Source organism: Peribacillus sp. GL_122 (assembly GCF_057835005.1).
The window spans coordinates 4271075-4386417 of the sequence record NZ_CM174415.1 but is presented as its reverse complement, the minus strand read 5'-3'; the positions used below and the strand labels follow the sequence as shown (position 1 = coordinate 4386417).

The following is a 115343-nucleotide window of genomic DNA, read 5'->3' as shown; positions in this document are numbered from 1 at the left end:
GGGGCAAGTTATTTAGTTAATGAGAAGTGGGACGTTACACGATTTGACCATTCACTTGGTGTGATGCTTTTAATTAAAGCGCTTGGAGGTTCATTGGAGGAACAAATCGCGGGCTTGCTGCATGACGTATCCCATACTGCATTTTCACATGTTATTGATCTCGTTCTGGATTGTAAGGATGAAGATTATCATGAAAAGATATATGATCATGTCATTATGGAATCCGAAATCCCATTTATACTGAAGAAGCATGGATATGATTGTGAAGTCATAGTTCAATCAAAATGGGAATTGCTTGAACAGCCAGCACCTGAGTTATGCGCCGATCGGGTAGATTATACTCTCAGGGATATGTATCAATATGGACATATCACACTGGAATCCGTTCAAGACTTTTTAGATCATGTAATCATAATAAATGGAAGGATGTATCTGGATAATATTGAATCGGCGGAATGGTTTGTGAAAACGTATTACAGCGAAGTTATTGATTTTTTCATGAACCCACTTAATATATATGGCTATGATATATTGGCAAAGACCTTAAAATTGGCTTTGGCTAAAAACCTGATCAGCCTTGATGACTTACTCGGTACAGATGAAGAAGTCATGTCCTTGTTAAGCTCCGCTGATGACCATGAGGTGCAAAATCTGTTAAAACGGATCCATGGTAACGTAAAGGTGATAGAAAATCAATTGGTATACGACATACATAGGAAAAATAAAGTGCGCCTCATTGATCCTTCCGTTCTTCAAGGAACCCAATTATTAAGAGCATCCAGTTTATCAGAAAAAGTCAAGAAAATGGGAATTGAAGCTTATAAAAAAGCTTCGAAGGGCATATATCTAAAAGTGATTTCCGATTGAATTTCATGTCAAACCATAACTAAAGTAAAAAACTCAAGGATGATATTCATCCTTGAGTTTTTTCTCGGAAACATTTAAAGTCTCCTCCCGTATGCTTTCTTTGACCTTGATTAACAAATGCAGAATTAGGAAAGAAGGTAAGACTTATCAATAGGACACAACATGCTTAAAAATCTTAAATACCATTGTTCTGGGAGTCAGGCACGGCCAACTGCATTTTTAGTGATCTTTCTAATCTGAACCAGCACCTTTTAAGAATTAAAAAATTATTGATGCTCTCAAAGTATTAACCCCATTTTCTAAATAACCCTTTAAACATGTTAATGTATAAACCCAACCTTCCTTTTGTCCTATCATTTTATTTATCAATTCGGGGTCGTCCTCTTTCAAACCTGATTCGTTCACTTCAATAATTGTACTCATTTTACCCAACTCTTTTAGTGTAATTGTAACAATCGTTTCTTGATCATTTCCTCCCCATGAAAACACGATTTTCTTATTTTCCTCTACTTCCAATACATTAATAACCACTTCAGCATCGTATTCGTTATATCTCAATGTAAGCGTCCTGCCTTGTTCCCATCTTTCAGAACTCGATGAGAACCAGAAATTCCCGATTCTTTCTGGGTCCACTATGGCTTCAAACACTTCATTGGTTGGTTTGACTATTTTAAATTTCGTGATTATTTGCGTATCCATCACTATCAACTCTCTTTCTTTGTGTCTTTATAGTTTTCCACCACTTAATTATTCCGATCTACTGTTATTGGCGGCAGGGTCCGTCCAGTTTCAAGCAAGCTCTTCAGGTTACTTAGAATCGCTGGCCATCCATTATTCAAGCCTTCAAAGGTATTATCATCATATACGAAATCCGTCTCCAAAAGCTCCTCATGCCTAAGCGTTAACTTCACAGTCGAATCATCCATAGGCTGCAGTATAAAAGTGACACGAGTAGGCTGCTCACGAGGTGTTTCGTCTCCTGTCATGTTCCAAGTGAACGAGAGCAGGTGCAGCGGCTCACACTTGAGTACTTTACCATGATCAGTAATACGCCCATCTTCCAGCAAATATTTAACGCTTGAGCCTTCTTGCCAGTCAGACTGGACTTGGCATCCAAAATGGTACTTCTTCGTGACTTCACCGCTAGTAAGGGCTTCCCAAAGCTTCTCTCGTGGGGTTGCGATATAAATAACATGAACAAACGATGGTTTTTTCATCATCTTTTTCCTCCTCGCGTTTTTATACCTCATATCAAGATCGTAACATTATTCTATCAATCATTGTCGGCTTTTCATATACAGCCGGTCAAGCAGTTTTCTGCGACAAAAATCGGCCATATGGAAACTTCTTGATTTCCAATCGCTTTCAAGCTACGATAAATAAGGAAAATGATAATCCGCTCGGGCGGAAGAGGTTCTAGCTACCCTCTCAAAAAAACTAAGGAGAACAGTGCTCTTTCTTAGGGTGCTGTTTTTTCTGTATAAGGAGAATCAAGAAATGTTAAGAATTTTATTGTATTTAGTATCCATCATCACGGCGAATGTGGTTACAGCAGCTTTTGCGCCATTACATTTTGGCATGTTCATCATTCCGATGGGTACATTGCTCATTGGGGGAACCTTCATCTTTCGAGATCTGGTCCAGAATAAATTCGGCCGCACGAAGACCTATATATGTATCGTCACTGCACTTATTTTATCTGCGTGTGTATCATTCTTATTAGGGGATACGTTATTGATCGTATTTGCTTCCGCATTATCGTTCGTGGTCGCAGAAACAGCGGATACGGAAATTTATACCCGTTTAAAACTCCCGATGAGTTGGAGGGTGTTTTACAGCGGAATCGTTGGAGGATTTTTCGATTCGGTGATATTTGTCGTGATTGGCCTAAGTCCGTTGGGTGCCAATATATTGCCATGGGAAGCAGTACCCGCTGCGGTCATCGGCCAAATCATCGTTAAAACGATCATTCAGTCAATTGGTGCCGTACTGTTGGGACGAATCAATGTAGAACTGGAGAAACGTGTAGTCTCCAGTTAAAGCTAGGAGGGATGCACTCGATGGATGGAACCAAAAAAGAACAAGATAAATGCTATTGCCTCGAGGCCTTTCGTGAAAAATATGGCCCGCATGTTCAAGGGGAATGTATGAAGCTCTCCTGCGCCAATTATCGCAAGCATAAAGGAATAGACAAAAAAGGACCTAATTAGGTCCTTTTTTTGCGTGAATGGAGTAACTCAAGAGTAAACGGTGCGAAATTCACGAGTAAACGGTGCGAAATCATGAGTGCGGCACCAATTTACGAGTAAATAGCGCAAACTCACGAGTAAAAGTGCAAAACTCACGAGTAAACGGTGCGAAATCATGAGTGCGGCACCAATTTACGAGTAAAACAGCAAAACTCACGAGTAAAAGTGCGAAATTCACGAGTAAAACAGCAAAACTCACGAGTAAAACAGCAAAACTCACGAGTAAAAGTGTGAAACTCACGAGTAAACGGTGCGATATTCTGAGTGCAGCACCAATTTACGAGTAAATAGCGCAAATTCACGAGTAAAAGTGCAAAACTCACGAGTAAAACAGCAAAATTCACGAGTAAAAGTGTGAAATTCACGAGTAAACGGTGCGAAATCATGAGTACAGCACCAATTTACGAGTAAATAGAGAAAATTCACAAGTAAAAGTGTGAAACTCACGAGTAAACGATGCGATATTCTGAGTGCGGCACCAATTTACGAGTAAAACAGCAAAACTCACGAGTAAAAGTGCAAAACTCACGAGTAAAAGTGCGAAATTCACGAGTAAATAGCGCAAACTCACGAGTAAAAGTGCAAAACTTACGAGTAAATAGCGCAAACTCACGAGTAAAAGTGCGAAATTCACGAGTAAATAGCCCAAACTCACGAGTAAACGGTGCGATATTCTGAGTGCGGCACCAATTTACGAGTAAATAGAGCAAATTCACGAGTAAAAGTGCGAAACTCACAAGTAAATAGCCCATACTCTCGAGTAAACGCTCATAATTCATGAGTTTACTACTACATTCTATGAGTAATACTCTTTGCACTAGTATTCGCTCCAAACTCACCAGTAAACAGCAAAAAAAGCTTCCTGCACATTTCCAATAATGGGTGCAGGGAGCTTTTTATTTTGTTTAGAATTGCTCTGCGCTTTTCTGGACTAATTTTTCCAGGAAGTAAAAGCATTCTCGTTTCCGTTCAAGTTCGGTTTGTCCATTTTCGGTGACATGATAATATTTCCGGCGGCCTGATTCTGACTCTTTCCAATGGCCTGTTATGAATTCTTTTTTTTCTAATCGTTTAAGGGCGGAGTAGAGGGTGCCTTCACTTATTTGATATTTTCCCATGCTCATTTCCTTCAGGATCTTCGTGATTTCATAGCCGTATAGCTTTTTTTGTGAAAGAAGTGAAAGCAAAAGGAGGTCAATGCTTCCCTTCATTAATTCTTTATCCAAATGAATTCTCCTCCTTTTCATTTTTAAAGTGTAATACGTTTGTACATCGTATCACAAGGTGCATTTTACTTTTCTTAAAAAAAATGGTTAAATGACGATTGCTAAATAATTTTAATCATAGTAAAATGTGCTTCGGAACGGATGAGTTGCGAAGAGTGTGGTAAGGATATTATATACATGATTTAATTGTTTTAATGAAAATTCGGAATAGGATAGAAGAATCACTACTCAAGGGGTATTAATTGATTTTTTTTTGAAAATCATATAGATTCTATTTATCAACAAGAGCAAAGAAAGAAGGTCCTAGATAGATGAAAGTGAAAGCACCTGAATCATTCACATACAGAGGTGGAAAAAGAGCTGTTCTTTTACTTCACGGGTTTACCGGAAGTACAGGAGATATGAAGAAATTAGGAAAATACTTGAATGATCTCGACTATACTTGCCATGGACCTCTTTATAGTGGGCACGGAGTATCAGCCGAGGAACTTGCAAAAACAGGTCCAAAGGAATGGTGGAAAGACGTAGTTGATGGTTATCAATTCCTTAAAGAGGAAGGCTATGAGGAAATTGCTGTTGTAGGAATTTCTTTAGGAGGAGTTTTCTCATTAAAAGTGGGAATTGAATTGCCTGTAACAGGGGTGGTTTCAATGTGCGCTCCGACGCAAGGAAAAAGTATCGATCGACAAAAGAACCGCTTGCTCAATTATGCACAGGCTTATAAGAAGTTTGAGGGCAAAGATGCAGACCAAATTGCTGCGGAAGTGAAGCTGCTGGCAGAAGAGCCTATGCCTCAACTAAAAGATGTGTTGAATATTATAAATGAGACAGGTGAAGATTTAGATTTAATCACATCACCAACTCTTGTTTTACAAGGGCGTTTGGATGATCCCGACTATACGGAGAGTGCTACAGCGATTTTCAATGAAGTCGATACGCAGCATAAACACTTGATATGGTATGAAAAATCAGGTCATATCATCACATTGGGTAAGGAACGTAATCAAGTGTATGAAGATGTTTATAAGTTCTTGAATACACTGAATTGGTCGGAGTAATAACGAGTTAATAAATCCCCTTTAAGTTGACGTGTTATAAGCCTACATTCGTACGTAGGCTTTACACCATGCTTGAGGGGATTTTATTTTGGCTGCAAATGAGTAACTATTTGTAGAAAAAGACCTTTACGTTATCGTTATTATCAATAGTTGCTAATAAAATATCGTTCACGTCAGCATTATATGTTGTTTTGATTTTTTTTTTCAGCCATTCTTCGTCTTTACCGCCCCGATTTAATTCTTTAGAATCAATCTTGCCCTCTTTAATGATCGTTTTAGGAAAATTGAAGGCATTTGTTGCTAGGTGCATATCTGCTGGTGTTACTGCTTCATATTGTGGGTATAAAAACAATGAGATGGTACCACCCGGTTCCCATAGTGCAAGGGATACCTTTTGAATATCTTCGACCTTTTCTTTTCTTAATTCCGATAATAAATCATCGATGGAGATTCGGGCCCTTGCTAGGCTTTTGTAAATGATTTGTCCATTTTCGATAAGCGGAAAGGGGTCAGGGTCAAAAAACCTTCGGAGTTTGCCCCACTTAAGGCTCGAAAACACACTAATTATATATAAGATAACTAATGCAGAGGTCGTGATCATTGAGCCCTTCAAATCTAACTGTTCATCAGACAAAGGGTGGGCAAGAATATTCCCAATAATTAATGCCATTATGAAATCAAGTAATCTTAACTGGGAAATGGATCGTTGCCCCATCAATTTAACCGTAAAAATTAAGAAGAAGAAGGATATAATGGCTCTTAAAGTCCACTGAATTGCAGTAAGACTTTCCTGGTTATAAAAAAAATCCACAAAAAATTCACGTCCTTATTTCCTGTAAAGGAGAGGTAGTGGTTAATATGGTGAATTGAAACAACTGGGAGGGTTTAAACCAGCTCCTTCATTAGTATTACCCAACATTGGCCCCTTGGAGACTTTCTTGACTGTTTTCGAAAAATTTATATTAATATAACAACTTTGAAACGTATTGTAATTAAAAATAAACTGATTTAAAATGATATCTTTCCTGAGAAATTTATTTAAAAAATATCCTTGTATAATATCAGTGATGATGGTCTGATAGTTTCTACCTGGCAGCCGTAATGCCGGACTACAAGGAAGTATGAAAATAGAAGAGATGAATAGGTTTATGTTGGTTCGCTTGAAGAGGCTTGATCCACAAAACGTTTCAATAAAGGCTCTTACTTTTTCACACTTTCTTCCTGCGGCTGAAAGTGTAAAAAGGTGAGGGCTTTTTATATAAAAAAAATGAATGGGAAATAATAAAACCAAAGGGGATGAAAGCATGTATTTCTTATTGAATATACTAGGTATTTTGGTTGTAATGGGCATCGTTTACCTTTGTTCACCTAATAAAAGGAACGTTAAGTGGAAAGCCATTCTTACCTTGTTGGTTCTCGAATTACTTATCACATGGTTCATGTTATCCACTAAAATTGGGGCATGGGTCATCAATCTGATCGCTTCATTCTTCACCTGGTTGATTGAATGTGCGAATGAAGGGATTTCTTTTGTCTTTCCTTCACTTATGGCAAATGAACAAGTGGATTTCTTTTTCAGCGCATTGATGCCAATTATCTTCATTATCACGTTTTTTGATGTTTTATCGTATTTCGGTATACTTACCTGGATCATTGATAAAGTGGGATGGCTCATCTCAAAAGTATCCGGTTTGCCAAAACTTGAGAGTTTCTTTTCGATTCAGATGATGTTCCTAGGGAATACCGAGGCACTTGCTGTTATCCGCATGCAGCTCAGTGCGATTAAGGATCAGCGTCTTTTGACATTTGGAATCATGAGCATGAGCAGCATCAGTGGTTCAATCATTGGAGCCTACCTGTCCATGGTACCGGCAACCTATGTTTTTGTAGCGATACCTTTGAACTGCTTAAATGCCTTGCTGATAGCAAACATGCTGAATCCCGTCGACGTCAGTAAAGAGGAAGACGTCGTTTATGTACCTTCTAAAGAGGAACGTAAAGATTTCTTTTCCACCATTTCCAACAGTATGCTTGTCGGGGCCAAAATGGTCTTCGTCATCATGGCAATGGTTATCGGCTATGTGGCCTTAACGGCCAGCGTAAACGGCATTTTCGGTTTCTTTGTGGATGGTTTGACCATTCAAAAGATTTTCTCTGTCATTTTTAGTCCATTTGCATTCCTGCTTGGACTATCTGGACATGATGCCATGTACGTCGCTCAATTGATGGGAATCAAGCTTGCCACAAATGAGTTCGTTGCCTTGCTCGATTTAAAAGATAAAGTCAGTACACTGCCTCCGCATACAGTTGCAGTGGCTGTCACTTATCTGACGTCATTTGCCAACTTCAGTACAGTGGGCATGATTTATGGAACATTCAATTCCATCCTCAATGATGAGAAATCGAACATTATCGGAAGGAATGTTTGGAAACTGCTGGTTAGCGGGATGGCTGTTTCCTTGCTGAGTGCCATGGTCGTTGGGTTATTCGTTTGGTGATCTAAAACATGGGCATCCATTTTTATAAATGGATGCCCTCTCTTGTGTGAAAAAAGCTGTGCTGGATTTTCCCATGCACAGCTTTTTGTTCATTTCGTCAAATAGTTCTCCGTATAATATGGTTTATTTTCCTCATCGAAGGCAACTCCCACACCGAGTGATTCAAAATCCTTCTGTAATTTATTTTCCCTGTGGCCAATGGAATTCATTAGGCCCTCATGGGCAAAAATACTGCTATTCTGACCGGCAGCCAGGTTTTCCCCCGCCATTCGAAAATTGATTTTGTCATCTTCCATCCGGTCGAACGGGGATTCTCCTTCAAGGTTTGTATGGTTGAAGTATTGATTCACGGCCATATCTTTACTATGATCCTGTGCCGTGACCTTCACTCGTTTATCCCATGAAAGCACTGAGAGATCATGATTGACCCGTGATGCATTAGTCAAATCGAATAATTGATATTCAAAGCCCTTCTTTAATTCAGGGCCGGCTTCTGCAAAATAGCCGCTCTTTTGCTTTTCGAGTTTTGCGTCGATGATTTGAATTGCCGTGACTGTATTTTTCTCATGTTTGTCATAAAAAATGGTCACATAGCTATTATCCATTTCAAACATATCGTATTCGCCGCTGTCACTTCGAATCTGGTAATAGACGTTTCCTTTAAGCAGTTTTGTTACAGGCTCCCCCATTTTCCCGGTCACGGTTTCTTTGGGAGTGCCGCGTTTAATGCCTTCCTTCGAGGAAATCAAATCTTGATTCGTATATAAACCAACAACTTTATCGTTGTTATCGTAGGCAACCATGAAGAAATTTTGATAATTTTCGTGATAGGCGAACCAATCTACGCCATATTCATTCCGCGTATTCCGCTTAGCTTTACCAGCCAATTTTTCTACATCATCCTTCGTGTCGCCAATTTCGATATTATGGACCGAGAAGGATGCATCAGCAGGTGCTTCCAATGCTGGCTTTTTCACTTTTTCCGTTTCCTGAGATTCTTTTTCAGAAGCGGTATCCAATGTTTCCGTCAAAGTGCCAATGAGACTGCTGACTCCAGTATTCAGTTTTTCCAAGGCAGTTGAAACCTCGGGCCCATTTATAAAGGAACGAACATCTGTTGCAAAGGCACCGACCCCTGCTTTGAATCCAGATTCCTGAATATCTTTACCATATCCATACCATAATCCAGAGAGTAGGAGTATGAGGACCACAATATTAAACAATTTCCGCAAATCGTTCACTCCTGCTCTATCCAGGATATAGAATCCCGTTTAATGAAAGATCATCTGCAGCACACTTAAAACAGGCGGGGCACATAACAAAAATAGTGAAGACAGAATGAGAATGTGTGAGGTCGTTTTGGGAATCTTTTCCTTCCCTTTTCCCGAATACCAGCCACTGAACTGAAGTTTATTTCTATACCAGACGAATAATAAAAGCAGTATCGCAATCGAGCCTAGCCAGCCATACTGATTCACTCCGATGTTTATATATATGCCGTTTACAATCGTCGAAATGATTGTTCCGGCTATCCCGAATATTAATATGATGCGTATCAATTCTAATAAGACCCTCATATGTCCTCCTTGGTTTCACCATTATACTTCCTCGTTTACAAAATAAAAAATTTCAAGTTGCGTATTACATATTATACCAGAAAGAAGAGGGGATAAAACGTTGGTGAAATTTATGGAAGTTGAATCAGGATCATTCATTATATACAAAAAAGATTAGCCGCTTCGAGCTAATCTTTTTTTGGGGAATTACTTCAATTGATCATTCAATACACTTTCCTCAAGAACGGAAAACTTATCTCCATACACTCTTGTTATGTGATTTTCCCCCCATGTACATAGTGCGGATAGGATACTTTCCAGGCTTTGCCCATACTCACTAAGTTCATATTCCACTTTAGGGGGGACTTGGTTGTAAACGATACGGTTGATGACTTCGTCCTTTTCCAACTCCCTCAATTGTTGGGTCAACATTTTTTGGGTGATGTTCGGCATAAGGCGCTTCAATTCACTGGTCCGCTTTTTTCCGTGGGTCAGATGGCAGAGGATTACGCATTTCCACTTTCCGCCCATTACTTCCAGTGTCGCTTCAACTGATATATTGTATTTCTTTTTTTGCATGATTGGCATACTCTCCTTATTTTATAGGTACTAAAAGGTGCCTATATCACTTTGAAGTGCGTACTGTTCTTTATTTGTATTATATCTCATAATAACATTTGCACACCGAATTTCGCTGTACCATTTATAAAAAAAGTTGCTAAGGCAATTTCAATGATAGTACAAAATGACAAGAAGGAGAAGAGGATATGATTTCAAATAAAAATAGAAGTACATGGGCATTGCTGGCTTTAGCGATCAGTGCCTTTGCGATTGGAACAACAGAGTTCATCAGCGTGGGATTATTACCACTCATTTCAAAGGATTTACACATTACAGTCACGACGGCCGGATTGACGGTATCCTTATATGCCTTGGGGGTCATGTTCGGGGCACCTATCCTGACATCCCTGACATCGAATATGTCGCGAAAGACTTTATTGCTTTGGATAATGGTCGTGTTCATTGCCGGAAATGCACTAGCGGCTTCAGCGACCACGATCAGTGTATTATTGATCGCCCGTGTCATTTCAGCACTTGCCCACGGTATCTTCATGTCAATAGGTGCGACGATTGCTGCTGATTTGGTCCCTGAAAACCGCAGAGCGAGTGCAATCGCCATCATGTTTACAGGTCTGACGGTGGCAACGGTGACCGGAGTTCCTTTTGGAACCTTCATCGGTCAGCAATTCGGCTGGAGATTCGCTTTCATCATCATTGTGGCAATCGGCTTTATTGCTTTCATCGGAAACGGCATCCTAGTCCCATCCGATTTAAGAAAGGCTGCACGGACCACGTTCCGTGATCAAATCAAATTGGTGACGAATGGCCGATTGCTGCTAGTATTCATCATTACAGCATTAGGGTATGGAGGTACATTCGTTGTCTTCACGTACCTGTCGCCATTACTTCAAGAAGTGACAGGGTTTAAAGAAGGAACTGTCGCCTTGATTTTGTTAGTATATGGAGTAGCCATAGCAATAGGAAATACCCTTGGCGGGAAATTGGCCAATCGCAATCCTATTAATGCCCTATTCTATATGTTTCTTATACAGGCCATTGTACTCGTGGTCTTGACTTTCACGGCACCGTTTAAGATAGCTGGGTTAATTACGATCATTTTAATGGGATTGTTTGCATTCATGAATGTTCCAGGGCTTCAAGTGTATGTCGTCATGTTAGCGGAGCGTTTCGTGCCGAGTGCAGTGGACGTGGCGTCAGCCATCAATATTGCCGCCTTCAATGCAGGAATCGCCATTGGTGCTTACTTAGGAGGGGTGATTACGGATTCGATCGGGCTGATCCATACAGCGTGGATAGGTGGAGTCATGGTGTTTGCAGCAGTGATTTTAACAGGGTGGAGCCGGGCCTTGGAAAGTAAAGACCTTTCCAAGGGAACTGACAAAATAGCATAGGATTGAAAAAGTGATGCATGTTAGAAAAAGCATGCTATGCGTTTAGAGTATCAAAAAACCAAGTATCATTGCATCCCTTCAGCGAATGATGGAAGGTTCCTTGAAGGGATGTAATGATACTGATACTTAAACGCATTACAATCTTAAAAACAATGAAGAAAAAATTTGGAGGTAGAGTATAATGGTGAAAAATTTACAAGATACAACAACGTTGCATAATGGCGTTAAAATGCCTTGGTTCGGATTGGGCGTATTTAAGGTGGAAGAAGGACCGGAGCTGGTAAATGCAGTTAAAGTGGCCATTAAACATGGTTATCGCAGTATCGATACGGCTGCCATTTATGAAAATGAAGAAGGGGTAGGCCAAGGAATCCGTGAGGGCATAAAAGAAGCCGGAATCTCAAGAGAAGACTTATTCGTAACTTCAAAAGTCTGGAATGCCGATTTAGGATATGAATCAGCAATTGCGGCTTACGAAAAAAGCTTAAAGAAACTTGGCTTGGAGTACTTGGATTTATATCTTATCCATTGGCCAGTGGAAGGAAAATATAAAGAAGCCTGGAGAGCGTTGGAAACTCTTTATAAAGAAGGAAAAGTAAAAGCGATCGGTGTGAGCAATTTCCAGATTCACCATCTTAAAGATTTAATGGAAGATGCAGAGGTGAAGCCGATGGTCAATCAAGTGGAATGCCATCCGCGTTTAACTCAAAAAGAAGTTCAGGCGTTCTGTAAGGAACAAGGGATACAACTCGAAGCGTGGTCACCATTGATGCAAGGTGAACTTCTGGATAATGACGTTTTACAAGCAATTGCGGCCAAGCATGGCAAATCAGTTGCACAAGTCATTTTGCGCTGGGATATCCAAAATGGGATTGTAACGATTCCAAAATCCACTAAAGAACATCGTATTGTAGAAAACTCATCTATATTCGATTTCGAATTGACGGAAGAGGAAATGAACCAAATTGATGGATTGAATCAGAATCACCGTGTTGGTCCAGATCCTGATAATTTCGACTTTTAATCAAGTATGAAGGAGAGGGACGGGATATCCGTCTTTCTCTTTTTTTATTAGATCTCCGCATTGGCGGGCATGGAAATGCTGTACCAACAGACGATGTCGTTTACAATGAAAGATTCGGGAATCTGATTATTTGACACAGAATTAATCAGATGATATAAATGCATGTGCATGCATTATATAAAAAAAGGAGATAAAAAATTATGAATGATTTATTTTCACCTTATCGCATAAAAGAACTTGAACTTAAAAATAGGATCGTCATGCCGCCGATGTGCCAATACTCCGTCGAAGCGGAAGATGGTATACCAACAAACTGGCACCAGCAGCATTATGTAAGCAGGGCAGTTGGCGGCACGGGATTAATTATAGTGGAAATGACCGATGTGGAGCCTGATGGGCGCATTTCGAATCGTGATCTTGGATTATGGTCCGACGACCAAATTGGAGCTTTCTCCAACATCGTTAAGGAAGTTCATCAATACGGTGCAAAAATCGGGATACAAATTGCCCATGCAGGCCGTAAAGCGGAGGATGCCGAAACTCCGGTGGCACCATCAGCCATTGCGTTTGATGAAACGTACAAAACACCAAGAGCTTTAGAAACGGAAGAAGTGAAGGAAATGGTCGATAAATTCCGGGCATCGGCCAGAAGGGCTGTTCAAGCAGGATTTGACGTAATCGAATTACATGGTGCACACGGATATTTAATCCACCAATTTACATCACCGCTTACGAATAAACGTGATGACGAATATGGAAAAGACCTGACCAAATTCGGAGTGGAAGTCATTAAAGCAGTGAAAAGCGAAATGCCTGCCGACATGCCTTTAATCATGCGCATTTCTGCAAAAGAATACGTTGAAGGCGGATATGGCATTGAGGACAGCATTGCCTTTTCACAAGTCTTTAAAGAAGCAGGCGTCGATATGTTCCATGTAAGCTCTGGAGGAGAAGGCCCGATTGGAGCAGACGGAAGACCGGGTACGCATGCTAGCTATCAAACTCCATTGGCCAGGGAAATCAAAAAAGCTTTGGATATTCCAGTGATTGCTGTAGGTCGATTAGATGATCCGATTCTAGCAAATTCAATCATTGGCAATGAAGAAGCCGATTTGGTAGCCGTCGGCAGAGGGATGCTGCGAAACCCTTATTGGGCACTGGAAGCATCTAAAGCTTTGAATATAAAAACGGAGATCCCTAAACAATATCAACTAGGTTTCAAGCATTGATACGGATTTTTAAAACGCCGGCGAATATTATATTCGTCGGCGTTTTTTTCATTCAGGCTCCAATGTGACTATTGTAGGGATTATTCGTTGTGATTGGATTTGATGTATTTACTTAATAAATGTAAATAAATATAAAATTGAATAGTTTGTTGCATTTTTGCCGATCGATCATTCGGGAAAATGGCAATAAAGCCCTAAGAATCATTGCGAAAGCAATGCCCGTCATGGAATTTATTGTAAGCCTTTTCATATGCAATGTAACAGGATTTCCATTATGGTTAAGAGTGGGAATTATACCTATAAATGGGTATGTCCCGGTTGGGAAAGAAAGTATTTATTCAACGTGATGGAAGGGGAGCGAATATGTATACAGAGCGATTTGAAAATGCTGCTGAGTCCAATGAAATCGTAGGGGGAAAAGCTTTAAATTTAATTAAAATGACGAAGTTGGGCATGCCCGTGCCAAATGGGTTTGTCATTAGCAATGATTCATTTATGCACTTCGTGGAAAGAAATGAACTGGATTTACAAAGTGAAGCCATCCAGTCCGGGATTATGGAAGCGAACATCCCGGATGATTTGTCAAGCATCCTGTTGAGCTCTTTTCATGAGCTGCGAGAAGATTATACATCAGTGGCAGTCCGTTCCTCTTCAGGTGCAGAAGACCTGGAAGGGGCATCCTTTGCCGGTCAGTATGAAACATACCTGAATGTTAAAACGGATGAAGAATTCCTATCAAGGGTAAAAGGCTGCTGGGCTTCCTGTTTCGAGAACCGGGTTCGGCAATATAGCGAAACCATTCATGAAAATGCTGAAAAAATATCAATGGGCGTTGTGGTCCAAGGTCTGATACATTCAGATGTTTCAGGGGTGATTTTCAGCCAGGACCCCGTTACATACAATCCAGAACATATAGTGATAAATGCCAGTTATGGGCTTGGGGAGGCGGTAGTATCTGGTATCGTGACACCCGATACCTATTTGGCTAAACGTGATGGTACGAAGATCGAGAAAATCAAGGGCAGCAAAGAACTGAAAATCGTTTCCAGCTCCACAGGCACGTTAGAAGTGGAAACCACAAAAGCGGAACAGGATGCATATTGCCTCAATGATGTGCAGCTTACACAGTTGATCGAATTGACACTGGATGTGGAGAAGCATTATGGACATCCTGTCGATTTGGAATTCGCCATTCAAGATCAAATGGTATATCTCTTGCAAGCTCGCCCGATTACAACAGTGATCGAAGACGCTGAAGTCATTCCAGAAGCCAGGAAAGAATTTATTTTGGAACGAACTGATAAGGATGAATTTTGGTTTTTGATCGATTCAAGATTTCCTGATCAAATTTCCCCATTATTCGCATCCATAGTCACCCAACCATTTTATCAAGGAATGGCTAAAGCGACAGAGGAACTCAGGGAACCGTCGGGATACATCCAAATGAAAGTCCATAACGGGTATTATTATGGAAAGCAAATCCACCTAGAAACAGACCCACAGCAATTATTCATGGAAAACGAAAAGCTTATGGAGAACTTGTATCCAGATATGACGAACAGGATGCATGATATTATCCATGATCATTTATTGCCAATTTATCGATATATGGATGAAGAAACTTCGAAGGAATTCACGGCAGCCAAAGCCATAAGAGGGTTGGGTGAGTTAGAAGGGTTTTTCAAAGAGGTCTATTACTGGCATTTCATGATCGTCCTTCCGCATGCGAGTATTACTATTAAACTTGAACGGCTATTTAAAAGCTTGCTGGGGACCGAACCACTCCATGAACTCTACCAATCCATGGCTGGAGTGATGAATAAGTCACTGGAGTCCGATCGAATACTGTGGCAATTATCGTTGAAAGCGAAGAATGAACCTCAGTTGCTGAAGGTGATCATGGATGCTGATGAAGGAAATTTATCCCGTGATCTGAGCGCGTTTGGAAAAGGGAAGGATTTTCTGGAACGTGTTGATAATTTCGTCAATGTTTACGGGTACAGATGCCTTAAGGCACATGATTTCGTTGGGGAAACCTGGATTGAAAATCCTGAGCATGTACTGCAAATCATTAAGAATTTCATCATTAATGGATATGATTTCGATAAAGAATTCGAAACGGCAGTAGCTGACGGGAAACGGATATACCAAAGGTTTTTAAATGGAATTGAAGATTCTGCTGAGCGGGACTTATTTAAAAAATATTACCAAATGGTCTTGGATGCTGCTGTAATCACGGATGATCATCATTTTTATATTGATGCCATGTTCGATGCAAAGGCACGCTTATACTTATTGAAAGTAAGTGAGCTTTTAGTTGAACAGAACGTGCTGGATGACGCAGAAGATATTTGGTTTTTATATAAAGATGAGGTCATATCCGCTTTGGATGCCTCCCACTCTTTAAGGGAAACGGTATTGGAACGGAAAAGGCAATATGATTTGCAGGGTAAAATGAAAACGCCATCATTTTTTGGCAAACCTACGGATGATGATCGTGCTTTCGTGGAAATGGTGTTTGGCTCATTGGAAGAAAACAAGGAAAATACGGCGAGTACGATTAAAGGAATTTCAGCATCCGGAGGAGTATGCGAAGGAAAAGTCAAAGTGATATCCGGAATGCATGAAGCCTCTAATTTTAAAAAAGGAGATATTCTGGTCTGCAGGAACACGACACCAGTCTGGACGTCCTTTTTCCAGGATGCAAAAGCAATCATTACCGATACAGGCGGCATGCTGTCCCATTCTGCGATCATTGCTAGGGAATATCGGATTCCGGCAGTGTTAGGGACAAAAGTAGGAACGGATCGCTTAAAAGATGGAGATCGTGTCATTGTCGATGGGAATACGGGAACCGTTACGATTATCGATGGATGAGCAAGTAGAACACAGTGTTGTTTTAAGGACTGAGGTGAAAGAATGAGCAGACAGAAAGAATTCCTGATGATCATTTTTACTTTAATGGCGGCGTTTCTCGTACCGATCAATTCAACGATGATTTCGATAGCACTGGGCTCGATTTCAGACTTTTACGGTTTGGATATTCACAGTGTCACTTTGGTCGTCACCATCTATCTCATTGTAATGGCCGTTACCCAGCCGATTGCGGGTAAACTTGGGGATTTATATGGCAATCGAAAAATCTATATAATTGGCATATTACTATTCCTTGCTGCCTCGATAGGATGCGGGCTTGCGCCAAATATAGGCATGCTTGTCGCTTTTCGATCACTGCAGGCCATAGGGGGCGGATTGCTGATCCCGAATGTCGTTGCCCTTATCCGACAGACCGTTTCACGTGAGCGGCTGCCGGGGGTGTTGGGATTTTTCGGGTTGGGAATGGGTCTGGGAGCGGCAGTAGGTCCATTGATAGGCTCGCTTTTGATTGCTGTATCCAGTTGGAAAGCGATATTCTTGGTTAACGTCCCTTTTTTATTGGGTGCACTTGCTGGAGGCATTTTTCTTTTACCAAAAATGCAGAAAAAGCATTCCCGACAGCCATTGGACGTTATCGGTTCCATTTATTTAGCCGTTACGATCACTTTATTGATTACTTTGACTCATGCAGAATCAACGACGATGTACATCGTACTCGGTATGGGGAGCCTTCTGTTTCTGGGATTATTCGTACGGAAAGAACGTTCTGTCCCATCCCCGATTATAGACTTTAGCTTATTTAAGAGTCCTATATTCGTGAATGCCAATTTATCTGTGTTGATCAATAATTTCACGATGTACGCGATTTTGTTGGTCATGCCGCTGATCATGACCACAAAAATGGATATTTCGGTTTCCGTGAGCGGTGTCATGTTATCACTGTTCTCCATTTCAATGGCTTTAAGCAATATGATAGGCGGACAGCTTAATCGGAAATACTCTTCGGAAAAGGTCATATTCCTTTCATTCGCCATCACTGTGTTAACGAATCTATTATTCTTATTCGTCATCCACATCCAGTCGCTTATGTATTTAGCCGTCACACTTATCGTGAATGGGTTGGCTATCGGTTTAGGGCTTACAAGCATGCAGGTCGCTTCCCTGGAAGCAGTGGAGGAATCCGCATCGGGATCGGCATCGGGAATCTTTTCGACCTTTCGATATTTTGGGAGTATCATCTCATCTACATTGATAGGAATCATCGCCAATTATTCGATCCTTTTCGGTATCCTGATAGTGGCGGCAGTTTTAGGAGCCCTTTTAACCAGGGTGGTCTTTAGAAGCAATAATAATTTGAGTGTTGGCTGATAGTTAAATTTCATCAGCGAATCCATTACGTGATGTTTAACTGGAAATTTTGCTATAATGAAAAAGATAAATCAAACGATAATTCGAGGTGCTAATTATGGAAGAAATCAAAATCATTACAACTGAAGAAGTGGAAGCTAAGCTTGAGGCAGGCGAAGCGATGGAACTTGTCGATGTTCGTGAAGACGAAGAAGTGCAAGAGGGAATGATCGAAGGCGCGAAACATATTCGCATGAATGACATCCCGGCGAACCTTGACTATTTTGATAAAGAAAAAGAATATATTTTTATCTGCCGTTCAGGACGCCGCAGTGAAAATGTATGCCACTATCTTCAGGAACAAGGATATAAAGTGGCAAACATGGTTGGCGGAATGCTTGAATGGGACGGCGAAGTCATCGTTAAGTGAAGTTCTTCAAAAAGACCTGTTACTTTTGTAAGCGTAAATCCAAGAATGTGACGGCTTATTTGAATGAAGAAAGAAAAAAGATCATGGTTTGTTCACAATGCCGTGAATATGCGGAAAGACGCGCATATTTGAAGGCGTGAAAAAAAGAGCCCTTTCATCATGAAAGGGCTCTTTTTTCTGTATGAACCTCCCCCCTGACGGGAATGCAAAAATTATATGTTAAAATTAGGGTGTTGAAATCAGAAAATATAGAAAAAGGAGAGTTGAAGAATGAATGTTCATAAAATAGCGGTCATTGCGGGTGACGGGATTGGCCCTGAGGTGATTAATGAGGGTGTAAAGGTACTTAAAGAAGTGGCTGCAATTGCCGGGGATTTTTCTTTCGAGTTCACCTATTTTCCATGGGGCTGTGAATATTACATTGAGCACGGCAAAATGCTGCCCGACGACGGACTGGAACAACTGATGAAGTTTGACGCCGTGTATCTTGGGGCTGTCGGTTACCCTGGTGTCCCTGACCATATTTCCTTACGTGAACTTCTGCTGAAAATCAGAAAGGGATTTGACCAATATGTGAATGTTCGACCCGTTAAATTGCTTCAAGGTGCACCCTGTCCATTAAAAGACGTGTCTCGTGACCAAATCGATATGGTTGTCATCCGTGAAAATAGTGAAGGGGAATATTCCGGTGCCGGTGATTGGCTTTTTAAAGGCAAGCCGGAAGAAGTGGTACTGCAGACGGGGGTCTTTTCCAGAAAGGGAACGGAGAGGATCATCCGTTATGCGTATGAACTTGCGCGTAAGACGGGCAGGACGCTAACGAGCATAAGCAAGGCGAACGCATTGAATTATTCAATGGTTTTTTGGGATCAGGTTTTTGAAGAAATTGGACAGGAGTATCCGGAAGTAGAAACGAATTCCTATCTGGTCGATGCGGCAAGCATGTATTTTGTCAAACAGCCCGAACGCTTTCAAATCGTCGTCACCTCCAATTTATTCGGTGACATCATCACGGATTTAGGTGCTGCCATTGCAGGCGGGATGGGACTGGCGGCTGGTGCCAATTTAAACCCGGAACGGATTTATCCATCGATGTTCGAACCGATTCATGGTTCAGCCCCGGATATTGCACATCAAGGCATCGCCAATCCACTTGCGGCCATATGGTCCGCCAGTCAGATTCTCGATTTCTTTGGGCATGACATTTGGGGTGCAAAAATTTTGGACGTGATCGAACAGGTGATGGTCGATAAAAAGGCGCTGACTCCTGATATGGGCGGGGCAGCTTCTACAGAAGAAGTCGGGGGTGAAGTTGTTGCAATATTATCCGCGTTACAAACAAATCAAGTATAATCATCATGAAAAATGGGCATCCTGCACAATAACTATCATTATAGTAAAAGGGCGGGGAGCCGATGATACAAGTAAAATTATTTGATTATGAGCATGAAAAGGATCTAGAGGACGAAATGAACTTTTTCCTTGAAGACATTCGCGATAATCAAATCGTCGATATCAAATATAATGTCGCCACTACAGGTGAAGAGGAAGAGGAACAGATCTACTGTTTCAGTGCGATGATCATCTATAAGAAAAAATAAAGGCCGGCCGGCAAGGCCATATCATTCATATCAGACTACCTATTGCTGCAAGGCGGGCAATCCAAGGTAGTCTTTTTTTCGCTCGTTGCCGTGCAGCGCGAATATGCTGAAGGGTAGAAAAAAGTTTTTGGAGGCCTCAACATGCCCTATTATTATAGCGAAGAAGTGAAGTTATTATTGGTCGAACAATCGGATGAAAAAGTGGAGTTGTTATATGATTCCAACCCAAATACCTTCGAATTGCCGCTTATTGGACCAAGACCGCCATATTATTATAACCCGCGATATGTGCCGTATTATCCCGTGATTTAAGGGTGAACATAAAAAGGGAAAATGGATGAAGAACGGAGTCTGCTGAATTGGGCTGCCTTGGTCTTTCAATGAGTGGACTAAATGCAGCCTCAATTCGATTCAACGAAATTCCCGATCATAACAGATGACATTAGGAAAAACTGACTATATTCTTCTATGAATTTTACAAATACGGAGATAATGGTTAAAGTTATAAATAATACATAGTGCGGACTGGTGTATTTAAAGGAGAGATCCATTTTGGATAACAATATGAAACAACTAATAGAAAATATACAGCAATCGGATGGTGGCCATATTTTATACTGTTTTAATGAATTGGAAGCCTACATTGAAAATGAGGCAACTTTCATCATTGCCGGTGTTGAACAGGGAGACCATATCCTGGTCGTCGAAAATGACCGTATCTTTCCTTTCGTGTACAAGAAATTGCAGCTTCATTTAAATGAGGAGCAGTTGGAGCAAGTGCATCTTATGAATAATTTTGATTTTTATTGTTTTCATGGAGACTTCCATCCTTCGACGATGGTTAATTATTTCTTGGAAAATATCGATACATACACTGAACGCAATCAGCACGTGCGGACATGGGGCCATGTTGAATGGGGCCATGACGATCAAGTCAGCTTAGCGATAGGCGAATATGAAAAAGGAATCGACAAACTGATCAAGGAAAGAGGATTGATTTCAGTTTGTGCATACGATGACTGCAGATTGCCTGCCGAGCTAAAAACAAACTTGATCAAGCATCATGGAGTCCTGATAACCGATGAAAAAATCACGATTTTAGCAAACGGATAGAATCAAAGGAGCGAGTTATTTGGAAAGTTTTACGGAACGGGTAATTAATATCATACAACAAATCCCTTCCGGTAAAGTGATGACATATGGTCAGATCGGACAGCTTGCCGGAAGTCCGCGCGGTGCAAGGCAGGTCGTAAGGATCCTTCATTCAAGCAGCAAGAAACATGACCTTCCTTGGCACCGGGTAATCAATGCCAAGGGAGAAATCGGCATAAAAGCGGAGGGCGCCGCAGAACACCAGAAGGCGATGCTGGAGAGTGAAGGCATCACATTCACGGAACGGAATACCATTGACCTCGAAGCTTTTCGCTATCATCCAGAAATATTTTAAACGGGAAAATCGGATAAAAGAGGCGGCGCGGATGCGGACTAAAAAACTGCGGGACGGCCAAATAACGATCGCATTAAAAGAGGCTGATCCGCTTGGATCAGCCTCTTTTTAGGAATTATGAACGGGCATACATGGCAGCATTCATACCGGCGAGTCTTCCTGTTACTAATGCCGATGTGATATTATAGCCGCCTGTGTATCCGTGTATATCCAGAATTTCACCGCAGAAATACAGTCCGTCCATCAGTTTGGATGCCATTTCTTTTGGGTGTATTTCTTTGACGGTTACGCCGCCGCCCGTTACGAAGGCTTTTTCTAGCGGCTGGGTGCCGTGTACTCCGAATTGGAAGTCCTTGCATAACTCTGCAAAGCGGCGGATTTTTTCATTTGATATCGTCGCTCCTTGTTCTTGAAGTTCGATGCCGCTTCGCTCAAGCAGAAAGTGAAGGTATCGTTCAGGAACTAAACCTTTTAAGGTATTTTTTATGGCTTTTTTCGGTTCGGCTTTGATTTCCTTCATGATGTCTTGAAAGACCTCTTCCTTGTTTCGGTCCGGCAGGGCATCGAGTTTCATTGTCACTTCCGACAGGTTCCATTTTTTCATCGCTTTCACGACGAATTGGCTGCATCTTAGAACAGCTGGACCGGAGACGCCAAAATGGGTGAAGAGCATATCCATTCGGTGTGTGATCAGGGCCTTGCCCTTTGGATTAAGGACACTCAATGAAACATCGCGAAGTGCGAGACCTTGAAGTGTGCGATCTTTAATGAATGTTTCATGGCTAAGTACGGGAACTTCAGTTGGGAACAGTTCGGTAATCGTATGCCCCGCCTTTTTAGCCCATGCGTAGCCGTCGCCGGTTGAACCGGTGTGGGGAACTGATTTCCCGCCGACTGCAATCACGACTGCATCTGTATCAATGGTCTGTCCATCTTTTAACCGGACACCGCTTGTTTTTCCATGTTCATAGAGAACTTCCGCAACTGGAGAGTTCTTATAAATCGTTACTTTTAAATTAGACAGGCGCGTCAGAAGGGCATCCACGACACTTTGCGCTTTATCGTTGACAGGGAACATCCGGCCATGGTCCTCTTCTTTAAGGGCCACGCCCAATTTTTCAAAGAATTGAATAATGTCTTCATTATTGAACTCTGAGAAAGCACTGTATAGAAATCGCCCGTTTCCAGGGATATGCTGAATGATTTCATCGATTGAGAGCCTGTTCGTCACGTTGCAGCGTCCGCCGCCCGAGATGGCAAGCTTCCTGCCAAGCTTCTCGCCCTTATCCACTAACAAGACATTGGCCCCTTTTTCCCCGGCTGCTATTGCTGCCATCAATCCGGAAGGACCGCCGCCAATTACCACTACATCATATTTCAAATTGATCACCACTTTATCATTTTCAGTCCCTTCATTATATAGCAAGAGCCCGTCAGATTGCGAATGTAGAAAAAAAGGAATTATTTGTTTGTGTATTATCTTCGAAAACGATAAACTTGATTGTAGTTTTCTATAGAAAAAATACTTTAATATGATAAGATAAAGAGCGTGTGAAACGTAACTGACAGAGGCAGGAAGGGATTAGATGTCATCTAAGTTTTTAAAAGGGGCTTTTATATTAACGCTGGGAGCGATTATTTCCAAGGTACTTGGTTTATTTTACGTCATCCCATTTGAACATATGGTTGGGAATAAAGGGGCTACCCTTTATCAATATGGGTACGTTCCATATACCATTTTCATTAGCTTTGCAACGGCAGGCATGCCGCTTGCTGTTTCTAAATTCATTTCGAAGTATAATGCGCTCGAGGAGTACGCCGTCGGTGAGAAGTTATTTAAATCGAGTCTGAAATTAATGGTTGTCACCGGTTTTCTTGCTTTTTTGATTCTCTATACGATGGCACCGATGTTCACTGGAGTCTTTGGGGTCAAGCAGGAAGATGTCGAAGCTGTCACGGAGATCATACGGGCAGTCAGCTTCGCCTTGATTTTTGTACCGTTCATGAGCATCATCCGCGGCTTCTTTCAAGGTCATGAAGCGATGGAGCCAACGGCCATATCTCAAGTTATCGAACAAATTGTCCGCATCGTGTTCCTTTTGGCTGGTGTGTATGTTGTTTTGAATGTCCTTGATGGAGAGTTAGTGAGAGCCATCCAAATGGCTACCTTCGCGGCGACGGTCGGGGCTGTCGGCGGTTTAGTAGTGTTATTTTGGTATTGGAAAAAACAAAAACCCCATTTGGACAGCTTGATGAAGAAAGACCGGGGGACGATGGAAATTTCCCTGAAGGAGATCTATAAAGAAATATTTCTATCGTCGATTCCTTTCATATTCGTCGGAATCGCGATGCCATTGTTTCAGTTTGCGGACTTATTGTCTTTCAATAAGGCGATGTCGTCCATCGGGCTGCAGCATGTCGCAGAAGATGCCCTTGGGGTGTTGAATGTATATGCCCAGAAGCTTGTCTTGATTCCGATGACGCTTGCAACCGGGTTTTCAATGGCGCTTCTCCCTTCGGTGACGAAGGCATATGTAAGCGAGGATTCGGAAGAGTTAAACCGCCAGCTGAACCAAGCTTTCCAAATTTTGTTGTTCATTACGATACCGGCGGTCGTTGGCATGTCGGTGCTAGCCGATCCAATCTATAGTGCCTTTTACAGCCATGATCCACTTGGAATCAGCGTCCTGAAGGCATATGCGCCCGTTTCCATCTTGTTTGCGCTTTTTTCCGTTTCGGCGGCCATTTTACAAGGGATCAATCAGCAAAAATATACGGTGCTCAGCCTGCTTTTGGGCTTTTTAATCAAGTTGAGCTTGAATATCCCCTTGATCAAGTTGTTTGAAACGGAAGGATCCGTTTATGCTACGGCATTCGGCTACTTGGCTGCTGTGCTGCTGAATTTGTATATCATTACCTACTTTACTGGATATCGTTACAGCCTTACCATCAGACGATCTGTTTTGATTTCAGTTTTTTCAGTGATAATGGGACTGGCTGCATGGGGCATGAACAGTTTATTATCGCTGTGGCTTACAACGGAAGGGCGATTCCAGGCGATTTTGATCGTGGCCGTTTGTGCAATTTTTGGAGCGCTCATTTATGCGGCGCTTGCCTTGAAAAGCAAACTTGCCCACCGTTTGTTCGGTGCCCGGATCGATCGGTTAAAAGCTAAATTAGGATTATAAGCTGGAAGTTTGATGTGTAAAAAAAAGGGTATTGAATGGTTAATCCCCAAATTAAAATATAGTGGCCTTGCCTTTCATTAAAGTGGGCAAGGCTTTTTACGGAAAAGGCTTTAGGAGGAAACGATGAGAATTGATAAGATTTTATCCAATATTGGTTATGGCAGCAGGAAAGAAGTGAAAAAGCTCCTGAAATCTGGCGCCGTCAAGGTCAATGACAGGCTGCTCAAGGACCCGAAGGAACAAGTGGACCCTGATACGGAAATCGTGACGGTTCATGGTGAACGGGTTGAATATAGGGAATTCATCTATTTAATGATGAATAAACCGCCAGGCGTATTGTCGGCAACGGAAGACAACTACCAAGAAACGGTCATCGACATCTTGGAGCCGGAAGATTCGGTTTTCGAGCCATTTCCTGTAGGCCGTCTTGATAAGGACACAGAAGGTTTATTGTTGATCACGAATGACGGAAAGCTTGCCCACCAACTGCTTTCCCCGAAGAAACATGTCCCTAAAACATATTTTGCGGTCATTGATGGCGAAGTGACGGAACGGGATATCGAGGCATTCCGCAATGGCGTGACCTTGGATGATGGATACGAAACAAAACCAGGTGAATTGAACATTTTAAAATCAGGTCTGACATCGGATATCGAGCTGACGATCATGGAGGGGAAGTTCCATCAGGTGAAGCGGATGTTTGAGGCCGTTGGCAAACGTGTCGTCTACCTAAAGCGTCTTTCCATGGGGAGTTTACAGCTTGATGAGGAACTTGAGCTTGGTGAATACCGTGAGTTGACGGCGGAGGAACTTGAACAGTTAAAGGCGGGTCAACCGGCTGAATGATATGTGGAAACAAAAAATGAGGCGGACAAAAATTGTCCGCCTCAAAGTATTTTACATATCGATCCTGTTCGGGTGGTCGTTCTTTTTACGATGACATCTTCACCTTTTTACTTGTTGTAGTCCAAAGGCCTCGGCTTGGGCTTTGAACAAGGTCATTGTATGCTAAGACATTTAAATCGCGCTGCACAGTTCGAGGAGTGATGCCAAATTCTTCTACAAGCTCTTGAGTAGAAACCGTACCGTTATTACTAATGAACATATAAACGGATTTAATACGGGTTAACATGCGATTTGTTGAAGGTTTCAAAAAATCACTCCTTATTCTTTTCATTGTTATTTTGAACAAATGAAAACAACCGATATGTCGGACAGCATTTCAGCTGTCACTATGTACTTGCTATACCCACCCTATAACTCCTCGGAAACATTTAGAAAAAATAAGATGTCATTAGCTTCATTCTACCCCTTTGCAAAAGCAAATTCTAGGAAAAGATACTAATTGACTAAATATTACATTTATTATATCAAATTTTAACAAAATTATTCTTTAAACATATACAAAATTAATAAAGAGTTGTTCCATTCTTGAACATATTTTGCCAATACAGGACGCTTAATATGCATTTCGAGATGTCACACAACACGAACGTTGACTTTTAAGGCATGTACATGTTACTTTACTTAAAATGATCATAAATCGTAATTATTACGCTTTGTGTAATAGGTGCTTGATGGCTTGCGGTTACGATGTCATAATGAGGTATCGGGCAGTATAGATTTTACATACATATCTATAAGGATTTAAATATAAACCAATTCGAGGTAGAGCCATATGAACGAAAGATTAATGGAGTTTTTATTGCGCGACGAAGTAACCAGACTTTCTGGCGTCAAAAAACAAGTGTATGAATTCATCGTGAACGAAGAAGATTATCTTGCATCGAAGGCGGACACGGTCGATCAATTCATGAGATTGCTGGTAAAGCATTCTCCGCCCAGGCTCGCAGCCCGTCATTTCAATATGCCTTATGGGGAAATCATTCGTTTCATGAATGAAATAGAAGATGAACTGAATGAGAGATTAGAGGAAAGATGCAAGAAAGTAAAGTGGATGGACTACACGGAAAAGGACCAGCAGGCATTTGTGGAATATCATAGAAAGTTATATCTATTCGTAAATTAATTGGATCATGAAAATGCCCTGGTATGTCAGCATAAAAGGAATTTTAAGTAGGATACTTGGCTCAACTTTATGGGAATTGCCGGGACCCGGTCAGAGTCAAAGCCATGAAAATAGCCTGAGTTTCACTCCATTGATGGAGGATACAGTTTTTTATTTGGGAATGGTCTCATCCCGAATCCCTCTCATGATTTTAGTGAGGGGGTTTTTTTACCACATTTTTCAAACAAAACTTGGTTATCTTTCACGTATTTTTACTGTTTTATAGGATGAATACTCTCTGGATTGAAGAAATTTGCGACACTCCTGCCGAAAAACTGGCTAGCCGAGACCCCACAGACGCTTGCGTCGAGGAGGCTTGGCAGACAGTCGGCGGAAAGGGAGCGGATTTCTGAAATCAACTGCAACTTGAACAAAAAAAACGGGAACTATACTACTGTATAGTTCCCGTTTTTTCTTACTTTTAAGAAAGAATCAAATGTGTGTCGGTCTCTTTAAACGAAGAGATGAAATCTTTATGTACATGATCGTCAGTGATGATGTAATCGATTTTATCCAGTGACGATATCCCGATGGTCACGTCTTTCCCGAACTTTGTGCTGTCAGCGGCAACATAGACTTCTTGAGATAAATCAATGATTTTTTTTCGTGTATTTGCTTCTTCTAAATTATAGTCGGATATGCCTTTTTCAACGGTTATGCCACTCGCACAAATGAATGCCTTTGAAATATTCAATTCACTAAAGTTGAATAAGTAGTCAAATGCAACAATGGATTGTTCATTTTGCCTGACTTTCCCCCCTATGATCAAGATCTCGATATCGCTATGAATGAGCTCATTTACAACAGGGATCGAACTGGTTATCACGGTCAGTTTCTTTTTCTGTTTTATATATTTAGCGATTTGATAGGTTGTCGAACCACTATCGATATAAATGCAATCACCATCGTCAATATACTCACTGCATTTTTGGGCGATGGTTTCCTTTTCTTCTAATTGACTGAACATCCGTTCATCTATTGTCGATTCTCCAAACTTCGATTGAACCAGTTTAACGCCGCCGTAGATCTTTTCTATTTTTCCTTGCCTTGTAAGAAGGTTCATATCCCTTCTGATGGTTTCGATGGAAACTTGCAGTTCTTCAGTAAGCTCGGCAATTTTCATAACTTTTCTAATCGTTAATAACTCGATGATCTTCTTTTGCCTTTCAAGAGGAAGCATAAGTTTCACCCGCCTATTCTTCATATCTTTCTTCCTGATATTCATTTTAAGTGTACTGTGTACCATGAATATATTCAATAAGTAGATGATAAAAATATCACTAGTTGGTCAAAAGTTAGTATGAAGTTAGTAAAGAAGTGTTCAATATTTACATAGTATTTACAAAAATCTCAAATTCGTTTTACAAATGACTTTTATACTAAGGGTGTATTAAAGGAGGTGAACGGTTTGCTAAAATTACAAAATATTAGCAAGCAATTCGATGGAAAATCAGTTTTGGATAATATAAATCTTGAAATTAAAACGGGGGAGATCGTTTCACTATTAGGACCAAGTGGAAGCGGCAAAACTACTTTATTACATATAATTTTGGGCTTGACGGGTATCAATCATGGAAAAATCATTTTCAATGATGTCGATTTGAGTAACGTGCCCATGAAAGACCGGGGATTTAATATCGTTTTCCAGGATTACGCTCTTTTCCCTCATTTAAACGCCTATGAAAATATCGTTTATGGATTGAGGAACAGGAAGGGATCCGTTTCCAAGGAAGAGCTACAGGAATACATCGATTTCCTGGAATTGACACCGCATTTGAAAAAAAGGATCAGCGAATTATCCGGGGGTCAGAAACAAAGGGTTTCGATCGCAAGGACTCTTGTAATGAAACCGAAGATCTTATTACTTGATGAGCCACTGAGTGCTTTGGATGGTGTGATCAAGGAATCGATAAAGGAACGCATCAAATCCATTGCCCGGGAATATAAGCTGACGACGATCATAGTGACACATGACCCGGAAGAGGCTTTGACGATGTCCGATAAAATTTTGATCATTAATCAAGGGAATATTTCTCAATTTGGATCACCACAAGAAATCATCAATCAGCCAGCCAATGATTTTGTTAAGCAATTCATTCTTAAGCAACTGGAGATCAAGAGAGAAAATATTTATAACTTATTCGGTGAAAAGTATGCCTGATGTAAAACCGGCAATGAGAGTCATTTATATACCTATCTTACTGCTATTTGCCGCTTTTCTTTTCTTGCCGATTGGCACATTGTTCGTCCGTTCTTTTGAAACGGCTGATGGAATCAATCTCTCGAATTATCTAACGGTGCTTTCAAATGCAGAGCTGATGAAGTCATTTGGAAACAGCGTGAAAATCTCAGGTCTCACAGCCGTCATTACGACCGTTTTAGCCTTTTTCCTGGCCTATTCCATCCATTGCACCCGATTATATAGGCCATTAAAAAGTGTAATTAAAACAGGGATCCTAATTCCGATGCTGCTGCCGACAATCACATTCGGGTTTGCGATCATCTACTCTTTCGGCAATCAAGGGATCATAACGAAGATTTTTGGAAGGAATCTATTCGATATATACGGATTTAATGGATTATTGATAGGTTATGTGATTTATACATTACCATCAGCGTTTCTTCTCATTAATAATTCCTTCAAGTACATGGATAAAAAGTTCATCATCGTTTCAAAATTAATGGGTGACGGAACGATAAGAAGTTTCATGAATACGATCATACGGCCATTGGCGGGAACTTTGGGTGGAGCTTTTGTACTTTCCTTCATCTTGAGCTTTACCGATTTTGGGATACCGGCTTCAGTCGGCGGGACTTACTCCGTTGTTGCGACGCAACTGTATCAAGTCATGCTAGGTTCGATCCCTGATTTCAATAATGGTGCAGTGATTGCCATTCTCATGCTCATTCCGGTAGTATTCAGTGTTTTCCTATTAAACTATCTCGAAAAACTGAACTTTCATTATGATAAGTTCAGCTATATCGAATTGACGCAGCACAAAGGGAGGGATATATGTTTTGGGGGTATCTCGCTGCTGGTCTTAATAGGGATGTTTTCAGTATTTGCGGTCATGTTCATTGCACCATTTTTAATTAGTTTCCCTTACGATCTCTCGTTCACCTTTAAGCACTTTATCGACACATTCCAATCGAGCGATTTAACGGCAGTCTATAAAAACTCCTTATTCGTCGCCTTGATGACGGCCGTACTGGGAACGTTCATCGCCTTTAGCTCGGCTGTTTTGAATGTCCGGACGCCACTTAGGGGGAAATCGTCAATGGATGTCATTTCGATGTTGACGAATACAGTACCGGGAATGGTGTTGGGTTTATCGTATTTGCTGCTGTTCAACGGCAGCAGCTGGAAGGGGACCTTTGCCATCATCATTCTATGTAACATGGTCCATTTCTTTACGACACCCTATTTAATGGCGAAGAACTCTTTATCCAAAATGAACCCTGCTTGGGAAACCACCGGGAATCTATTAGGGGATAGCTGGATCAGGACAATCTATCGTGTCATCCTGCCTAACTCGGCATCCACGGTCATTGAGATGTTCAGCTACTATTTCATCAATAGTATGGTGACGATCAGCGGAATCATCTTTTTGGTCACCGCCCAAACCACATTGGTGGCCAGTAAAATTAAAGAGCTTCAGCATTTTGCCAAATTCAATGAAATATTCATCCTGTCTTTACTTATCTTTTTTACAAATCTAGTCGTGAAGCTGCTTTGTGATCATTATCAAAAAAGACAATTCAAACATTAATGAGGGGGATATTATGTTTAAAACGATGAAGATAGCCTTACTGTCTCTAGTTGCTTTAGGTTTGGTATTTGTATTGGTGGGCCGTAACAGCGGCAAAGCAGATGAGGAAAAAGTGGTCATTTATACGAATGGTGATGAAGAAGCCACTGCAGCAATGGAGACTTCACTGAAAGATGCCGGATACGAAGGGAAATATGTCCTTCAATCATTAGGCACATCTGAATTAGGAGGGAAACTGCTGGCAGAAGGGGCTGAAATCGAGGCTGATGTCGTGACGATGAGTTCCTATTTCATCGAAAGTGCACAAGAACAGCACTCCATGTTTAAGGACCTGTCATTCAGTACAAAAGCATTGGAACAAAATCCAGCCTATTATACGCCGATCTTGGCAAATACCGGTTCCATTTTTGTGAATACGGAAGTTCTCAAACAAAAAGGCCTGCCGATGCCGACCACGATTAAGGACTTAACAAAGCCGGAATATAAAGGGCTCGTTTCAATTCCTAACATCCTGGACTCTTCAACTGGGTGGCTGTTAGTTCAAGCAATTATCAGTCAATACGGTGACGCAGAAGGGAAAAAGGTTCTCCATGACTTAATAGCAAATAGCGGTCCGCATCTTGAGAGCTCAGGTTCAGGTCCAATCAATAAAGTGCAAGCAGGGGAAGTGGCTGCCGGTTTTGGTTTACGCTATCAGGCCGTGATGGCTAAAGAGTCGGGCTTACCGATCAAGTTTGTCGATCCGACAGAGGGGAATTTCTCCTACACGGAATCCGTAGCTGTCGTGAATAAAGATAATGAAGCAAAAACAAGTTTAGCAATGAAAATGGCGGAAACGATCAGTAAAGATGCTAGAAAAGAACTGTTGAAACATTACCCGGTCGCACTTTATGAAGGTGAAAAAGTAACGGAAAAGAACAAACCGGCCCACCCTAAGAAATACAAGCAGCCTCTAACGGTCGAATTATTAAAACAGCATCAAGAGTTCTTTAAATCAGCACAATGATAAATACAGTGAGGAGTGAAGGAAAATGAATACATATAAACTTTTAACGCCTGGACCGCTGACCACTACAAGTACGGTGAAACAGGAAATGCTTGTTGACCGCTGTACGTGGGAAAATGATTATAAAGAAATCACGCAAAAAATCAGAGCCCAGCTTCTTGAATTGGCATATGCTGCAAACGGAGAATATACGGCTGTACTTATGCAGGGAAGCGGATCGTTTGTTGTGGAATCTGTGCTGACGACTGCACTTTCAAAATCCGATAAAGTGCTGATCATAACGAATGGCGCATATGGAAAAAGGATTGTGAAAATGGCCGAGTGCATCGGACTGAATCATGTGGAATATGGCGTTGAGTACAATGAATTTCCAAAGGAGACTGAAATCCGGAACATCTTACTGGATGATAGTGACATCACACATATTGCAATGGTTCATTGTGAAACGACGACAGGGATTTTAAATCCGATAGAAATGGTTTCGAAGATATCAAAGGAACAAGGGAAAACCTTGATTATTGATGCGATGAGCAGCTTTGGCGGAGTAGACATGAATGTACCTGAACTTGGAATTGATTATTTGATCAGCAGTGCAAATAAATGCATTCAAGGAATCCCTGGTTTTGGTTTCGTCATTGCGAAGCTTGATAAATTGTTGGCATGTGAAGGCTATGCCCGCAGTTTGTCCCTGGATTTATATGATCAGTGGAAAGAGATGGACAAGGATGGGAAATGGCGTTTCACATCTCCGACACATGTAGTGGCCGCGTTTGCTAAAGCGTTGGAAGAATTAACGGAAGAAGGCGGCATTCCAGCCAGATTCGCCCGCTATAAAAATAATAATGTTAGGCTGAGGGAGCTGATGGGTAAATTGGGCATTCATGCGTATATCTCACCTGATAAACAATCGCCCATCATTACAACATTCCTTTTTCCTGATGAAACCTTTGATTTTGGGGACTTCTACAATTTTATCAAAGAGAGGGGCTACGTAATATACCCCGGAAAGCTGACTGACATAGATACATTCCGAATCGGCAATATTGGCGAAATCCATGAAGAAGATATCGAGGAACTTGGCAGAATCGTAGAAAAATATATGAAAGTGGTGACAGTATGAATAAGGTAGAGGGAATCATTTTGGATTGGGCTGGAACAGCTGTGGATTTTGGATGTTTTGCACCAGTGAATGTTTTTGTGGATATTTTTAAGAATGCTGGACTAAACGTGACGATGGAAGAGGCCAGAGCGCCGATGGGCATGCTGAAAATCGACCATATTCGTGCGATGCTGACCATGCCAAGGATATCTTCGTTATGGGAAGAACAATACGGAAGACCATTCAATGAGGAAGACGTTGAAAAACTATATGCTGAATTCGAACCGGCACTGATGATGTCATTGGCGGATTATACAGATCCAATACCAGGGGTTATCGAGACAGTGGAAGCGTTAAGAAATCGTGGCCTGAAGATTGGGTCGACAACAGGTTATACGGATACAATGATGGAGGTCGTCGTAGCAAATGCTTTGAAAAAAGGGTATCGGCCGGATTTTCATGTCACCCCGGATGCAACCCATTCGATTGGAAGGCCTTATCCTTACATGATATATCGGAATATGGAAGAATTGAAGTTAACCGCATCATGGAAGGTAGTGAAGGTAGGAGATACCATTTCCGATATGCAAGAGGGAGTCAATGCTGGGGTATGGTCGGTCGGAATCATTGTCGGAAGCTCCGAGATGGGATTGAGTTTGAATGAGTATACAAGTTTACCAGAACGAGATAAACAAAATCTCATCTCTAAAACGGCAGATACCTTTATGCAAAACGGGGCAGACTTCACCATCAAAACGATCGAGGAACTGCCTGAACTCATAGATCGAATCAACCTTCTTTTAACAGAAGGGAAAAGACCTCATTCAAGCTAACATTCAGTGCCAGAAAAGTGCAGCATCTTTCATCCTTGAGTAGGAATGAGGGATTGCTGCACTTTTTCACTGAGTGTTATCTCGATTTTTTTTCATTTTACAAGGTGAGGATAGACTTACGCGATCAATCTTTTCGTTAGATAACCATTCGATAGATTAATCCAGTAATGACCTGTGGGTCTCATACCGACAATAGTCGTGTCTAAACTGTATTTTTATCTTATTTTTAAGCATCTTGGCTTTTTAAATCTACATCATAATTTTCTTCGATTTTCAATTCTGGTGGCTGTTTTTTAAGTCCTTTTGTCAATACAAGTAAATAAATGATGCCTATTATTAACCAACTTACTCCAAGTATTTTTGAGTGCACATCAAGATTCACAAGTAGTAAAAGATCAAGAGCAGCTCCAATAATAGGAACAATTAAATATAAGACAGTTCCTTTTACCGAACGTTCTCTATTTCTAATATAATAATGAGCAATTACGGAAATATTAACACAAGTATACGCAAGAAACGCCCCGAAATTAATAAATGATGCTACAAGATCTAAACTTAAAAATAAAGCAAGCAAAGAGACAGAACTAATGATCAGTATATTATTTACGGGTGTCCTATATCTCGGATGCAGGGTACCAAAGAACTTTTTAGGAAACTGTCCATCGCGCCCCATCGTATAGAGGACTCGTGATGCACTTGCCTGGGACGACATGGCACTACCCAATACAGCTAATGCGTAAAGCGCAAGATATATTGAGTACATCACCTTTCCACCAACAAGTTTAATAATTTCATAGGCAGCCGAATCAGGATTATTAAATGTGTTATACTCTGGCCATACAAGATACGAGAAATATGAAACACTTGTAAAGATTAAACCACCACCAAGGGTAATTAAAATAATAGCTCGGGGAATTGTTTTCTTAGGGTTCACTGTCTCTTCCGCAAACGCTGTAACTGATTCAAACCCAAGGAAACAAAAGCATAATAATGCTGCTCCAGCTATTGTATAAGAAAAGGGTTCTTTCGAATTATAGAATGGCTCAAGAGATAAAAGAGTTGCCGTGCTTTCGCCCATAAAAATTTCCTTAATAGAAAAACCTATAAAGATAAGGATAAAAAGTAGAGCGAAAATCGTTATGAATGCGTTTACATTTGTGGCAAACTTCAATCCTTTAATATTAATAAAAGTGACGAGCACCAGCATACCTACAATCCAGATGTAACTTGGAATGGAAGGAAAGGCTGCTGAGAAAAAAATACCAAATACTAAATAATTTACCATTGGCATAAATAAATAATCCATTAAGATCACCCATCCGACAAGAAATCCAACAGAGGGATTGATCGATTTTTGCGTATAAACATAAGCAGAACCGGAAGATGGAAACGCAATTGCCATTTTCCCATAACTGTAAGCAGTAAACATCATTACCACTAGAGCAACTATCATTGCCCCCGGAACCGTACCGTGAGAAATATTAGCCGCAATACCATACGTAGTAAAAGCTGTGGTTAACCCCATAAATGAAAAGCCAAACAACACAACTGGAATGAGTGTCAGTGTTCTATCTGTTTTCCTTAAATTTGTCATGTAAAATACTCACCTCTTTTACCTGATTTAACTTTTATAATAAATGGGATTCAAATTATTACTTCCAAAGCTTTTTTAATACGTGGTTTTCTAGAAATCATATAAAAGTCAGAAAGATGCTAGGGAGCCTGCTTTGAATTATCCATGAACTTGTTGTGTAGAACTTATTTTCCCGTTCCCCGTAAGGAATTCCGTCTGCAGAACAACAATGATAATTCCTGCAAAAATCTTCTCACTGGCATCTTTACGGACTCCTGTAATTTCTTTAGTAGTGACTTGTTCAACGTGAATACTGATTTCTAATCAATAGAAAAACTAAGAATATGAGATAACTCTAAGGACGCTTTATTATTTGGACAATAGTAACTCCGTTTTAATTTCTGTATAAGGCATGTTATGATTGATCCCAACTTCGTGATGAACAATTTCACCGTTTAAAGTGCTGATACAATTTCTTACTATTACATCATTTTCTATAACCTCTTTCAAACCATTATTCGCAATGTCCATAATATATGGGCCGGTTGTCATCAGCATCATGTTTGTCGAGGTTTGTGGACATAGAGCCGGCATATTCGGGACACAGTAATGTAGGACTTCTTGTTCGTAGTAAACTGGTTCCTCTAAAGTCGTATAACGTGAGGTTTCAATTATACCCGTTCCTGCAATATCAATAATGATAGAATTAGGTTGCATCTTACTGACCATCTCTCGTGTAATGAGAGGTTCGGTTACCCCTGGCATCGGATAAATTGTATTAATTAAAACATCACTTTGAATAAGTTCTTCGAACATCATATCTTTATCCCAACACAAAATGTCCACCTGTGGCAACTGATTCTTCAAATAATCGATGCGTTTCATTGAGGCTTCCATGATCGTTACATTCAATCCAAGGCCCACAGCAACTTGCGCAGTATTGAGTCCAGCATTGCCACCACCAAGTATGAATACTTTGCTCGACGGTAAACCGGCCAGTTTCCGGAGAAGTATTCCTTTTCCACCATAACCATATTGAGCATATTTGACTGCTTCAAGCATTGCCAATGTTCCTGCAATTTCACTCATTGGTTTAATCGTAGGTCTTGTCCCATCAGGTAAAACGATTAATTCCATTGATATTGAAATTGCTTTTTTATCTAGTAATGCCTGTGTCATCTCATGATTTACATCTTCCGCCAAATGAAACCATGCCATTATCATTTGATTTTCTTTAAGAAGGCCATATTCATATGGTTGAAGCTCCTTCACTTTAACAACAAATTCTGCCTTCTCATAAATTTCGTCAATCGTGTTTACTATTTTTGCTCCAGCCAAAATATATTTCTCGTCACAAAAACCACTAGCTTCACCTGCCATGCTTTGTATTAGTACTTCATGACCGAAAGCTGTTAATTTTTTTACCCATGATGGATTTAATCCCACTCTAGTCTCTGCGGTTTTTAATTCTTTAGGAACTCCTACTATCATTGTTCATTCTCCTTTTTAATTGTATTTAATTTATTGAACATTCTAAAATCTTACAGGGAAATGATAACCCTTTCATTAGACACGAGGTTAAATGTATATTAGTTTTTTTTTAACCAAGCACTTTTGGTCATTTTGTACTTTTATGAATATAGCTTTGGTGAAAAAGTGATAATTTTTCCATTGTTTATCTAATGTTTTGGTCGTTTTAAGTTTCAGTACTTCATCGTTCATGCACACATATAACTGATGAAAAATGGTGGAAATTATAAAAGATTATCAGGTTGATTGAGGTATTTCATTAAAGCATGTAAAAGAACATTACTTGGGGTTAAACGAGATACAGATCCATATTTTATGGGCTTAGACTTTCTAGTATAGTTATAATAAAATGATACAGCTAACAATTATTAAATGAGGAGGTACACATGCTTACAGTACAAGATGTTCTTAAGCGCTCACTCTTTTTAAAGACGGAGGTAGTTGCGGGGGCTAACGGGTTGCACCGTCAAGTGAAATGGACACATGTCCTTGAAATCCCGTTTTTTGATGATACCATCTTTCAGGGAGGGGAACTGATACTCTCCACCGGATTTGGGTTTGAATGGAGAGACTCCTCTAATACTTCATTTTTGTTAAATCTTATCGAACGCAACGCCTCATGTTTATGTATAGAACTTGGACACCACTTCGAAAAGGTCCCTAATGAAATGATCGAGATGGCAAATGAGTATAACTTTCCGATTATTATTTTCAAAGAATTCATAAATTTCGTTGAAATAGCACAGGATCTACATTCGTTTATCATTAATGCTCATCATGAGAAGTTGGTTACATTAGATTCGATATCAAGAAAGTTCCATTCATTGTCACTCACTACTCATGGGTTATCAAATATTTTAAAGTTGTTGCAACAGAAGACAGAAGCACCAATTATCTATCTTCCTATTGATGGAACACCTTTTTCGATTCCAGGATTGAAAAATGAATTCATGGAACAGCTACTTCAAACCATTTATGAAGATAAAGAACACTGGCAAGACCGAATTACAAATGATTCGCCCGTTGAATGGAAGGCATTAAACCATACTATTCTTCTCCAACCGATCGGGGCAATGGATCAAATCTGGGCGTACCTTGTTATGGTTTTAGATCGTGAATCGGATGAATTCGATTTCCTAATCCTTGATCGTGCTTCTCTAGCAATCTCACAAGACTTACTGCGCAAACATTATTTGGACGAAAAACGATTACGTTTAGAATCTACATGGCTAAATGATTTACTTTTTAGACGCATCAATAATGAGGAACAAGCAAGGGGATTTATTTCGTTAAAATCTAAGCACGCTTCTATACATTATCGAATTGCAATCGTTGATATCGAAGATGTTTTTCATCCTTCTTCATTAAGTTTATCGGATGAAGAAAATGAATCTGCTATATATCATTATTCTTTAAAAATTCGATCTGGGTTCGCAAAATATTCTTTTACACCCTATATCACCTCAATAAGAAATCAAATTATTGTATTAGCTATTGATCTCGGAACTGCCGATTCTTCTAAGGCACGCTTCTTGAAAGTGATCGATGCCTTGCTATATGTTAAAGAAGGTGAATCTAGCCAAATCCGTATAGGCGTTGGGCGACAATACCAGTTACTTTTGGATGCTCATACTGGTTATCGAGAAGCGCAGTTAGCTTTAAATTATCGTACGTTTTCAACAAGTGCCTTTTACGAAGACCTTGGCATCTTTCGGTTGATACAATTAATTCAACATGATCAAGATACAGCCCATTTTATTGAAGACTATCTCTCTCCTTTAATATCCTATGATAAGGATTATGGAACGGAATTGCTTCTGACTTTAGCAAAATACTTTGAGCTTGATCGCTCAAAGAAGCTTACTGCTCAAAAATTACATATTGTAAGACAAACACTCTATCATCGGCTGGAAAAAATAAAAAAGGTTCTTGATCTTGATTTTGATATGCCGGAGAACAGATTAAACGTTGAAATGGCTTTGAAAGCATATCAACTCATACAACAAGTGGGAGTACCTACGAAGTAGTTATCAACCGGCAACCACGGGGCGATGTTAAGTCCGAGGATAAAAATAATTTAGCAATAATATTCTTTGACGTCCCATACCCTTATTCCGTTTTCAACCTGATTTTTCATTATAATGGTAATACTCCATTTATCATTCATACGTACTTAATGAATGGTAAGTTTTAGTGATTGGAATTAAAAAACTCTGTTGATTTTTAAAATGAACAGAGTCTTTTAATAAATCCATATTGTAAAAAGTGAGAAAAGAGTGTACGATTAAATGAGAATGATAATCAATCACATTTGATTACCGAGGAGTGGGCGTAAATGGAACAAGATTTATATGATGTAACGGTTATTGGGGGAGGGCCAGCAGGCCTTTACTCCACTTTTTATAGCGGACTTAGAGAAATGAAAGTTAAACTGATTGAATACCAGCCACGGCTAGGCGGGAAAATTCATGTCTATCCGGAGAAAATGATTTGGGATGTAGGAGGGCTGACACCCACTACTGGGGAAAAATTAATTGAGCAGCTAGTGGAGCAAGGTTTAACATTCAATCCAACAGTCGTCTTGAATGAAAAAGTGGAATCCATCACACGGAATGAAGAAGGTATCTTCGTTTTACATACGGCTTCAGGTCAAATGCACTTTTCCAAGACGATTATTGTCGCGGTTGGCGGCGGAATTCTGAATCCGCAAAAGTTGGAAATAGACGGGGCAGAAAGGTTTGAAGTCTCCAATTTAAACTATACTGTTAAGTCTTTCAATCGATTCAAGGATAAGACGGTGATCATTTCAGGCGGCGGGAATTCTGCTATAGACTGGGCAAATGAATTGGAGCCCATCGCCAAAAAGGTGTATCTGACATACAGGAAAGATAGTTTAGCAGGTCATGAATCACAAGCAAGGCAATTGATGGAAAGCTCTGCTGTTTGTTTTTTGAATACGACGATTACAAAACTGATCGCCTGCGCTGATCATGAATCAATTGAGCATGTTGAACTGACGAATCACGCAACGGGAGAGGTTTCTTACTTGCCGATCGACGAAGTCATCATCAATCATGGTTATGAGCGTGATACATCGCTGCTTCGAAATAGTAAAGTGGATATAGCCATAGCCGACAATTATTATATTGAAGGTACTTCTTTAAGTGAATCCTCGATGGATGGAATATACGCTGCCGGTGATATCCTTAAGCATGAAGGTAAATTGAACCTGATAGCAGGTACTTTTCAAGATGCAGCAAATGCCGTAAACAAAGCAAAGCAATATATCCAGCCTGACGCTCACGGAGTGGGGATGGTTTCTTCCCATAATGAAATCTTTAAAAAGCGCAACAGGGAATTGATCAAGGAAATGATGAAACCGGCTGGGGTACTTTAAAGGGAAAATAAAAGCTCCAGGGCCTCATGGGCCCTGGAGCTTTTTAGCACTTATAGAGATTCTTTAATGACCTTCTTGTAATGAAATACGGATAGGATTCCGAAGATCGAATACAATGCCGTGTATAATGCCATAACGATGATCATCGGTGTCCAAACTTCGGTCCCGAATAAGAACCATCCTGATTGGACTGCGAAATAACTATGAAGCAGCCCGACGACTAAAGGAATGCCGAAATTGAAAACTTGTTTTGCTTGGATTCCTCTTAACAAGTCACCTCGCGTGAATCCCAGTTTCCTTAAGATGGTGTAATTGGATTTTTCACCTTCACTTTCATCCATTTGCTTGAAATACAGGATGCAACCGGATGTGATGAGGAAGGTTAATCCCAAGAAGGCGACGATGAACATGATAAGACCCATATTCTTCTTCTGGGTGTTGAACATTTCAAATTGGGAATCATTCACATGTTCTTCTTTAAAACTCATTTTATTGAATAGATCATTCGCTTTTTCAAGTTCAGCTTCATCCTTCACATCAATACCGATATTTACAGATGATACTTTTTGGATCTTCGGGTCGACATCCTTTTTCAAACGGTCGAAAATCGTTTGGTCTACAATGGCAACGGGCAATCCGCCATTCGTGAAGTAATAGGACAGGATGCTATCATCATTCAATCCCATGTATGTTTGCGGAATCACTTCGGTTTTGCCCTTCAGTTCAATCTTTCCGGAATCCTTCAAGGACATGACCTTCTCCATCATATTACTGTATCCGCTGAAAAGGGTCTCATCTTCAGCAAGGTTGATTCCTTTAACGGATTCATCACTGATGACGGGAACAGTCATGATGTCAGGATCAAAGTTCACTCCTTCGAGGCTCGTTTCCATTATTTCCTTTACATTGACATCCACTTGAATGACATCGATCACCTTTTCGTCATAATCAATTTTACTGTCTGATAATGCTTTTTTGAATGCATCTGCATCTTCCGTATCCGTCATCGAAAAATCGGTGGGGATAGAGCTTTGTGCCATTTTCTCCGCTGAGTAGTAGGAGATATAGCTTAATGATAATAACCCGATCGCCAAAGCGGAAACTGTCGTGATGATCGTCAATAATATCGCATTCGATTTCATCCGGAACATGATGGATGAAAGGGACAATACTTCATTAATGTTCAAATAGCCATTTTTCTTTTTACGGATGATATTAAAGATGAAGCTTACGGATCCTTTATAGAATAGGTAGGTACCGATGATGACGGTTGCCAAAATGAATATCATGGCCATAAAAAGCTCGGTCATCTCTGTAAAAGCTCCATCGAATAATTTGGATGAAACGACATAGCCAGCAATGATCAGGATGATCCCGAATATCCCGAGGATCATTTCGAACATCGAAACCTTTTTCACTTTTCCTTCCGTCATTGAAGTCACTCTAAATAATGATAGAATGGTCTGCCTTTTAATGAAGGCATAATTCATCAACATGATGAAAAGATAGATGGCGCTAAAAACGAGCAAGGTTTGCACTAGCGGCTGAAAAGAAAATTTAAGGGTTGCGATTGCCTGGACACCCATTATTTTAAATAGGATCATGATAATCAATTTTGAAGCGGCAAACCCTACAAAGATTCCCAGGAATACGGAACAGTAATACAGGATCAGGTTTTCCACACTCAGGATCCGGAATATCCTGTTCTTCGTCATGCCTATCAATTGGAATAAGCCAATTTCTTTACTGCGTCTTTTTATGAAAATGCTATTGGCATATAAAAGGAATATGGAAACAATTGCAACAAGCAGGATCGATGCAGCCTTGATGGAGGCGGCCCCTTTCACCGTACCCTCCGCTTCATCCAGCGCTGGGTCATATTGCAAGGTGACAAAAGCAAAGTAAAGGGAAGCGCTGAAGACCAGGGCAAACACATACAGATAATAGTTCTTCAGATTTTTCTTCAAATTTCGCAAGATGAGTTGATTAATGCTCATTTTGAACCCCTCCCAATACACCTTGTGTTTTCATGATGTCCTTGAAGAAGGTTTGTCTGGATTGTTCACCTTTATTCAATTGTGTATATATTTGTCCATCTTTAATGAAAATGACTCGGCTGCAATAACTAGCCGCCACTGGATCATGGGTTACCATGATGATGGTCGCTTTGCGCTTTTGATTCATTTCGCTCAGTTTGTTCAGTAAATCGGAAGCTGATTTGGAATCAAGCGCCCCAGTCGGTTCATCCGCAAATATGATGCTTGGATCATGGATGAAAGCCCGTGCTGCAGACGTACGCTGTTTTTGACCGCCGGAAATTTCATTTGGGTATTTATCCTTCACTTCATATATGCCAAGTTCCTTCGCCACGCTATCAAACTTTTGTGCCGCTTCGTTATTGGGCGTTTTGGTAATGGACAAGGGCAGAAGGATATTTTCTTTGACAGTCAGTGTGTCCAATAAGTTATATTCCTGGAAGATGAAGCCTAGATGGTTCTTACGGAATTCGGCCAACTTCTTTTCTTTCATCCCCGAAATCTCTTTTCCATCGATCGTAATGGTGCCGTTGCTGATTTTATCAATCGAGGAAAGGACATTAAGTAAAGTCGTTTTTCCTGAACCGGATGCACCCATGATACTTACGAATTCACCTTCTTGTATGCTTATATCAAGACCCTTTAATACTTCTTGTTTATTGAATTTATTACCATAGCTTTTATGGATTTTTTTCGCTTCTAATATATTCATTTGGATACACTCCTTTTTTTCTATATCCTCATTATAAAAGGCCATGTATTTCTTTTCCTTCGTTTGGACGAACAAAGAATAAAAGCATGTGACACTTTTGTCACATGCTTGTGATATTCACGAAATCATTCCTTTTTGGGAAGGTCAAGGTAAAGGTCGTTCCGGTTCCAAGCTCTGATTTCACGTCAATGGAGATGAATAGGGACTCGGCTGCATTCTTTGTTAAATATAAACCCATGCCTGTTGCGGCAGTGTCACGATGATTTGTCGTGGAAGTGAATCCTTTATCAAATATGCGGGATAAATCCTTTGGGTCGATGCCCCGTCCAGAATCTTTCACTTCAAGAACCATTTGTCCAGCTTGTTCATGGCTATATATCAGGATATCTGAGTTTTCACTGTATTTAATGGAGTTGGTCAAGAGCTGCCTCATGATGAAGGCCAGCCATTTGGCATCAGTAAGCACTTCGGTTACATCCAATTGTATGTCGAAGCCGATCCCTTTTTGAATGCACCATGATTGCAGCGTTTTAATCTCATCAAAGATTATTGTTTCCAAATCGGTTTTCTCTATATACAAATCATTTTCGATGAAAGGCATGCGCCCTTGATGGAGCTGCTGATCAAGAAGTAGGTGAATGCGGAGCCACTCATAAGTCAAATGCGATTTCAGCAATTCATCATCCAAGCGGTCAATCATTAAATGCATCGCCGTCAATGGTGTCTTCACTTCATGAATCCAAGCTAATAATTCATCCTTCTCCTGCTCTAAAGTCATTTGACCAATTGATGCCGATTGCTTCAATATTTCGGTTTGGTTAATGATGCTGTTTTCTATGATTTTTTCAAAAGGACTTTCTGGTTCGGCTATATTCGTAATATCCAGGTTGTCTTCCCGCGCTTCTAAACTTTTATAAAAATATGTTTCTTTTTTATAGCGGAATATCAAAAATATAATGAATATGAGCAATGATAAAAAAACAATATACAGTATGGGCTTTAACGGTATCGCCGTATCAAGATAAGCGACAAAGATAATGAATAGATGAAGAAGTATGTAGAATATGATCCAACTGAACCTTTCCACGAGAAATTTTCTGATCATGCATTTGCCTCTTCTACGGCGATATAGCCCTGTCCAACCTTCGTTTCGATAAAATGCCCTAAACCGAGTTCATCCAATCTCTTTCGTAAACGGTTCACATTCACTGTAAGGGTGTTATCGCTTATGAAACGTTTGTCATCCCATAAGCTGTTGATCAATTCTTCACGGCTTACGATCTTGTTTTTCTGTTCAATGAGTTTTTTTAAGATGAAAATTTCATTTTTCGTCAATTCGATTGTGCCAGTCTCGGCCGACACCGTGTTCTTCTCGTAATCCACAGTTGCGCCGCACCAGGTTTTCAACTCGACCTTTTCGGTATTGTAATTATAGACACGGCGTAGGGTGGCCTGTATCTTTGCGATGAGTACATCGAAATGAAAGGGTTTCTGGATAAAATCATCAGCTCCAAGCTGCATGGACATCACCATGTCGGTAGGATGATCACGGGAAGATAAAAAGATGATGGGAACATTGGAATGGGACCGGATCATTCTGCACCAATGAAACCCATCAAACTTCGGTAACTGTATATCAATGATGACCAAATCAGGTTTTATTTCCGTGAATTCCTGAACCACTTTACTAAAATCGCCGATTCCGTAAATATCATAAGACCATTGCGCCAATCTATCTTTAATTTCATTGAATAACGTCGTATCATCTTCTATCAATAGTAGTTTAAACAAAAGGGTTCACCGCACTTTCCAGCTTTTTCTTAAAAGTATATAGTAAAAACTCTATAGGTTCTAGAGGTAGGGAGGAACAGGAACTGTAATAGCCTGCCGGTTGTGTGTAAACCATTATTATATTAGAATTGACAATAACGAATGGAGGAAGTGAATTTATGTCTGATTTTCCTAATTGCCCTGCATGTGATTCAGAATATACATACGAAGACGGAAGCCTTTTTGTTTGCCCGGAATGCGCCCATGAGTGGGCGGTGGAAGCGGAAACGGAAAATGGTGATCAAAAGAAGACTATCAAGGATGCTAATGGAAATGCCTTGAACGATGGTGATACCGTTACGGTAATCAAGGACCTTAAAGTGAAAGGGAGCTCATCCGTCTTAAAAATGGGCACTAAAGTCAAAAGCATCCGTCTAGTTGATGGAGATCATGATATTGATTGCAAGATTGATGGTTTTGGTGCAATGAAATTAAAATCCCAATTTGTTAAAAAGATATAATGATAAAAAACGGCCTAATCCATTGATTAGGCCGTTCTTTATTACGTTAATGATTCCTTCTTAATAAACTTTGTCACCGTTAAAGATTGAGTTCTTAACGACCACATAGTCCACATTCCGGATGGCTTCCAACTTGGTTCCGCCGGAATATGAAATGGAAGACTGAAGATCTTGTTCCATTTCCTTCAACGTATCTTCCAAAGATCCTTTGTGCTCGACATACATCTTTTTACCTTCAACGTTTTTCTTTTCACCTTTTTGGAATTCAGAAGCTGAACCAAAGTATTCTTTAAAGGCCTTTCCATCTTTCTCGATCGTTTGACCTGGAGATTCTTCATGTCCAGCAAATAGTGAACCGATCATGACCATGGAAGCTCCAAATCTAACTGATTTAGCAATATCACCATTCGTGCGAATGCCGCCGTCAGCTATGATTGGCTTGCTTGCCGCTTTTGCACACCAGCGAAGTGCAGCTAGCTGCCAGCCGCCCGTTCCAAATCCAGTCTTGATTTTAGTGATGCAAACTTTCCCTGGCCCGATGCCAACCTTTGTAGCATCCGCACCGGCATGTTCCAATTCCCGTACCGCTTCAGGAGTTCCCACATTTCCTGCTATGACAAAACTTTCAGGTAAATGTTTTTTAATATGCTGTATCATCTTTATCACGGCATTGGAATGGCCGTGTGCAATATCTATAGTAATGTATTCAGGCACAATGTTGTCAGCCGATAATTGTTCAATGAATCCGTATTCTTCTTCTTTAACGCCGACACTGATGGAAGCGATCAATTCTCGTGAATGCATATCTTTAATGAAAGTCAGTCGTTTTTCTGGCTCAAAACGATGCATTACATAAAAGTAACCGTTTTCAGCTAAGTAAATGGCAATCTTTTCATCAATGATCGTTTGCATATTTGCAGGTACTACAGGTAACTTGAATGTATGTTTACCCAAAGTAACGGATGTATCACACTCAGAACGACTATTTACTACACATTTTGCAGGAATTAATTGAATATCTTCATAATCAAACACGTTTTCCATGTTATGCACCTCTATATACGAATATTTTTATATTTATTTATTAAAATTGTTCGCCCAATAGGTAATGTACATCATTTTTGACAGTAAGTCAAAATTTTTAATGGTTTTATTTTGATTTTATTTCAGCTTGATGGAAAATCCGTTAAAAGGCGAACGAACATGATACTATGGAACGTTGATTTCCTCTTCAGGCACTCGCTTTCCGCGGGCGGTCCGCCCTCGGCGCTTTTGCGCCTGTGGGGTCTCCCGTGGACTCGCTTTTCTAAGCAGGAGTCTCGCACACCCGCTCCAATCAACTTTGTTTTATTTATAGATAGAACTGCTTTTGTCCACAAACTAGATAATAATTGTTTGCCAGCAGTTTTAGTGCTTGTAAAATGGGACGTTGTTTCCTCTCCAGGCAATCTGCAGGTGAAATCGCTTTCTTTGAGTTTGTCGACCTAATGGGAATGGTTTCAACCCGCACCTTGGTTAAGACTAGGTTATCCTTCATGTTTTTTACAGTAATCCTTAATGGATTGAAGAAATTTGCGACACTCCTGCCGAATAACTTGCTAGCCGAGACCCCGGAGACGCTTGCGTCGAGGAGGCTTGGCAGACAGTCGGCGGAAAGGGAGCGGATTTCTGAAATCAACTCGAATGTTTTTAAAAAGAAAAACTGCAGGCGGGCTCATCCCGAACCTTGGTTAAGACAAGGTTATCCTTCATGTTTTTTTACAGTAATCCTTAATGGATTGAAGAAATTCCAGCCGAATAACTGGCTAGCCAAGACACCAAAGGCGCTTGCTTTGATGAGTTGGCAGACAGTCGGCGGAAAGGGAACGGATTTCTGAAATCAACTCGAATGTTTTTATTTGTCCACAGCCTTAAATACTTAAGTATTTTCACCAATCTGTATGACTTTTACACCTTTACGTTTTTTTACATCTTCTTAACGGGACCGACATGGCACTAAGTTAAAATGATAATGGGTAACGAATAAGAATGGGGGGATTGGCATGAAGGTTGAATTACATTGTCATACGAACATTTCAGATGGTTCCAGTTCTTTTGAAGAACTATTGGAGACTGCAAAAAGGGAAAGCATTGGCCATATAGCGATTACGAATCACGATACAACGATGAGATTGCAAGAGATGGTGGAACGGGGAAAGGAAATAGGAATTGAAATCATCCCTGGAATAGAAGTTTCTGGTTATGACTTTGCAAGAGGAAGGCGTGTACATATTTTGGGCTATTTTGTTGAGCCTGGTCATAAGGCGCTTGAGGAGCTATGTAATCCACTGATTCATAAGAGGAATGCAGCTTCTGAAAAAATGGTGGAACGGCTGATTCATGCAGGATATCGAATAACTTGGGATCAGGTTTCTAAATTCAGGGGAGGAACCGGTGTTTATAAACAGCATATTATGCTGGCGCTGCGCGAATCGGGGTATACGGATTCTATCTATGGAGATTTGTATAAGAAGATCTTCAGTCGCGGCCAAAATGGAGAAGAGCCAGGCATTGCCTTCATTCCTATAGAGTATGTGGATGCCATCCTTGCTGTGAAGGCGATTCGTGCTGCCGGAGGCGTTCCGGTCCTTGCTCATCCTGGACAATACGGGAGCTTCGATATTATTCCCGATCTTGTAGAAGCAGGGCTTGAAGGGATTGAAGTTCTTCATCCTCATCATGGTCATGAAGAAGAGGAAAGAGCGATTTCATATGCAGATCAATATAATCTCATTAAGACAGGAGGTTCGGATTTTCATGGGGATTATGGGGAGAATCCGATTCGGCTTGGCAGCATGAGCCCTGGAAAGGAATGTGTGGATGCTTTGAAATTAAGGAAAAAAAGCATGTCCATTAATGATGTGGTATTGAAAAATATCTATCTATGAAACCAGGAGTTTTGCTGTGAAAGCGACCTGATCATATGCTGGATGTCGTATTGAAAAGATCCATAAAATAAGTATTCCCTTTCGTTCTGGTAATTGACCAGGACTTTTTTTTTACAAGAAAATCATGGTAGCTTCATATTTTCTCAGTACACTGACACTAACAAGGAAAAATAGGTATTGGACAGATCTAATATTTAAAGGGGGATTTCTGTTGGCGGAAAAAAACTTTTTAGTGGATCATTTAATATCGGAAATTAAGAGTGGGACCTTTCAATTGGATAAAAAGTTACCTTCAGAGCATATACTCGCTGATCAATTTAATGTTCCAAGAATGGTTGTCAGGAAGGCATACGAGCAGCTTCAAGATTTAGGCTTTATCTATTCAAAGCAAGGTAAGGGAAGTTATGTCCAGGAAAGCAAGAAGCAAATTCCGTTAATTCTATCCGGAGATGTCAGTTTCACCGAGAAAATGAAAGAATTCCAGTTTTCCTTTCAAACGAGTACTATTTTTTGCGAAGAAATTTCTTATGATCAGAAGATTTTTCAAAGCCTCGAGGCGGAAAGGGATGACAAGGTCTTTAAAATTGGCAGGCTTAGGTTAATGGACGATTTCCCGATTGCTCTTCATACATCTTTTGTAGCAAAATCAACATTTCCTGAAATTGAAAAGGACGGTCCTGATATTACCTCCATGTTTCAATATTATAGGCAGCATGGCTTTGTGGAATTCGGATCCAGCAGCAGTACACTGAACGTGATTTTTCCTACTCTTTTCGAACGGGATATTTTGCAGTGTTCAAGTTTAATTCCACTTTTGCAAGTGGAATCGTTATGCCGGGATAAGCGGAGCAATCAAGTCCTTGAGCACACGGTCATAATCTATCGAAGCGATTGTTTCACATATGTTATATAAAAACTTCCATTCCAGATATCGCTCGAATTCACAAGTAAATGCTCTGAATTCACGAGTAAAAGTACGAAACTCACGAGTAAATGCTTCGAATTCACGAGTAAAAGTACGAAACTCACGAGTAAAGCTCGAATTCACGAGTAATGGCACGAAATTTTGAATAGTGTAGGTCCGGCTTTAACAAATTTCATACAAGATTTACTCTTTCTTAACGTACGTTCACTTGGCAACAAGATACATTGAAGATGTAGCGGGAAACTAAAACATTGGAGGCCAATGGAATGAGAAGAAGGGAAAGAACCGAGATTTTGATTCAAGGCTCTGAGGACATTGCGAAGGAATTTGCCAAGGAAATAGCAATGAAATATAAAGTTACCGTCATTCAAAAGCCAGAGAGTGCCCTTGTGTTGCTAAAGACAAGGGAAACGGCAAAAAAGAGCTTGTTTTATCTTGGGGAAATGCTGGTGACTGAATGCACGGTCCAAATTCAGGATTCAATTGGGATTGGTATCGTTAAGGGACATCGGGAAGAGCTGGCACATCGTTTAGCTATCATTGATGCTGCTTATCAGGCTGATCTTGGCGAAACGAGATCATGGTCACATGTTTTGGAAAATGAGAAGGAGAATATACAGAAAAATCTTCAAGAGCTGAATCGATCAATCTTAAGAACCAAGGTAAACTTTGAAACAATGGATGTTCAATAAGGGGGGAAAGTAATGAATTTGGATGTAGTTCATGATATACAAACTGTTTATAGAAAGCTTGTAACGGCGACTTCAAGACCTGGAACTTTAGTGGTTTTGGAGAGGGAAGCCAAGACTTTGGATGTTCAAATGGAATGCCTATCTTCTACTATCCTGCTTGCACGAACGGTACTTGACCCTGAAGTGACTTTTAAGGTCATTGCAAAGGAGGGGGAGGCGGTGTCAAGAATGATCAATCAGCTTACTTATTCAAAGCCTGTCGATTTGCCGGAAGCGGATTTTATCTTTATTTTACATGATGCCTCCGAGGAGCAAATGAAGGAAGCGATAAATAAAGCAAAGGTAGGAAATCTGTTTAACCCCCATGAATCGGCAATGATCATTCTAGAAGTGCCGGATGTAACGAAAGGGGACTCAATGATTCTTTCTGGACCGGGAATTCAAGAGGAATCATTCATAAGCCTCCCGAATGTCTCCGCCTGGCTTGGTGTAAGGAACGAAAAAAACATAGAATTCCCTTTAGGAATCGATATGTATTTTGTGGATCAACAAGATCGTTTAATAGCTTTACCGAGAACGACTCAAATTAAAGAAAATGGGGGTGAGATTATATGGGATATGTTGCAGTAAAGGGAGGAACAAAGGCGATTGAGGAATCGATCAAACGCTTAAAGTATGAACGGGTCAAAAAAGGGACGGCTATAGAGCTGCATAAGATAGAAGCTGGGATGAGAGGGCTGATTGATCAGGTTATGTCAGAAAGCAGTTTGTATGATCAATCACTGGCTGCACTTGCCATTAAACAGGCTGAAGGCAATCCGGAAGAAGCTGTTTTCCTCTTAAGGGCCTATCGATCCACTTTGCCGCGAAAACATGTTTCACGTGTGATCAGTTCTGAAAATATGAAAGTGGAACGGCGGATTTCAGCTAGTTTTAAGGATGTACCTGGCGGACAGATTTTAGGTGCCACGACCGATTATACACATCGGTTACTAGATTCGGAGCTGGAAAATGAATCGGATATAAGCATTCAAGATTGGTTACGGGCTTTTCAAAAAGAAAATCATTCAACAGAATATCAGAACCATATGGCTGATTTAAACTCTCTGCCTAAAGTTTTGGACTACTTAAGAAGTGAAGGCTTATTAGCAAGCTGTGAAAACAATGATTTGCAGCCTGGGGATGTTACAAGGAAAAGTCTGGAGTTTCCTTCAATGCGGAGTGAACGCCTGCAAATTTTAACAAGAGGCCAAACCGGTGCAGTGACATCACTTGCTTATGCAGTCATTCGTGGATATGGTGCACTGCACCCGACAGTAGGGGAGCTGCGGGTAGGTCAGCTGCCCGTCCATCTCGATCACCCGCTGCTGGACGAAGGGCAAGGGGAAGATAGCTATTATATTGGGGACTTTACAGCAACGGAGGTAGAGATGCTCATTCCGCTTACGGTAGAGAAAGAACAAGGCAAAAAAGAAATAGAGTTTGAAGTTGGCTATGGCATGTGCATGGGACAAAATGAAACAAAAGCAATCGCAATGGGCATCCTGGATAATTGCCTGGAAAAACCCAACAAGGAGTTTCCAAGTCACAACGAGGAATTCGTCCTTTATCATATAGATTCAGTTGAATCAACGGGTTTCATCTCCCATTTGAAGATGCCTCATTATGTTACGTTCCAATCCAAGCTTGATAGCATCCGGAAGTCAAAAGATAAGACCACAGAGCAGGAGGTTGGATCGCATGAATAAAACCTATAATTTTGCATTCTTTGATGAAGGGTCGAAACGGGAGATTAGAAGGGCAACACTGAAGGCGATTGCCATTCCCGGTTATCAAGTCCCATTCGCTTCAAGGGAAATGCCGATTGGGCGTGGTTGGGGCACGGGCGGCCTGCAGTTGACATTGTCATTGATTGGAAAGGATGACGTCCTTAAGGTGATCGACCAAGGTTCGGATGAATCCGTTAATGCCGTTAACATAAAAAAACTCGTATCTGACACCACTGGGGTAAGGACGACGGATAGCACAAAAGATGCCTCTTTAATCCAGTCTAGACACAGGGTGCCGGAAGTGCCGTTGCAACGAGACCAGATTTTAATTCTTCAAGTTCCATTACCGGAACCTTTAAGGAATTTTGAGCCGAGCGAACATGAAACGAAAAAGCTTCATGCTGAGAGAGAGTATAGCGGTGCATGGCTTATGTTATTTGAACAAATCATGAAGTACGGAATAATGGCGACGGATGCAGACCATCCGGTGATGGTCCACGACAGGTATGTCATGGCACCAAGTCCAATACCAAGATTCGATAATGCCAAGCTGGACGAAAGTGAAGCGCTCATTTTGTTAGGTGCAGGCAGGGAGAAAAAGGTATATGCAGTACCTCCTTATACAAATGTATCATCTTTGGCATTTGATGATTACGAATTTGAAATCGAGTCCTTTACAAATCATGCTTGCATTCTCTGCGGGTCCAATGATGTGTTTTTGGATGAACTTGTTGATGAGGAATCAGGGGAAACGTATTTCCTATGCAATGATACAAGCAATTGCCTTGAAATGGTCAATCAAAAACAATCATTGGGAGTGAATTAAATGTCTGTGCTAGAGGTACCCGTATTATCGGTTAAACAAATGAACAAACAGTACGGTAACGGATGTTCAATTTGTAAACATATGAAATTAGGAAAAGTGGCGAAAAACTATTGTCACGAATGCGGGACGGTATATGCCTGTAGAGATGTGACGTTTGATTTGTATCACGGTGAAGTTCTCGGAATTGTAGGGGAAAGCGGCAGCGGTAAATCCACTTTAATGAAAAGTTTATATTTTGACGAAGAAGTAACAGATGGAGAAATGTATGTGGCGGGCTTTGAGGATGGAAAAAAGAATTTATTCATGGAGTCAGCCCAGAAAAAAAGATTCGTTCGAAACCACCTGATGGGGAAGGTTTATCAAAACCCGATTCTAGGGTTGAAAATGGATTTCTCCTCGATAGGCAATATTGCTGAGAAGTTAATTTCAGCTGGGAACAGACATGTTGGCAGCATGGAAACAAGAGGCGCCGAGCTTCTTGAAGCAGTCAATATTCCCATTCATCGAATGAAAGAAGAACCAAGGAATTTCTCAGGCGGAATGCAGCAACGGGTCCAGATAGCAAAAGCATTGTCCAACAATCCCCCCATACTGCTTTTGGATGAGGTCACCACGGGTTTGGATTTATCAGTTCAAGCAAGTGTATTGGATCTAATTAAAGGTCTCCAAAGAGATTTGAATATCAGCATTGTATTGGTATCCCATGATTTGGGCGTAATCCGAATGCTTGCAGACCGTACGCTCGTCATGCTGGAGGGTAAAGTAATCGAGCAAGGTTTAACAGATCAAATACTCGAAGATCCACAGCATCCTTATACCCAAAAATTAGTACACTCACTGCTGTAAAAGAAACTAAAGGAAAATGGGGGAAGAGACATTGTTGCTGATTAAAAATGGAAAAATAATTACGGAAGACTCGATCCTGATGGACCAAGATCTCTTAATTAAGGATGATAGAATTTGCCGGATTGCACCTGTGGGAGAAATCGAAATGAGTCCTGAGATGGAAGTGCTGGACGCTTTGGGTGGATATGTTTCACCTGGTTTCATTGATCTCCATTCGGATTATATTGAACATATGACTGCGCCGCGCCCGACTTCTTTAATGAATTTTCAATTGAGCTTAAGAGAAACGGAAAAGGAACTGATTACGCACGGGATCACGACCATGTTTCATTCTCTGTCGCTCTATAAATCCACTGAATACGCATATAAGCCAATTCGGGAGCCTGAGAATGTAAGGAAGCTCATCGACTTAATTGATCAAACACATACGATGAAGCACCTGGTCCGTCATCGGTTTCATGCCCGGTATGAAATCGATAATTTGGAGGATATTGATAGTTTAAAAGAATATGTTTCCGAAAAGAAAGTGCATCTGGTCTCATTCATGGACCACACTCCAGGACAAGGGCAGTATCGGCATCTAGAGATATATCGAAACACTTTAAGGGGGTATAACAATTATAGTGATGAAGCCATTGATGTGATGATCCGGACTCATCAAGTGAAAGAAAAGCTGACGATTGAAAGAATGAAGGAAATTGCACTTCTAGCAAGGGAAAATAATATTGCCGTTGCCTCACATGATGATGATTCAATAGAGAAGCTTGAATTGGTTCACAGCTTCGGAACAAGTATAAGTGAATTTCCAATCACACTTGAGATTGCCCGTAAGGCCCATGATATGGGGATGTATACCATAGCCGGTGCACCAAATGTGCTTTTGGGAGGTTCTCATAGCGGGAACTTAAGTGCCTCTGAAGCAATTCAGGATGGAAGCATAGACATATTATGCAGTGATTATTACCCTGCGGCCCTGCTGCATTCAATGTTTGAATTGGTCGAAAACCATGGGATGGATCTTGTCGATATGTTTAAGCTAGTTACGATTAATCCCGCAAAGGCAGTCAAGATGGAGGACGAAATTGGGTCGATTCACGAAGGGAAAAAGGCTGACATACTTATAATTGAAAAAATTTCGGGTGATTTCCCTGTAATAACAACTGTGATTGTAGACGGAAAATTGATTCAAAAAACGAATTACAGGATCTAAATTTTAGAAAGCGGGTGGGAAAGTGGAGAACATATTGGAGATCAATGATTTATCAAAGTCTTTTATTTTACATAATCAACGCAAGAATATCCATGCGGTCAGCAACATTACGATCACAGTGAAAAAAGGCGAATTCATTGGCATTACAGGCAAGAGCGGCAGCGGAAAATCAACGATCCTAAAATCGATTTATGGTACCTATCGGGTTCAAGAAGGAGACATCTGGTATGAATCTTCCCACTATGGTGCGATTAATCTAGCAAAAGCTACAGAAAGGGAAATGATATACCTGCGTAAGCATGAGATAGGCTATGTATCCCAATTTTTAAATGTCATGCCAAGAACTACAGCAAGGCAGCTCGTTACCGGTGCCATCCTTGAAATGGGACAAACCAGGGAAATGGCCAATATCGAAACGGAAAAAATCCTCGACCACTTTGAAATAGGAAAAGAGCTATGGGACAGTTACCCTGCTACTTTTTCAGGAGGGGAGAAGCTAAGGTTAAATATAGCAAGAGCAATGGTGAAAAGGCCGCGGCTCCTCCTGCTGGATGAACCGACTGCAAGTTTGGATCACGATTCTAAAGTGAAGGTGAAAACCCTGCTGGAACAGCTAATGAACGAAGGAACGACAATGCTGGGCATTTTTCATGACTTGGAGTTCATGAATCGGTTAGTAAATAAAGAATATAGCATACAGAATGGATGTTTTACTCAAGCTATTCAAAAAATTTAACGACGAATTCACATAAATTTTACTGAATGTTCAGCCTCCTTAACGGCAGGTTAGTATTGTACCGGTATTGTTTTATGGGAAGTGACTGAAATAAGAAAAGATCTTTTAAATAGGAGGGAAGATTTAACGTGAAAAAATCGATGATGTCCATATTGATGTTAGTTATTTTGCTGGTGTTCACAGGCTGTTCTTCCACTAGTTCAACAGGTGCAAATGAAGATGATACATTAACCGTAGCATGGCTGCCAAATGAATCCGGGGAAGATTTAGGGGAAGCCCGCGATGAAATCGGGAAGATCTTGGAGGACGCCACAGGGAAGAAAGTCGAACATAAGACCACTACGGACTATAACATTGCAATCGAGGCAATTGCTAATGGAAACGCGGATTTAGCATTCCTGGGAGCGCAAGGATATATTGAAGCAAACAACAAAAACGATAGTGTTCAGCCTCTAGTTGTTCCAAGCGGTGAATCAGGTACGTTGGATGATGCAGTCTATAATAGCTGGCTGGCCGTTCAAAATGCAGATGACTATAAAATTAACGGCGAATACAAGATAGACGGTATCCAAGGGAAAAAGTTCTCTTTCGTATCAAATAGCTCAACATCTGGCTTCAAAGTCCCTTCCACAGGAATCGTTGATTATTTTTCGCAGCAAGATAAGTTTAAGGAATTAACGGCCGAGGATTTATTGGAAGGCGGGAAAGATAAATTCTTCAGTGAAGTGCTTTATGGCGGTTCACACCAAGGATCGGCTGTTAATCTTTTGACCGGGAAAGCGGAAGTGGCGGCCTTTTGTGACACATGTGTCAATAATTATGTGGAGCTGGCTGATGGGGAAGAGAATAAAGCAGGTGCCGTGTATAAGGTGAAGAAGGATGCAGCTGAACCCTTCAACACAGTTGTAGATAAGACATTCTCACTCATTTCAGTGACTCCGGTTCTGAATGCACCTTTCGTTGTTAACACCGAATTAGTCAGTGAGGAGACACGTGAAAAAATTCTTGAAACGTTAATGTCCGATGAAATGGCAAATAATGAGAAAGTTTTTGTACCGGAAGATTCTAAGTTATCAGGTCTATTTAAACGGGTGAGCGGAAAAGAAAGATTGGTAGAAGTTGAGGATGACTGGTTCAATCCAATCCGGGAATTATCTAAATAAAGGCAGTAAAATGTAGGAGGAGCATACATGAAAACATTATTGGAAGTGAAAAATGTCTCAAAACATTTTGGAAATGGTACAAAGGCGTTATCCAATATTGACTTCACTGTGAAAGAAGGAGAGTTCGTTTCTATCATAGGGCCATCTGGAGCAGGGAAATCAACTCTCCTTCGATGCATCAATAGGATGATCGATGCTTCTAGCGGAGAAATCATTTTTGATAATGATCATGTATACAAGGTGAATAAAAGGGAGTTAAAGAAAGTACGCAGGAAAATAGGGATGGTTTTTCAGCATTACAATCTTGTAAATAGACTAAGTGTGATCGAAAATACCCTGCATGGACGATTAGGCTATAAATCTACATTGGCTGGAATCCTTGGCCTTTATAGTGAAGAGGAGAAACTTCAGGCTGCTAAAGTTCTCCAAATTCTCGGTCTGGAAGATCAAATCTATAAAAGGTCCGATCAGTTGAGCGGAGGTCAGAAACAACGGGTTGGCATTGCGCGGGCGCTTATCCAAAATCCTAAATTGCTATTATGCGATGAACCGATTGCCTCTCTTGACCCGAATTCTTCCAAAGTGATCATGGATCATTTAAGGAATATCTGCACTTCCATGGGGATCACAGTCGTAGTCAACCTGCATCAAGTCGATGTTGCCCTGAAGTATTCGGATCGAATCATCGGTGTGAATGGCGGGAAGGTTGTTTTCAATGGCACAACTCAAAATATTACCTCAAATGATATCCATCAGATTTATGGATCAGATGAAGGAAAGTTGATTTTTGATTTGGGAGGTTCCCATGTCGGCTGATGTTTTTGCAAAAAAGAGAAGAAATTCACTTGTATTGTTTTTGCTTATTGGGGCTGCGACGGCTGTTTCCATTATCATTACAGAATTCAGCATCGCAAAAGGGGTTACTTCGGTTCCTAAGGCCATACAATGGTCGTTATCGAACTTTTATCCAACAAAGGATTCCCTAACCAAACTCCCGGACATTTTGATAAAGCTGAAAGAAACGCTTTTAATATCCGTTGCTGCAACCACATTCGCGGGAATATTGGCCTTTGTATTTGCGATATTGGGTTCCAATACGACAAGGGTGAATGCTTTTTTCGGAGGGTTTAGCCGCGGGGTAGCAGTTTTATTTAGAAATATTGATGTCTCAATATGGGCGTTAGTTCTGTTATTCTCATTTGGACAAAGTTCCTTGACCGGTTATTTTGCCTTGTTTTTCGGATCTTTCGGTTTTTTAACAAGAGCTTTCATTGAAACGATCGATGAAGTGAGCTGCAGTTCCGTAGAAGCTTTGCAGACAACCGGCGCAAGTTATCTAACCGTCATTTCGCAGTCTGTTATCCCTTCAACAATTCCGCAAATGATCAGCTGGGTACTTTTTATGATTGAAACGAATATCAGGAATGCAACATTGGTCGGACTGCTTACAGGATCGGGTATTGGTTTTACGTTTAATCTTTATTATAAAAACTTGAGTTATGACATTGCCAGTCTTGTCGTCATTACGATCATCATTTCGATATTATGTATTGAATTGATCTCAAATTATGTGAGGAGGGTGATTTTATAATGCAGGCAGAGGGTCCAATCAAATCATTTCCTTCTCCTACTGGACAGGATTTAGATAAAATGCTACTTGAACGACTAGCCAAAAAGCCCTTCTCGAAATCTTCGATCGCCATTAGGTTGAGTGTGCTGGTACTAGCAGTTTTGACCATATACGCTTTTGCCAGTTTTGATTATAAGGATGTTAAACTGTGGGACGCGCTATTATTGACCGTCGATAATTTGAAGACCATGTTTTTTGAGCCGCATTTGAAGCACTTTACCTTCACTCAAGCGCTTTATCAGGTGTCGATTACATTGGGTTTAGCTTTCTTAACGACAATATTTGGTGCAATCATTGCCCTGATGTTGGGACTATTAGCGGCTGGAAATATCTCGTCCAAGCCATTATCGATTGTCATAAAGGGATCGGTTGCCCTGATTAGAGCCGTACCTACCGTATTATGGGTCCTCATTTTTGCAGTCGCAGCAGGGTTGGGCAGTGTAGCGGCAGTTATAGGGATGACGTTTCACTCCATAAGTTACCTTGTAAAGGCCTACTCGGAATCCTTCGAGGAAATTGATAAAGGTGCCATAGAAGCCCTGCAAGCAAGCGGAGCGAATTGGTGGCAAATCGTGTTCCAAGTCATCATTCCATCTTCGATCACTTATATCATTTCATGGACTTTCATGCGCTTTGAAATCAATTTTGCAGTGGCGGTCGCAATGGGCGCAGCGGCAGGCGCAGGAGGAATCGGCTTCGATATGTTCATGGCAAGTGGATTTTACTTTGACTTGAGTGAAATTGGAGCAATCACTTATTTTATCCTGATAATTGCAATCTGTCTTGAAATCTTCGCAACACAAATCAAAAGGAAACTTAAAGTATCATCTTGATGCTAGAATAGGGAAATATGGGTTTTGCCCATCTATCAATTTGGTGCAGCCCCCGACAGTCCGTTCGTTTCATAGAATGCATGAAAGAAGACCACAAAATGAAGTGGTCTCTTTGTTTGGAAATCGATTTAAATGTAGTCATTGTCATGAAAGGCTTATATAAGGGCGGACTTTATTTCTTGTATCTGTTTGATATGCCTTTGTTCATGTAAGGATAATAATTCAATCCATTGATCCAATGAGAGATCCCCGAACAGGGGATGCTTGGCTTTCTTTCTATTTAACAAGATATCTGAATCCATATCATAAAGAACCTGTAATAATCGATCCCTTGATTCTCCCAGCAAATCCATAAGGCCCGATAATTGAAATGGGGTTGAAGAGGGTGAAAAGATGTCAGGGGATACGAATTTCTTTTTTCTATTAGTAACCAGGTAAATGTTTTTTTGAATGATATTATTAAAATCCCTTTCCCGAATGCCATTTGCTATAGCTTCTGTAAAAACCTGTTCCGTAAGATATAAATGATGGCAAATTTGGGCGATGCCCCATACTTCAGGTACTGGCTTATGGTGGAGCATTGTTTCATCCAACTCCGTAATTTCCTCTATTAACTGGTTTCTTGATTCGAATAGCAAATCATACTCGATATAATTCATGAGAACTCCCCTTTTGTGACACCTCCATTTGAAAGCATCACGGAATTTTTGTTATAGGAAAAAAGGGATATCGACTGCATGACAAATGCAATAAAACTAAGATGAAACGATGTGGTACTTATAAAAAAACGCATTGATCTCAAAAGAATTATGATTTTTATTCATTGATGGAATATGAATGTCTAATGGGGTGTGACACTATGCATATAAGGAAGGTTCTATTTGGGAAAGATCGTCAAAGATATCTCGCATTGTATAAAAAAAGCATGTTTCATGTGTAAGACCTTGCTTCAAAGATTGGCTTTTATGTTGTCTTGAGGAAGATATGCAGAGCTGAAGTCAGGTCAGTACTTCCAGGGACTACATTTTTTGGAGCTTTGATACCCTATCATGCCTATGCAAAAAAGTTAAGTTTATGCCTACGCGCTTCAATACAAGAATGCGACGTCCAGGGCTTCCTCTGATGAACCGGATAATGTATACTGGCATTCACTAAAAGGACATTGGAATTGATTATATCTGAATTATAGCACAGTTAATATTTTCCTAGAAATGATTATATGCAAAAAGATGGAAGGTTTACACATCGTCTTTTTGCTTTTTATATTGGATAGACTATCAAGAGAAAAGTTGCTAACGCAATGGGGAGCTTATAAACTGAAGATAGACAAAATGAACGAGGATGGTGAATCCCAATGGCTAAAACAATAGTCGAAAAACTGAATTTACATAAATATGAACGGGTTGCAGTCTTGAATCTGCCAGCCGGGGCGGATTATTTAGCGGAGCTGCCGGATTACGATACAAAGCTTAATGAAAGTGCCTATGATCTTATATTTGCTTTTGTATTGGATATGGATTCTTTAAAAGGAATCGTGGATAAGGTGATCGAGAAAAATCATTTGAGTAAAAACGGCTATATCTATGTGGCATATCCCAAGAAGGGGAATAAAGAATATGCTACATATATTCATCGTGATGATCTGATGCAAGGCCTTGGTGCGGATGATGACGGTTATGTTGGCTCGAGTGACCTGAAGTTTGCACGTATGGTTGGGTTGGATGATGTCTTTACGGTAGTTGGACTAAAAGAAGATTCGAAAAATAGAAACCGTCCATCTACAAAAGCAAGCCAATCAGTAGATGATTATATCGAAATGATTTCTGAAATTGAGAAAGATTTGCAGGATTATCCTGATTTGCTTGCGTTCTATCAATCACTTACCCCAGGGTATCGCAAGGATTGGGCTCGTTACGTGTATAGTGCAAAACAAGAGGCGACCCAAGTGAAACGGCGCCAGGAAATGAAAACGATTTTAGGAGAAGGTTACAAGAGCAGGGATCTATATCGAAGAAATAAATGAGGGTGGGGAATGTCTTCCATTCTCTTTTTTCATGTTCTGTTCATCCTATCAAAAGCATATACTAGACCGAATCAAAACTTAAATCGTAATAATTATGATTTGTGAGGTGGTAGAATATGCTTTTGAAACGATACACGGCAAATTTGCTGTTAGTGATGCTGCTGTTTTCGATGCTGGCATTCTTTTTCCTAGGCGATGTATTCATTCCCAAAGCGATTGATCTCTCGGGCTACCCGATGCTTCACTCTGTGTTCGTCGTGTTTTTGGGATTGTTTTTAGAATCGATTCCTTTTCTGTTCCTGGGGGCCATTGCCTCATCGTTCATCCAGTTGTTCATCAGTGAAGAAATCATTCAGCGGATGATACCAAAAAGACCCCTGACGGCCATTTTTGCTGCGATAGGGGCGGCGCTGATCATTCCGGTTTGCGAATGTGCAATCATCCCGGTCGTCCGGAAATTGATTCAAAAGGGTGTCCCGGTCCATGCAGGTGTTGTCTTGCTCGTAACTGCCCCAATATTGAATGTCATCGTGTTCGGCTCAACTTATTATGCGTTCCAAAATAATCCGGCCATTCTATATGGAAGAATCATTCTTTGTGTCCTGACTGCCATCATCGCAGGTTTATTCATTCATATATTCAGCACGAAAGATGTGGTGAAAGAGGATAAAGTGGAACTGGTTCACGGGGATGAACATGATATTCAGTCCAGTAATAAATGGACAAGCTTCATGGAACATACTTCACAGGAATTTTTTATGGTCGGCAGATACTTTATCATCGGGGCCTTGTTTGCCAGTGTATTTCAAGTGTTTATGGATCGGTCCGTAATGGCGGATATTGGTCAGGCACCAATAAAAGGCACGGCATTGATGATGGGAATTGCATTTGTGCTTTCACTCTGTTCATCAGCTGATGCATTCGTTGCCGCCTCCTTTTCCCATAGTTTTCTGCCAGGATCTTTACTCGGTTTCCTTGTATTCGGTCCCATGCTGGATTTGAAAAATGTCCTTATCATGATGTCCTGTTTTAAACGGAGCTTTGTCGTCACGTATGTCCTGCTTGTTTTCGCAGTCGTATTCAGTCTCTGCCTGATTGCAGGCGGATTGATCAGTAAGGGGGGCTTCTGATGAAACGTTTATTTATTCAAAGACTTGAAGGATTGCTGCTGCTTGGACTGGGCCTCATGATCTTTAAATTGTATGTTTCAGGATATTTAACGAAATTGATTGCACCCAAAATGATTCCATATGCATTGGCGGCGCTTTTTGCCTTTTTAGTGATCAGCCTTCTCAGAATGAAAAAACAAAAGCAAGGTGGACATCATTGTGATTGCGGATCGAATGGAGAGTCTTCCTCGTCGGCACTGGTCCTGAAATATAGTTTGTTCTTCATTCCGATTCTTCTGGGTTTCATCTTGACCGATTTTACATTAAGCGGCGAAGTGCTGGCGAAAAGGGGGCTGGCGAAGCAGCAGACACAGATGGTAAGTTCGTATGATCCAGGGAAACATGCGCATGGGGAGAAAATCTCCGTAACCGATGATAATTATTTTGAAGTACTGGATGATTTACTGAACAACCTCGATACGATCGAGGGGAAGGAAATAGAGATTTCGGGGTTCATATACCGTGAGGATGAATTTACGAAAAAACAAATGGCCATCTCCCGCCTCTCCATGTCCTGCTGTGTGGTCGATGCGACGTTATACGGATATATGGTCAACGGGAACGTGGAAGGAATGAAGACGAATGATTGGTATACGATTACAGGGACATTAAAAAAAGGAAGCTATAAAGGGGAACCCGTACCGGTGATCGATTTAAAAGAGTCGAAGAAAATAAAGGCACCCGAAGAAGCTTATTTATATGAAAATGTACAAATCATTCAGTAGAATTGGAAAACCCGGAAAAAGGATGCTTTTGCCGAGCAGGAAAATCGTGCGCTGCGGTCGAAAAAAACGGAAACGGCGCCATTTGTTCGGAAGCACGTAACATAGTATAATGGCCTTACCATGGATAGGGTGTAAGGGGGAATAATCATGTCTTCAGGTAATCGAAACAATCAAATCGGACCGCCGCGTTTCGCTATTGCCATTCACTCTCTGGTTTGGCTCGCACAAAGCGAAAAGCTCCTGACAAGTTCGGCAATCGCCTTAAAGGTGAAGTCACACGCCACTTTTTTAAGAAGGGTGATGGCCCAGCTTGCAGCTGCGGGGATCGTCGAAACGAAGGAAGGACGGGAAGGCGGATATAGCTTGAAGGTGCCTGCGTCTCAGCTTACTTTGGCGGATGTGTATCAAGCGGTAAGGCCGGAATGCCTTGTTTGTTTGGAAACGAGCGAATGCGGTGAAGTCGGGAAGCAGCTGGATATGGCATTGGAGGAGATCATGAACGAAGCCGAAAAGGAAACATTGCGCCTGCTAAAGGGCTATACATTGGAAGAATTCATGAAAAAAGTCGACTTCACCAATTTTGAAAATGAGTGTCTGGGGTAATATCCTTGCAAGAGGATACCCAGGATTATATAATGTGCTTAATGCGATTGCATTTAAAATGAGGAGGTTTTTTACATGAAGGTGGAAATTTGGTCGGATTATCAATGTCCGTTCTGTTATATAGGAAAGCGTCGATTCGAAGAGGCGTTAAAGCAGTTTGAAAATAAAGATCAGGTAGAGGTCTCATTTCGCAGTTTTGAGTTGAATCCAGAGGCTGAGCGGGATATCAATATGACTCAAAATGAAATGCTGGCCAAGAAATACGGCATGTCTCAAGCGCAGGTGGAAGCAAGCAGCCAAAACCTGACTCAACAGGCTAAAGAATTGGGACTCGATTATCATTTGGACAAAGTGGTCTTAACGAATTCATTCGATGCTCACCGCTTGATGCACTTTGCTGAATCAAAAGGTAAAGAGAAAGAAATGAATGAACGCCTATTTAAAGCTTACTTTACGGAAGGCAAACATATTGGCGATCACGCTACATTGGCTAGTTTGGCTGAAGAGGTTGGCCTTGAAAAGTCCGAGACGGAGGCCATGCTGGCAGGAACGGCATTCACTGCAGAGGTTAGGGGAAATGAGCAAGAAGGAAGCCTGCTTGGTATTACTGGTGTGCCATTCTTCGTCATTAACCGCAAGTATGGAATCTCCGGCGCCCAGCCAACAGAAGCATTCTTGGATACGCTTAAAAAAGTATGGGCTGAGGAAAATCCGCTTACAATCGTGAATGATCCAGCAACAGGCGACACCTGTACGGACGGTTCCTGTAGCGTTCCGGAAAAATAATGCAGATATGAAGAAGGAGACCCGAAACTGGGTCTCCTTTTTTACTTATAAAGGAAATGTTATGTATGGCAAAGAATATAGTATATAGGATGGCTTTTCGAAAAAGTCCGAAATGAAAGGGAGCTAAAAGGTGTATATAATGATTGGAATACTAGTCTTCGTGATTGCATGTGTAGTAACTGCCAAAATAATTTCCTATAAATATTGGACATGTATTTATACGGCATTCGGGAATGAAAATTATTTTAAGGTAGTTGCGAAATTGGAAAGGGAAGGGATACAATTCAAAACGAAAACGCCTATTAATTCAGGATCCGAAAACTTTCAAAATCGCCATGAAACAATTCAATATGATGTTTTTGTGAAAAAGGAACAGGAGCATATTGCCCAAAGGGCCGTTCACAAAAGTTAATAAAGTGAAAATCTTGAATCTGGCTGTCCTGGTGGCGGCCTTTTTTACTGGCTAGGAAAGGTAAATAGGGAAATGAAGTTTTACGTATGTGATGATATTTCTTATTGAACTAACAATTACTACTCTAACATTCAATCTTTCGTTCCATTCATAACCTGGTTCTTTAAGCGAAATGACCTGGAGTGAACTCCAGGCAAATATTACTTCCTTGGAAACTCACGAGTATTCGCTCGAAACTCACGAGTAAAAGCCCGAAACTCACGAGTATTTGCTCCAAACTTACGAGTAAAAGCCCGAAACTCACGAGTATTTGCTTCAAACTCACGAGTAAAAGCCCGAAACTCACGAGTAAACGCTCGAAACTTACGAGTATTCGCTCGAAACTCACGAGGGTGAGACTAATAAGAAGAAAAATGCTGCTAATCCATTTTTCCATTGAATTTATATAGGATAAAAGAAAGAAAAAGCGTTGATTTTGATATGGAATTCGTTTTTTATAGTTTCAAAGACTGAAAATTTGTATAATGGGTGAGATGGATTTAATTGAATGTACATATAGGAGGGGCATGGATGAGTAAGCTTAATGGCAGGACCGTTGCTTTATTGGGAGCGCGGAAGACGGAAGAACTTAGTAAAATCGTTCAAAATCTTGGGGGAGTCCCGCTCGTTCGCCCGGCACAGGGGACGGTATTCCTGGATGATTCCCATTTGGAAGAGGATGTCACCCGGTTGATGGCAGGGGAGTTCGATTGGATCATCCTTACGACGGGAGTGGGGACGGAATTATTATATAAAACGGCAGTGAAGATGGAAGCGGGAGATCGTTTCATAAAAGCCTTGCAGTCTATGAAAATTGCAGCCAGGGGCTATAAAACGGTGAATATGCTGAAAAAGCTTGGCCTGCAGCCATTAATCCGGGATGATGATGGCAGTACGGCAGGGCTTGTTCGCAATCTGGAAGGTCATCTGTCTAAAGGTGTAAAGGTCGCTTTGCAGCTTCATGGCGATCCGGCTCCTCTTTTGATGAACTGGTTGGATGAACAAAAAGTGGAACATAAAGAAATCCTGCCATATGAACATATACCGCCCGAAAAAGAAACGATGCAGCAGCTGATCCAAGAAATCCTTGAAGGCAAAATCGATTCGGTTGTGTTCACGAGTGCACCGCAGCCGCGAAATTTAATGAGATTTGTCCGTGAACAAGGTGTGGAGGATAAGATAATCGATCTGTTTGCATCAGATGTAATTGCTCTTGCGGTCGGAAAGGTAACGGCACAGGTGGTAATCGATGAAGGGATCGAGCGGGTCATATATCCTGAAGATCAGCGGATGGGCAGTGCAATGGTGGAGCTGGTGAAATATTATCATGGAATAGCAAGCAGATAGGGGTGAGTTCGGCATGACCAAGGGCAAGGTCTATTTTGTTGGTGCTGGTCCGGGTGATGTGGGCCTTATTAGCGTAAAAGGTCAAAAAGCGATTGAAAAAGCGGACATCATTTTATATGACAGATTGCTAAATCCCAAATTGTTAGAGGCTGCCACCCTCGATTGTGAATTGATATATTGTGGCAAGACACCTTATACGAATGGCATCACTCAAGGGGAAATCAATGAGCTGCTTGTTTCCAAAGCACTGGCAGGGCATCGGGTCGTTCGCTTGAAAGGCGGGGATCCTTCCGTTTTTGGAAGAGTAGGGGAGGAAGCTGAATCGTTGAAAGATGTGGGAATCCCATTCGAAGTCATTCCGGGGGTTACGTCCAGCATTGCTGCATCCATGTACGCGGGAGTCCCCGTCACGCATCGGGATTATGGACGTTCCTTTGCGATGGTGACGGGCCATGACCAAACGAAGAAGGATATGGATTGGAACGGGCTTGTGAAAAGTATAGATACGGTTGCCTTTTATATGGGTGTGGCCAACCTTCCGTATATCCGCGAAAATTTGATTAATCATGGAAAGCCGGGGAATACGCCGGCACTCGTCATACAATGGGGCACTTATGGAAGACAGGAAAGTGTCGAGGGGACTTTGGATGATATCGTCGAAAGGGTAAGTGAAAGGTCGCTTGGCAATCCTGCGATCACCTTGGTCGGGGATATCATTTCACTAAGGGGAAAACTGCAATGGTTCGAAAAGAAGCCACTGTTTGGGCAACGGTTTTTAGTGGCCCGGACCGGGACGGTAAAAAGTTCCTTGGCAGAAACCCTGGATGAACTTGGCGGCGAAGTCATCGAGTTTCCTAAATGGAATGCGGCCAAAGTGAAAATAGATGAAAGTCAGCTGCTCTCTTTTCTTTTGTATGATCGGATTCTCTTCACTTCGCCCGAAAGTGTCCATGGATTCTTGGATTCACTCACTGAACATGCTATTGATTTCCGCCGGATTTCTTCTAAACTTTATGTGTTATCAAGGAAATCGAAAAAAGTTTTACAGCAACGGGGACTGATGGCCGAGCTCAAATCCGAGATGTCGGAAGCCGGAACCCTGTTGGTTGTTGGAGATCGAAACAGAGAATCAAAGAGATCCGGCTCATGGGGACGGAGACTATTTTCAATCAGTCGATAAATTCGTCGATGAAAGATTCCTTGAAATTCTTCCGAGAATGCTGGACGGGATAGCTGTCGGAACGGTACTATTTTCGAATCGGCATTCAGTTGATATGCTGATGCAATATGGGAAAAAGGCAGACGTGGATGTTGAAGGGCTGCTAAATCAAGCCTCCATCGGGGTAATCGGGGAAAGCACTGGCAATAGACTTAAAGACTATGGATTTACATTGGATATGATGCCGAAAGAACCGTCTGTCGAACAATTGGTGGAGTTGATCTTGAATAGGAATGTTTTTTAGGCTCTGATAAAAACAGAGTCTATTTCCTTTGGAAGGGATTCGTTATTCATACCCGTTGAAATGTTGTTTGCGTTCAGTGTTATGGCCTATCGTGTTATCATTTAATTAGGAAAGTTCGAAAAGCCTCACCTACTGCTTTTATTGGCCGGAATTGATGTTTAACATTCAATGACAGGGGGTGACTTCATGTTTAATATTGGCGATATTTATGGCAATTATTCTACATTGCCCTGCTTGTTCTGTTATTCGTAATGGTTGTGAAGGCGTTCCGTTTCTTTATAAAACATATGACAAAGGTGAATAACCTGGAAAGTAAAAGAGATGAATTACATGATCGATTGAAAAAAGGGATGACTGATGGCCCTTTCTTCGGGTCGTTAGGGCAGGGATGGGCGTTGAATGGATTTGGTCAACTTTACCAAATGATGGACGCTCATAAGATTTTGAGGAGTAAGGAATAAAAGTCTTTTATTCCTTCACAGATTGGGTATTATATATACGTGACTTTTCCAGGGAGGCGAAGTAAATGAAACGGACATGGGAATTCGTATTAAGTATCTTAGGCGTGGGTATCGCTGTGATTTTTTTAATCATGACGATCATAGCGGCCGTTTATCTCAACAGTATCGATATGAAAGAAATGATGGACTACTCTTTAATGACAGATTCTGAGTTTTCCTCGTCTGAGGTAGATATGTCGATCAAGTTGTTCATGGGCATACTATGGGCGGGAATCATATCGCTGTTTATTGCATTGGCGGGCGGTTTGATCGCTATCTTTCTATTAAAAGGCGGCAAAGCGAAGGGAGCCGGAATCTTATTGATCATTACGGGCATTCTGACGATCTTTCATGTTTGGCCGCTTATTTTCTTCATCATACCGGGTATCATGTGCCTTGTAAGGAAGCCGAGGGAACCGGTGGAAGTGATCGTTTGATCCGACACAATACATAGTGTGATTTGAAAACAAAGGAGCTGTCCCGAAAATGCGGGTAAGCTCCTTTTGTGCTGTGAGGATATTTTAGGGGAATATACCTATTTATACCTGCAATCACCAGTCTATCATGTTACTATTATTATAGATTTAAATATAAATAGACTGGAGTTCGATCGATGAAGATACCTTTAATGAAGGTTGGAGCACTGACCTGTTTAACGATCGGTTTGTTCAATGGACAGGCTTTTGCGGAGTCTGGAATAACCAATGCGTGTTCATCATTCGGTGAGATTCAATCCAATGTAAATCCTTCCCATAAGCAGATTAACTGCTTACTGACGAATGCGGCAATAGAGGCCGAAATCCCCCCTGAAGTTGTAAAAGCGGTGGCTACGCAGGAAAACGGGGATTGGAGGCAATTTAATGAGGACGGTAAACCGATTATATCCGGCGATGGCGGTATCGGTCTTATGCAGCTTACCAATAAAAGTGGGTATGACCAGAAAAAGCTGGAAAATGATATAGTCTACAATATCGAGGCAGGCGTCGAGGTACTGGGTGATATGTATTCAAGAAGGGATTTGCCCAAGATCAAAGGTGCAGGACGAAGGGTCATCGAAAATTGGTATTTCCCTGTAATGGCATACAATGGGACAAAACCGGTTAACAGTCCTCTTTACCAGGAAAACGGGAAAATAAATCCGAATGCCTACCAAGAGGAAGTTTTTGCTGAGATAGAAAAACAAAGTTATTTGGATGGCACAAAACTGGCCGAATATCCATTCAAAACAACGGACTTTCAATATGACCGGGAAAGCACCGAAAATATCATCTTTAAAAATCTTGAATACACACTGACAGATCAAACGCATGACTCTGTTTATTGGTTCAAGGCAGGAGATAAAGTTGTGACGACATCCAGTGCTAATATCAGGAAAGAAATAAGCACTACGGCAGGTGCAGTACTTGTGCCGCCAAATACAAGCTTGACCATCACAGGGAATTTTGACTATCACGAATCTAAGGGAAATAAATTTGTCTTTTACCCAGTACAAACGGAAGACAAGAGTATTAAGGGGTATGTTTCATCGGCTTACATCTCCAATAGTCCATCGGTTGTCGTGCCCATCAAGGATACGAATAAACCTGTGATTTCAGGGGCAGCTGGTAAATCGATACCATTCAACTCAACTTTCAATCCTAAAACCAGCGTAAAGGCGAAGGATGATAAAGATGGTGACTTAACGAGTGCCATACGTGTGGAAGGTAAGGTGGATACCAAGAAAGTGGGCACCTATAATTTGACTTATACGGTAGCTGACAAAGCTGGGAATGTTGCCAAGGTCACAAGGGAAATAACCGTTTATGATCAAGTCAAGCCGGTGATTTCCGGTGCCGGGAATAAAACCATCAAACTTAATTCTACATTCAATCCAAAAACAAACGTGAGTGCCAAGGATAATGCCGATGGCAGCTTGACTAGTAAAATCAAAGTGACGGGTACAGTGAATACGAAGAAAAAGGGGACCTATACATTGAAGTATACGGTCACCGATTCATCGAAAAATGCAGCGACAGTCACAAGAAAGATCACGATAGATGGCACCAAGCCAGTCATCTCGGGAGCCAATAGTAAAACCGTTGGCTATTATTCGACATTCAACCCTAAATCAGGCGTATCTGCGAAAGATAACCTGGATGGCAACATGACTAGTAAAATAAAGGTGACAGGTACGGTGAATACAAAGAAAAAAGGAACGTATACATTAAAGTATACAATCACTGATTCATCGAAAAATACTGCGACAGTCACAAGAAAGATTACGGTAGACAGCACCAAGCCAGTCATTTCCGGTGCCAATAGCAAAACCATTGCCTATAACTCGACATTCAATCCTAAATCAGGTGTATCCGCGAAAGATAATCTTGATGGAAGTTTAACAAGTAAGATCAAAATAACAGGGACTGTGAATACGAAGAAAAAAGGCACCTATACATTGACTTACACAGTTACGGATAAATCGAAGAACAAGGCAGAAGTAAAACGGAAAATCACAGTTAAATAGAAGGCAAAATGGGATTCCCGCAATAGGGGAATCCTTTTTTTTGCTGTCAGAATGTGTTTGGCTGAAAGATATGCATATATAATAGTAGAAAGTGTTCAAGGATTGATCCTCCAGGGTGGAGTGAATATTGATAAAAATGTTATAATTGTAAATACATGTAATGAGAAGTGATCTGAAGGGGGATTGTTTATGGGCAAAGAACAAGGGCATGTGAACTGGATGGATCAGATTTTTAAGGAATATGAAAGAGACGGCGGGCTGAAGAATAATCCTGGCTTTGGAAAACCGCTTCCGGAGTCGGCGCTATCGGGAAATATATATGACAACTTCTTGACGAAGGCCAAGGATGCCGGTTACCTTCCACTTTGGATAAAATGGCAAAAAGAAATTCGGGAAGAGCTATCAGGATTGGTTCGATTGAAAAAAATGAATGGAACTGAATCTGAAATTAAGAAACGAATTGATGAAATAAATGAGAAAGTCCGTACATATAATGCAATTTGTCCAGCCAAAATGCAGCGCAGGGAAATAGAGTTGGAAAGCATCGAAATCCAGTATGAAAAATGGAAGTAATTGATAATGTGTAAAATGCGGGTATTTGTATGACGTGATCATTAATGGATTATGATATAATGACATGAATAAAAAACAGAGAGAGGGACTTCGATTGGAAAAAAGAAAAGAAGTTTTTTCATGGATAAAAGCGATATTGATTGCAGTCATTCTAGCTTTTTTAATTCGAACGTATATTTTTGCACCGATTGTCGTGGACGGTGAGTCAATGATGCCGACTCTGCAAGACCACGAAAGAATTGTTCTTACCAAGTTTGGAACGAATATCGATAATATAGACCGGTTTGACATTGTCGTTTTTCATGCAACGGTAGATAAAGATTATATAAAAAGGGTAATTGGTCTGCCAGGTGACCATATTGAATATAAAGACGATACGCTTTATATTAATGGGAAAGCTTATGAAGAACCATACTTGGACAAATATAAGAATCAGATGGCAGGGGTGCCGCTGACTGAATCCTTCAAGCTGGAAGATATTACAGGCAGCATGACAGTGCCGGAAGGCCAGTTGTTCCTTATGGGGGACAATCGCCAAAATAGTTTGGATAGCCGTGAAATAGGCACGATTTCCGTCGATGAAATTGTCGGCAAGGCGAATCTAGTGTATTGGCCAATCAATGAAATAAAGCTTGTGAATTAAGAAGAAGCGGACTCGGGTATCGAGTCCGCTTTATTGTTGCCGTTATTCATTTCCGTAAAGAGGAAACATTGATTAGCATTATCATACAGGTATTTCAACAAAAAACGTGTCCATTCTTCTTTTTTTTCTATTTTTTTTATGAAAATCAACTCATTTGGGTTAAATTAGGTTATCCTATTAAAAAGAAGTAATCACGTTACCCAGGCCCGTGTAAAATATGGATTACTTTAAAAAAGGGTGCTGAGATGGAGTACTTTAGATGGATATTGTAAAAGATTTAATATCAAACTATGGTTATTTTGCGATATATGGACTGTTGGCCATTGGGATTATTGGCTTGCCGGTACCTGATGAGTTCATGATGACTTTTGTCGGCTATTTGTCATCCATTTCCGTTTTGAATGTCCAGGGAGCATTCCTTGTCAGTTTCCTTGGTTCGATATCCGGGATGCTTGTCAGTTATTTCATCGGAAAAAAGGTGGGGAAGCCCTTTTTGAGGAAGCATGGTAAGTGGATCAAAATGACCCCCGCGAGGTTGGAGAGATTGGAGAAATGGTTCAATAAATACGGTCCTTGGACCATCATCATAGCCTATTTCATTCCAGGAGTCCGTCACTTCGCCAGTTACATTTCCGGGATGAATGGAATGGGGAAACGCAAGTACTTTATCTTTGCAGGAGCAGGGGCTTTCAGCTGGTGTTTGGTATTTACGACTTTTGGTTATTTCATTGGTGTGTTAACGTAACTCATTTCAACTTACCCAAATTTCTTTATTGGAATCAGAAAATCCCGTTTCTGGATCTTTAGAAACGGGATTTTCCATTTCTGCTTATTGAGCTGAGTATCCGCTGTCGATGACAAGCTCGGCACCAGTTACGTATGAAGCTTCATCGGATGCTAGATAAAGCACTGCATTTGCAATATCCGCCGGCTGACCCAAACGTTGTAATGGAGTTGCTTTGATCATTTGGTTCACTAACTCTTTTGACTCTTCTAATTTTTGAGTCATTGGTGTTTCGATGATACCAGGGAAATACGGCATTGACACGGACGCCCATGCGGCCATATTGCGTTGCGGCAGCCTTGGAAATAGCACGAACGGCACCTTTTGAAGCTGAGTAAGAGTTTAAGCCCATTCCGATTTGAGCAGTGAAGGAAGAAATGTTTACAACTGCGCCTTTACCTTCTTTAGCCATGTGAGGAACAACGTGTTTCATTCCAAGGAATGGTCCAAATCCATTGATGCTTAACATTAGCTGCCAATCGGCCAATGTCGTATCGTTAATGCCTTTTTCTGTTGAGATACCGGCATTGTTTACCAAAATGTCGATTTTGCCAAATTTAGCGATAACTTCATCGGTCACCTTTTCCAGCTTTCGTCTGAGGATACATCAAGTACAGTTCCATGGACATTATCCAGTTCATTCACAACAGCTACAGCTTTTTCATTGATATCAGCAGCAATGACTTGTGCTCCTTCTTTTGTGAATAGGTCTACCATTTCCCTGCCCATACCAGATGCTCCGCCAGTGATAATGGCTACTTTATCAGTCAATCTTCCCATAATGATCACTCCTAATTAGTTGTTATAACGATGAATATATGTTCAAGCATAGTGCAAAAGTTACATTATCAACGAGCATTACTATAACTCCTTCAAGAATCCGTCAAGCATTTTATTTTCCGGCTTGCGAATTTCCTTTTTCTTGCTGGATAAAAAAGTACATGTATGCCAGTGAAAAAATGGACTTCTCATAACTGTTGCAGGTTGAAAGCGGTATCAATCTTTCAATCTTCTAATATTGAAACCGTAAATTATCAATATCTAAATAGCTTTACCCGTTCTATTTGAAACGATTCACAAGTAATCTTGTAGAGGCATCTCATGCATGCCGGGGAGCACCATATGTTCAATTCAAGTAATTAATATTGAATACTGCAATCTTTTTGTACTTTAAATACAATTTTTTATAACACGATTCCAATTCTAACTTTTCAGAACTTTTATGTACATAGGAGGTCATCATTTTATGAATAACAGAGTGTATCTTTCCTTGGCCATCCCGCTTACGATTTCGACGATGAGTACGCCCTTGCTCGGTGCGGTCGATACGGCTGTGGTTGGAAAGTTGAGTGATCCCGCTTATATTGGCGGGGTGGCTGTCGGAACCATAATTTTTAATACGATGTATTGGCTTTTTGGTTTTCTGCGGGTCAGTACATCTGCCTTCGCTGCACAAGCGGAGGGGGCACGGGATGAAAAGCAAAGCCTGATGGCCTTGATTCGGCCTTTTTTCATTGCAGCGATCATCGGCCTGCTTTTTATCGTGATCCAAAAACCCATTTTGAATGTCTCGTTAGGCGCAATCGGTCCGGAATCGGACGTTTCCGCCTTTGCCGCAGATTATTTCGGCATCCGGATATGGGGTGCGCCTTTTGCATTATTGAACTATGTCATCTTAGGCTGGTTAATCGGGAAATCCAGGATAAAAACATCTTTGTTCATTCAAGTTTTCATGAACGTGATCAATATTGTCTTATGCCTCGTTTTTGTAAATGGCTTTTCGTGGTCTGTATCAGGGGTTGCTGCCGCTTCATTGATATCAGAGATTTCCGCTTTTTTGCTGGGCTTGTGGGTCATCCGAAAAGCGGTTAACGTACCGGATTCATTTTCATTCCGGGAGGGGTTCGATCGGGCTTCCCTGAAAAAAATGATGGTGGTCAACAGGGATTTATTCATCAGGACCATTTGCCTGATCACGGTTTTCAATCTTTTTACGGCCAAGGGAGCCACTTTCGGGACAGAGACACTGGCGGCCAATGCCGTACTCATTCAAATCCATTACCTGATGGCCTATTGCTTTGATGGCTTCGCTAACGCGTCGAGTCTTCTGGTCGGGAAGGCGATTGGTTCGAGAGATATAAACCTTTATAAAAAAACACTCTCACTATCGGCGCGGTGGGGCTTGTATGCTTCGTTCATACTTGCCGCATCTTACTATCTATTCAGCGATAAGGTCATTCTCCTTTTCACGAACATTCCCGGCGTCATCGAACTGGCCCATGAATATGGACTTTGGATAGTCCTATTCCCATTCAGTGCCTTTATCGGACTCATTTTTTATGGAGTGTTTACCGGTGCGACAGAAGCCGTTCCAGTTAGGAACTCAATGCTCCTTGCACTATTGGCTTTTCTATTTGTCCAATTCATGGCTGTCCCGCATAATGGCAATCATGGATTATGGCTTGCATTCCTGGCTTTCAGTTTAGGACGTTCCGTGTTTTTAGCATTATACATCCCAAGGCTGAACCGAAAAGTAACAAAGCTTATGGATGCCGATAGTCTAATGAAATCATCTTCTTTTTAATAAAAGAGGGTGTTTTTTATTAATGCAGGGAATTTTATCGGTAGTTTTATGTTGGCGATAATACGGGAATACGAAGAATAGGTAGCAACGCTTGGCGAATTAGGTAGTAAAAGTGATAAAATGAAAAATATATATAAAAGAGGAGTTGTCGTATTTTGAGTGAATTGAATTGGCGAGAAGAAGTTGAAAAACGGAAAATGGAATTATTACTGGACACACAAAACTTATTGAAAATAAAAAGTGTACTGGATGAAGAACATCCGACAGAGGAGGCCCCATTCGGTAAAGGGGTGAAGGAAGCGCTTGATTTCATGCTTCAATTAGGCGAAAAAGACGGTTTTACTGTTAAAAATGTCGATAATGTCGCTGGTCATATCGAAATGGGTGAAGGCGAGGAGTTAATCGGGATATTATGCCATGTCGACGTGGTACCTGAGGGAGATGGCTGGAGTTCGGATCCGTTCGGCGCTGAAATCCGCAATGGCCGCATATATGCTCGTGGGGCAATCGATGATAAAGGGCCGACGATGGCTGCCTATCATGCGATGAAGCTGGTCCGGGAGCTAGGAGAACCTTTGAACAAACGTGTGAGGATGATCATTGGAACCGATGAAGAATCGAACTGGCGCTGCGTTGACCGTTACTTTGAAGTGGAGGAAATGCCCTCGATCGGCTTCGCACCAGATGCTGACTTCCCGATCATCAGTGCGGAAAAAGGAATCTGGGATTTCTCGGTTATACACCCTGCCGATGCAGGAAATGGCACGAACTCTGAAGTGAATGTTATGGAATTTTCTTCAGGTCGAAGGACGAATATGGTACCGGATTTTGCTACGGCTATTGTGGAAGCGGCCAACCCTGCTGAAGTGGTGGCAAACTATCAGGATTATTTGCAAAAATACTCATTGAGGGGCCAAGCAGTTCCGCAAAAAAATCAAGTGCTGCTTGAAATGAATGGTGTCTCGGCACACGCGATGGAACCGAAAAATGGAAAGAATGCAGGTCTGCATTTAGCCGTATTTTTAACTGATCTTACTCTTGATCCGCATGCGAAAGCCTACTTCACTTTCATAAAGGATCGTTTGTTTGAAGATTCCCGCGGAAATAATTTAGGTGTGGCTTATTCGGATGAGCAAACAGGAGAATTGACGGTCAATGCCGGCGTTTTCAATTATTCTAAACAAGGCGACAGCTCGATTGGTTTCAGCATGCGTTATCCGGTGACATTTGAGTGGGAACAACAAAAGGCGGCATTGGAAGAAAGACTTGCGGCATATAATTTGAAAGTGAAGACCAATTCGCATTCAACTCCACATTATGTGGACAGTGAAAGCTTCTTGATTAAAACGTTGCAGGAAGTTTATGAAGCGGAGACAGGTGATAAAGCTGAACTCCTTTCGATTGGCGGCGGCACTTACGCCCGTTCATTGAAAGAAGGCGTTGCATTTGGCCCGCTTTTCCCTGGCAGCGAAGACATTGCGCATCAGAAAGATGAATATATTGATATTGAAGATATGCTTAAGGCTACGTCCATTTATGCACGTGCCATTCATGAATTGGCTAAATAAGAGGCAAAGAGGGAGAAAGACATGGGGAAAATCATTTTTAACGGCGACCTTAAAAGCAGGCCCGAAGTAAAGGTAGATATTGAAGACCGGGGATATCAATTCGGTGATGGCGTCTATGAAGTCATCCGGGTTTATAATGGCGAATTATTTGCGGGGGAGATGCATCTTAACCGGCTGATGGACAGTGCGAAGTTGATACAGATGAAAGTTTCCTTTACTGCAGCGGAAATCAAAGCACTCATGGAAGAGCTGATCGCTGAAGATCAACTGAAGGACGGTATCGTCTATATGCAGCTGACAAGGGGCGTATCTCCGCGTACACACTCATTTCCAACTGCTGAGGTGGAACCGGTCTTTGTTGCCTATACCAAGGAAATGCCTTATACAGGAAAAATAAAGCCAGGGGTCAAGGCTGTTACCACCGACGATATACGCTGGCTGCGCTGTAATATCAAGAGTTTAAATCTACTGGGTAATATAATGGCTAAACAGCAAGCTGTAGAAGCCGGCTGTGATGAAGCGATCCAGCATCGTGATGGTACGGTGACGGAGGGAAGTTCGTCCAATGTCTCAATCGTGGTGGATGGACTACTTAAAACGCATCCGGCCACAAACTTGATCCTGAATGGGATTACCCGTCAGGTGATGCTGAAACTTTGCGCTGATCATGGGATTCCATATGTCGAGGAAGCCTTCACCGTCGAGGACATGATGGCAGCCGACGAAGTCCTTTATACAAGCACAAGCGTCGAAGTGACACCAATTATAAATATCGATGGCCAATCGATTGCAGCCGGGGAAGCCGGTCCGATAACCAAAAGACTGCAGAAACTGTTTTCCGAGGAAATCGAGAAGCAATGCGGTTCCGTTAAATAAATAAAAGCCCCTTTGCCACTATTGGCAAAGGGTTTTTTATATGTGTAGCCGGAAGCAGATGGCCATCACCGAATCCCCGTTTACGTTAATTACCACCTTATGCAATCCTCCCTTTTTGACATTTTCAAGAACCAGGAATATAATTGCTAATAACCTAAAAAGTTTACCTACCACAACAATTTGAGTTGCGTATAAAAAGGAGTTGACATAGATATGTCCGATGTGTTGCATCAATCTTCGTCGAGAGGAATAAAAAAACTTCTTCCCTATCTAGGGCCTGCCTTTATAGCTGCTGTGGCCTATATTGATCCAGGGAATTATGCGACCAATATTACAGCAGGATCAAAATATGGCTATTCGTTATTATGGGTTATCTTCGCATCCAATTTAATGGCTGTGCTAATCCAATCACTATCAGCTAAATTGGGGATAGCCACTGGAAAGAACCTTCCAGAGCTATGCAGGGAAAGATTTTCGAAAAAAACATCTTTCTTATTATGGATTCAGGCCGAAGCCGTTATAATGGCTACCGACCTAGCTGAATTCATAGGAGCTGCACTAGGGATTTATTTGCTATTTGACTTACCGCTTATCACATCGGCAATAATTGCAGCGATTGGTTCCTTTGCCATTCTGGAATTCCAGCGCAGAGGTTATCGAACATTCGAAGCTCTGATCACGGTCATGATATTTGTCGTTGTGATAGCATTTGGTGCTCAAGTTTTTTATGCAAAACCTGACACTTCAGCCGTTGTTTTAGGACTCTTCACTCCAAAGTTCGAGGGAGTGGACAGTATTTTACTTTCGGCCGGTATGCTTGGAGCCACCGTTATGCCACATGCGATTTACCTTCATTCTTCTTTGACTCAAAGAAGAATAGTCGGAAAAAACGATATGGAAAGAAAAAGGATTTATCGTTTTGAGCTAATTGACATTGTCATCGCCATGTTGATAGCAGGCGCGATCAATGCCGCCATGGTCATAGTTTCAGCTGCCCTATTTCATAAGAATGGAATACTTGTAGAGGACTTGGATGTTGCCTATCAACAATTCGGTGCGATGCTTGGACCATCAGTCGCGATGTTCTTTGGAGTAGGATTATTATTTGCCGGTTTATCAAGCTCATCCGTTGGTGTAATGACAGGTGATGTAGTCATGCAAGGATTCATTAAAAGACATATACCGATTTATTTAAGAAGGGTCATCACCACCGTTCCGCCCCTGCTCATAATATTATGGGGAGTGAACCCATCCAAAGCACTTGTGATGAGTCAAATTGTACTCTCGTTTGGCATCGCGTTTGCCTTAGTGCCATTGATCATGTTTACAAGCAATGAAAAAATCATGGGCAGCCTGGTCAACCATAAAATCACCTCGAGCGTCGCCTGGCTTATAGCTGTACTTATCATTGGACTGAACTTGTTCCTGCTATACGAAACACTGTTCAGCTAAAGGAAGAAATGGCAGGGAAGGACCAATTTTTTGGTCCTTTTTTGTTTTATTTTTGCTGACTTTTTCGTTTTATCCACCCAGCCCGAAAAAACCGGCCTGGATCTGTGTATTATCCGTAGATTGGGAATATTCCTGATGGAGGGAATATTTATTAGGATGCCCAAGAAAAGGTATACGCAATGGGAATTATGGTAAAATTAAAGGGAAAATAGGAAGGAATGTAAGTGACCATGAATACTCATTTTTTCTTTGCTTTAGTATTGCCTGATGATATTAAGGCTTATTTAAATGCTGTTACGGAACAACTAAAGCAAGACTTTCCATTTAAGAAATGGCTGCATCCAGCCGATTATCATATTACGATGGCATTTTTGGGCAAAGCTCCCGATACATTGAAAAAGGATGCTTTGGGGCGTGTGGAAAACGAGCTTGTCAATGAGGCCTCATTCGGCTTGGAACTCAGCGTTATCGGCGGTTTTGGCAAGAGTGAGAGTCCAAGGATTCTATGGGCAGGCATCAAGCAGCAAGAAAGGCTTTTTGCCATTCAAAGGAAAGTCTATAATTCTTGTATCGAAGCAGGTTTTGAACTTGATAAAAAGCCGTTTAAGCCTCATATTACGCTTGCAAGAAAATTCGAGGGGGATAGTCCCTTTTCGTTGGAGAGCGTTCGCCAGATAGCGAATTTGGAGGATAAGCATTTTGAAGCAGTTCAGGTTGCGTTATATCAAACACATCTTGGAGCTTCCCCTTCATATGAAAAGATTTTCACGATAAACCTTCAAAAATAGAAAGAGATGGGTGGTGGTCGAATGGCACAGCTCATAAAGATGCAGGATTATATTTCCCGGTATGAGCAGGATATTTATCATTATCCAACACAATTTGCACGGTTGAAAAAACAGCAATGGGATAAATTGAAGGCTGCTTATAATGCGGGCGAGCTGGTTCGGTTGTATAGCGAACATACTGAAAGTGAAACACAGGTCAAATTTGATCCGCCTCAGGAAGAGTCAAAGGGTCTGTTTAATAAGGTGAAAGGCATATTCCACCGGACAGGTAAACAGGAGGCAGAGGCAGAAGAACTGCTAATACCGAACCAGGTCGAAGATACTAATGTTTTTTCATTAAGATTTCCGTTCCGACCGGCCAGTCTGGATGAATTAAAGCAAAATTTTTTAAATCAATTACTCCGTTTTCAAATGAAATGGGGGAGTTCGACGCTTCGTGAAAAGTCATTTGTGGACCAATCATTCTTTTTGGATGAGAGGCTCCGCTTTTTTCTGCAGCGTTTTCCGGATACGTTTCTCGTATTATATGAACCTATCTTTCTATTGAAAAATGCACCTGTTGAAGTCGAAGTCATTTTATTGACCCCTGTTGATGCTTGGTGCATCACTTTTCTGGAAGCGGAAGAAGATGCTGCTTTCATCGGTTCGAGTGAACGGTTCTGGGTCCGCAGGCATCATAAGCATCCTGATAAAAAAGTGCTCAACCCTTTGTTGGGTGCAAATCGAATGACGAACATCGTCTCCCAGTTATTTGAGCTATATGAAGTGAACATGCCGATTAAAAAGGTGATTTTATCCCGGAATGGATATGTCGATTATCCCGAAGCACCTTATGATATTACGATGTTGGATAAACGGACCTTCCCGGAATGGTTTGAAAGGATGCGGGCTATATCGTCCCCTCTTAAGGCACAGCAGTTAAAAGGGGCGCAGGCATTGCTTGAATATTGCCAAACTACATCCAGCCTGCGACCTGAATGGGAAGCCGATCATAACCAAACAGAAGGAAATGAGCATGCCGCGCCTTAATGAAACGGTATATTTCATTGTCAATCCAATGGCTGGAAATGAAGAGAGTTTGAAGATTTGGAAAAAAGCCGAGGGAATATTGAAATCAAAAGCTGTTCCCCATGAGGTGTTCTTTACTCGTGAAAAGGGGCATGCGCTAAGATTGACGAAGGAAATTCTATCAGGGACGAATCAGGATACCAGGGTGATCGCTGTCGGGGGAGATGGCACGATTAATGAAATGTTAAATGGCGCCATTGATTTCCCTCACGCTATCATCGGCTCCATTGCGGCTGGATCCGGCAATGATTATGTAAGGGGCATTCAAAAAACTAAGAGTGTGGAAGAAGCTCTTTCTTTATTTCAGGATAATGCCTTCCGTGCCATTGATATTGGACGGTTTCAGACGAATGGCAAGGCGGGTTATTTCGTGAACAGCCTGGGAATGGGCATTGATGCTGAAATTTCCGATGAAGCAGAACATTCCGCTCTGAAAAAATGGTTTAATTTTGTCAGGGCGGGTAAATTAATTTATCTGTTCATTTTTATAAAAAAGATATTTACTTACAAGCCAAGCTGCATGGAATTGATCATTGATGGTGAGCGGCATCTTTTGAAAAAGGTTTGGTTCATTGTTATTGCGAACCAGCCCTACTTTGGCGGAGGGATGAAAATTTCACCGATGTCGAAGCTGGATGATGGCAGGTTGAACGTGATTGCGGTCCATGATATTACTTTGTTGAAATTATTGACCGTCTTCATCACCGTTTTTTGGGGCGGTCACCTAAGCATGAAAAATGTTGATTCTTTTTACGGTAAAATGATAAAAATGAAGAATCAAGGGTCAGTAAAAATCCAGTCTGATGGGGAAATGGTTGGTACGCATGAAGTAGCTGCAGTGGTTCTGAAAGAGAAAATCCGCGTCATGTTCAAGGGTAATAACCCATACAAAAATATGAAATGATTTATTTGTTTTTGTTTTATGCGTATAATCGTTTTATAGTACTTGACGAAGAAACCGTTTTTCAACTAAAATTTAATTTATGGCTATTGTTTAATTGCTCAATAGCTATTTTTTTATTTCTCTAAATGAGGATGTTTTTAATTGCGGGTATCATCCCGATGCAAGTATAAATGCAGCTTCGCCAGCAGGCGGATTTTTTATAAAACATGGACTCAAAGTAGTGGTATTACATACACTAGGTGAACGTACCCACATTTGTATGATTAAGCGAGGAAATCGAAGGTGAACCAGTTGGAACATTTATTAGGTCAGGAGTGGGATATATCCCCTGCCGGAGGAGCTACGGGAGAAGCCTTTATTGCCGAGAAAGAGGGGCAGAAGCTCTTCCTTAAACGAAATTCATCGCCATTTTTAGCTGTTCTTTCGGCTGAGGGCATTGTTCCAAAGTTAATGTGGACAAAACGCCTGGAAAATGGGGATGTAATTACGGCCCAGCATTGGATGGAAGGCAGGGAGCTATCTCAGCAGGAAATGAACAATATAAGAGTCGCAAAGCTGCTTCAAAAAATTCATCAATCCGATCCTTTGTTAAGCATGCTCAAAAGGCTTGGGAAATCCCCTTTACGACCTGAAAGTATACTTACAGACATAGAAACCGGGTTATCTTCGGATGTTACGGATATTCCGATTATCAAGCAGGCCATCCATTTTTTACAGAATAATCTCCTGTTGATTGAATGCGACGAAAAAGTCGTCTGTCATTGTGATGTGAACCATAATAATTGGCTCATGACCGAAACCGACGGATTGTTCCTGATTGATTGGGACGGAGCGGTCATTGGCGATCCGGCCATTGACCTCGGCATACTCCTGTATTCTTATGTCCCAAGGGAAGAATGGAATCAATGGCTTGCCCGTTACGGCAAGAAGCTTGACGCAGGCCTGGAGATGAGGATGAAATGGCACACGGTTTCACAACTTGTGCTTTCCATCCAATGGCATCATCGTAGAAAGCGTTACGAGGAAAGAAATGAATTACTGCAAAAGCTGGAAGCATTATTGATGGTTGGCTGATCAGAATTGATCTATATCATCCACCCACTGGGACAGGTCGTTTTGGTGGGTTGAAATATGTGCATCTAAATCGGCGGTACCGATGCCTGTTTGACTGTATTCGTAAATCTCCGTCAGTATCGTTTTCACATTGCTGTCAATTTCCCTATTGATCATTAAGGATTTGACGAGCCTTTCAACCTGTTCACATTCAGAAACGGATCCGCAGCAGTCTGTTTGATGGTTGGTCAATATATCTTTCAATAGTGACATTTGATGTTCATGGGAAAGCGGCATATAATACCTCTCCTTTCTTAAATATGATTCAAGGGATTCCCAGGTGGTTGTCGCCTGCCCTTCACTTATTTATGGTGTGTTTTGCTGAAAGTTTTATACATGAAAACTACAGAGACTGTCGCCTGGATGGCCGGCAGTTTTTTTATTTGTTCAGTGTGTGTTTCCTGAAAAAATCAACTTGCGGGAATCCATGCACTCGTGTTATGGTTTGAACGATTATATTATAAATAGGGGTGTCATCATGCGTTTAAGAAATAAACCTTGGGCTGAAGACCGTTTGAATGATTTTCCACAATATGTAATTCAGCAACCAGTGAGCCATAAAGGTAAATGGCATGAAGTTTTCGGTAACGATAATCCGTTATATATTGAAGTGGGTACGGGAAAAGGCCGTTTCATCACAGAAATGGCAAAAGCCCATCCTGATGTGAATTTCATTGGAATTGAAGTATATGGAAGCGTCATTGTAGCTGCTTTGGACTTGCTGATTGAAGCGGATGTTCCAAATTTAAGGCTGTTGAATGTTGACGCAGCGAACTTAGGGGACTATTTTGCAAAAGGTGACGTGGACCGCGTCTACTTGAATTTCTCTGATCCATGGCCGAAATCACGTCATGCAAAACGTCGGTTAACATACAAAACCTTCCTCGAAGTATATGAAGGCATCCTGCCAGACAAAGGCGAGATTCACTTCAAGACGGATAACCAAGGGTTATTCGAATCTTCTTTGAAAAGTATTTCCGAGTACGGCATGCTCTTGAAATATGTAAGCCTTGATCTTCACAATAGCAGTTTTGAAGGCAACATCATGACTGAATATGAAGAAAAGTTCTCGAGTAAAGGCAACCGGATATACCGATTGGAAGCAATGTTCCAATAATCATCGATCAAAAACCAGGTGCACAGCATCTGGTTTTTTTCTTGTTAAGGCGGTGTATTTCATTCAGGAGGGTGACTTGATCTTTATCGATTTCAATATATGGAAGTGGGTGTTAAACTAAAGGAAGAGGAGGGGTAAAATGGAAACGATGCAAATAGGGAAAATTAAATTAACATGGTTGAATGGCGGTGTGACTCACTTGGATGGCGGTGCGATGTTCGGTGTTGTACCGAAACCGCTTTGGGCCAAGAAGTATCCTGTTAACGAAAATAACCAAATCGAGTTACGTACGGATCCGATTTTGGTGCAGGCCAATGGATTGAACATTCTTATAGATTCCGGTATTGGCAATGGAAAGCTGAATGACAAGCAGAAACGGAATTTTGGGGTGACGGAGGAATCCAATCTTGTCGAAGATCTTGGCAGACTTGGGATTCAGCCAAATGATATCGATTACATTTTAATGACCCATCTACATTTCGACCATGCCTGCGGTTTGACGAAACGTGAAGGTGAAACTTGGGTGCCTGTTTTCGAGCGTGCAGAAATCATTACGACCCAAACTGAATGGGTGGAAATGAAAAACCCGAATATTCGTTCAAAAAGTACATATTGGGCAGAAAACTGGGAGGCTGTCGCTTCTCTTGTACGTCCTTTTGAAGGTGAGCAGGAAATTACGGACGGCATTAAAATGATCCATACCGGGGGGCATAGTGATGGACATGCGATCATCATCATTGAGGATGGTGGTGACAGATTGATTCACATGGCAGATATCATGCCGACGCACGCGCATGCGAATGTCCTCTGGGTCCTCGCTTATGACGATTATCCGATGACTTCCATCGAGGCGAAGGAAAAGTGGATGAAATCCGGACTGGAAAATGGTTCCTGGTATAGCTTTTATCATGATGCCCAATACTGTGCCATCAAATGGGATGTAACGGGTAAGGAGATAATAGCCGAATTGAAACGGAAGCGATAAGAGGGAAAGCTACAGGAGGACGTCATTTTGACGGCCCTCCTGTTGTTGTTTCAATCATTTTGCGCATTAAGCTCCAATATCGTTCCTGTTGAGGCATCTGCAACAAACTCGAATTGCTCGCGTTTACCCTCTGTGTTTCTGGTGATCCCGCCTTTGTACACTTCATAGTCCAAGTCATTTTTTGTATAATTCTCCGGCTTCATCAAGATCCATGAGCCATATATATTTCCATCCTTTTTAACTGTTTCCTTCACTTGGGCCAAGACTCTATCGGGAGAAGGTTTACTTGATTGATCCAATAGTTGTTTTGTCGCATATCCAGCAGCAAAACCTGCTGCAGTACCTAGTAAAAACGTTTTCCAATTCATTGATTTCTCCTCCATTGCATTTATTAAAATCGCTTCTTCCAGTATACAGAAGAACGCTTTATTTGACTAATAATTTGAAATTTTACCCATTAACTGATAAATTAGAACTTTCTAGTGTATCACGATGCTAAGTTCTGTAAAATAGTAAGAAACAATACATAGGTTAGGGGTAGAAAAATGAATCATGAGACTTTGGAGCTTTTTAAAACATTGACGGAATTACCGGGAGCCTCGGGAAATGAACATGCAGTTCGGAGTTTCATGAAGCGGGAGCTGGAAAAGTATTCGGATGAAATCGTCCAGGATCGCCTTGGCGGAATATTTGGCGTAAAAAGAGGCGATGAGGATGGGCCGACTGTACTAGTTGCCGGACACATGGATGAAGTGGGATTCATGGTTACTTCTGTAACAGAAAATGGAATGATACGCTTTCAGACCTTGGGAGGCTGGTGGAGTCAAGTGCTATTGGCCCAGAGAGTCGAGATCATAACCGATAACGGTCCGGTCATTGGTGTCATCGGTTCGATTCCGCCCCATTTGCTTGATGAATCGCAACGCTCAAAACCAATGGATATCAAAAATATGCTGATTGATATCGGGGCGGATGATAAGGAAGATGTGAAGAGAATCGGCATTAAGCCAGGTCAGCAGATTGTACCGATTTGTCCATTCACTCCTATGGCCAATGAGAAGAAAATCCTCGCAAAAGCGTGGGATAATCGTTACGGCTGCGGACTTGCGATAGAATTGTTAAAGGATTTAAAAGGTGAAACGTTACCGAATATCTTATATTCCGGGGCAACCGTCCAGGAGGAAGTCGGATTACGGGGTGCGCAAACTGCAGCTCATATGATCAAACCGGATCTTTTCTTCGCTTTGGATGCAAGTCCGGCGAACGATATGTCCGGCAGTAAAAGTGAATTTGGCCAGCTAGGAAAAGGGGCACTGCTCCGCATTTTCGATCGTTCGATGGTCACTCATCGCGGCATGAGGGAATTCATCCTCGATACGGCCGAGTCTAATGAGATTCCGTATCAATATTTCGTTTCCCAAGGCGGCACGGATGCAGGGCAAGTCCATATTGCAAACGAAGGCATTCCAAGCGGGGTGATTGGCATTTGTTCCCGCTATATTCATACACATGCATCCATGATTCATATTGATGATTATGCCGCTGCACGTGAACTGATTGGGAAATTGGTTCGTTCCTGTGATAAAACGACATTCGAGACCTTGATTAATAACGGTTGATAGTGGAAGCTGAAATGGAAAGGGGTGCTGTCATGAATCCTTTTCCATCAGCTTTTTTTACATAGAAGGAAGGTAAATTATATTGAAAATAGCAGTAGGCAGTAAAAATCCGGCGAAAGTAAGTGCCGTGCTTGGTGTATATGAAGATGCAGAAATCATTTCGCTTCAAGTGGAGAGCGGGGTCCCGGAACAGCCTTTTTCAGACGAGGAAACGATGGAGGGGGCAATGACACGTGCCCGGAACTGCTTGATTCACAGTGATGCCGAAATGGGTATCGGGCTTGAAGGCGGTGTCGTGAAAATGGGACAAGCCCTGTTTCTGTGTAATTGGGGTGCAATGGCAACAAGGGACGGTGAGGTCTTTGTAGCTGCCGGAGCGAGAATCCCAGTTCCGGGAATTGTTGCTGAGAAGCTGCTGGACGGTGAAGAGTTGGGCCCGGTGATGGATGCCTTCACAAGGCAAGAGAATATTAGCAAAAAGGAAGGAGCGATCGGCGTATTTACAAATGAGCGAATCACCAGGGGGGAAATGTTCCTTCATATCATGAGGATGCTAGCCGGTCAACACGAGTATAAGCTGAAAATGAAAAAGCAGGATTTTTGAATCACTGTCATGGAAAAGCGGGTTTCGAATGATGGAAACGAACACTGCCAAAACAGAGCAGGAACGGACAGGATTTTATTGAGCGGCCTTGCTAGTATAGTGACAAGGGGGGAGCGAAATGGGGTGGGTTGAATCAATCCAAAAGGCCATCGAATATATCGAGGAGCACTTATTGGAGGACCTGACGATCGAGAGTATTTCCAGGCAGGCGAATGCCTCAGCTTTTCATTTTCAACGGACATTCACCATTTTAACGGATATAACCATTGGTGACTATATCCGTCGTCGAAGACTGACCTTAGCGGCCCAGGAGATTTCATCAACAAATGGCAAGGTCATTGATTTAGCCTACAAGTATGGCTATGACACCCCCGAGGCGTTCTCAAAAGCTTTTCGAAGGCAGCATGGGGTATCTCCAAGCGAAGCCCGAAAGTATATGGGGAAGCTGAAATTCTATGAACGCCTGGTGATACAGGTGATTCTGAAAGGGGCAAAACCGATGAAATACAATATCCTTGAAAGGGATTCCTTTCAATTGATTGGAATCAAGCAAGAGTTTTCTTTGGTTAATGAAGAGAATTTGATCGGGATTCCAAAGTTGTGGGAGAAAGTGAATTCGGATGGAACAGGAGATAGGTTAGCGAAGTTGAACAATGGCCAAATAGATGGCTTGATTGGTGTATGTGTCGATAAGCGGGCTGTGGAAAAAAATGAAACGATGGATTATTGGATAGGTGCAGAGTATGCCGGGAAAGTGCCTGAAGAGTTTTCAACCCTTACGATACCGGCTTCCAAGTGGGTTGCATTCGAAGTTCACGGACCTATGCCGGATGCCATCCAACAAGCTTGGAAACGAATTTTTTCCGAATGGTTCCCTACCAGCGGTTATGAACATGCCGGAACTCCAGAATTGGAAGTATACGCGAATGACGACGCTTCAAACCCTGACTATTACTCCGAAATTTGGATTCCCATTAAAAAGGGATAAGATAAAATATTCGTTTTTCGCTTGCAGGGGAGGCCCTGCAAGCTTTTTATTCGTTTCTTTATAAATGATCAGTCTTTCATACTTGAGCTGGACAGTTAAGGGACAATGGGGTTTACAGCCCTTCTTCAAAAATATAAGAAAGCACCTTCATGGCTTGGTTAACGGATTCTACCGTGACACTCGCCTTTTCCGATAATTCCTTTAAGGCATGATGATGGGATTCCGGACGAATCAAAATAAGCGGTTTACCCAGGGAAATGGCGGTGCTTGCGTCCATGGCAGTATTCCACTGTTTATATTTCTCGCCAAACAGAGCGACGACAAGATCAGCTTTTTTCATCAAAAGGCCTGTCCGCAAATTATTGATTTGGGAAGCGGCCGCATCCTTCAGGATGGGATTCGGCTGTTCCCCGAGGATATCTTCACCGATATTATCGGAGCGTTCATGATTTTCCATCGGGCCTACAAATTCTAAAGGAAGCTTCAGTGCAGCGGACTTATCTCTCAGCTCACTTCTCCAATTTGAATGGATCTCCCCAGCAAGATACACGGTTAACTTCATTGTTTTCCTCCTCGGTATTAAAATTGCTTTCATTGTACCATGTTTTTTAGAAAATGGATGAATTCCATAAATAAGGATAATATTATCCATAAGGTAGTAAAAGAGACGGCTGGAGGAATGACGATGGCTTTATCGAATAAGAATATCCTTGTTTTTCTGTTGATAAGCAGTTTGATTGTGGGCTGCTCAAGTATCGAGAGACAAACCGAAAAGGCTATGAAGGCTGCTGAAGTGGCTTTTCGTGACGATGAAAAACAGCCCAATCAAGAGGCGGGGCTAATTCAGGTCTATCTGCCAAAGGATTTTAAAGTAGTGGAAGAACATGATAATAATTTGATTTTACAAAAAGGTGATAAGATTTATATATTATTTGACAATCCAAATGAAAAAGAAGACAGCTCCGTGATATATTTGGCGATAAAGGAACAAGATGATCAAAATGTAATGCTGCATTCTTTTCAGACTGAAGATAAATTCGGCTTTATCTCGATCAAAGAGATACCGAAAGAAAAGTATGAGCTTGCAGTGGGAATCGGCGGGGTGAAGCTGACAACCGAAACGGATAAAGACCAATTAAAAACCGATGCAAAACAAATGATGGAAATCGTTTCATCCGTGCCCCAGTAATAAGCTGACCCCTGCCTTTCAACCGATCCGTATTAATGGTTGATTTCTGGAGAGTCTGGTATGATGGGATTATAAAAACTAAGGTGTCATTTAGAGCAGGAGGAATATTCAAATGGAAAATTTACAAACCGTTGAGCAATATGATGCATTGAAAAATGAAGGCAAACATATCTTTCTTTTTTCGGCGACATGGTGTGGGGATTGCCGTGTAATCGAACCGATAATGCCGGAGATTGAAACGAAATTTCCTGACTTTACATTCATTCATGTGGACCGTGATGAATTCATCGATGTGTGTGCGGCTAATGATGTATTCGGTATACCAAGTTTCATCGCGTATGATAATGGTAAAGAGCTAGGCAGATTCGTGAGCAAGGATCGTAAAACGCAAGAACAAATTGAGGAATTCATACAATCACTATAATCAATATCCCCTTCTCGCTGGGGATTTTTCAATGAAGAGGAGGGTCAGTCATGAAAATGGACAGCACGAAGCTGAAAAATATCCTGAAGGAATGTTTAAAAGATGAAAATCGCACATTTAAATTCGATAGCAAGAAAGATACGTTACGGGTGGAAAATGTGAAGACCGGGAAGGGTATCACCATCGAGTTGCCTCCTGTACTTGCTAACTATGAAAACGTACAGGAAAAGGCCATCGATGAAATTATCTATTACGTGGAAGAGGCCCTGAATGTGATGGGGGGAGAACATAGCATGGAAGGCAAGGAGAAATTCATTTTCCCAGTCATCCGCTCGACCTCCTTTCCAATGGAATCGGAAGAAGGAAATCCATTTTTATTCGATGAGCATACGGCTGAAACCCGGATTTTTTATGCCCTTGATTTAGGGAAAACCTACCGTCTTATAGATGAAAAGATGATTCAACGGGAAAATTGGCAGGGTGACAGGATCCGTGAAATTGCCCTTTTTAATGCCCGTTCCCTCTCCACTGAAATGAAGTCGGATATCGTTGCAGGTAATGCATTTTATTTTTTGAACACGAATGATGGTTATGATGCCAGCAGGATCCTGAATGAATCATGGCTTCGGGAAATGAAGGACAAGATCGAGGGAACCATGGCTGTGGCCATTCCCCATCAGGACGTCATCATCATTGCCGATGTGAAGAATGATACGGGCTATGATATTCTTGCGCAAATGGCGATGAGCTTCTTTGCCAGCGGTCATGTTCCAATAACGGCTCTATCATTTCTTTACGAAGAAAATGAGTTGGAGCCCATCTTCATTATGGGTAAAAACAAAAAGCGTGAACAATAATATATTGAATACAAAAGGACCGTGTCAGCATCTGACAGCGGTCCTTTTAAAGTTTAATAGAGTTTATGACCCTTAGAGTTGATATTTATTTTTTAATCGGTGATAATATAATTGTAATATTTTGAAAATATGGAATAAAACAATATAACGAGCGGATGAACGTTGTGGGAGAGTGCAAAGCATTGAGCCACCGAAGGAGCAAGTTCCAAAAATATCCCTTGGAGCAAATCTCTCAGGTAAATGGAACCGCAGCTGGACGCAACTCTGGAGAGCGCGCAGGAAGTGTGCCACCAACGGGGAAACCTCCATGACCAAAATGGAGTTAAACTCTCAGGTAAAAGGACAGAGAAGGGAGCGGTAAGTTTACGGAACCCTTCTCTGTCCTTTTTTATTTGGCTTTTTACATACAGAAGGTTTGCAGCGAACATGGAACTTACTAATATGCTAATCAACTTGAAATAATGGGGGAGAATAATCGTGAATGTGAAAAGCAAATTAATGAACATGCTTGAAGCCCGTAAAGGGGAAATGGTTCAAATCCGCCGTCATTTACACGAGAATCCGGAGCTATCCTTCAAAGAAGAGAAAACGGCAAAATATATCATTGATTTTTATAAGGGGAAAGATGTATCGATTCAAACGAATGTAGGAAATGGATTAGGGATCATCGTGACGATCGAAGGCGGAAAACCAGGGAAAACGATAGGTCTCCGTGCCGATTTCGATGCACTGCCGATTTCAGAAGAAGCGGAGGTTCCATTCCGTTCAAAAAATGAAGGTGTCATGCATGCCTGCGGACACGATGGGCATACCGCTTATTTATTGGTATTGGCAGACTGCATCAATGAGCTGAAAGATTCCCTATCAGGTACGATCAAAATAATTCATCAACATGCAGAAGAAACACCCCCCGGAGGAGCCAAAAGCATTATGGAATCAGGGTTTTTGGATGAACTGGATGCTGTTTTTGGAATCCATTTATTTCCTTCTCATCCAGCAGGGGTTGTCGGGTATCGCGGCGGCTATTCGATGGCTGGACGGACCTATTTCAAGTTAGCGATAAAGGGTGTAGGCGGCCATGGATCCTCCCCGCATATGGCTAATGATACCATTGTGGCAGGCGCCCATTTCGTGACAGCCGTACAAACCGTAATCAGCCGTCGCTTGAACCCTTTTGATATGGGTGTAGTCACAATCGGCTCCTTCGATGGAAAAGGAAGCTTTAATGTCATTAAAGATCGTATAGAAATTGAAGGGGATGTTCGTTATATGACAGCAGAGACCCAACAGCTGATCGATAAGGAAATCCACCGGATCGTTAAAGGGATAGAAACGGAATTTGATGTTCAGTGCGAACTTACATATGTTCCCGATTATCCTCCGTTATATAATGACCCTGAACTGACTGGATTCGTGAAAAATAGCCTGGAAAGCATGGATGACAAAGATATTAAGAAGGTTGTGGAATTTCCGGTTTTCTCTGGTTCGGAAGATTTTTCGTATTATGCAGAAAAGATTCCTGGCTGCTTCTTTTACATTGGCTGTAAACCGAAAGGGGTGGAGAAGGCATATTTCAATCACCATCCTAAATTCGACATTGATGAGGATGCCCTTTTGATCGCTTCCAAATCAGTGGCGCAGGTTGTATGCAGTTTTTATGAATGGAAATAGTACCTTTGGTCTTTGTTTGCAAAAAAAACGCAGAAACCCACAAAACACCGTTCGGTATTAACGAACGGTGTTTTATGGGTTGCGGCAGGTATTTGGATGCCGTCGGCGGTTTCATGAAGGATGTTGCAATGAATTGGCCAGTCTGCTTCAAAGGCTGCATGAAAACTTAATCTCTTTGTAAACGCGATTTAACAGCGGTGTTTTATTTAAATAGTAGACTAGGGGCTAATGTTATTTCGCAATTGATAGGTTTAAACTCATTCCAGAAGGGGTTTAATAGGGTAGGAGCTCTGCGAAATACGTTAAGTTAGCAGGAATGCGATAAAAAAAATAGATGCTAATCCCAATTCAGCTTAAATTTTCTCGATATTTTTAAAATAACTGGTAGAATTAGTTACATAACTACAGATGTAGAAAGAGTGATAGTTTTGAAATGGCTAAATAAGATGAAAAAATGGTTCCAAGCAGAGGAAATTATTGAAATCGAAGAAATTATTATAGATGAGCCGCTTGATGAAGAGACATTAAAGAAAATGGATTTTTCAAAGCTTTCTAAGTCAAAGAAAGAAGAAATAAAGGTTTACAATCAAAAAGTGGAAAATATGTCCCAGACGCCAGACCCGGATACGAAAATCCTGTTTCAATATCCAAAAGGACAGTTCAAGTTTCCGCTCATTCCAGACCGGGAGCAGAATAAAAGAAAGCCTAGGGAAAGAAACAGGGAAGAAAATGAACCCAAACAGGGGAAGAATGTGTCCAAAGAAACAACGAGAAGGCCTGTAAGGGATACTGAACCAAAACGGAGAAGCTTCGACCGGGAGGAAACCTCAAAAATAGTCCCGTCAAAAACTCCCTTCCGCCCAACGGAAATCCCTTCACCCATTTATGGGTTCCGTCGTCCGGAAAAAAAAACGGTCCCTTCTGAAGAAATTGTCGAATATGAATTAGAAAGCAAAATGCCCATCCTTAAAAAAGAAGGACCCGATATCGAGATTCCGGTATCGATCCCTGAAATCTCAAAAGAAGTGTCACATGAGGAAATGACGATAGAACCATCCGTTCTTATACCGGAACAAGCTGAAAAAAAAAGGGAAGATTCGGAGATACCCGCTTTCTTTCGTAGGAATTCCATTGAGTCACTGCCAGAAGAAGCAGTAAGCGAGCCTGACATAATTGAGCCTGCGGTGGAAAAAGGGGCTATTGAACAGGACCAGGTCGATTTTGGACGCGAAGTCGCTGTATCCATCATGGAACAGGCGGACGACACCCCGCCTGAAGCTATATCGGTTCCTGGGGAGGTTGCTGCACAATCAAATCAACCATCCGTTAGTCAAGGGACACTGCCTGAAGATCCATCTGAGGCAATACCTGAAGTGCAGCCTAAACGTCCGAAAAAACATATCCCATTTAATGTGATGATGCTTAAGCAAGATCGGGAAAAAAACAGCTTCATGAATAAAATGATGCCGGAAAAAAAAAGCCTTAATTCGGAAAGGGCAGTAGTTTCCCCTGATAAGCGTCCAATGAATGATGCTGCTGAAACGGAGACAGGACAAGCGAAACCATCCGCCATTCCTGAACGGAAACAAGAGGAAGGCAGAGTTATGCCGAAAGAGGGGACTCCGGTCATTACACCAACCTTTTTGGACACTAAGGCTGGTTCGGAAATCGCCGCCGTGCCTGAAAATACAGTTGAATCCAATATTGGTTCCAGCCCGGTCACTAAGCCGCTCTTGGAACAGGAATCCACCATTTCCGGAAATGGGTATCAAGAAGCAGTTTATACAGAGGCGGCAGCAGAAAGTGGCCAGGGCGATACCCCGGCAGTTTTTGGCTCCGTGGAAGCAGAGGATAATCCATATTATGTGTTTCCGAATATCGAATTGCTGACACCTCCCACTTATGCTGTGCATGATGATGAGTGGCTCGAGGAACAGACTTTATTACTTGATGAGACATTGAAAAATTTCAATGTCCGTGCAAAGGTCGTCAATGTCACTCAAGGACCGGCAGTAACTCGTTTCGAGGTGCATCCGGAGCCGGGAGTGAAGGTGAATAAAGTGACGAACCTGATGGATGACATCAAATTAAGCCTTGCTGCTCAGGATATGCGGATGGAAGCGCCTATTCCGGGTAAACATACAATTGGCATCGAGATTCCGAACAGGAAAAGCAAACCGGTATTTTTGCGTGAGGTTTTGGAAAGTACTGAGTTTCAAGAGCATGAATCACCGCTTGCCGTGGCTTTAGGACTCGATATATCCGGTCAGCCGATTATCACGGATTTGAGAAAGATGCCGCATGGATTGATAGCCGGGCAAACGGGATCGGGGAAAAGTGTATGTATCAACACGATGCTGGTCAGCTTGCTGTATAAAGCGACGCCGCAGGAATTGAAATTACTGTTGATCGATCCGAAAATGGTCGAGCTCGCCCCATATAACCGGATCCCGCATTTGGTCAGTCCAGTCATAACCGATGTAAAAGCGGCTACGGCTGCGTTGAAATGGGCTGTAGAGGAGATGGAACGGCGTTATGAATTGTTTGTACATGCCGGTGTGCGTGATATCACCCGCTTTAATGACCAAGCGGAAAAAGCCGGTCAATATTCAAGCAAGCTGCCTTATATCCTAGTGATCATCGATGAGCTTGCGGATCTAATGATGATGTCCCCGGCTGATGTAGAGGAAGCGATTTGCCGGATTGCGCAAAAGGCCCGTGCCTGCGGCATCCATTTGATTGTAGCCACTCAAAGACCTTCAGTCGATGTCATAACTGGATTGATCAAGGCAAATATCCCGACAAGGATCGCTTTTTCGGTTTCTTCACAAGTCGACTCCCGTACAATCATCGATAGCGGCGGTGCAGAAAAATTATTGGGAAGAGGAGATATGTTATTCGCTGAAAACGGCTCTTCGAAAACGGTGCGCCTGCAAGGGACTTTCGTGAGTGATGAAGAAATCGATCAAGTCGTAAACCATGTTAAACTGGAGCAGCAGCCGAAATACCTGTTTGAACAGGAAGACTTGCTGAACAGGGCCGAAGTCACGGAAGATGCGGATGAACTGTTTTTCGAGGCCTGTGAATTTGTCGTGAGCCAGCAGGCGGCATCTGCATCGAGTGTCCAAAGGCGCTTCCGTGTCGGTTATAACCGTGCATCGCGTCTAATAGAAATGATGGAGCAACGGGGAGTCGTTTCCGAATCCAGGGGCTCAAGGCCCAGGGATGTATTGATTACGGAAGAAGAACTGGAATTTTTACATGTTAATTAAGAGAACCTAATAAAAGGAAATTGAATATAATGTGAAAGGGTGAAAACCCTTTTTTATCCCCTTAATTGAGGGAAAAACCAATGATTTGATAAATTGGCATCTGCCTGACATGGATGAATGAATAAAAAAGTGATATAATAGTTTTTTGTTGATGAATGATTGAAGATAAGAGCTTGAAAAACCTATTAAGAAATTGCGTTACTAACAAGTCTCGTAATGGAAAAACAAATAAAAGATGACGTCATATACTGTCATACAGGTAGACGATTGGTGGAGGTTCGCTTTATGACTGCTTACCATTTTGTGGGAATTAAAGGGTCGGGTATGAGTGCTCTTGCACAAATACTGCATGATATGAATATTGAAGTGCAGGGTTCCGATTACGAAAAAGAATTTTTTACACAATTGGCATTAGAAAAAGCCGGGATTAAAATCCTTCCTTTCAACGAGGAAAATATTCAACCTGGAATGACCATCATTGCAGGAAATGCGTTTCCGGATAGTCATCCGGAAATCGTGAAGGCAAAAGAACTTGATTTGCCGATTATCCGTTATCACCGCTTCCTAGGTGATTTCATGAAAAACTTCATTAGCGTGGCCGTTACGGGAGCGCATGGTAAAACATCGACGACCGGTTTGCTTGCCCATGTAATGGGGGGCGCTAAACCGACATCCTTCTTGATTGGGGATGGAACGGGTAAAGGTATCGTGAATTCTGATTACTTCGTATTCGAAGCATGTGAATATCGCCGTCATTTCCTTTCCTATTATCCGGATTATGCAATCATGACGAATATCGATTTTGATCATCCTGATTATTACGCCAATGTCGAAGACGTGTTCGAGGCTTTCCAAACGATGGCCCTTCAAGTCAACAAAGGCATCATTGCGTGCGGGGATGATGAGCATTTACCACATATTCAGGCGAAAGTACCGGTTATTTTTTACGGATTTGCAGAAGGAAATGATTTTCAAGCGAAAAATGTTTCCGTCACTCCGGATGGCACGACTTTTGATGTGCATGTAAGGAACAATTACTATGATACATTCACTATTCCTACTTTTGGAAAGCATAATGTGTTGAATGCACTTGGTGTCATTGCACTTTGTAAATATGAAAACTTGGATACGGAAGCTGTGAAAGCCCAGTTGCGGACTTTTGGCGGAGTTAAACGCCGGTTCTCCGAAAAGGAAATCGGAAGTCAGATCATCATTGATGATTATGCACACCATCCGACCGAGATCTCTGCAACTGTCGACTCGGCGCGTCAGAAATATCCAGAGCGTGAAGTTGTTGCGGTATTCCAGCCACATACTTTCTCGAGAACGCAGGCATTCCTGGATGAATTCGCCGACAGCTTGAATTTGGCCGACAAAGTATACTTATGTGAAATTTTTGGATCTGCTCGTGAACATCAAGGGAAGTTATCGATTGAAGACCTTCAAGATAAGATTCCCGGTGCCGAGCTGATTACGGAGAACACAACATCAATATTGCAACATCATGAAAACAGTGTCGTGTTATTCATGGGTGCGGGGGACATTCAAAAGTTCCAGGCAGCCTACGAGCATTCACTGCAGGTAAAATAAAAAAAACGACCATCCGTTAGTAGCGGGTCGGTCGTTTTTTTATTGGTGTTTATGTTATTTTAAATTTTCTGGATTTAAATTTTCCAGTTCCGGTAAAACGAAGCGTCCGTCCTTACGTATCAAGACGTCATCAAAATGGATTTCCCCGCCGCCATATTCAGGCCGCTGGATATTGACCAGGTCCCAGTGAATGTCTGAATGGTTTCCGTTAAAGGCATCATCATAGCATTGTCCGGGAGTGAAATGAAAACTTCCATCAATTTTTTCATCAAAGAGGATATCTTGCATCGGGTGTAGAATATAAGGATTTACACCAATTGCAAATTCACCGACATATCGTGCGCCTTCATCAGTATCAAAAATTTTGTTGATGCGTTCCGTATCATTCGCAACCGCTTCAACGATTTTTCCATCCTTGAATGTCAACTTCACGTTTTCAAAAGTAAAACCCTGATAAGGGGACGGAGTATTATACGAAATCACTCCATTGATGGAATCTTTAACCGGAGCCGTATATACTTCACCGTCAGGAATGTTTAGCTCACCCGCACATTTGATGGCTTTAATGTCTTTGATGGAGAAGGTTAGGTCCGTACCGGGCCCAGTTAAGCGGACCTTATCCGTTTTATCCATCAATTCAACAAGATTGTCCATTGCTGCGCTCATTTTGCCATAGTCGAGGTTGCAGACTTCGAAATAAAAGTCTTCGAATGCTTCTGTGCTCATTTTGGCTAATTGGGCCATTGAATTTGTCGGGTAGCGAAGTACGACCCATTTTGTTTTTGGCACGCGGATATTTCTATGTACTTTACCGACTGTCTGTCCATGAATCGCCATCTTCTCTGAAGGGACATCGGATTGTTCATTGATATTATCCCCGGCACGAAGCCCGATATAAGCATCCATCTGTTTCATTACGTTTGCTTCAAACTCACCCATCAACTTGTACTGTTCTTCTTTGGCACCCATCAGCAAGGCACGATCCACTTGGTGATCCTTTAAAAGGACGAATGGGTAACCACCTGCTGCATAGGCTTCATCCACAAGTGCGTTAACAAGCTCACGCTGCAATCCAAAGTTTTCGATCAAGATTCTTTCACCTTTTTGAAGCTTCACGGAATAATTGATTAAGTTTTTGGCCAATGTACCAATTCTGGGATCTTTCATAAAAAATACCTCCATTGTTTAAATTCGACTTATCTTTTCTATCATACCCGATTTCCTGCCATAAGTGTCACCCATGAATTTCACGGAGGAACTGGATGCAGACAACAATATTTCCAGATTAGGGTTTGATAGGGTATATTGAAAAAATAAATAAGTTTATAATAATAGGGAAGGGGTAATTAATATCTAACAGCCATTAAATAAGTCGATTTTTTTCGGAGGTGTTCCAATGGAGATTATTTTATACGTAAGTGCTGCTGTTGCAGCGATAGCTTTTTTGGTACTTGTTATTTTCCTAACAAAGGTACTGACATCACTTCAAACTACCCTGGACAGTGTGGCCCGGACGCTGACAGGACTAGAGAGCCAAATGCAGGGCATAACGCTCGAAACTACTCAGTTATTACATAAAACGAATACGTTGGCTGAAGATTTGCAGCAAAAGTCGGAAAACCTGAACACGGTGGTGGATGCCGTGAAGGATGTTGGCACATCCATCTCTAGCTTTAATTCTTCCATCCAAAAGGTTTCCCATAAAGTGCAGGCTGAGATTGATAATAACCAAGAACGAATCTCACAAATTGTACAATGGAGCAATGTAGCCATGGAGATAAGGGACAAGTGGAAGGCCAGAAGCAAACAGTCTGCCCCGACCCCAACCGAAAGGGCGGAGTTAGAAAGGGAAGCGCTTGAAACAGATAACCTGCCTAAAAAAAGGTTTTTACGTTCTAGATCTTAAAATCTAGTTAAATAAAAAATGAACTGAAAATTGAAAGGGGAATGTATTATGACTCAAAAAGAATTTGCGGCAAACGACTATCAGAAATCTTATGAGGACGAACGCGACTCGATCAATTCGAAGGACTTTATGATTGGCGCCTTGATCGGCGGGATGATCGGAGCAGCTACAGCTTTGTTCATGGCCCCGAAAACAGGCAAGGAATTAAGGAATGACTTCAATGAACAAGCTAAAAACATTTCAGAGAAAACAGAAAGATTAAGACAAACGGCAATGGAAAAAGGAACATTCCTTGCTGATACTGCAAAAGAAAAAACAAGCTCCGTCACGGAAATCGTTTCCAACAAATCTTCAAATATCGTCAATAAAGTGAAAAGCTTAAAAACGGGAAAAGAAAACGGCGACGCGGCTGATGATACGACGAATTCCAGCAATAAGGATATAGATGTAACCGGAACTTCCGATTCTCCTATCGTATCCGTCGAAACGAACTTTGCTAACGGCAATGACTCGGAAAATAATCCTGCAGATCCTACAAGCGGAAACAAGAATGCGGCAAAATTAAAACTTGATGAAGCGAAAAAGGCATTTGATGAAACAGAGAATAATCTAATGAAATAAACTCCTTGGATCCCTTTAATGGGGATGAAGAGGCATAAAGGGACGAAGAATAAGGCGGTGAAGTGCTTTGATGGCTTCATCGCCTTTTTGATGGTAAAATTTATATGGACAAGGAAAGGAGACTGTTTTATGGTCATGAGCAAAATCGAAACAGAAGAACAATTCAATGAGCTTCTAAAAGAGGATACATTCCTGCTTTTCAAGCATAGTGTAACGTGCCCGGTCAGTGCTGAAGCATTTGAACAATATGAGAGGTACATCTTGGGGAACGAACAACTTAAAACGGCCTATTTAGCCGTTCAGGAAGCTCGTCCACTATCTAATTATGTGGCAGAAACATTTGATGTCAAACATCAATCACCTCAGGCCATCCTTTTTAAAAGTGGAAAACCTGCCTGGAATGAATCTCATTGGCGGATTACATATGATTCATTGAGCAAGGCCATTACTGAATGAATGATGAAGGCCGGATCCCTTTTGTAAGGGGTCCGGCCTTTTATTATTCCATTTGGTGGCCATGTGAATTTTAAACGGTCTCCAGGGGAAACCTTTTCTTTAAAGGCCCTTCCTGTTCAAGTGGCAGACGATTTGATCATGGTCCAATGCTCTTTAAGATAAAATATCAATTAAATTATAGCTTTCTTGTTCTATTTCCAATATAATTCCTACAACGGATTGTTCCAATATTCAGTCTAAATCGTTTTTCCTGCATGAAACACCTGATTTTATGCATTCATAACTTTAATGCTTAAAAGCGTTTAATTATTAAAGAAAAATATCGTGACATTTATGGGCACTTCATTTATAATTGATTTAATCATACATGAAATATTCTAAATTTTTCATTGATAATACAATCGGGGTGGATGTTCGAGGATCCAGATGGGATTTTTTTAGTTTGAGTCCGCTGAGCCGATTTCTATTTTAAAAAACGAAGGGATGGATATGTAATGAGCAACAAAGAGCTTGATGGACTTCGTAATCAACTGGATGATGTGAACCTTCAGTTATTACATCTTATTAATCAACGTGCTGAACTTGTACAGGAAATTGGTCGCGTTAAAGAAAAACAAGGTGTAAACCGTTACGATCCGGTCCGTGAAAGAACAATGCTGGATCTTATCGAAGCCAATAATCAAGGACCGCTTGATCTTGGTTCGATTAAACATATTTTCAAAGAAATCTTTAAATTGGGCTTGGAGCTTCAAAAAGATGATCAGAAGAAAACGCTTCTTGTATCAAGAAAACAAAAGGCTGAAGACACGATCATCGACATTAAAGGTGAATTGGTAGGTAACGGGATCCCTAGCTTCGTTTTCGGACCATGTGCGGTTGAATCTTATGAACAGACAGCTGCGGTGGCGGAAGTCATTAAAGCTAAAGGTCTGAAATTGATGCGCGGCGGTGCATTTAAGCCACGTACATCTCCATATGACTTCCAAGGGCTTGGTTTGGAAGGTTTACAAATACTTAAACGTGTTGCTGATGAATACGGCTTGGCTGTCATCAGTGAAATCGTGAGTGCCAACGATATTGAAGCGGCGATCGATCATATCGATGTCATCCAAATCGGGGCGCGCAACATGCAAAACTTCGACTTGCTAAAAGCTGCAGGTGCTGTAAATAAACCAGTTCTTTTAAAACGTGGACTGGCTGCAACGATTGAAGAGTTCATTCATGCAGCGGAATACATCATGTCGCAGGGCAATGGCAACATCATCCTTTGTGAACGCGGTATCCGTACTTACGAAAAAGCAACAAGGAATACACTTGATATCTCTGCTGTACCGATTTTAAAACAAGAAACTCATTTACCAGTCATGGTTGATGTGACGCATTCAACTGGACGTCGCGATCTTCTGCTTCCTACGGCTAAAGCGGCTCTTGCAATCGGTGCTGACGGTGTTATGGCTGAAGTGCATCCAGATCCTTCCGTTGCTTTATCGGATTCTGCACAGCAAATGGACTTCAAACAATTTGATGAATTCTACGATGAAATTAAACGTTTGAACTGGGTAACTGTATAAGCTAAGAAAGTCTTTAAAATGATCTACTTACGGCCCTTACCAACTTGGCAAGGGCTTTTTTTAATGGTAAAATACTAGTTTTTGCAGAAAAAGCTTCGAAATAAGCACTATTGGATTGCAGGAAAGATTCTACTATCGTATGATAAATAACAAGAATGAGAACTGTTCGGAAGATTGAGTCATACATAAAGTGATATCTATGTGAATTTTATACTTGAATAGGGTATTGAATATTTGACTGAGAAGAGAGTAGGACTGCATTTTTGTTAGGCAGATCGTTCCTAAAATAATCTTCCTTATAGAGAAAAACGCATAAAAGATTTTTTTTCGAAATAATTCGGGTCTTTTATGGGGAAAATGAAAGAAATGGAGGAATGGATGAATGAATAATATAACCATTTATGATGTGGCGCGTGAGGCGAATGTTTCCATGGCCACCGTTTCCCGCGTAGTTAACGGGAATCCAAATGTAAAGCCTGCAACAAGGAAGAAAGTTTCCGATGTGATTGAGAAGTTAGGGTACCGTCCCAATGCAGTGGCAAGGGGACTTGCCTCAAAGAAAACGACTACAGTCGGGGTCATCATCCCGGATATCTCAAGCATCTTTTTTGCCGAATTGGCACGGGGCATAGAAGATATAGCCACGATGTATAAATACAATATCATTCTAAGCAGTTCTGATGAGAATATAGATAAGGAATTCCATTTGCTGAATACGATGCTTGGAAAACAAGTGGATGGTATCGTGTTCATGGGCGGCAATATCTCTGATGAGCATGTCAAAGAGTTTAAGAATTCACCGGTTCCAATCGTACTGGCAGGTTCGGTGGATGAAAGCGGGCAAGTTCCATCGGTTAATATTGATTATGAGGCAGCGGCATTCGACGCAGTGACATTCTTTGCTGAAAAAGGCCACAAGCATATCGCTTTTGTAAGCGGAAACCCTTCCGCGCTGATTAATGAAATGAAATTGACTGGTTATAAACGAGGGTTGAAAGAAGCTGGTCTTTCATTTGATGAAAGTTATATTGTTGAAGGTGATTATACATACGATTCAGGAATTGAATCTTTTGAAAAGTACCTGGAAGTTGAAGACAGACCGACGGCATTCATCGCCGGTGCTGATGAAATGGCTCTTGGAATTGTCCATGCCGCACAGGACAAAGGGTATAATGTACCGGAAGACTTTGAGGTGATCAGCTTCGATAACACGAGATTGACATTGATGGTGCGTCCGCAAATCACGACGATCGTTCAGCCTTTATATGACATTGGTGCGGTTGCGATGAGGCTTCTTACGAAGCTGATGAATAAAGAACAAGTGGAGGAAGGTCTTGAAAAAGTGATCCTTCCGCATCGGATTGAAAACCGTCAATCAACGAAATAAACTTGTTTGGAGAGTGTCCCGGAGGGCACTCTCTTTTGTTTCTCAACCGGACAAAAAAGATCGTTTTTCAACGATCTTTTGGCTAACTTTGTTCATTGCTTTTCGAAGTTTGCTTGGAAGACCTGATGGGATAAAGGACCTTTTCAAGCGTCAGGGCATTCTTCTCGGTAATTTCAGGCTTCCTCGGAATGGGTTCGTATATATCCTCCATGTCATCCCATTCATCCGGCAGGGTAACAGGGGACTCAGGCTGCCAGCAATCGAGCCATTCCTTTGGTAGGGGACCTGATATATCATTGTTCGTCATTTCAAGCCAGACCCTCGCCCAAGCCCTCGGGACGACGCGCCATATATCATATCCGCCGCCGCCTACTGCAATCCACCGTCCTTCGCAAAACTTATGGGCCATTTCGTGGGCCAACTTTGGTATTTCCCTATAAATCTTCATGGTGGCAGATAAATGGGTGAGCGGATCGTAATAATGGGAATCGGCCCCGTTTTGCGTTAATATGACATCCGGTTTGAAGAATTCAATGACCTCCTTAAAAGAAGCCCTATAGCATTCGAGCCAGGATTCATCTTCAGTGAACGCATCGACCGGGATGTTGAATGAATAGCCGTAGCCTTTTCCCTGGCCCCGCTCGTTAATATTGCCGGTGCCGGGAAATAAGTAGCGCCCCGTTTCATGAATGGATAGGGTGCATACATCGGGATCATCATAAAATGACCATTGGACCCCGTCACCATGATGTGCATCGGTATCGACATACAAGACACGTGCCCCATATTTTTTTTGCAGGTATTTAATCGCGACCGAACTATCATTGTAGATGCAAAAGCCTGAGGCTTTCCCGCGGAAACCATGATGCAGGCCCCCGCCAAGATTAAGTGCGTGCAGGGACTGACCGGTCATGACGGCATCCACAGCCGTCAAGGTACCGCCTACAAGCAAGGCACTCGCTTCGTGCATCTTGGGGAAGATAGGGGTATCCTCTGTTCCCAGCCCATAATTAACTGCCTTTTCAGGGGGGAGCTTTCCCTGGCCTGCTAACTTGACAGCGTTTACATAATGGTGATCATGGATCAGTTCCAATTCTTCATCGGTAGCCATTCTGGGCTTGATAATTTGATCATCATTGATGGCATGGTGTTTTTTTAATAAATCAAGCGTGAGCTTAAGCCGTTTTTGATTGAATGGATGTTCATCGTTGAATTTGTAGGTAAGGAGTTCATCCGAATAGACGAAAAGGGATGTATCATTCATGTGAAATCCCCGGTAGGCTAGGCCATAAAACGGTATAGCCTTCTTTCTTCAAATCCTCCACCACCATAAATGGATTCATCGTCTGTACACGAATTACAAGAATTTTATAATCGGTTCCATTTTTTTCAGGATAAACAAGGGTGCTCAGGATATTCGAATTGCGCCTTTTGAATATTTGGGCAATATCATGAAGGGAACCTGCCTTATCCGGGATTCTGATTTCGATTTGGGAACCGGGCTGATTGACTCCAGTCAACTCAACGTATGAATGAAGTAAATCGGAACCGGTGATGATGCCCACTAACTTCCTTCCCTTTACGATTGGAAGGCAGCTGATATTGTTATCACAAAAAACAGCCCCGATTTCTTCCACGAAATCCAGCGGGTGCCCTGTGATTATTTCCGTTTTCATGATGCTTGATAATGGTTTTTGTAAATCATTTTTGTATTCTGCGGTACGGAATATAGAAGGGGCTGCATCCCGAATATCACGGTCACTGACTAATCCCACAAGTTGATAGCTGTCATCGACAATGGGTATATGGCGAATTCGCTTCTCTTTGATGATCATGACAGCGCTATGGATTGTATCCGTTGGAGTGAGGGTGATAATATCCTCATTCATTATTGTTTCTACAATCATTTTCCTTCCTCCTCTTACTCGCCTCTTTAATACATAAACCGATTCATAAAACGCAACTGGTCGAACTTCTGGATGGATTCCGGCGGGACTCTTTTGCCAATACGGGCCATCAGGCAGTTGGCCGGGTGGGAACTGATTTCAGGATCATCTGTTGCAAAGTAGACCAAGCCACCCGCACTCATCATTTTTTCCATGACCTTGCGATAGTCCCAAATATTCAGACCTGTCCCTTTCAAATCCCAATGCCAATAGTATTCAGTGGTGATGATGATGAAGTCTTCAACCGAATCGTCTTCCATGGAAAGGCGGATCAGGTTCTTCCCGACGGAGGCACCCCGGTATTTAGGGATGACCTCGATTGCACCAAGCTCAATCAAGTCCTCCATCTTAATTTCCGACCAGCGCTCCAAGGGATCGGGATATAAGTAAGTTACATAACCCACGATCGTTTCATTTTCACGGGCGATAAAGACCCTGCCCTCAGGCAAGTCTGCAATCTCTATTAACGCTTTATGCTGCAAAGCAGGAGGGCGAAAGGCGACCAAGTCTTCGTGAAACTCATAAGCGGACATTTTTTCGCCGTTCAACGGCCCTTCGATGATGAGCGTCCCGCTTAATGTCTGCAGTTCCTTAGTATAAAAGGTCTTATTATATTCCATTCTTTCACCACCCTTGTTATGTAGTAATCTTACACTCTAGCATTCCGGAGTATAAGAAGCGTTGCTTTTAAAAACTGACCGAATGGACAGCTTAAATAAATTATACATAAAAACAAGGGGCATAATTTAGAAAGTTCAACACATATATGAATCTTTTGTTACAGTGCTTCTTCTTTCCGAGCCATCAACATGAATTTACCTTAACTATAACATACTTGTAATTTTCAAAATTCAGCAAGCTGGATTTTCCCTAATATGGAAATGCTTAATATTTTAAAAATTGAGAAAATTGTCTTCTTATACTATAATAAAAATATAGAGCCGAATGAAGGGGGAGTTTGTCGTATGAATGTGAAAGCGTTGCCAGTAGTGGAAGGTAATTTTAATTTAAAGAATTATGATGAAAAATACAAGAAGTTTGACTGGTCTGAGACGGAAAAGGAATTCTCCTGGTCTGAAACCGGTAAAGTGAATCTTGCACATGAAGCCATTGACCGCCATGCCGAAACATACAAAAAGAATAAAGTAGCCCTTTATTACAAAGACGATAAAAGAAATGAAAAGTATACATTCAAGGAAATGAAAGATTATACGAATCAGGCGGCCAATGTGTTCAAGAACATTGCCAATGTGGAAAAAGGTGATCGTGTTTTCATCTTCATGCCTCGCTCCCCGGAGCTTTATTTTGCATTGTTGGGCGCGATTAAAACGGGAGCGGTCGTAGGGCCGTTGTTCGAAGCCTTCATGGAAGGCGCAATAAGGGATCGTCTTGAAGATAGTGAGGCAAGTGTGATCGTGACGACACCTGAACTTTTGCCGCGCGTCCCAGTGGATGAGCTACCCCATTTAAAGCATATTTTCTTGGTGGGGGAAAATATAAAAGAAGAAGGAAAGTACCATCACTTCAATAAAAAATTAAAAGAAGCCGATAAAAATTTCGAAATTGAATGGGTGGATCGGAATGACGGTCTGATTCTTCACTATACCTCCGGTTCCACAGGCAAACCAAAAGGAGTGCTTCACGTTCATAATGCGATGATCCAGCATTATCAAACAGCAAGATGGGTCCTTGATTTGCAGGATGAGGACGTGTATTGGTGCACAGCGGACCCTGGATGGGTGACAGGGACGTCTTACGGGATCTTTGGACCTTGGCTGACAGGCACCTCGAATGTCATTGTAGGCGGGCGGTTCAAGCCTGAATCTTGGTACAAGACCTTGGAAGACTTTGGTGTCACGGTATGGTATAGTGCCCCGACGGCCTTCAGGATGCTGATGGGCGCAGGTGACGAAATCGTTAAGCGGTTCGATTTAAGCACTCTCCGCCATATTTTAAGTGTCGGTGAACCGTTGAATCCGGAAGTGGTGCGCTGGGGAATGAAGGTATTCAATCACCGTATCCATGATACATGGTGGATGACGGAGACCGGGGCACAGGTCATCTGCAATTATCCTTGCCTGGAAATCAAACCGGGTTCGATGGGTAAACCGATTCCTGGTGTGAAGGCGGCGATAGTGGATGATCAAGGCAACGAGCTTCCGCCGCATAGAATGGGGAACCTTGCCATCAAGAAAGGCTGGCCTTCGATGATGAAGACCGTCTGGAAGAATGAAGCGAAATATGAATCTTACTTTATGCCAGGTGATTGGTATGTGTCCGGGGATTCCGCATATATGGATGAAGATGGTTATTTCTGGTTCCAAGGCCGTGTGGATGATGTCATCATGACGGCAGGGGAGAGAGTCGGACCTTTCGAAGTGGAAAGCAAGTTGGTCGAGCATCCAGCCGTAGCTGAAGCGGGTGTCATCGGTAAGCCGGATCCGGTTCGGGGGGAAATTATCAAAGCGTTTATCGCCCTTCGTGACGGATACGATGCAAACGATGAGTTGATTGAGGAAATTCGTACATTTGTAAAGCATGGTCTAGCAGCACATGCGGCACCTCGTGAAATTGAATTCAGGGATAAACTTCCTAAAACAAGAAGCGGTAAAATCATGCGCCGTGTCCTGAAAGCTTGGGAACTTGATTTGCCAACTGGTGATTTATCATCGATGGAGGATTGAGAAACTGAGTCTACCTGATTATTGAAAAGGAAAAGGCATCCATTGTCACTTTCATGGATGCCTTTTTGGGAGATTATAAGGAAACAGGCTGTCGGGCTAACCCGACAGCCTGTTTTAGTTCAAGAAAGAGTGTCATTCTTCCTCTTCTTCAGCTTTATCCGTGTCTTGCTCTTTATCATTGACAGTGTCTTTATCATTGACAGTGTCTTGAACTTTGTCGGTCTCTTGATTTTCTTTATCAGTATTTTCTTTGTTTTGATCTTTGTCTAGGGCTGGCTCTTTATCTTTAATTGTTTCATTTTCTGGTTCTTTTTCTTTATCTTTATCTGAACCGTTCTCTTCTTTTGAGTCTGGTTGTTTATCTTCGTTAGCTACTTTATCTTTTCCGCGATCATCTTTATTTTTTGCGGAATCTTCTTTTGAACCTGTCTTTTTAGCGCCGCTTTCAACACGTTGGGAAGGGGCTGATTCTTTACCGACTATGTCTACGGCCGTTACGTAATAGGAACCGCCTGAGCCGACTTTGTAAATAAGATTCCCACCAGCATTGATGCTCGCCACTTTTTTGCCGTCCTTATAGACACGATAACCGACGACATCTCCTTCATGATGCAGGCCCCATGTAATCTTATCGTTACTGATCGTTATGGATAGGGGATCTGGTGCTTTGCCATTATCATTCAATTTCGCTTTCGCCCCGACGACATTTCCTGATTTTTCGCCTCCAGGAATCACGGATCCCGGGTCAACGACATATTTCAGTCCGATATCTGCAAAGGAATCGGGATTCAACATGAACCCGCCGCTTGTGAATTCGCCAGGCGTTTGCGGAAGGGCTGCGTAGCGTTTGCTGCCGACTGATACATATTGTCCATCTATGAAACTATCATCCGCCCTGGATGGAGCATATTTGGCGATGAATAAATCTGATTTTACAAGACCTGCCTTTTGGCATGCACTTGAAGGCAGCAGTCCTGAAACGCCACAGAAGGAACGGTTGACAATTCCGCCCGGCATTTCAAATCGCTTATCAGGGTCGATGAGTTTAGGATCGACTTTGTATGCGGCATTGATCAGATCTGCCCAATAATACATATTACGTTTATTATATTCCAGACCATTGTAGGTCCCTTGCAAGGATTTAGGTGTGTCATATCCGAGCCATGTACCGAATGATACATTTGGATTGCTTGCGACGAACCAAGCGTCCCAATAGTTTTGGGAAGTTCCGGTCTTACCTGCCCAATCACTTGAGAAAGCAAGTCGGTTTCTGACCGAAGCGGCCGTCCCGCTGTTTACGACATCACGCATCATATCAAGCGTCAAGTAAGCGGCTTGCGGAGAAAATACTTCCACTGGTTTCGCTTTATGTTCATAGATGACCTCGCCATCTTTCGATACGATTTTATCGATCATATAAGCATCGACGAATTCCCCCGAATTGGCAAATGTGCCAAATGCATTGACGTTCTCTTCAACGGTTACACCTCTGTCCATGGCACCCAATGACATGGCAAGATTTGAGTAATCCCCATTCGTTACAGTTGTAAAGCCCATTTTTTCCAAATAGGCAGCAGGCCTTTGGTTGATTATTTTCATGTAAAAGAGCGCTGCAGGGATATTATAGGAATTCTTAAGTGCCTCACGGGCTGTCGTTACCCCCGTATAGCTTCCGCCGCCATAGTTTCCTGGACGCCACGCTTTGCTGCCTGCTGGAATGGAAATGGGTACGTTGGCTGATACGCTTCCAGGTGAGATTTTTCCTAACTCAATACCTGGGCCATATACGAGCAGCGGCTTCATCGTTGATCCGTTCGATCGCAGTGATGCAGTTGCATGATTCGTCTGTTCCCGCTTGAAATCACGGCCGCCTACGAAACTGATGATTTTTCCTGTTTTATTTTCGATAAGAATGGCCCCGGCTTCAACGGGCTCACTCACCGTTTTCATTTCTTTCGTATCAGGATCGACAACTTGTGCCGTTTTATCGTATCCGTAATTCGGATAGTTTTTCGTTACTTCCTGCATCTTGTCATAAATCTTTTTATCGATTGTCGTGTAGATCTGATAGCCGTTTTGACGCAGCTTACGATCGGCAAGTGCTAGATATTGATCTTTTAAGTCATCATTCTTTAAATCTTTCTCTTCATATCCATCATCTTTTGCAAGACTGACAGATAGGATTTCGATGGAGCGTTTTTCGATTTCATAGGTGAGCCATGGATATTTCTCGGATGGCATCTCCGTTTTACCGATAAAGTCTTTTGTTATGTCGTATGCGACTGCTTTATCATATTCTTCTTTTGTTATGTATCCGTTACTATACATCCGCTTTAAAACGGTTTTCATCCGGTTGATGCCGGGCTCTTGATTTTCTTTCAGTTTTCCTTTCTGGGTATATGGTGTATAACCGAAAGGGCTTTGCGGCAATCCAGCGATAAAGGCTGATTGGGGCAGTGTCAGATCTTTGGCCTCCACGCCAAAAATACCTTCAGCGGCGGACTCGACACCAGCGATGTTACGGCCTGAAGAGTTTCGTCCCAAAGTGGAGACGTTTAAGTAGGTTTCCAAAATCTCTTCTTTTTCAAAGAACTTTTCGACCCGGAGCGCAAGAAGGATTTCTTTTGCTTTCCGTTCAAATGATACTTCGTTGGTGAGGACCTGGTTTTTAATGAGCTGCTGTGTTAATGTACTTCCTCCCGATTGGACGCTTGCATTCGAAAATTCCTGGTAAACGGCACGCAGGATGGCTTTCGGGACAACTCCGTCATGCTCATAAAAATACTCATCTTCTGTAGCGATGACTGCATTTTTTAGATGCTCGGAAACTTTATCGATGGACACTTCTTCACGCTCAAGGTCACTCTTAAGCTTGCCCAAGTATACGTTATCAGCAAAGTATACTTCAGAGGTCTCTTCATAATTGTAAATGTCTTTTTTTAAATCTTCTTTTGAGCGTACCGGCTCATCATTGACGAGGGCAGCGAAATAGCCGGCCCCGACGCCGCCGGCGAATGAGAATCCTAGAATCCCGACAATTATGAGGATCAGCGTTAAATTCCAAATGACTTGGTATGTAACCCGCGCGTTTTTGTGTGTTTTTTCATTTTGAAAAAAACGGGTCAGCTGCTTCCAGATTGTTAGAAATCTATCTTTTTGATTATTATTCATCGTATCATACCCCCTGAAATCACATATATTATAGCATATAACAGGTAGGGGAAAGGGCATCTTTCTTATTTTTCTAGAATCTGTAAGGGTGATGTTGACAATGATTCTTATGTATGATAAAAGTTTATTAACAATAATAAAATGATTGAATGATCGCGATGATAGGACCCAGTAGTCAGACTATCCCTGTTTCAGAGAGCCGGTGGTTAGTGGAAATCGGTACAAATGGTATGATGAATTACTTCCTTGAGCATTTGCTGTGAAATGATTAGTAGCAGGAAACGGTTGACGGCCGTTATTCGTCTTGAGCGGAGGGCATATTATGTCCTCAAGTTGGGTGGTACCGCGAATTCATTCGTCCCTTCATATTTTATGAAGGGGCGTTTTTGTGTGCTTTTTGCGGGTTTTTTCTAAGATGGAGGAGGAATATTTAATGGAATTGCTTAAAGACCTCGAGTGGAGAGGGATTATTTATCAACAAACGGATGAAGAGGGTTTTAAGGCCCTTTTAGAAAAAGAGAAAATTTCTTTATACTGTGGTGTCGATCCAACTGCGGATAGTATGCACATCGGACATCTATTGCCATTCTTGACATTGCGCCGTTTCCAGCAGCACGGACATCGTCCACTTGTGCTAGTAGGCGGTGCGACTGGACTTATTGGTGATCCAAGCGGTAAAAAAGAGGAACGCCAGCTGCAAACTCTGGAAAAAGTGCTTTATAATGCAGACTGCATAAAAGGGCAGCTATCCCACATCTTTGAATTCGACGGTGAAAATGGTGCGGTCATGGTCAATAACTATGACTGGATAGGTAAAATCGATATGGTTACATTCTTGCGGGATTACGGGAAATACATCGGCATAAACTACATGCTGGCAAAAGATACGGTTGCTTCCCGCTTGGATACGGGAATTTCCTTTACTGAATTTGCGTACACGATCTTACAAGGAATTGATTTCGGTCATTTATACAGCAATTACGACTGTAAATTGCAAATTGGCGGCAGTGATCAATGGGGCAACATTACGACCGGTCTTGAAATGATCAGGAAATCCAATGATGAGAATGCTAAAGCATTCGGTATGACGATCCCGCTCGTAACGAAAGCGGATGGAACGAAATTCGGTAAGACGGAAGGCGGAGCGATTTGGCTTGACCCGGAAAAGACGACTCCGTATGAATTTTACCAATTCTGGATCAATACAGCCGATGCTGATGTCGTGAAATACCTGAAATTCTTCACATTCCTATCTCGTGATGCGATTGAAGAGTTAGAGCAATCCGTACAGTCCGAACCGCATTTGCGTAAAGCACAAAAAGCTTTAGGGGAAGAAATGACCCGTTTGATTCATGGTCAGGAAGCTCTTGACCAAGCAATCAAAATCTCTGCCGCCCTATTCAGCGGTGAGGTGAAGAATTTAAGTGCAGCGGAAATCAAATTGGGCTTTAAAGATGTCCCTAGCTTCGAACGTGAGAGCAAAGAAGATATCGGTTTGGTCGATTTAATCGTTGAAGCGAAAATTTCGCCATCAAAGCGTCAAGCCCGTGAAGATATTCAGAATGGGGCAATCTCCATTAATGGGGAGAAAGTGACTGATCTGCAATATGTAGTGACGGAAGCTGCCAAGATTGAAGGGGAGTTCATCCTCGTTCGTCGCGGCAAGAAGAAATACACATTAGTGAAATGATTGTTCAAAGCCCGGCTGAATCCCAGCCGGGCTTTGTCATGCAAGGGTGCTTAGGTGCAAAAAAAACCCCATCCAAGGATGAGGTTTTTTGAAGTTATTAACGAGAGTAGAACTCAACGATAAGAGCTTCGTTAATTTCAGCAGGCAATTCAGAACGTTCTGGTAAACGAGTGAAAGTACCTTCTAATTTCTCAGCATCGAAAGTAAGGAAATCAGGAACGAAGTTAGTTGCTTCAACTGATTCTTTGATGATTGAGAAGTTGCGTGATTTTTCACGAACTGAGATTGTTTGTCCAAGAGACACTTTGTAAGATGGAATGTCTACGCGGCTTCCGTCTACAGTGATGTGACCGTGGTTAACAAGTTGACGTGCTTGACGACGTGTACGAGCTAAACCAAGACGGTAAACTAGGTTGTCAAGACGTGATTCAAGAAGAATCATGAAGTTTTCACCATGAACACCTTTAAGTTTGCCAGCGCGGTCGAACATTGAACGGAATTGACGTTCAGTGATTCCGTACATGTGACGAAGTTTTTGTTTCTCTTGCAGTTGCATTCCGTATTCAGAAATTTTTCTGCGTTGGTTAGGACCATGTTGTCCTGGAGCATAAGGGCGTTTTTCTAATTCTTTACCAGTACCTGTTAGGGAAATTCCTAAACGACGGGATAGTTTCCAGCTTGGGCCAGTATAACGAGCCATAGGATGACTCCTCCTTTAAATGTTTTTATTTTGGTAAAATAAAAACCGTGTGAATGTACGATCATGACCATTTTGTTTTCATGTACCTTCGCCCTAGCAGCAGAGAGTTACGAGATACACCTCTGAATTGAGGAACAAAATGAGAACATAAAGGCTGTCACATAGGCTGCAATATTTTACACAAGGAGTATTGTATAATATTCTGCTCAATGAGTCAAGGACAGTTATGATTTATTAAGGAATAGATAAAGAGTATCACAGCAGGAAAATACAAAATATTAAAAAAATGCAATTTATAGAGTGTTTTTTTTCATTGTAAGCATTATGAAATAATGAATCCAAAAATTATGGATGGTTTGAGACATTTCATGGGTGCCTATGCCATGGGATGGCTCAATCCTGTTTCTTCGCTAAAAATGTCAAAAGGGCCGATGAGGGGTTTTATATTGCGAAAAGTTCAGGAAAGGACCGGGTACATGTACAACGGGTCCTGTAATGGAAAAGGGAGCAGGCAAGGTTTGCCGCTCCCTTTTCCATTATAGATGATTGGAAAGGGAGCAGGCAAGGTTTGCCGCTCCCTTTTCCATTATAGATGATTGGAAAGGATTTCAGCGAACTTCTCCAGTCCTTGCTGATCCATTTCGTCAAAACGGTCCGTTATCGGGCTGTCGATATCGAGGACACCGAGCAATTTGCCATCCTTCATGAGCGGTATGACAATTTCAGATCTTGATGCCGCATCGCAGGCGATATGTCCAGGGAATTGGTGGACATCCTCTACGCGCAGGGTTTTTTCAGTTGCCGCTGAAGTCCCGCATACGCCCTTGCCCATTGGGATGCGGACACAGGCTGGAAGACCTTGAAAGGGTCCTAGAATTAATTGGCCTTCTTCATATAAATAAAAGCCTACCCAGTTAATCTCATCGAGAAAAAGATTAAGTAAAGCTGCCGCATTGCTTAAATTGGCTATTTGGTTCGTTTCATCTTCGATTAATGCAAGTAGTTGTTTTTGGACCAGTTCATAGTTTTTTTCTTTTTTTCCTTGATACATTTCGACATTAAACAAAAGCGTTCACCTGTCTTCCGCATATTTTTACAGCACTATCTAATCATGATGCTTTATTGTTGGGAAATTGTCGAGAACTTACTAAAGGATTCAGGCTCTTCCGTGAAGAAGTAGTCCACAAGACTTGTCTCAAAGAAAGCGAGGGATTGCCTGAATGAATCGCCAGACGCCAACGAAACAAGCCATTGTGGAAGCCGCATTGCATTTATTTCATTTAAAAGGCTATCATGCTACATCCATACGGGATATTGCGAATAAAGCGAAAGTGAACGCTGCAAATATTGCCTACTATTTCAAGAATAAACAGGGGTTGCTGGAATTCTGTTTCATTTCCTATTTAGAAGAGTATATCCTGGTCCTTGATAAGAACATGACATTGCTCGAACTTAAAGGCCCGCAGCATTGCTTGATGAATCTTGTAAAGGATATTCTTGCTTTCCAGAGGGAAAACTTCCTTGCTGCACGGTTCATATATGGGGAATCTTCACTCGATTCCAATTTAAACCGCGAAATTCATTCGACTTATTTTACTAAGGAAAAGTCTTATTTTCAATATATTTTGGAACAGGGAATCAAGAGCAGGAGTTTCCAGCAGGTCTCCGTTCCCATGTATATGCTGCAGTTGAAGGGATTATTGACGGCCCCTGTCCTGCATACCCATTATGCGATGGATGTGCTTCATGTCTTCCCGCAGGAAGCCTATTACACGAATATTTATGCCAATGAAGTCGGACGTTTTCTGCAAGATACCCTTTTCATTGCCGAAGACTTACAGCCACTGTTAGCCGGCCGGCCTGAAGTGTATACATGAGTTACCCTTTAAAACCTGCAATCAGTGCCTGATGGCCCTGACCCAAATCTTTAGCCTGATGGGCATCGGAACCGTAAATAAGCGGAATTCCGAGATCTATTGCACGTTTTGCAAATCGTTCAGGAGGATAGGGCTCACCGCATAGCGGCTTTACAAGCCCGGCTCCGTTATAATCTAGTTCATATCTTTGATCCTTGATCATGTCGAGAACCTTGTAAACCCGCTCGTCAAAACTTGATGCCGGCGGATATCGATGCTGGAATTTATGGACAAGCGTAATGTGCCCGATCCGTTTTGGTTTATATATGCCTAAATCAGCTTCTATTGATTTTTCCAGTGTATCGTAATATTTGGTATAAACCGAATCCACTGAACCTAGTTCATTGGCAATCTCACCAAACCCATTATCGCTGAAATCAATGCAATGCCAACTGTTTTGATGCTTGATGAAGTGGACGGAAAGTATACTATCATCAAGGAATTCTCCGATTTCGTCGAGGAATGCTTTTGTTTCATTTTCATACCCCTCTATAAAGTCAACCTCGAGGCCTGTTTTGATCAGGATTTTGTCTTTATAGCGTTCTTTCAGTACGCGGAGCTCTTGAAAGTAATCCAGGAGCAGGGCAGCGTCCATGCCGCTGTCTTTTTCAGGC

113 protein-coding genes, 1 pseudogene, 3 riboswitches and 1 other annotated feature (2 of these 118 running past the window's edge) are annotated in these 115343 nt (G+C 41.7%); of the genes and pseudogenes, 82 read left to right on the top strand and 32 right to left on the bottom strand.

The features are described from left to right. Positions 1 to 867, top strand: partial view of an HD domain-containing protein gene (locus AC3ISB_RS21205; RefSeq protein ID WP_489274158.1) — the 3' portion only. The gene continues 105 nt to the left of window position 1, outside the view; the window shows 867 of its 972 coding nt (coding positions 106-972); the start codon falls outside the window, past its left edge; it ends in the stop codon at positions 865 to 867. Between the two features lie 258 nt (positions 868 to 1125). On the opposite strand, the gene AC3ISB_RS21200 is transcribed toward AC3ISB_RS21205, so the two are convergent. Both AC3ISB_RS21200 and AC3ISB_RS21195 read right to left on the bottom strand, forming a co-directional pair. Further along, on the bottom strand, positions 1126 to 1566 hold the full coding sequence (locus AC3ISB_RS21200; protein WP_489274157.1) for an SRPBCC family protein: 441 nt from the start codon (positions 1564 to 1566) through the stop codon (positions 1126 to 1128). A 44-nt stretch (positions 1567 to 1610) separates the two neighbouring features. After that, the gene (locus AC3ISB_RS21195; protein ID WP_489274155.1) at positions 1611 to 2087 is read right to left on the bottom strand and encodes an SRPBCC family protein; all 477 of its coding nucleotides are present in this window, start codon (positions 2085 to 2087) and stop codon (positions 1611 to 1613) included. A gap of 184 nt (positions 2088 to 2271) precedes the next feature. Then, a riboswitch (PreQ1 riboswitch) is annotated at positions 2272 to 2314 on the top strand. A gap of 50 nt (positions 2315 to 2364) precedes the next feature. Between AC3ISB_RS21195 and AC3ISB_RS21190 the strand changes: the two genes are divergently transcribed. Next, a complete protein-coding gene (locus AC3ISB_RS21190) occupies positions 2365 to 2907 on the top strand; it encodes a VUT family protein (RefSeq protein ID WP_214788352.1) in 543 nt (180 codons plus the stop codon). Between the two features lie 20 nt (positions 2908 to 2927). After that, positions 2928 to 3077, top strand: a complete 150-nt coding sequence (locus tag AC3ISB_RS21185) for a hypothetical protein (RefSeq protein ID WP_179891213.1) — start codon at positions 2928 to 2930, stop codon at positions 3075 to 3077. A gap of 152 nt (positions 3078 to 3229) precedes the next feature. On the opposite strand, the gene AC3ISB_RS21180 is transcribed toward AC3ISB_RS21185, so the two are convergent. The 3 genes from AC3ISB_RS21180 to AC3ISB_RS21170 form a co-directional block, all read right to left on the bottom strand. After that, positions 3230 to 3502 (bottom strand): hypothetical protein, encoded by a 273-nt coding sequence (locus tag AC3ISB_RS21180; protein WP_489274152.1) that lies wholly within the window; start codon positions 3500 to 3502, stop codon positions 3230 to 3232. Positions 3503 to 3559: 57 nt separating this feature from the next. Further along, complete coding sequence (locus AC3ISB_RS21175) at positions 3560 to 3895, bottom strand: hypothetical protein (protein WP_489274150.1); 336 nt, start codon at positions 3893 to 3895, stop codon at positions 3560 to 3562. A 126-nt stretch (positions 3896 to 4021) separates the two neighbouring features. Then, positions 4022 to 4342: a PadR family transcriptional regulator gene (locus AC3ISB_RS21170; RefSeq protein WP_144526480.1), complete on the bottom strand. Its 321-nt coding sequence runs from the start codon at positions 4340 to 4342 to the stop codon at positions 4022 to 4024. Between the two features lie 311 nt (positions 4343 to 4653). Between AC3ISB_RS21170 and AC3ISB_RS21165 the strand changes: the two genes are divergently transcribed. Beyond that, complete coding sequence (locus AC3ISB_RS21165) at positions 4654 to 5400, top strand: alpha/beta hydrolase (RefSeq protein WP_098372024.1); 747 nt, start codon at positions 4654 to 4656, stop codon at positions 5398 to 5400. Between the two features lie 106 nt (positions 5401 to 5506). Here the strand turns inward: AC3ISB_RS21165 and AC3ISB_RS21160 are convergent, their stop codons facing one another. After that, positions 5507 to 6211 carry a DUF421 domain-containing protein gene (locus tag AC3ISB_RS21160; RefSeq protein ID WP_480340173.1) on the bottom strand — a complete coding sequence of 235 codons (705 nt, stop codon included), beginning with the start codon at positions 6209 to 6211 and terminating at the stop codon, positions 5507 to 5509. 220 nt (positions 6212 to 6431) lie between these two features. Further along, positions 6432 to 6532: riboswitch (purine riboswitch) on the top strand. Positions 6533 to 6704: 172 nt separating this feature from the next. Here AC3ISB_RS21160 and AC3ISB_RS21155 point away from each other — a divergent pair. Beyond that, positions 6705 to 7898, top strand: a complete 1194-nt coding sequence (locus tag AC3ISB_RS21155; RefSeq protein WP_489274147.1) for a nucleoside transporter C-terminal domain-containing protein — start codon at positions 6705 to 6707, stop codon at positions 7896 to 7898. 89 nt (positions 7899 to 7987) lie between these two features. Here the strand turns inward: AC3ISB_RS21155 and AC3ISB_RS21150 are convergent, their stop codons facing one another. The 3 genes from AC3ISB_RS21150 to AC3ISB_RS21140 form a co-directional block, all read right to left on the bottom strand. Further along, a complete protein-coding gene (locus AC3ISB_RS21150; protein WP_353617892.1) occupies positions 7988 to 9139 on the bottom strand; it encodes a CAP domain-containing protein in 1152 nt (383 codons plus the stop codon). 30 nt (positions 9140 to 9169) lie between these two features. After that, on the bottom strand, positions 9170 to 9475 hold the full coding sequence (locus AC3ISB_RS21145; RefSeq protein ID WP_480340175.1) for a hypothetical protein: 306 nt from the start codon (positions 9473 to 9475) through the stop codon (positions 9170 to 9172). A 186-nt stretch (positions 9476 to 9661) separates the two neighbouring features. Then, entirely contained in the window at positions 9662 to 10033 is a 372-nt protein-coding gene (locus AC3ISB_RS21140) for a winged helix-turn-helix transcriptional regulator (protein ID WP_034309370.1), read from the bottom strand. 188 nt (positions 10034 to 10221) lie between these two features. Here AC3ISB_RS21140 and AC3ISB_RS21135 point away from each other — a divergent pair, with 188 nt between their 5' ends. The 11 genes from AC3ISB_RS21135 to AC3ISB_RS21085 all read left to right on the top strand — a co-directional run bounded on the left by AC3ISB_RS21135 (position 10222) and on the right by AC3ISB_RS21085 (position 21382). Next, positions 10222 to 11427, top strand: coding sequence for an MFS transporter (locus AC3ISB_RS21135; protein WP_489274143.1), 1206 nt, complete (start codon positions 10222 to 10224; stop codon positions 11425 to 11427). 181 nt (positions 11428 to 11608) lie between these two features. After that, positions 11609 to 12451: an aldo/keto reductase gene (locus tag AC3ISB_RS21130; RefSeq protein WP_098372029.1), complete on the top strand. Its 843-nt coding sequence runs from the start codon at positions 11609 to 11611 to the stop codon at positions 12449 to 12451. Between the two features lie 200 nt (positions 12452 to 12651). Continuing rightward, the gene (locus tag AC3ISB_RS21125; protein ID WP_141993990.1) at positions 12652 to 13680 is read left to right on the top strand and encodes an NADH:flavin oxidoreductase/NADH oxidase; all 1029 of its coding nucleotides are present in this window, start codon (positions 12652 to 12654) and stop codon (positions 13678 to 13680) included. 363 nt (positions 13681 to 14043) lie between these two features. Continuing rightward, positions 14044 to 16557: a PEP/pyruvate-binding domain-containing protein gene (locus AC3ISB_RS21120; RefSeq protein ID WP_489274141.1), complete on the top strand. Its 2514-nt coding sequence runs from the start codon at positions 14044 to 14046 to the stop codon at positions 16555 to 16557. A gap of 42 nt (positions 16558 to 16599) precedes the next feature. After that, complete coding sequence (locus AC3ISB_RS21115; protein WP_489274139.1) at positions 16600 to 17925, top strand: MFS transporter; 1326 nt, start codon at positions 16600 to 16602, stop codon at positions 17923 to 17925. Positions 17926 to 18022: 97 nt separating this feature from the next. Further along, the gene (locus AC3ISB_RS21110; protein WP_034309364.1) at positions 18023 to 18334 is read left to right on the top strand and encodes a rhodanese-like domain-containing protein; all 312 of its coding nucleotides are present in this window, start codon (positions 18023 to 18025) and stop codon (positions 18332 to 18334) included. A 270-nt stretch (positions 18335 to 18604) separates the two neighbouring features. Further along, positions 18605 to 19687 (top strand): tartrate dehydrogenase, encoded by a 1083-nt coding sequence (locus AC3ISB_RS21105; RefSeq protein WP_489274137.1) that lies wholly within the window; start codon positions 18605 to 18607, stop codon positions 19685 to 19687. Positions 19688 to 19749: 62 nt separating this feature from the next. Further along, the gene (locus AC3ISB_RS21100; protein WP_048682016.1) at positions 19750 to 19935 is read left to right on the top strand and encodes a sporulation protein Cse60; all 186 of its coding nucleotides are present in this window, start codon (positions 19750 to 19752) and stop codon (positions 19933 to 19935) included. 141 nt (positions 19936 to 20076) lie between these two features. Continuing rightward, a complete protein-coding gene (locus AC3ISB_RS21095; protein WP_169803975.1) occupies positions 20077 to 20247 on the top strand; it encodes a hypothetical protein in 171 nt (56 codons plus the stop codon). A gap of 240 nt (positions 20248 to 20487) precedes the next feature. Further along, on the top strand, positions 20488 to 21048 hold the full coding sequence (locus tag AC3ISB_RS21090; protein ID WP_489274135.1) for an MEDS domain-containing protein: 561 nt from the start codon (positions 20488 to 20490) through the stop codon (positions 21046 to 21048). A 79-nt stretch (positions 21049 to 21127) separates the two neighbouring features. Then, positions 21128 to 21382, top strand: a complete 255-nt coding sequence (locus AC3ISB_RS21085) for an MGMT family protein (protein WP_063232865.1) — start codon at positions 21128 to 21130, stop codon at positions 21380 to 21382. 115 nt (positions 21383 to 21497) lie between these two features. Here AC3ISB_RS21085 and AC3ISB_RS21080 read toward each other — a convergent pair whose 3' ends face one another. After that, the gene (locus AC3ISB_RS21080) at positions 21498 to 22763 is read right to left on the bottom strand and encodes a BaiN/RdsA family NAD(P)/FAD-dependent oxidoreductase (RefSeq protein WP_489274133.1); all 1266 of its coding nucleotides are present in this window, start codon (positions 22761 to 22763) and stop codon (positions 21498 to 21500) included. A gap of 205 nt (positions 22764 to 22968) precedes the next feature. On the opposite strand from AC3ISB_RS21080, the gene AC3ISB_RS21075 reads away from it, so the two are divergent. Together AC3ISB_RS21075 and AC3ISB_RS21070 are read left to right on the top strand one after the other, a co-directional pair. Then, the gene (locus tag AC3ISB_RS21075; protein WP_141993981.1) at positions 22969 to 24570 is read left to right on the top strand and encodes a putative polysaccharide biosynthesis protein; all 1602 of its coding nucleotides are present in this window, start codon (positions 22969 to 22971) and stop codon (positions 24568 to 24570) included. Between the two features lie 123 nt (positions 24571 to 24693). After that, positions 24694 to 25416 carry a pseudouridine synthase gene (locus tag AC3ISB_RS21070; protein ID WP_076364518.1) on the top strand — a complete coding sequence of 241 codons (723 nt, stop codon included), beginning with the start codon at positions 24694 to 24696 and terminating at the stop codon, positions 25414 to 25416. Between the two features lie 85 nt (positions 25417 to 25501). Here the strand turns inward: AC3ISB_RS21070 and AC3ISB_RS21065 are convergent, their stop codons facing one another. Beyond that, positions 25502 to 25723: a DeoR family transcriptional regulator gene (locus AC3ISB_RS21065; protein ID WP_034309346.1), complete on the bottom strand. Its 222-nt coding sequence runs from the start codon at positions 25721 to 25723 to the stop codon at positions 25502 to 25504. 525 nt (positions 25724 to 26248) lie between these two features. On the opposite strand from AC3ISB_RS21065, the gene AC3ISB_RS21060 reads away from it, so the two are divergent. Further along, complete coding sequence (locus AC3ISB_RS21060) at positions 26249 to 26599, top strand: hypothetical protein (RefSeq protein WP_098372038.1); 351 nt, start codon at positions 26249 to 26251, stop codon at positions 26597 to 26599. A 460-nt stretch (positions 26600 to 27059) separates the two neighbouring features. Here the strand turns inward: AC3ISB_RS21060 and AC3ISB_RS21055 are convergent, their stop codons facing one another. Beyond that, positions 27060 to 27818 carry a DeoR/GlpR family DNA-binding transcription regulator gene (locus AC3ISB_RS21055; RefSeq protein WP_141994004.1) on the bottom strand — a complete coding sequence of 253 codons (759 nt, stop codon included), beginning with the start codon at positions 27816 to 27818 and terminating at the stop codon, positions 27060 to 27062. A 228-nt stretch (positions 27819 to 28046) separates the two neighbouring features. On the opposite strand from AC3ISB_RS21055, the gene AC3ISB_RS21050 reads away from it, so the two are divergent. From AC3ISB_RS21050 to phnX, 5 genes are read left to right on the top strand one after another with little or no spacing between them, the layout of a single operon-like run. Further along, a complete protein-coding gene (locus AC3ISB_RS21050) occupies positions 28047 to 28799 on the top strand; it encodes an ABC transporter ATP-binding protein (protein WP_098372040.1) in 753 nt (250 codons plus the stop codon). After that, positions 28792 to 30408, top strand: a complete 1617-nt coding sequence (locus AC3ISB_RS21045) for an ABC transporter permease subunit (protein WP_489274129.1) — start codon at positions 28792 to 28794, stop codon at positions 30406 to 30408. The genes AC3ISB_RS21050 and AC3ISB_RS21045 overlap by 8 nt, the downstream gene beginning before the upstream one ends. A 13-nt stretch (positions 30409 to 30421) precedes the next feature. Further along, a complete protein-coding gene (locus AC3ISB_RS21040) occupies positions 30422 to 31414 on the top strand; it encodes an extracellular solute-binding protein (RefSeq protein WP_489274127.1) in 993 nt (330 codons plus the stop codon). Positions 31415 to 31439: 25 nt separating this feature from the next. Beyond that, positions 31440 to 32534, top strand: coding sequence for a 2-aminoethylphosphonate--pyruvate transaminase (gene phnW, locus AC3ISB_RS21035; RefSeq protein ID WP_489274125.1), 1095 nt, complete (start codon positions 31440 to 31442; stop codon positions 32532 to 32534). Next, a complete protein-coding gene (gene phnX / locus AC3ISB_RS21030) occupies positions 32531 to 33346 on the top strand; it encodes a phosphonoacetaldehyde hydrolase (protein ID WP_489274123.1) in 816 nt (271 codons plus the stop codon). The genes phnW and phnX overlap by 4 nt, the downstream gene beginning before the upstream one ends. A gap of 226 nt (positions 33347 to 33572) precedes the next feature. Here phnX and AC3ISB_RS21025 read toward each other — a convergent pair whose 3' ends face one another. Together AC3ISB_RS21025 and AC3ISB_RS21020 are read right to left on the bottom strand one after the other, a co-directional pair. Beyond that, positions 33573 to 34940 (bottom strand): APC family permease, encoded by a 1368-nt coding sequence (locus AC3ISB_RS21025; protein ID WP_489274121.1) that lies wholly within the window; start codon positions 34938 to 34940, stop codon positions 33573 to 33575. 348 nt (positions 34941 to 35288) lie between these two features. Then, entirely contained in the window at positions 35289 to 36410 is a 1122-nt protein-coding gene (locus AC3ISB_RS21020; protein ID WP_489274119.1) for an alanine dehydrogenase, read from the bottom strand. 425 nt (positions 36411 to 36835) lie between these two features. Between AC3ISB_RS21020 and AC3ISB_RS21015 the strand changes: the two genes are divergently transcribed. Both AC3ISB_RS21015 and AC3ISB_RS21010 read left to right on the top strand, forming a co-directional pair. Further along, positions 36836 to 38476 carry a PucR family transcriptional regulator gene (locus AC3ISB_RS21015; protein WP_489274117.1) on the top strand — a complete coding sequence of 547 codons (1641 nt, stop codon included), beginning with the start codon at positions 36836 to 36838 and terminating at the stop codon, positions 38474 to 38476. Positions 38477 to 38784: 308 nt separating this feature from the next. Continuing rightward, the gene (locus AC3ISB_RS21010; protein WP_489274115.1) at positions 38785 to 39846 is read left to right on the top strand and encodes an NAD(P)/FAD-dependent oxidoreductase; all 1062 of its coding nucleotides are present in this window, start codon (positions 38785 to 38787) and stop codon (positions 39844 to 39846) included. 50 nt (positions 39847 to 39896) lie between these two features. Here the strand turns inward: AC3ISB_RS21010 and AC3ISB_RS21005 are convergent, their stop codons facing one another. The 4 genes from AC3ISB_RS21005 to AC3ISB_RS20990 all read right to left on the bottom strand — a co-directional run bounded on the left by AC3ISB_RS21005 (position 39897) and on the right by AC3ISB_RS20990 (position 44385). Further along, positions 39897 to 41843: an FtsX-like permease family protein gene (locus tag AC3ISB_RS21005; RefSeq protein ID WP_489274113.1), complete on the bottom strand. Its 1947-nt coding sequence runs from the start codon at positions 41841 to 41843 to the stop codon at positions 39897 to 39899. After that, complete coding sequence (locus tag AC3ISB_RS21000; protein ID WP_098372095.1) at positions 41833 to 42594, bottom strand: ABC transporter ATP-binding protein; 762 nt, start codon at positions 42592 to 42594, stop codon at positions 41833 to 41835. Before AC3ISB_RS21000 ends, AC3ISB_RS21005 begins: the two co-directional genes overlap by 11 nt. Positions 42595 to 42694: 100 nt before the next feature. After that, positions 42695 to 43699, bottom strand: coding sequence for a sensor histidine kinase (locus AC3ISB_RS20995; protein WP_098372050.1), 1005 nt, complete (start codon positions 43697 to 43699; stop codon positions 42695 to 42697). Beyond that, on the bottom strand, positions 43696 to 44385 hold the full coding sequence (locus AC3ISB_RS20990; RefSeq protein WP_098372051.1) for a response regulator transcription factor: 690 nt from the start codon (positions 44383 to 44385) through the stop codon (positions 43696 to 43698). Before AC3ISB_RS20990 ends, AC3ISB_RS20995 begins: the two co-directional genes overlap by 4 nt. 158 nt (positions 44386 to 44543) lie before the next feature. Between AC3ISB_RS20990 and AC3ISB_RS20985 the strand changes: the two genes are divergently transcribed. After that, positions 44544 to 44885 carry a zinc ribbon domain-containing protein YjdM gene (locus AC3ISB_RS20985; RefSeq protein WP_076364546.1) on the top strand — a complete coding sequence of 114 codons (342 nt, stop codon included), beginning with the start codon at positions 44544 to 44546 and terminating at the stop codon, positions 44883 to 44885. A gap of 60 nt (positions 44886 to 44945) precedes the next feature. Here the strand turns inward: AC3ISB_RS20985 and guaC are convergent, their stop codons facing one another. Next, positions 44946 to 45929, bottom strand: coding sequence for a GMP reductase (gene guaC, locus AC3ISB_RS20980; protein WP_141993969.1), 984 nt, complete (start codon positions 45927 to 45929; stop codon positions 44946 to 44948). A gap of 377 nt (positions 45930 to 46306) precedes the next feature. On the opposite strand from guaC, the gene AC3ISB_RS20975 reads away from it, so the two are divergent. From AC3ISB_RS20975 to AC3ISB_RS20910, 14 genes are all read left to right on the top strand, one after another. Continuing rightward, the gene (locus AC3ISB_RS20975) at positions 46307 to 46762 is read left to right on the top strand and encodes a hypothetical protein (RefSeq protein ID WP_489274109.1); all 456 of its coding nucleotides are present in this window, start codon (positions 46307 to 46309) and stop codon (positions 46760 to 46762) included. A 165-nt stretch (positions 46763 to 46927) separates the two neighbouring features. After that, entirely contained in the window at positions 46928 to 47812 is an 885-nt protein-coding gene (locus tag AC3ISB_RS20970; protein ID WP_489274108.1) for a PHP domain-containing protein, read from the top strand. A 211-nt stretch (positions 47813 to 48023) separates the two neighbouring features. Further along, on the top strand, positions 48024 to 48725 hold the full coding sequence (locus AC3ISB_RS20965; RefSeq protein ID WP_141993966.1) for a GntR family transcriptional regulator: 702 nt from the start codon (positions 48024 to 48026) through the stop codon (positions 48723 to 48725). Between the two features lie 278 nt (positions 48726 to 49003). Then, complete coding sequence (phnG, locus tag AC3ISB_RS20960) at positions 49004 to 49429, top strand: phosphonate C-P lyase system protein PhnG (protein WP_141993965.1); 426 nt, start codon at positions 49004 to 49006, stop codon at positions 49427 to 49429. 12 nt (positions 49430 to 49441) lie between these two features. Next, positions 49442 to 50059, top strand: a complete 618-nt coding sequence (phnH, locus tag AC3ISB_RS20955; protein WP_141993964.1) for a phosphonate C-P lyase system protein PhnH — start codon at positions 49442 to 49444, stop codon at positions 50057 to 50059. Next, a complete protein-coding gene (locus AC3ISB_RS20950) occupies positions 50041 to 51177 on the top strand; it encodes a carbon-phosphorus lyase complex subunit PhnI (protein WP_489274105.1) in 1137 nt (378 codons plus the stop codon). Before phnH ends, AC3ISB_RS20950 begins: the two co-directional genes overlap by 19 nt. Continuing rightward, on the top strand, positions 51170 to 52024 hold the full coding sequence (locus tag AC3ISB_RS20945) for an alpha-D-ribose 1-methylphosphonate 5-phosphate C-P-lyase PhnJ (RefSeq protein ID WP_141993962.1): 855 nt from the start codon (positions 51170 to 51172) through the stop codon (positions 52022 to 52024). Before AC3ISB_RS20950 ends, AC3ISB_RS20945 begins: the two co-directional genes overlap by 8 nt. Continuing rightward, the gene (locus AC3ISB_RS20940; protein ID WP_141993961.1) at positions 52025 to 52870 is read left to right on the top strand and encodes an ATP-binding cassette domain-containing protein; all 846 of its coding nucleotides are present in this window, start codon (positions 52025 to 52027) and stop codon (positions 52868 to 52870) included. It abuts the gene before it with no gap. Between the two features lie 31 nt (positions 52871 to 52901). Continuing rightward, positions 52902 to 54080: a phosphonate metabolism protein PhnM gene (gene phnM / locus AC3ISB_RS20935; RefSeq protein WP_489274103.1), complete on the top strand. Its 1179-nt coding sequence runs from the start codon at positions 52902 to 52904 to the stop codon at positions 54078 to 54080. 22 nt (positions 54081 to 54102) lie between these two features. Beyond that, positions 54103 to 54816 carry a phosphonate C-P lyase system protein PhnL gene (locus tag AC3ISB_RS20930; protein ID WP_141993959.1) on the top strand — a complete coding sequence of 238 codons (714 nt, stop codon included), beginning with the start codon at positions 54103 to 54105 and terminating at the stop codon, positions 54814 to 54816. A gap of 128 nt (positions 54817 to 54944) precedes the next feature. Beyond that, positions 54945 to 55979 carry a phosphate/phosphite/phosphonate ABC transporter substrate-binding protein gene (gene phnD, locus AC3ISB_RS20925; protein ID WP_098369894.1) on the top strand — a complete coding sequence of 345 codons (1035 nt, stop codon included), beginning with the start codon at positions 54945 to 54947 and terminating at the stop codon, positions 55977 to 55979. 27 nt (positions 55980 to 56006) lie between these two features. Further along, complete coding sequence (phnC, locus tag AC3ISB_RS20920; RefSeq protein WP_098369895.1) at positions 56007 to 56795, top strand: phosphonate ABC transporter ATP-binding protein; 789 nt, start codon at positions 56007 to 56009, stop codon at positions 56793 to 56795. Continuing rightward, a complete protein-coding gene (locus AC3ISB_RS20915) occupies positions 56785 to 57570 on the top strand; it encodes a PhnE/PtxC family ABC transporter permease (protein ID WP_098369896.1) in 786 nt (261 codons plus the stop codon). The genes phnC and AC3ISB_RS20915 overlap by 11 nt, the downstream gene beginning before the upstream one ends. Positions 57571 to 57629: 59 nt before the next feature. Continuing rightward, entirely contained in the window at positions 57630 to 58442 is an 813-nt protein-coding gene (locus AC3ISB_RS20910) for a PhnE/PtxC family ABC transporter permease (RefSeq protein ID WP_144526807.1), read from the top strand. 155 nt (positions 58443 to 58597) lie between these two features. On the opposite strand, the gene AC3ISB_RS20905 is transcribed toward AC3ISB_RS20910, so the two are convergent. After that, positions 58598 to 59101 (bottom strand): DinB family protein, encoded by a 504-nt coding sequence (locus tag AC3ISB_RS20905; RefSeq protein ID WP_480340191.1) that lies wholly within the window; start codon positions 59099 to 59101, stop codon positions 58598 to 58600. Between the two features lie 695 nt (positions 59102 to 59796). On the opposite strand from AC3ISB_RS20905, the gene AC3ISB_RS20900 reads away from it, so the two are divergent. The 14 genes from AC3ISB_RS20900 to AC3ISB_RS20835 all read left to right on the top strand — a co-directional run bounded on the left by AC3ISB_RS20900 (position 59797) and on the right by AC3ISB_RS20835 (position 71973). Further along, a complete protein-coding gene (locus tag AC3ISB_RS20900) occupies positions 59797 to 60465 on the top strand; it encodes a YdeI/OmpD-associated family protein (protein ID WP_489274100.1) in 669 nt (222 codons plus the stop codon). Positions 60466 to 60581: 116 nt separating this feature from the next. Further along, on the top strand, positions 60582 to 61595 hold the full coding sequence (locus tag AC3ISB_RS20895; protein ID WP_098369899.1) for a permease: 1014 nt from the start codon (positions 60582 to 60584) through the stop codon (positions 61593 to 61595). Then, a complete protein-coding gene (locus tag AC3ISB_RS20890) occupies positions 61595 to 62359 on the top strand; it encodes a TIGR03943 family putative permease subunit (protein ID WP_141993953.1) in 765 nt (254 codons plus the stop codon). Before AC3ISB_RS20895 ends, AC3ISB_RS20890 begins: the two co-directional genes overlap by 1 nt. A gap of 147 nt (positions 62360 to 62506) precedes the next feature. Further along, the gene (locus AC3ISB_RS20885; protein ID WP_489274098.1) at positions 62507 to 62962 is read left to right on the top strand and encodes an RrF2 family transcriptional regulator; all 456 of its coding nucleotides are present in this window, start codon (positions 62507 to 62509) and stop codon (positions 62960 to 62962) included. 75 nt (positions 62963 to 63037) lie between these two features. Next, positions 63038 to 63748 (top strand): DsbA family oxidoreductase, encoded by a 711-nt coding sequence (locus AC3ISB_RS20880; protein ID WP_144526518.1) that lies wholly within the window; start codon positions 63038 to 63040, stop codon positions 63746 to 63748. Between the two features lie 139 nt (positions 63749 to 63887). Then, entirely contained in the window at positions 63888 to 64160 is a 273-nt protein-coding gene (locus AC3ISB_RS20875) for a hypothetical protein (RefSeq protein WP_098369903.1), read from the top strand. 570 nt (positions 64161 to 64730) lie between these two features. Then, a complete protein-coding gene (locus AC3ISB_RS20870; protein WP_098369904.1) occupies positions 64731 to 65546 on the top strand; it encodes a uroporphyrinogen-III synthase in 816 nt (271 codons plus the stop codon). Positions 65547 to 65559: 13 nt separating this feature from the next. Further along, entirely contained in the window at positions 65560 to 66726 is a 1167-nt protein-coding gene (cobA, locus tag AC3ISB_RS20865; protein ID WP_489274095.1) for a uroporphyrinogen-III C-methyltransferase, read from the top strand. Next, on the top strand, positions 66653 to 67009 hold the full coding sequence (locus AC3ISB_RS20860) for a uroporphyrinogen-III synthase (protein WP_489274093.1): 357 nt from the start codon (positions 66653 to 66655) through the stop codon (positions 67007 to 67009). Before cobA ends, AC3ISB_RS20860 begins: the two co-directional genes overlap by 74 nt. 526 nt (positions 67010 to 67535) lie before the next feature. Beyond that, the gene (locus AC3ISB_RS20855) at positions 67536 to 67946 is read left to right on the top strand and encodes a DUF4064 domain-containing protein (protein ID WP_098369906.1); all 411 of its coding nucleotides are present in this window, start codon (positions 67536 to 67538) and stop codon (positions 67944 to 67946) included. Between the two features lie 176 nt (positions 67947 to 68122). Continuing rightward, entirely contained in the window at positions 68123 to 70012 is a 1890-nt protein-coding gene (locus tag AC3ISB_RS20850) for an immunoglobulin-like domain-containing protein (RefSeq protein ID WP_480340195.1), read from the top strand. Between the two features lie 189 nt (positions 70013 to 70201). Continuing rightward, positions 70202 to 70585, top strand: coding sequence for a DnaJ family domain-containing protein (locus AC3ISB_RS20845; RefSeq protein ID WP_480340196.1), 384 nt, complete (start codon positions 70202 to 70204; stop codon positions 70583 to 70585). 94 nt (positions 70586 to 70679) lie between these two features. After that, entirely contained in the window at positions 70680 to 71228 is a 549-nt protein-coding gene (gene lepB, locus AC3ISB_RS20840; protein ID WP_192206107.1) for a signal peptidase I, read from the top strand. Positions 71229 to 71487: 259 nt separating this feature from the next. After that, positions 71488 to 71973 (top strand): DedA family protein, encoded by a 486-nt coding sequence (locus AC3ISB_RS20835; RefSeq protein WP_098369910.1) that lies wholly within the window; start codon positions 71488 to 71490, stop codon positions 71971 to 71973. An 84-nt stretch (positions 71974 to 72057) separates the two neighbouring features. Here AC3ISB_RS20835 and AC3ISB_RS20830 read toward each other — a convergent pair. Continuing rightward, positions 72058 to 72792 (bottom strand): annotated as a pseudogene (locus tag AC3ISB_RS20830) (SDR family NAD(P)-dependent oxidoreductase). 466 nt (positions 72793 to 73258) lie between these two features. Here AC3ISB_RS20830 and AC3ISB_RS20825 point away from each other — a divergent pair. From AC3ISB_RS20825 to AC3ISB_RS20790, 8 genes are all read left to right on the top strand, one after another. Beyond that, positions 73259 to 74596: an MATE family efflux transporter gene (locus AC3ISB_RS20825; RefSeq protein ID WP_489274090.1), complete on the top strand. Its 1338-nt coding sequence runs from the start codon at positions 73259 to 73261 to the stop codon at positions 74594 to 74596. Positions 74597 to 74751: 155 nt separating this feature from the next. Next, positions 74752 to 76164, top strand: a complete 1413-nt coding sequence (pepV, locus tag AC3ISB_RS20820; RefSeq protein ID WP_480340199.1) for a dipeptidase PepV — start codon at positions 74752 to 74754, stop codon at positions 76162 to 76164. A gap of 21 nt (positions 76165 to 76185) precedes the next feature. Continuing rightward, positions 76186 to 77040 (top strand): D-amino-acid transaminase, encoded by an 855-nt coding sequence (gene dat / locus AC3ISB_RS20815; RefSeq protein ID WP_144526527.1) that lies wholly within the window; start codon positions 76186 to 76188, stop codon positions 77038 to 77040. A 213-nt stretch (positions 77041 to 77253) separates the two neighbouring features. Beyond that, the gene (locus tag AC3ISB_RS20810; protein ID WP_144549190.1) at positions 77254 to 78492 is read left to right on the top strand and encodes an Nramp family divalent metal transporter; all 1239 of its coding nucleotides are present in this window, start codon (positions 77254 to 77256) and stop codon (positions 78490 to 78492) included. A gap of 230 nt (positions 78493 to 78722) precedes the next feature. Beyond that, complete coding sequence (gene thpR / locus AC3ISB_RS20805) at positions 78723 to 79280, top strand: RNA 2',3'-cyclic phosphodiesterase (RefSeq protein WP_480340215.1); 558 nt, start codon at positions 78723 to 78725, stop codon at positions 79278 to 79280. A 21-nt stretch (positions 79281 to 79301) separates the two neighbouring features. Beyond that, positions 79302 to 80309, top strand: a complete 1008-nt coding sequence (locus tag AC3ISB_RS20800; RefSeq protein ID WP_480340200.1) for an NERD domain-containing protein — start codon at positions 79302 to 79304, stop codon at positions 80307 to 80309. Beyond that, positions 80221 to 81252: a diacylglycerol/lipid kinase family protein gene (locus tag AC3ISB_RS20795; RefSeq protein ID WP_480340201.1), complete on the top strand. Its 1032-nt coding sequence runs from the start codon at positions 80221 to 80223 to the stop codon at positions 81250 to 81252. Before AC3ISB_RS20800 ends, AC3ISB_RS20795 begins: the two co-directional genes overlap by 89 nt. 291 nt (positions 81253 to 81543) lie before the next feature. Continuing rightward, complete coding sequence (locus AC3ISB_RS20790) at positions 81544 to 82326, top strand: phosphotransferase family protein (RefSeq protein WP_063232868.1); 783 nt, start codon at positions 81544 to 81546, stop codon at positions 82324 to 82326. Here the strand turns inward: AC3ISB_RS20790 and AC3ISB_RS20785 are convergent, their stop codons facing one another. Next, positions 82327 to 82602, bottom strand: a complete 276-nt coding sequence (locus AC3ISB_RS20785; protein ID WP_141993940.1) for a YtzH-like family protein — start codon at positions 82600 to 82602, stop codon at positions 82327 to 82329. It abuts the gene before it with no gap. Between the two features lie 241 nt (positions 82603 to 82843). Between AC3ISB_RS20785 and trmB the strand changes: the two genes are divergently transcribed. Beyond that, a complete protein-coding gene (trmB, locus tag AC3ISB_RS20780) occupies positions 82844 to 83482 on the top strand; it encodes a tRNA (guanosine(46)-N7)-methyltransferase TrmB (RefSeq protein WP_098369918.1) in 639 nt (212 codons plus the stop codon). 139 nt (positions 83483 to 83621) lie between these two features. Further along, the gene (locus tag AC3ISB_RS20775; protein WP_480340202.1) at positions 83622 to 84467 is read left to right on the top strand and encodes a YtnP family quorum-quenching lactonase; all 846 of its coding nucleotides are present in this window, start codon (positions 83622 to 83624) and stop codon (positions 84465 to 84467) included. Positions 84468 to 84517: 50 nt separating this feature from the next. On the opposite strand, the gene AC3ISB_RS20770 is transcribed toward AC3ISB_RS20775, so the two are convergent. Beyond that, a complete protein-coding gene (locus tag AC3ISB_RS20770; RefSeq protein ID WP_144526530.1) occupies positions 84518 to 84835 on the bottom strand; it encodes a PepSY domain-containing protein in 318 nt (105 codons plus the stop codon). Between the two features lie 177 nt (positions 84836 to 85012). Here AC3ISB_RS20770 and AC3ISB_RS20765 point away from each other — a divergent pair, with 177 nt between their 5' ends. From AC3ISB_RS20765 to AC3ISB_RS20755, 3 genes are all read left to right on the top strand, one after another. Then, positions 85013 to 86086, top strand: a complete 1074-nt coding sequence (locus tag AC3ISB_RS20765) for a M42 family metallopeptidase (RefSeq protein ID WP_076364630.1) — start codon at positions 85013 to 85015, stop codon at positions 86084 to 86086. An 82-nt stretch (positions 86087 to 86168) separates the two neighbouring features. After that, positions 86169 to 86690 carry a DUF84 family protein gene (locus AC3ISB_RS20760; RefSeq protein WP_098369922.1) on the top strand — a complete coding sequence of 174 codons (522 nt, stop codon included), beginning with the start codon at positions 86169 to 86171 and terminating at the stop codon, positions 86688 to 86690. 118 nt (positions 86691 to 86808) lie between these two features. After that, complete coding sequence (locus tag AC3ISB_RS20755; RefSeq protein WP_339200544.1) at positions 86809 to 87678, top strand: GyrI-like domain-containing protein; 870 nt, start codon at positions 86809 to 86811, stop codon at positions 87676 to 87678. Positions 87679 to 87790: 112 nt separating this feature from the next. Here the strand turns inward: AC3ISB_RS20755 and AC3ISB_RS20750 are convergent, their stop codons facing one another. Beyond that, positions 87791 to 88240, bottom strand: coding sequence for a YtoQ family protein (locus tag AC3ISB_RS20750; protein WP_098369924.1), 450 nt, complete (start codon positions 88238 to 88240; stop codon positions 87791 to 87793). Positions 88241 to 88363: 123 nt separating this feature from the next. On the opposite strand from AC3ISB_RS20750, the gene AC3ISB_RS20745 reads away from it, so the two are divergent. The 6 genes from AC3ISB_RS20745 (at position 88364) to murC (ending at position 96681) form a co-directional block, all read left to right on the top strand. Next, on the top strand, positions 88364 to 88867 hold the full coding sequence (locus AC3ISB_RS20745; RefSeq protein WP_480340203.1) for a hypothetical protein: 504 nt from the start codon (positions 88364 to 88366) through the stop codon (positions 88865 to 88867). Between the two features lie 112 nt (positions 88868 to 88979). Beyond that, a complete protein-coding gene (locus tag AC3ISB_RS20740) occupies positions 88980 to 89291 on the top strand; it encodes a thioredoxin family protein (protein WP_076364640.1) in 312 nt (103 codons plus the stop codon). Between the two features lie 50 nt (positions 89292 to 89341). Next, a complete protein-coding gene (locus tag AC3ISB_RS20735; protein WP_480340204.1) occupies positions 89342 to 90148 on the top strand; it encodes a DUF1444 domain-containing protein in 807 nt (268 codons plus the stop codon). A 254-nt stretch (positions 90149 to 90402) separates the two neighbouring features. Next, positions 90403 to 90504: riboswitch (glycine riboswitch) on the top strand. Between the two features lie 127 nt (positions 90505 to 90631). Continuing rightward, a complete protein-coding gene (locus AC3ISB_RS20730; RefSeq protein WP_098370101.1) occupies positions 90632 to 91819 on the top strand; it encodes an amidohydrolase in 1188 nt (395 codons plus the stop codon). A 428-nt stretch (positions 91820 to 92247) separates the two neighbouring features. Beyond that, positions 92248 to 95091 (top strand): DNA translocase FtsK, encoded by a 2844-nt coding sequence (locus AC3ISB_RS20725; RefSeq protein WP_480340205.1) that lies wholly within the window; start codon positions 92248 to 92250, stop codon positions 95089 to 95091. A gap of 285 nt (positions 95092 to 95376) precedes the next feature. After that, positions 95377 to 96681 carry a UDP-N-acetylmuramate--L-alanine ligase gene (murC, locus tag AC3ISB_RS20720; protein WP_098369927.1) on the top strand — a complete coding sequence of 435 codons (1305 nt, stop codon included), beginning with the start codon at positions 95377 to 95379 and terminating at the stop codon, positions 96679 to 96681. A 54-nt stretch (positions 96682 to 96735) separates the two neighbouring features. Here the strand turns inward: murC and AC3ISB_RS20715 are convergent, their stop codons facing one another. Beyond that, a complete protein-coding gene (locus tag AC3ISB_RS20715; protein ID WP_480340207.1) occupies positions 96736 to 97848 on the bottom strand; it encodes an aminopeptidase in 1113 nt (370 codons plus the stop codon). 229 nt (positions 97849 to 98077) lie between these two features. Here AC3ISB_RS20715 and AC3ISB_RS20710 point away from each other — a divergent pair, with 229 nt between their 5' ends. The 5 genes from AC3ISB_RS20710 to ccpA all read left to right on the top strand — a co-directional run bounded on the left by AC3ISB_RS20710 (position 98078) and on the right by ccpA (position 102622). Continuing rightward, positions 98078 to 98587, top strand: a complete 510-nt coding sequence (locus AC3ISB_RS20710; RefSeq protein WP_098369929.1) for a DUF948 domain-containing protein — start codon at positions 98078 to 98080, stop codon at positions 98585 to 98587. 48 nt (positions 98588 to 98635) lie between these two features. Further along, the gene (locus AC3ISB_RS20705; protein WP_141993936.1) at positions 98636 to 99208 is read left to right on the top strand and encodes a YtxH domain-containing protein; all 573 of its coding nucleotides are present in this window, start codon (positions 98636 to 98638) and stop codon (positions 99206 to 99208) included. Positions 99209 to 99337: 129 nt separating this feature from the next. After that, on the top strand, positions 99338 to 99664 hold the full coding sequence (ytxJ, locus tag AC3ISB_RS20700) for a bacillithiol system redox-active protein YtxJ (protein ID WP_098370103.1): 327 nt from the start codon (positions 99338 to 99340) through the stop codon (positions 99662 to 99664). A 494-nt stretch (positions 99665 to 100158) separates the two neighbouring features. Next, a complete protein-coding gene (locus tag AC3ISB_RS20695) occupies positions 100159 to 101235 on the top strand; it encodes a bifunctional 3-deoxy-7-phosphoheptulonate synthase/chorismate mutase (RefSeq protein WP_034309244.1) in 1077 nt (358 codons plus the stop codon). A 382-nt stretch (positions 101236 to 101617) separates the two neighbouring features. Next, complete coding sequence (gene ccpA, locus AC3ISB_RS20690; RefSeq protein ID WP_377407850.1) at positions 101618 to 102622, top strand: catabolite control protein A; 1005 nt, start codon at positions 101618 to 101620, stop codon at positions 102620 to 102622. A gap of 82 nt (positions 102623 to 102704) precedes the next feature. Here the strand turns inward: ccpA and AC3ISB_RS20685 are convergent, their stop codons facing one another. Genes AC3ISB_RS20685 through AC3ISB_RS20675 form a run of 3 tightly spaced genes read right to left on the bottom strand, consistent with a single transcriptional unit; the run spans position 102705 to position 105188 of the window. Beyond that, on the bottom strand, positions 102705 to 103886 hold the full coding sequence (locus tag AC3ISB_RS20685) for an acetoin utilization protein AcuC (RefSeq protein WP_480340208.1): 1182 nt from the start codon (positions 103884 to 103886) through the stop codon (positions 102705 to 102707). Next, entirely contained in the window at positions 103879 to 104529 is a 651-nt protein-coding gene (locus AC3ISB_RS20680) for an acetoin utilization AcuB family protein (protein ID WP_480340209.1), read from the bottom strand. The genes AC3ISB_RS20685 and AC3ISB_RS20680 overlap by 8 nt, the downstream gene beginning before the upstream one ends. Before the next feature lie 26 nt (positions 104530 to 104555). Continuing rightward, positions 104556 to 105188, bottom strand: a complete 633-nt coding sequence (locus tag AC3ISB_RS20675) for a GNAT family N-acetyltransferase (RefSeq protein WP_480340210.1) — start codon at positions 105186 to 105188, stop codon at positions 104556 to 104558. Between the two features lie 345 nt (positions 105189 to 105533). On the opposite strand from AC3ISB_RS20675, the gene acsA reads away from it, so the two are divergent. After that, positions 105534 to 107252, top strand: a complete 1719-nt coding sequence (acsA, locus tag AC3ISB_RS20670) for an acetate--CoA ligase (RefSeq protein WP_347940112.1) — start codon at positions 105534 to 105536, stop codon at positions 107250 to 107252. 132 nt (positions 107253 to 107384) lie between these two features. Here the strand turns inward: acsA and AC3ISB_RS20665 are convergent, their stop codons facing one another. Continuing rightward, positions 107385 to 110423: a transglycosylase domain-containing protein gene (locus AC3ISB_RS20665; protein WP_489274083.1), complete on the bottom strand. Its 3039-nt coding sequence runs from the start codon at positions 110421 to 110423 to the stop codon at positions 107385 to 107387. Between the two features lie 149 nt (positions 110424 to 110572). Then, positions 110573 to 110789, top strand: a binding site (T-box leader). 67 nt (positions 110790 to 110856) lie between these two features. On the opposite strand from AC3ISB_RS20665, the gene tyrS reads away from it, so the two are divergent. Next, positions 110857 to 112113: a tyrosine--tRNA ligase gene (gene tyrS / locus AC3ISB_RS20660; protein ID WP_480340212.1), complete on the top strand. Its 1257-nt coding sequence runs from the start codon at positions 110857 to 110859 to the stop codon at positions 112111 to 112113. Between the two features lie 97 nt (positions 112114 to 112210). Here the strand turns inward: tyrS and rpsD are convergent, their stop codons facing one another. Continuing rightward, on the bottom strand, positions 112211 to 112813 hold the full coding sequence (gene rpsD, locus AC3ISB_RS20655) for a 30S ribosomal protein S4 (RefSeq protein ID WP_098369938.1): 603 nt from the start codon (positions 112811 to 112813) through the stop codon (positions 112211 to 112213). Positions 112814 to 113399: 586 nt separating this feature from the next. Continuing rightward, the gene (locus tag AC3ISB_RS20650; RefSeq protein ID WP_098369939.1) at positions 113400 to 113879 is read right to left on the bottom strand and encodes a GAF domain-containing protein; all 480 of its coding nucleotides are present in this window, start codon (positions 113877 to 113879) and stop codon (positions 113400 to 113402) included. Between the two features lie 154 nt (positions 113880 to 114033). Between AC3ISB_RS20650 and refZ the strand changes: the two genes are divergently transcribed. Continuing rightward, positions 114034 to 114690 carry a forespore capture DNA-binding protein RefZ gene (gene refZ / locus AC3ISB_RS20645; protein WP_141993929.1) on the top strand — a complete coding sequence of 219 codons (657 nt, stop codon included), beginning with the start codon at positions 114034 to 114036 and terminating at the stop codon, positions 114688 to 114690. A gap of 1 nt (position 114691) precedes the next feature. Here refZ and hisJ read toward each other — a convergent pair whose 3' ends face one another. Beyond that, positions 114692 to 115343 carry the 3' portion of a histidinol-phosphatase HisJ gene (gene hisJ, locus AC3ISB_RS20640; protein WP_141993928.1) on the bottom strand. The gene runs 152 nt beyond the window's last position, so 652 of the gene's 804 nt are visible here — the last part of the coding sequence; the start codon falls outside the window, past its right edge; its stop codon occupies positions 114692 to 114694.

Coding starts and splice junctions, on each gene's coding strand:
- AC3ISB_RS20675 (WP_480340210.1), bottom strand. CDS start 105,188: ATGGAATATAATAAGACCTTTTATACTAAGGAACTGCAGACATTAAGC.
- AC3ISB_RS20900 (WP_489274100.1), top strand. CDS start 59,797: ATGGCTAAAACAATAGTCGAAAAACTGAATTTACATAAATATGAACGG.
- rpsD (WP_098369938.1), bottom strand. CDS start 112,813: ATGGCTCGTTATACTGGCCCAAGCTGGAAACTATCCCGTCGTTTAGGA.
- thpR (WP_480340215.1), top strand. CDS start 78,723: ATGAATACTCATTTTTTCTTTGCTTTAGTATTGCCTGATGATATTAAG.
- AC3ISB_RS20835 (WP_098369910.1), top strand. CDS start 71,488: ATGGATATTGTAAAAGATTTAATATCAAACTATGGTTATTTTGCGATA.
- AC3ISB_RS21015 (WP_489274117.1), top strand. CDS start 36,836: ATGCTTACAGTACAAGATGTTCTTAAGCGCTCACTCTTTTTAAAGACG.
- AC3ISB_RS20875 (WP_098369903.1), top strand. CDS start 63,888: ATGATTGGAATACTAGTCTTCGTGATTGCATGTGTAGTAACTGCCAAA.
- AC3ISB_RS20695 (WP_034309244.1), top strand. CDS start 100,159: ATGAGCAACAAAGAGCTTGATGGACTTCGTAATCAACTGGATGATGTG.
- AC3ISB_RS21145 (WP_480340175.1), bottom strand. CDS start 9,475: ATGAGGGTCTTATTAGAATTGATACGCATCATATTAATATTCGGGATA.
- AC3ISB_RS21040 (WP_489274127.1), top strand. CDS start 30,422: ATGTTTAAAACGATGAAGATAGCCTTACTGTCTCTAGTTGCTTTAGGT.
- refZ (WP_141993929.1), top strand. CDS start 114,034: ATGAATCGCCAGACGCCAACGAAACAAGCCATTGTGGAAGCCGCATTG.
- AC3ISB_RS20750 (WP_098369924.1), bottom strand. CDS start 88,240: ATGAAGTTAACCGTGTATCTTGCTGGGGAGATCCATTCAAATTGGAGA.
- AC3ISB_RS21025 (WP_489274121.1), bottom strand. CDS start 34,940: ATGACAAATTTAAGGAAAACAGATAGAACACTGACACTCATTCCAGTT.
- guaC (WP_141993969.1), bottom strand. CDS start 45,929: ATGGAAAACGTGTTTGATTATGAAGATATTCAATTAATTCCTGCAAAA.
- tyrS (WP_480340212.1), top strand. CDS start 110,857: ATGGAATTGCTTAAAGACCTCGAGTGGAGAGGGATTATTTATCAACAA.
- AC3ISB_RS20975 (WP_489274109.1), top strand. CDS start 46,307: ATGGGACGTTGTTTCCTCTCCAGGCAATCTGCAGGTGAAATCGCTTTC.
- AC3ISB_RS20680 (WP_480340209.1), bottom strand. CDS start 104,529: ATGATTGTAGAAACAATAATGAATGAGGATATTATCACCCTCACTCCA.
- AC3ISB_RS20810 (WP_144549190.1), top strand. CDS start 77,254: ATGTCCGATGTGTTGCATCAATCTTCGTCGAGAGGAATAAAAAAACTT.
- AC3ISB_RS21155 (WP_489274147.1), top strand. CDS start 6,705: ATGTATTTCTTATTGAATATACTAGGTATTTTGGTTGTAATGGGCATC.
- ytxJ (WP_098370103.1), top strand. CDS start 99,338: ATGGTCATGAGCAAAATCGAAACAGAAGAACAATTCAATGAGCTTCTA.
- AC3ISB_RS20705 (WP_141993936.1), top strand. CDS start 98,636: ATGACTCAAAAAGAATTTGCGGCAAACGACTATCAGAAATCTTATGAG.
- AC3ISB_RS21130 (WP_098372029.1), top strand. CDS start 11,609: ATGGTGAAAAATTTACAAGATACAACAACGTTGCATAATGGCGTTAAA.
- AC3ISB_RS20945 (WP_141993962.1), top strand. CDS start 51,170: ATGAATAAAACCTATAATTTTGCATTCTTTGATGAAGGGTCGAAACGG.
- AC3ISB_RS20940 (WP_141993961.1), top strand. CDS start 52,025: ATGTCTGTGCTAGAGGTACCCGTATTATCGGTTAAACAAATGAACAAA.
- AC3ISB_RS21190 (WP_214788352.1), top strand. CDS start 2,365: ATGTTAAGAATTTTATTGTATTTAGTATCCATCATCACGGCGAATGTG.
- AC3ISB_RS20770 (WP_144526530.1), bottom strand. CDS start 84,835: ATGAATTGGAAAACGTTTTTACTAGGTACTGCAGCAGGTTTTGCTGCT.
- AC3ISB_RS21100 (WP_048682016.1), top strand. CDS start 19,750: ATGATACAAGTAAAATTATTTGATTATGAGCATGAAAAGGATCTAGAG.
- AC3ISB_RS21135 (WP_489274143.1), top strand. CDS start 10,222: ATGATTTCAAATAAAAATAGAAGTACATGGGCATTGCTGGCTTTAGCG.
- AC3ISB_RS20880 (WP_144526518.1), top strand. CDS start 63,038: ATGAAGGTGGAAATTTGGTCGGATTATCAATGTCCGTTCTGTTATATA.
- AC3ISB_RS21140 (WP_034309370.1), bottom strand. CDS start 10,033: ATGCAAAAAAAGAAATACAATATATCAGTTGAAGCGACACTGGAAGTA.
- AC3ISB_RS21070 (WP_076364518.1), top strand. CDS start 24,694: ATGAGAATTGATAAGATTTTATCCAATATTGGTTATGGCAGCAGGAAA.
- phnG (WP_141993965.1), top strand. CDS start 49,004: ATGAGAAGAAGGGAAAGAACCGAGATTTTGATTCAAGGCTCTGAGGAC.
- AC3ISB_RS21020 (WP_489274119.1), bottom strand. CDS start 36,410: ATGATAGTAGGAGTTCCTAAAGAATTAAAAACCGCAGAGACTAGAGTG.
- AC3ISB_RS21005 (WP_489274113.1), bottom strand. CDS start 41,843: ATGAGCATTAATCAACTCATCTTGCGAAATTTGAAGAAAAATCTGAAG.
- AC3ISB_RS21165 (WP_098372024.1), top strand. CDS start 4,654: ATGAAAGTGAAAGCACCTGAATCATTCACATACAGAGGTGGAAAAAGA.
- AC3ISB_RS21000 (WP_098372095.1), bottom strand. CDS start 42,594: ATGAATATATTAGAAGCGAAAAAAATCCATAAAAGCTATGGTAATAAA.
- AC3ISB_RS20970 (WP_489274108.1), top strand. CDS start 46,928: ATGAAGGTTGAATTACATTGTCATACGAACATTTCAGATGGTTCCAGT.
- AC3ISB_RS21125 (WP_141993990.1), top strand. CDS start 12,652: ATGAATGATTTATTTTCACCTTATCGCATAAAAGAACTTGAACTTAAA.
- AC3ISB_RS20800 (WP_480340200.1), top strand. CDS start 79,302: ATGGCACAGCTCATAAAGATGCAGGATTATATTTCCCGGTATGAGCAG.
- trmB (WP_098369918.1), top strand. CDS start 82,844: ATGCGTTTAAGAAATAAACCTTGGGCTGAAGACCGTTTGAATGATTTT.
- AC3ISB_RS20665 (WP_489274083.1), bottom strand. CDS start 110,423: ATGAATAATAATCAAAAAGATAGATTTCTAACAATCTGGAAGCAGCTG.
- AC3ISB_RS20885 (WP_489274098.1), top strand. CDS start 62,507: ATGTCTTCAGGTAATCGAAACAATCAAATCGGACCGCCGCGTTTCGCT.
- AC3ISB_RS20870 (WP_098369904.1), top strand. CDS start 64,731: ATGAGTAAGCTTAATGGCAGGACCGTTGCTTTATTGGGAGCGCGGAAG.
- AC3ISB_RS20785 (WP_141993940.1), bottom strand. CDS start 82,602: ATGCCGCTTTCCCATGAACATCAAATGTCACTATTGAAAGATATATTG.
- AC3ISB_RS21060 (WP_098372038.1), top strand. CDS start 26,249: ATGAACGAAAGATTAATGGAGTTTTTATTGCGCGACGAAGTAACCAGA.
- AC3ISB_RS21175 (WP_489274150.1), bottom strand. CDS start 3,895: ATGAATTATGAGCGTTTACTCGAGAGTATGGGCTATTTACTTGTGAGT.
- AC3ISB_RS21110 (WP_034309364.1), top strand. CDS start 18,023: ATGGAAGAAATCAAAATCATTACAACTGAAGAAGTGGAAGCTAAGCTT.
- AC3ISB_RS20950 (WP_489274105.1), top strand. CDS start 50,041: ATGGGATATGTTGCAGTAAAGGGAGGAACAAAGGCGATTGAGGAATCG.
- AC3ISB_RS21055 (WP_141994004.1), bottom strand. CDS start 27,818: ATGCTTCCTCTTGAAAGGCAAAAGAAGATCATCGAGTTATTAACGATT.
- AC3ISB_RS20715 (WP_480340207.1), bottom strand. CDS start 97,848: ATGAAAGATCCCAGAATTGGTACATTGGCCAAAAACTTAATCAATTAT.
- AC3ISB_RS20890 (WP_141993953.1), top strand. CDS start 61,595: ATGAAACGTTTATTTATTCAAAGACTTGAAGGATTGCTGCTGCTTGGA.
- AC3ISB_RS20755 (WP_339200544.1), top strand. CDS start 86,809: ATGGGGTGGGTTGAATCAATCCAAAAGGCCATCGAATATATCGAGGAG.
- AC3ISB_RS21180 (WP_489274152.1), bottom strand. CDS start 3,502: ATGATTTCGCACCGTTTACTCGTGAATTTCACACTTTTACTCGTGAAT.
- AC3ISB_RS20825 (WP_489274090.1), top strand. CDS start 73,259: ATGAATAACAGAGTGTATCTTTCCTTGGCCATCCCGCTTACGATTTCG.
- AC3ISB_RS20845 (WP_480340196.1), top strand. CDS start 70,202: ATGGGCAAAGAACAAGGGCATGTGAACTGGATGGATCAGATTTTTAAG.
- AC3ISB_RS21095 (WP_169803975.1), top strand. CDS start 20,077: ATGCCCTATTATTATAGCGAAGAAGTGAAGTTATTATTGGTCGAACAA.
- AC3ISB_RS20985 (WP_076364546.1), top strand. CDS start 44,544: ATGTCTGATTTTCCTAATTGCCCTGCATGTGATTCAGAATATACATAC.
- AC3ISB_RS21105 (WP_489274137.1), top strand. CDS start 18,605: ATGAATGTTCATAAAATAGCGGTCATTGCGGGTGACGGGATTGGCCCT.
- phnW (WP_489274125.1), top strand. CDS start 31,440: ATGAATACATATAAACTTTTAACGCCTGGACCGCTGACCACTACAAGT.
- AC3ISB_RS21120 (WP_489274141.1), top strand. CDS start 14,044: ATGTATACAGAGCGATTTGAAAATGCTGCTGAGTCCAATGAAATCGTA.
- AC3ISB_RS20735 (WP_480340204.1), top strand. CDS start 89,342: ATGAAAATGGACAGCACGAAGCTGAAAAATATCCTGAAGGAATGTTTA.
- cobA (WP_489274095.1), top strand. CDS start 65,560: ATGACCAAGGGCAAGGTCTATTTTGTTGGTGCTGGTCCGGGTGATGTG.
- phnH (WP_141993964.1), top strand. CDS start 49,442: ATGAATTTGGATGTAGTTCATGATATACAAACTGTTTATAGAAAGCTT.
- phnC (WP_098369895.1), top strand. CDS start 56,007: ATGAAAACATTATTGGAAGTGAAAAATGTCTCAAAACATTTTGGAAAT.
- ccpA (WP_377407850.1), top strand. CDS start 101,618: ATGAATAATATAACCATTTATGATGTGGCGCGTGAGGCGAATGTTTCC.
- dat (WP_144526527.1), top strand. CDS start 76,186: ATGGGGAAAATCATTTTTAACGGCGACCTTAAAAGCAGGCCCGAAGTA.
- AC3ISB_RS20850 (WP_480340195.1), top strand. CDS start 68,123: ATGAAGATACCTTTAATGAAGGTTGGAGCACTGACCTGTTTAACGATC.
- AC3ISB_RS20765 (WP_076364630.1), top strand. CDS start 85,013: ATGAATCATGAGACTTTGGAGCTTTTTAAAACATTGACGGAATTACCG.
- AC3ISB_RS20905 (WP_480340191.1), bottom strand. CDS start 59,101: ATGAATTATATCGAGTATGATTTGCTATTCGAATCAAGAAACCAGTTA.
- AC3ISB_RS20710 (WP_098369929.1), top strand. CDS start 98,078: ATGGAGATTATTTTATACGTAAGTGCTGCTGTTGCAGCGATAGCTTTT.
- phnX (WP_489274123.1), top strand. CDS start 32,531: ATGAATAAGGTAGAGGGAATCATTTTGGATTGGGCTGGAACAGCTGTG.
- murC (WP_098369927.1), top strand. CDS start 95,377: ATGACTGCTTACCATTTTGTGGGAATTAAAGGGTCGGGTATGAGTGCT.
- AC3ISB_RS20915 (WP_098369896.1), top strand. CDS start 56,785: ATGTCGGCTGATGTTTTTGCAAAAAAGAGAAGAAATTCACTTGTATTG.
- AC3ISB_RS21085 (WP_063232865.1), top strand. CDS start 21,128: ATGACATATGGTCAGATCGGACAGCTTGCCGGAAGTCCGCGCGGTGCA.
- AC3ISB_RS21045 (WP_489274129.1), top strand. CDS start 28,792: ATGCCTGATGTAAAACCGGCAATGAGAGTCATTTATATACCTATCTTA.
- AC3ISB_RS21200 (WP_489274157.1), bottom strand. CDS start 1,566: ATGGATACGCAAATAATCACGAAATTTAAAATAGTCAAACCAACCAAT.
- AC3ISB_RS21115 (WP_489274139.1), top strand. CDS start 16,600: ATGAGCAGACAGAAAGAATTCCTGATGATCATTTTTACTTTAATGGCG.
- AC3ISB_RS20745 (WP_480340203.1), top strand. CDS start 88,364: ATGGCTTTATCGAATAAGAATATCCTTGTTTTTCTGTTGATAAGCAGT.
- AC3ISB_RS20995 (WP_098372050.1), bottom strand. CDS start 43,699: ATGATCAGAAAATTTCTCGTGGAAAGGTTCAGTTGGATCATATTCTAC.
- AC3ISB_RS20910 (WP_144526807.1), top strand. CDS start 57,630: ATGCTACTTGAACGACTAGCCAAAAAGCCCTTCTCGAAATCTTCGATC.
- AC3ISB_RS20740 (WP_076364640.1), top strand. CDS start 88,980: ATGGAAAATTTACAAACCGTTGAGCAATATGATGCATTGAAAAATGAA.
- AC3ISB_RS21010 (WP_489274115.1), top strand. CDS start 38,785: ATGGAACAAGATTTATATGATGTAACGGTTATTGGGGGAGGGCCAGCA.
- AC3ISB_RS20855 (WP_098369906.1), top strand. CDS start 67,536: ATGAAACGGACATGGGAATTCGTATTAAGTATCTTAGGCGTGGGTATC.
- AC3ISB_RS20685 (WP_480340208.1), bottom strand. CDS start 103,886: ATGAATGATACATCCCTTTTCGTCTATTCGGATGAACTCCTTACCTAC.
- AC3ISB_RS21195 (WP_489274155.1), bottom strand. CDS start 2,087: ATGATGAAAAAACCATCGTTTGTTCATGTTATTTATATCGCAACCCCA.
- AC3ISB_RS21075 (WP_141993981.1), top strand. CDS start 22,969: ATGTCATCTAAGTTTTTAAAAGGGGCTTTTATATTAACGCTGGGAGCG.
- AC3ISB_RS21185 (WP_179891213.1), top strand. CDS start 2,928: ATGGATGGAACCAAAAAAGAACAAGATAAATGCTATTGCCTCGAGGCC.
- acsA (WP_347940112.1), top strand. CDS start 105,534: ATGAATGTGAAAGCGTTGCCAGTAGTGGAAGGTAATTTTAATTTAAAG.
- AC3ISB_RS20895 (WP_098369899.1), top strand. CDS start 60,582: ATGCTTTTGAAACGATACACGGCAAATTTGCTGTTAGTGATGCTGCTG.
- AC3ISB_RS20775 (WP_480340202.1), top strand. CDS start 83,622: ATGGAAACGATGCAAATAGGGAAAATTAAATTAACATGGTTGAATGGC.